General features: G+C 63.3%; 100 protein-coding genes (1 of these 100 cut by a window edge). 55 read left to right on the forward strand and 45 right to left on the reverse strand.

Annotated features, from left to right (window positions below; genetic code table 11):
• Positions 1–58 precede the first annotated feature (58 nt).
• The 3 genes from AC56LH_RS03785 (at position 59) to AC56LH_RS03795 (ending at position 2,003) form a co-directional block, all read left to right on the forward strand.
• Positions 59–766: a winged helix-turn-helix domain-containing protein gene (locus tag AC56LH_RS03785; RefSeq protein ID WP_499644168.1), complete on the forward strand. Its 708-nt coding sequence runs from the start codon at positions 59–61 to the stop codon at positions 764–766.
• Positions 763–1,473 carry a LuxR C-terminal-related transcriptional regulator gene (locus tag AC56LH_RS03790; RefSeq protein WP_499644169.1) on the forward strand — a complete coding sequence of 237 codons (711 nt, stop codon included), beginning with the start codon at positions 763–765 and terminating at the stop codon, positions 1,471–1,473. The genes AC56LH_RS03785 and AC56LH_RS03790 overlap by 4 nt, the downstream gene beginning before the upstream one ends.
• 119 nt (positions 1,474–1,592) lie before the next feature.
• On the forward strand, positions 1,593–2,003 hold the full coding sequence (locus tag AC56LH_RS03795) for a hypothetical protein (protein WP_499644171.1): 411 nt from the start codon (positions 1,593–1,595) through the stop codon (positions 2,001–2,003).
• Between the two features lie 176 nt (positions 2,004–2,179).
• Here AC56LH_RS03795 and AC56LH_RS03800 read toward each other — a convergent pair whose 3' ends face one another.
• Together AC56LH_RS03800 and AC56LH_RS03805 are read right to left on the reverse strand one after the other, a co-directional pair.
• Positions 2,180–5,320, reverse strand: a complete 3,141-nt coding sequence (locus AC56LH_RS03800) for a S8 family serine peptidase (protein WP_499644173.1) — start codon at positions 5,318–5,320, stop codon at positions 2,180–2,182.
• A 31-nt stretch (positions 5,321–5,351) separates the two neighbouring features.
• A complete protein-coding gene (locus tag AC56LH_RS03805; RefSeq protein ID WP_499648383.1) occupies positions 5,352–6,044 on the reverse strand; it encodes an NF038120 family PEP-CTERM protein in 693 nt (230 codons plus the stop codon).
• A 460-nt stretch (positions 6,045–6,504) separates the two neighbouring features.
• Between AC56LH_RS03805 and gspG the strand changes: the two genes are divergently transcribed.
• The 11 genes from gspG (at position 6,505) to AC56LH_RS03860 (ending at position 16,044) form a co-directional block, all read left to right on the forward strand.
• Positions 6,505–6,942 (forward strand): type II secretion system major pseudopilin GspG, encoded by a 438-nt coding sequence (gene gspG / locus AC56LH_RS03810; RefSeq protein WP_499644175.1) that lies wholly within the window; start codon positions 6,505–6,507, stop codon positions 6,940–6,942.
• Positions 6,943–7,028: 86 nt separating this feature from the next.
• Entirely contained in the window at positions 7,029–8,216 is a 1,188-nt protein-coding gene (locus tag AC56LH_RS03815) for a type II secretion system F family protein (protein WP_499644177.1), read from the forward strand.
• The gene (locus tag AC56LH_RS03820) at positions 8,213–9,919 is read left to right on the forward strand and encodes a GspE/PulE family protein (protein WP_499644179.1); all 1,707 of its coding nucleotides are present in this window, start codon (positions 8,213–8,215) and stop codon (positions 9,917–9,919) included. Before AC56LH_RS03815 ends, AC56LH_RS03820 begins: the two co-directional genes overlap by 4 nt.
• Complete coding sequence (locus tag AC56LH_RS03825; RefSeq protein ID WP_499644181.1) at positions 9,912–10,721, forward strand: hypothetical protein; 810 nt, start codon at positions 9,912–9,914, stop codon at positions 10,719–10,721. Before AC56LH_RS03820 ends, AC56LH_RS03825 begins: the two co-directional genes overlap by 8 nt.
• Positions 10,718–11,263, forward strand: coding sequence for a PilN domain-containing protein (locus AC56LH_RS03830; RefSeq protein ID WP_499644182.1), 546 nt, complete (start codon positions 10,718–10,720; stop codon positions 11,261–11,263). The genes AC56LH_RS03825 and AC56LH_RS03830 overlap by 4 nt, the downstream gene beginning before the upstream one ends.
• Positions 11,260–11,835, forward strand: a complete 576-nt coding sequence (locus AC56LH_RS03835; protein WP_499644184.1) for a hypothetical protein — start codon at positions 11,260–11,262, stop codon at positions 11,833–11,835. The genes AC56LH_RS03830 and AC56LH_RS03835 overlap by 4 nt, the downstream gene beginning before the upstream one ends.
• Complete coding sequence (locus AC56LH_RS03840; protein WP_499644186.1) at positions 11,832–12,377, forward strand: hypothetical protein; 546 nt, start codon at positions 11,832–11,834, stop codon at positions 12,375–12,377. The genes AC56LH_RS03835 and AC56LH_RS03840 overlap by 4 nt, the downstream gene beginning before the upstream one ends.
• Positions 12,377–14,425, forward strand: a complete 2,049-nt coding sequence (locus AC56LH_RS03845) for a secretin GspD/PilQ domain-containing protein (protein WP_499644188.1) — start codon at positions 12,377–12,379, stop codon at positions 14,423–14,425. Before AC56LH_RS03840 ends, AC56LH_RS03845 begins: the two co-directional genes overlap by 1 nt.
• Positions 14,426–14,436: 11 nt before the next feature.
• The gene (locus tag AC56LH_RS03850) at positions 14,437–14,910 is read left to right on the forward strand and encodes a type II secretion system protein (protein ID WP_499644190.1); all 474 of its coding nucleotides are present in this window, start codon (positions 14,437–14,439) and stop codon (positions 14,908–14,910) included.
• A gap of 22 nt (positions 14,911–14,932) precedes the next feature.
• Complete coding sequence (locus tag AC56LH_RS03855) at positions 14,933–15,316, forward strand: type II secretion system protein (protein ID WP_258836117.1); 384 nt, start codon at positions 14,933–14,935, stop codon at positions 15,314–15,316.
• A complete protein-coding gene (locus AC56LH_RS03860; RefSeq protein ID WP_499644192.1) occupies positions 15,310–16,044 on the forward strand; it encodes a type II secretion system protein in 735 nt (244 codons plus the stop codon). The genes AC56LH_RS03855 and AC56LH_RS03860 overlap by 7 nt, the downstream gene beginning before the upstream one ends.
• Before the next feature lie 74 nt (positions 16,045–16,118).
• Here AC56LH_RS03860 and AC56LH_RS03865 read toward each other — a convergent pair whose 3' ends face one another.
• The 4 genes from AC56LH_RS03865 to AC56LH_RS03880 all read right to left on the reverse strand — a co-directional run bounded on the left by AC56LH_RS03865 (position 16,119) and on the right by AC56LH_RS03880 (position 20,438).
• The gene (locus tag AC56LH_RS03865; protein WP_499644194.1) at positions 16,119–18,140 is read right to left on the reverse strand and encodes an AAA family ATPase; all 2,022 of its coding nucleotides are present in this window, start codon (positions 18,138–18,140) and stop codon (positions 16,119–16,121) included.
• A gap of 476 nt (positions 18,141–18,616) precedes the next feature.
• Positions 18,617–19,105: an IS110 family transposase gene (locus AC56LH_RS03870; RefSeq protein ID WP_499644196.1), complete on the reverse strand. Its 489-nt coding sequence runs from the start codon at positions 19,103–19,105 to the stop codon at positions 18,617–18,619.
• Positions 19,106–19,576: 471 nt separating this feature from the next.
• Positions 19,577–19,984, reverse strand: a complete 408-nt coding sequence (locus tag AC56LH_RS03875; RefSeq protein ID WP_499644198.1) for a hypothetical protein — start codon at positions 19,982–19,984, stop codon at positions 19,577–19,579.
• Between the two features lie 94 nt (positions 19,985–20,078).
• Entirely contained in the window at positions 20,079–20,438 is a 360-nt protein-coding gene (locus tag AC56LH_RS03880) for a DUF6984 family protein (protein ID WP_499644200.1), read from the reverse strand.
• A 226-nt stretch (positions 20,439–20,664) separates the two neighbouring features.
• On the opposite strand from AC56LH_RS03880, the gene AC56LH_RS03885 reads away from it, so the two are divergent.
• From AC56LH_RS03885 to AC56LH_RS03895, 3 genes are all read left to right on the forward strand, one after another.
• Positions 20,665–21,144 (forward strand): nuclear transport factor 2 family protein, encoded by a 480-nt coding sequence (locus AC56LH_RS03885; protein ID WP_499644202.1) that lies wholly within the window; start codon positions 20,665–20,667, stop codon positions 21,142–21,144.
• A gap of 20 nt (positions 21,145–21,164) precedes the next feature.
• Complete coding sequence (locus AC56LH_RS03890) at positions 21,165–22,700, forward strand: dienelactone hydrolase family protein (protein ID WP_499644204.1); 1,536 nt, start codon at positions 21,165–21,167, stop codon at positions 22,698–22,700.
• A gap of 172 nt (positions 22,701–22,872) precedes the next feature.
• Complete coding sequence (locus tag AC56LH_RS03895; protein WP_499644206.1) at positions 22,873–24,876, forward strand: alpha/beta hydrolase family protein; 2,004 nt, start codon at positions 22,873–22,875, stop codon at positions 24,874–24,876.
• Between the two features lie 4 nt (positions 24,877–24,880).
• Here AC56LH_RS03895 and murJ read toward each other — a convergent pair whose 3' ends face one another.
• Positions 24,881–26,431: a murein biosynthesis integral membrane protein MurJ gene (murJ, locus tag AC56LH_RS03900; protein ID WP_499644208.1), complete on the reverse strand. Its 1,551-nt coding sequence runs from the start codon at positions 26,429–26,431 to the stop codon at positions 24,881–24,883.
• Between the two features lie 209 nt (positions 26,432–26,640).
• Here murJ and rpsT point away from each other — a divergent pair, with 209 nt between their 5' ends.
• Positions 26,641–26,907, forward strand: coding sequence for a 30S ribosomal protein S20 (rpsT, locus tag AC56LH_RS03905; RefSeq protein ID WP_183550274.1), 267 nt, complete (start codon positions 26,641–26,643; stop codon positions 26,905–26,907).
• Positions 26,908–27,321: 414 nt separating this feature from the next.
• Entirely contained in the window at positions 27,322–29,553 is a 2,232-nt protein-coding gene (locus AC56LH_RS03910) for an NADP-dependent isocitrate dehydrogenase (RefSeq protein WP_499644210.1), read from the forward strand.
• Between the two features lie 70 nt (positions 29,554–29,623).
• Here the strand turns inward: AC56LH_RS03910 and AC56LH_RS03915 are convergent, their stop codons facing one another.
• Complete coding sequence (locus tag AC56LH_RS03915) at positions 29,624–30,592, reverse strand: IS1595 family transposase (protein WP_499644212.1); 969 nt, start codon at positions 30,590–30,592, stop codon at positions 29,624–29,626.
• A gap of 90 nt (positions 30,593–30,682) precedes the next feature.
• Entirely contained in the window at positions 30,683–31,249 is a 567-nt protein-coding gene (locus AC56LH_RS03920) for a pseudouridine synthase (protein ID WP_499644214.1), read from the reverse strand.
• A 181-nt stretch (positions 31,250–31,430) separates the two neighbouring features.
• On the opposite strand from AC56LH_RS03920, the gene icd reads away from it, so the two are divergent.
• The gene (gene icd, locus AC56LH_RS03925; RefSeq protein WP_499644216.1) at positions 31,431–32,684 is read left to right on the forward strand and encodes an NADP-dependent isocitrate dehydrogenase; all 1,254 of its coding nucleotides are present in this window, start codon (positions 31,431–31,433) and stop codon (positions 32,682–32,684) included.
• Positions 32,685–32,761: 77 nt separating this feature from the next.
• On the opposite strand, the gene AC56LH_RS03930 is transcribed toward icd, so the two are convergent.
• Positions 32,762–32,965 carry a cold-shock protein gene (locus AC56LH_RS03930; protein ID WP_171084635.1) on the reverse strand — a complete coding sequence of 68 codons (204 nt, stop codon included), beginning with the start codon at positions 32,963–32,965 and terminating at the stop codon, positions 32,762–32,764.
• Between the two features lie 316 nt (positions 32,966–33,281).
• Between AC56LH_RS03930 and clpS the strand changes: the two genes are divergently transcribed.
• From clpS to AC56LH_RS03945, 3 genes are all read left to right on the forward strand, one after another.
• Positions 33,282–33,584, forward strand: a complete 303-nt coding sequence (clpS, locus tag AC56LH_RS03935; RefSeq protein ID WP_137175749.1) for an ATP-dependent Clp protease adapter ClpS — start codon at positions 33,282–33,284, stop codon at positions 33,582–33,584.
• Positions 33,581–35,881, forward strand: a complete 2,301-nt coding sequence (clpA, locus tag AC56LH_RS03940) for an ATP-dependent Clp protease ATP-binding subunit ClpA (protein WP_499573495.1) — start codon at positions 33,581–33,583, stop codon at positions 35,879–35,881. Before clpS ends, clpA begins: the two co-directional genes overlap by 4 nt.
• Before the next feature lie 192 nt (positions 35,882–36,073).
• Entirely contained in the window at positions 36,074–37,639 is a 1,566-nt protein-coding gene (locus AC56LH_RS03945; protein WP_499644218.1) for a methyl-accepting chemotaxis protein, read from the forward strand.
• A gap of 115 nt (positions 37,640–37,754) precedes the next feature.
• Here the strand turns inward: AC56LH_RS03945 and AC56LH_RS03950 are convergent, their stop codons facing one another.
• The 3 genes from AC56LH_RS03950 to prpR form a co-directional block, all read right to left on the reverse strand.
• Entirely contained in the window at positions 37,755–38,954 is a 1,200-nt protein-coding gene (locus tag AC56LH_RS03950) for a trans-sulfuration enzyme family protein (protein WP_499644220.1), read from the reverse strand.
• Positions 38,951–40,330: a pyridoxal-phosphate dependent enzyme gene (locus AC56LH_RS03955; RefSeq protein WP_499644222.1), complete on the reverse strand. Its 1,380-nt coding sequence runs from the start codon at positions 40,328–40,330 to the stop codon at positions 38,951–38,953. The genes AC56LH_RS03950 and AC56LH_RS03955 overlap by 4 nt, the downstream gene beginning before the upstream one ends.
• A gap of 162 nt (positions 40,331–40,492) precedes the next feature.
• Positions 40,493–42,127, reverse strand: a complete 1,635-nt coding sequence (gene prpR / locus AC56LH_RS03960) for a propionate catabolism operon regulatory protein PrpR (protein WP_499644224.1) — start codon at positions 42,125–42,127, stop codon at positions 40,493–40,495.
• Positions 42,128–42,302: 175 nt separating this feature from the next.
• Between prpR and AC56LH_RS03965 the strand changes: the two genes are divergently transcribed.
• The 7 genes from AC56LH_RS03965 to AC56LH_RS03995 all read left to right on the forward strand — a co-directional run bounded on the left by AC56LH_RS03965 (position 42,303) and on the right by AC56LH_RS03995 (position 53,267).
• Positions 42,303–42,611: a DUF485 domain-containing protein gene (locus AC56LH_RS03965; protein ID WP_499644226.1), complete on the forward strand. Its 309-nt coding sequence runs from the start codon at positions 42,303–42,305 to the stop codon at positions 42,609–42,611.
• Positions 42,608–44,275 carry a cation acetate symporter gene (locus tag AC56LH_RS03970; RefSeq protein WP_499644228.1) on the forward strand — a complete coding sequence of 556 codons (1,668 nt, stop codon included), beginning with the start codon at positions 42,608–42,610 and terminating at the stop codon, positions 44,273–44,275. The genes AC56LH_RS03965 and AC56LH_RS03970 overlap by 4 nt, the downstream gene beginning before the upstream one ends.
• A gap of 244 nt (positions 44,276–44,519) precedes the next feature.
• Entirely contained in the window at positions 44,520–45,410 is an 891-nt protein-coding gene (gene prpB / locus AC56LH_RS03975) for a methylisocitrate lyase (RefSeq protein WP_499644230.1), read from the forward strand.
• 11 nt (positions 45,411–45,421) lie between these two features.
• Positions 45,422–46,582: a bifunctional 2-methylcitrate synthase/citrate synthase gene (prpC, locus tag AC56LH_RS03980; RefSeq protein WP_499644232.1), complete on the forward strand. Its 1,161-nt coding sequence runs from the start codon at positions 45,422–45,424 to the stop codon at positions 46,580–46,582.
• 175 nt (positions 46,583–46,757) lie between these two features.
• Positions 46,758–49,358: a Fe/S-dependent 2-methylisocitrate dehydratase AcnD gene (gene acnD / locus AC56LH_RS03985; RefSeq protein WP_499644234.1), complete on the forward strand. Its 2,601-nt coding sequence runs from the start codon at positions 46,758–46,760 to the stop codon at positions 49,356–49,358.
• Positions 49,355–50,548, forward strand: a complete 1,194-nt coding sequence (gene prpF, locus AC56LH_RS03990) for a 2-methylaconitate cis-trans isomerase PrpF (RefSeq protein ID WP_499644235.1) — start codon at positions 49,355–49,357, stop codon at positions 50,546–50,548. Before acnD ends, prpF begins: the two co-directional genes overlap by 4 nt.
• Before the next feature lie 118 nt (positions 50,549–50,666).
• Positions 50,667–53,267 (forward strand): bifunctional diguanylate cyclase/phosphodiesterase, encoded by a 2,601-nt coding sequence (locus tag AC56LH_RS03995; RefSeq protein ID WP_499644237.1) that lies wholly within the window; start codon positions 50,667–50,669, stop codon positions 53,265–53,267.
• Here AC56LH_RS03995 and xth read toward each other — a convergent pair.
• Positions 53,264–54,031, reverse strand: a complete 768-nt coding sequence (gene xth, locus AC56LH_RS04000) for an exodeoxyribonuclease III (protein ID WP_499644239.1) — start codon at positions 54,029–54,031, stop codon at positions 53,264–53,266. The genes AC56LH_RS03995 and xth overlap by 4 nt on opposite strands.
• A 456-nt stretch (positions 54,032–54,487) precedes the next feature.
• On the opposite strand from xth, the gene AC56LH_RS04005 reads away from it, so the two are divergent.
• The 3 genes from AC56LH_RS04005 to AC56LH_RS04015 all read left to right on the forward strand — a co-directional run bounded on the left by AC56LH_RS04005 (position 54,488) and on the right by AC56LH_RS04015 (position 55,548).
• Positions 54,488–54,835: a phiTE_015 family protein gene (locus AC56LH_RS04005; RefSeq protein WP_499644241.1), complete on the forward strand. Its 348-nt coding sequence runs from the start codon at positions 54,488–54,490 to the stop codon at positions 54,833–54,835.
• Between the two features lie 13 nt (positions 54,836–54,848).
• Positions 54,849–55,037 carry a DUF1653 domain-containing protein gene (locus AC56LH_RS04010; protein ID WP_499644242.1) on the forward strand — a complete coding sequence of 63 codons (189 nt, stop codon included), beginning with the start codon at positions 54,849–54,851 and terminating at the stop codon, positions 55,035–55,037.
• Positions 55,038–55,098: 61 nt separating this feature from the next.
• The gene (locus tag AC56LH_RS04015) at positions 55,099–55,548 is read left to right on the forward strand and encodes a hypothetical protein (RefSeq protein WP_499644244.1); all 450 of its coding nucleotides are present in this window, start codon (positions 55,099–55,101) and stop codon (positions 55,546–55,548) included.
• 280 nt (positions 55,549–55,828) lie between these two features.
• Here AC56LH_RS04015 and AC56LH_RS04020 read toward each other — a convergent pair whose 3' ends face one another.
• Positions 55,829–57,322: a leucyl aminopeptidase gene (locus AC56LH_RS04020; RefSeq protein ID WP_499644245.1), complete on the reverse strand. Its 1,494-nt coding sequence runs from the start codon at positions 57,320–57,322 to the stop codon at positions 55,829–55,831.
• Between the two features lie 63 nt (positions 57,323–57,385).
• On the opposite strand from AC56LH_RS04020, the gene lptF reads away from it, so the two are divergent.
• From lptF to AC56LH_RS04035, 3 genes are read left to right on the forward strand one after another with little or no spacing between them, the layout of a single operon-like run.
• Positions 57,386–58,540: an LPS export ABC transporter permease LptF gene (gene lptF / locus AC56LH_RS04025; RefSeq protein ID WP_499576769.1), complete on the forward strand. Its 1,155-nt coding sequence runs from the start codon at positions 57,386–57,388 to the stop codon at positions 58,538–58,540.
• Entirely contained in the window at positions 58,537–59,721 is a 1,185-nt protein-coding gene (gene lptG / locus AC56LH_RS04030) for an LPS export ABC transporter permease LptG (RefSeq protein WP_499644247.1), read from the forward strand. Before lptF ends, lptG begins: the two co-directional genes overlap by 4 nt.
• A gap of 2 nt (positions 59,722–59,723) precedes the next feature.
• Positions 59,724–60,113, forward strand: a complete 390-nt coding sequence (locus AC56LH_RS04035) for a sirohydrochlorin chelatase (protein ID WP_499644249.1) — start codon at positions 59,724–59,726, stop codon at positions 60,111–60,113.
• Between the two features lie 47 nt (positions 60,114–60,160).
• Here the strand turns inward: AC56LH_RS04035 and cobA are convergent, their stop codons facing one another.
• Genes cobA through AC56LH_RS04065 form a run of 6 tightly spaced genes read right to left on the reverse strand, consistent with a single transcriptional unit; the run spans position 60,161 to position 66,137 of the window.
• Positions 60,161–60,880 (reverse strand): uroporphyrinogen-III C-methyltransferase, encoded by a 720-nt coding sequence (cobA, locus tag AC56LH_RS04040; RefSeq protein ID WP_499644251.1) that lies wholly within the window; start codon positions 60,878–60,880, stop codon positions 60,161–60,163.
• A 16-nt stretch (positions 60,881–60,896) separates the two neighbouring features.
• Positions 60,897–62,222: a sulfate adenylyltransferase subunit 1 gene (locus tag AC56LH_RS04045; RefSeq protein WP_499644253.1), complete on the reverse strand. Its 1,326-nt coding sequence runs from the start codon at positions 62,220–62,222 to the stop codon at positions 60,897–60,899.
• Positions 62,222–63,154: a sulfate adenylyltransferase subunit CysD gene (cysD, locus tag AC56LH_RS04050; RefSeq protein ID WP_499644254.1), complete on the reverse strand. Its 933-nt coding sequence runs from the start codon at positions 63,152–63,154 to the stop codon at positions 62,222–62,224. Before cysD ends, AC56LH_RS04045 begins: the two co-directional genes overlap by 1 nt.
• Before the next feature lie 24 nt (positions 63,155–63,178).
• The gene (locus tag AC56LH_RS04055) at positions 63,179–63,895 is read right to left on the reverse strand and encodes a phosphoadenylyl-sulfate reductase (RefSeq protein WP_499644256.1); all 717 of its coding nucleotides are present in this window, start codon (positions 63,893–63,895) and stop codon (positions 63,179–63,181) included.
• A gap of 3 nt (positions 63,896–63,898) precedes the next feature.
• Positions 63,899–64,456, reverse strand: a complete 558-nt coding sequence (locus AC56LH_RS04060) for a DUF934 domain-containing protein (RefSeq protein WP_499644258.1) — start codon at positions 64,454–64,456, stop codon at positions 63,899–63,901.
• Positions 64,449–66,137 carry a nitrite/sulfite reductase gene (locus tag AC56LH_RS04065; protein WP_499644260.1) on the reverse strand — a complete coding sequence of 563 codons (1,689 nt, stop codon included), beginning with the start codon at positions 66,135–66,137 and terminating at the stop codon, positions 64,449–64,451. The genes AC56LH_RS04060 and AC56LH_RS04065 overlap by 8 nt, the downstream gene beginning before the upstream one ends.
• A gap of 165 nt (positions 66,138–66,302) precedes the next feature.
• Between AC56LH_RS04065 and AC56LH_RS04070 the strand changes: the two genes are divergently transcribed.
• From AC56LH_RS04070 to AC56LH_RS04090, 5 genes are all read left to right on the forward strand, one after another.
• A complete protein-coding gene (locus AC56LH_RS04070; protein ID WP_183550353.1) occupies positions 66,303–67,241 on the forward strand; it encodes a CysB family HTH-type transcriptional regulator in 939 nt (312 codons plus the stop codon).
• Positions 67,241–67,939, forward strand: a complete 699-nt coding sequence (locus tag AC56LH_RS04075) for a class I SAM-dependent methyltransferase (protein ID WP_499644262.1) — start codon at positions 67,241–67,243, stop codon at positions 67,937–67,939. Before AC56LH_RS04070 ends, AC56LH_RS04075 begins: the two co-directional genes overlap by 1 nt.
• A complete protein-coding gene (locus AC56LH_RS04080; protein WP_499644264.1) occupies positions 67,936–68,460 on the forward strand; it encodes a GNAT family N-acetyltransferase in 525 nt (174 codons plus the stop codon). Before AC56LH_RS04075 ends, AC56LH_RS04080 begins: the two co-directional genes overlap by 4 nt.
• Before the next feature lie 30 nt (positions 68,461–68,490).
• Positions 68,491–68,937, forward strand: coding sequence for a YaiI/YqxD family protein (locus AC56LH_RS04085; RefSeq protein ID WP_499501561.1), 447 nt, complete (start codon positions 68,491–68,493; stop codon positions 68,935–68,937).
• Positions 68,938–69,142: 205 nt separating this feature from the next.
• Entirely contained in the window at positions 69,143–69,424 is a 282-nt protein-coding gene (locus tag AC56LH_RS04090) for a hypothetical protein (RefSeq protein ID WP_499648385.1), read from the forward strand.
• Between the two features lie 117 nt (positions 69,425–69,541).
• Here AC56LH_RS04090 and AC56LH_RS04095 read toward each other — a convergent pair whose 3' ends face one another.
• The gene (locus AC56LH_RS04095) at positions 69,542–70,435 is read right to left on the reverse strand and encodes a LysR family transcriptional regulator (RefSeq protein WP_499644266.1); all 894 of its coding nucleotides are present in this window, start codon (positions 70,433–70,435) and stop codon (positions 69,542–69,544) included.
• A 146-nt stretch (positions 70,436–70,581) separates the two neighbouring features.
• Between AC56LH_RS04095 and AC56LH_RS04100 the strand changes: the two genes are divergently transcribed.
• Positions 70,582–71,019, forward strand: coding sequence for a PACE efflux transporter (locus tag AC56LH_RS04100; RefSeq protein ID WP_499644268.1), 438 nt, complete (start codon positions 70,582–70,584; stop codon positions 71,017–71,019).
• A 37-nt stretch (positions 71,020–71,056) separates the two neighbouring features.
• On the opposite strand, the gene AC56LH_RS04105 is transcribed toward AC56LH_RS04100, so the two are convergent.
• The 14 genes from AC56LH_RS04105 to AC56LH_RS04170 all read right to left on the reverse strand — a co-directional run bounded on the left by AC56LH_RS04105 (position 71,057) and on the right by AC56LH_RS04170 (position 88,904).
• Entirely contained in the window at positions 71,057–72,511 is a 1,455-nt protein-coding gene (locus AC56LH_RS04105; protein WP_499644269.1) for an ATPase domain-containing protein, read from the reverse strand.
• Positions 72,508–72,918, reverse strand: coding sequence for a hypothetical protein (locus AC56LH_RS04110; protein ID WP_499644270.1), 411 nt, complete (start codon positions 72,916–72,918; stop codon positions 72,508–72,510). The genes AC56LH_RS04105 and AC56LH_RS04110 overlap by 4 nt, the downstream gene beginning before the upstream one ends.
• Before the next feature lie 109 nt (positions 72,919–73,027).
• On the reverse strand, positions 73,028–74,305 hold the full coding sequence (locus AC56LH_RS04115) for a hybrid sensor histidine kinase/response regulator (protein ID WP_499644271.1): 1,278 nt from the start codon (positions 74,303–74,305) through the stop codon (positions 73,028–73,030).
• Between the two features lie 213 nt (positions 74,306–74,518).
• Complete coding sequence (locus tag AC56LH_RS04120) at positions 74,519–75,289, reverse strand: class I SAM-dependent methyltransferase (RefSeq protein WP_499644272.1); 771 nt, start codon at positions 75,287–75,289, stop codon at positions 74,519–74,521.
• Positions 75,290–75,493: 204 nt separating this feature from the next.
• Positions 75,494–75,916, reverse strand: a complete 423-nt coding sequence (locus tag AC56LH_RS04125) for a hypothetical protein (RefSeq protein ID WP_499644273.1) — start codon at positions 75,914–75,916, stop codon at positions 75,494–75,496.
• Between the two features lie 417 nt (positions 75,917–76,333).
• On the reverse strand, positions 76,334–77,374 hold the full coding sequence (locus tag AC56LH_RS04130) for a porin (RefSeq protein WP_499644275.1): 1,041 nt from the start codon (positions 77,372–77,374) through the stop codon (positions 76,334–76,336).
• A gap of 151 nt (positions 77,375–77,525) precedes the next feature.
• Complete coding sequence (locus tag AC56LH_RS04135; protein WP_499644277.1) at positions 77,526–78,632, reverse strand: PAS domain-containing sensor histidine kinase; 1,107 nt, start codon at positions 78,630–78,632, stop codon at positions 77,526–77,528.
• Between the two features lie 120 nt (positions 78,633–78,752).
• Entirely contained in the window at positions 78,753–79,514 is a 762-nt protein-coding gene (locus AC56LH_RS04140; protein ID WP_499644279.1) for a LytR/AlgR family response regulator transcription factor, read from the reverse strand.
• A gap of 104 nt (positions 79,515–79,618) precedes the next feature.
• On the reverse strand, positions 79,619–80,914 hold the full coding sequence (locus AC56LH_RS04145) for a sensor histidine kinase (RefSeq protein WP_499644281.1): 1,296 nt from the start codon (positions 80,912–80,914) through the stop codon (positions 79,619–79,621).
• Positions 80,915–81,101: 187 nt separating this feature from the next.
• On the reverse strand, positions 81,102–83,471 hold the full coding sequence (locus tag AC56LH_RS04150) for a sensor domain-containing protein (RefSeq protein ID WP_499644283.1): 2,370 nt from the start codon (positions 83,469–83,471) through the stop codon (positions 81,102–81,104).
• 105 nt (positions 83,472–83,576) lie between these two features.
• A complete protein-coding gene (gene fdhD, locus AC56LH_RS04155) occupies positions 83,577–84,434 on the reverse strand; it encodes a formate dehydrogenase accessory sulfurtransferase FdhD (RefSeq protein WP_499644285.1) in 858 nt (285 codons plus the stop codon).
• Positions 84,431–86,758 carry an FdhF/YdeP family oxidoreductase gene (locus tag AC56LH_RS04160; protein WP_499644287.1) on the reverse strand — a complete coding sequence of 776 codons (2,328 nt, stop codon included), beginning with the start codon at positions 86,756–86,758 and terminating at the stop codon, positions 84,431–84,433. Before AC56LH_RS04160 ends, fdhD begins: the two co-directional genes overlap by 4 nt.
• 213 nt (positions 86,759–86,971) lie before the next feature.
• A complete protein-coding gene (locus AC56LH_RS04165; protein ID WP_499644289.1) occupies positions 86,972–88,240 on the reverse strand; it encodes a nitronate monooxygenase in 1,269 nt (422 codons plus the stop codon).
• Positions 88,241–88,418: 178 nt separating this feature from the next.
• Positions 88,419–88,904: a YajQ family cyclic di-GMP-binding protein gene (locus tag AC56LH_RS04170; protein WP_183550398.1), complete on the reverse strand. Its 486-nt coding sequence runs from the start codon at positions 88,902–88,904 to the stop codon at positions 88,419–88,421.
• A gap of 143 nt (positions 88,905–89,047) precedes the next feature.
• Here AC56LH_RS04170 and murB point away from each other — a divergent pair, with 143 nt between their 5' ends.
• From murB to blaOXA (AC56LH_RS04200), 6 genes are all read left to right on the forward strand, one after another.
• On the forward strand, positions 89,048–90,064 hold the full coding sequence (gene murB, locus AC56LH_RS04175; RefSeq protein WP_499644291.1) for a UDP-N-acetylmuramate dehydrogenase: 1,017 nt from the start codon (positions 89,048–89,050) through the stop codon (positions 90,062–90,064).
• 10 nt (positions 90,065–90,074) lie between these two features.
• Positions 90,075–90,782 carry an SDR family oxidoreductase gene (locus AC56LH_RS04180; RefSeq protein WP_499644293.1) on the forward strand — a complete coding sequence of 236 codons (708 nt, stop codon included), beginning with the start codon at positions 90,075–90,077 and terminating at the stop codon, positions 90,780–90,782.
• Between the two features lie 104 nt (positions 90,783–90,886).
• Complete coding sequence (locus AC56LH_RS04185) at positions 90,887–91,270, forward strand: BlaI/MecI/CopY family transcriptional regulator (protein WP_499644295.1); 384 nt, start codon at positions 90,887–90,889, stop codon at positions 91,268–91,270.
• Complete coding sequence (gene blaOXA, locus AC56LH_RS04190) at positions 91,267–92,982, forward strand: class D beta-lactamase (protein WP_499644297.1); 1,716 nt, start codon at positions 91,267–91,269, stop codon at positions 92,980–92,982. The genes AC56LH_RS04185 and blaOXA (AC56LH_RS04190) overlap by 4 nt, the downstream gene beginning before the upstream one ends.
• A 9-nt stretch (positions 92,983–92,991) precedes the next feature.
• Positions 92,992–93,855 carry a subclass B3 metallo-beta-lactamase gene (gene bla / locus AC56LH_RS04195; protein WP_499644300.1) on the forward strand — a complete coding sequence of 288 codons (864 nt, stop codon included), beginning with the start codon at positions 92,992–92,994 and terminating at the stop codon, positions 93,853–93,855.
• Complete coding sequence (blaOXA, locus tag AC56LH_RS04200) at positions 93,855–94,631, forward strand: class D beta-lactamase (RefSeq protein WP_499648387.1); 777 nt, start codon at positions 93,855–93,857, stop codon at positions 94,629–94,631. Before bla ends, blaOXA (AC56LH_RS04200) begins: the two co-directional genes overlap by 1 nt.
• Before the next feature lie 333 nt (positions 94,632–94,964).
• Here the strand turns inward: blaOXA (AC56LH_RS04200) and AC56LH_RS04205 are convergent, their stop codons facing one another.
• From AC56LH_RS04205 to AC56LH_RS04225, 5 genes are all read right to left on the reverse strand, one after another.
• Positions 94,965–96,197 (reverse strand): argininosuccinate synthase, encoded by a 1,233-nt coding sequence (locus AC56LH_RS04205; RefSeq protein WP_258836058.1) that lies wholly within the window; start codon positions 96,195–96,197, stop codon positions 94,965–94,967.
• A 112-nt stretch (positions 96,198–96,309) separates the two neighbouring features.
• Positions 96,310–97,233, reverse strand: a complete 924-nt coding sequence (gene argF / locus AC56LH_RS04210; RefSeq protein ID WP_499648389.1) for an ornithine carbamoyltransferase — start codon at positions 97,231–97,233, stop codon at positions 96,310–96,312.
• An 84-nt stretch (positions 97,234–97,317) separates the two neighbouring features.
• Positions 97,318–98,229 carry a ribosome small subunit-dependent GTPase A gene (rsgA, locus tag AC56LH_RS04215; protein ID WP_499644302.1) on the reverse strand — a complete coding sequence of 304 codons (912 nt, stop codon included), beginning with the start codon at positions 98,227–98,229 and terminating at the stop codon, positions 97,318–97,320.
• A complete protein-coding gene (locus AC56LH_RS04220; RefSeq protein ID WP_499644304.1) occupies positions 98,226–98,558 on the reverse strand; it encodes a 4a-hydroxytetrahydrobiopterin dehydratase in 333 nt (110 codons plus the stop codon). Before AC56LH_RS04220 ends, rsgA begins: the two co-directional genes overlap by 4 nt.
• Positions 98,555–99,817: a M48 family metallopeptidase gene (locus tag AC56LH_RS04225; protein WP_499644306.1), complete on the reverse strand. Its 1,263-nt coding sequence runs from the start codon at positions 99,815–99,817 to the stop codon at positions 98,555–98,557. Before AC56LH_RS04225 ends, AC56LH_RS04220 begins: the two co-directional genes overlap by 4 nt.
• 47 nt (positions 99,818–99,864) lie before the next feature.
• Between AC56LH_RS04225 and orn the strand changes: the two genes are divergently transcribed.
• Both orn and AC56LH_RS04235 read left to right on the forward strand, forming a co-directional pair.
• Complete coding sequence (gene orn, locus AC56LH_RS04230) at positions 99,865–100,449, forward strand: oligoribonuclease (protein WP_183550437.1); 585 nt, start codon at positions 99,865–99,867, stop codon at positions 100,447–100,449.
• A gap of 100 nt (positions 100,450–100,549) precedes the next feature.
• A complete protein-coding gene (locus AC56LH_RS04235) occupies positions 100,550–103,018 on the forward strand; it encodes an ATP-binding protein (RefSeq protein WP_499644307.1) in 2,469 nt (822 codons plus the stop codon).
• Between the two features lie 28 nt (positions 103,019–103,046).
• Here AC56LH_RS04235 and AC56LH_RS04240 read toward each other — a convergent pair whose 3' ends face one another.
• Positions 103,047–103,733 (reverse strand): UPF0149 family protein, encoded by a 687-nt coding sequence (locus AC56LH_RS04240; RefSeq protein WP_499644308.1) that lies wholly within the window; start codon positions 103,731–103,733, stop codon positions 103,047–103,049.
• A 143-nt stretch (positions 103,734–103,876) separates the two neighbouring features.
• Positions 103,877–104,917 carry an alpha/beta hydrolase gene (locus AC56LH_RS04245; RefSeq protein WP_499644310.1) on the reverse strand — a complete coding sequence of 347 codons (1,041 nt, stop codon included), beginning with the start codon at positions 104,915–104,917 and terminating at the stop codon, positions 103,877–103,879.
• Between the two features lie 157 nt (positions 104,918–105,074).
• Here AC56LH_RS04245 and AC56LH_RS04250 point away from each other — a divergent pair, with 157 nt between their 5' ends.
• A complete protein-coding gene (locus tag AC56LH_RS04250) occupies positions 105,075–106,082 on the forward strand; it encodes a serine/threonine protein kinase (protein WP_499644312.1) in 1,008 nt (335 codons plus the stop codon).
• Between the two features lie 109 nt (positions 106,083–106,191).
• Positions 106,192–108,642: a coiled-coil domain-containing protein gene (locus AC56LH_RS04255; RefSeq protein ID WP_499644314.1), complete on the forward strand. Its 2,451-nt coding sequence runs from the start codon at positions 106,192–106,194 to the stop codon at positions 108,640–108,642.
• 27 nt (positions 108,643–108,669) lie between these two features.
• On the opposite strand, the gene AC56LH_RS04260 is transcribed toward AC56LH_RS04255, so the two are convergent.
• The gene (locus AC56LH_RS04260; protein WP_499644315.1) at positions 108,670–109,071 is read right to left on the reverse strand and encodes a DUF8785 domain-containing protein; all 402 of its coding nucleotides are present in this window, start codon (positions 109,069–109,071) and stop codon (positions 108,670–108,672) included.
• A 136-nt stretch (positions 109,072–109,207) separates the two neighbouring features.
• Positions 109,208–110,263: a DUF475 domain-containing protein gene (locus AC56LH_RS04265; protein ID WP_499644317.1), complete on the reverse strand. Its 1,056-nt coding sequence runs from the start codon at positions 110,261–110,263 to the stop codon at positions 109,208–109,210.
• Positions 110,264–110,396: 133 nt separating this feature from the next.
• On the opposite strand from AC56LH_RS04265, the gene AC56LH_RS04270 reads away from it, so the two are divergent.
• The 3 genes from AC56LH_RS04270 to AC56LH_RS04280 all read left to right on the forward strand — a co-directional run.
• Positions 110,397–110,819: a divergent PAP2 family protein gene (locus AC56LH_RS04270; protein ID WP_499644319.1), complete on the forward strand. Its 423-nt coding sequence runs from the start codon at positions 110,397–110,399 to the stop codon at positions 110,817–110,819.
• A 268-nt stretch (positions 110,820–111,087) separates the two neighbouring features.
• Positions 111,088–112,233: an efflux RND transporter periplasmic adaptor subunit gene (locus AC56LH_RS04275; protein WP_499576828.1), complete on the forward strand. Its 1,146-nt coding sequence runs from the start codon at positions 111,088–111,090 to the stop codon at positions 112,231–112,233.
• Between the two features lie 28 nt (positions 112,234–112,261).
• Positions 112,262–114,801, forward strand: partial view of an efflux RND transporter permease subunit gene (locus AC56LH_RS04280; protein ID WP_499644321.1) — the 5' portion only. It continues 667 nt past the right edge of the window; only the first 2,540 of its 3,207 coding nucleotides appear in the window; the start codon lies at positions 112,262–112,264; its stop codon lies off the right edge, out of view.

The following is a 114,801-nucleotide window of genomic DNA, read 5'->3' on the forward strand; positions in this document are numbered from 1 at the left end:
ACAGCGGAACCTTGGGGCATAGTCATTGTATTGTCGTGTAGACATTACATATGCCACCATGTCAGTCCAGATTCTCGCTGTCGATCCCGATCCTGCCGTCCAGCAAATATTGAGACTCAATTTCGGCAATGCCGGCTACCTGGTCGAGTGTTGTCCGGATGCGGAACACGCGCTGCGGCGTCTGGCACTCGGCTTGCCGGAGCTGGTGCTGATCGAGTGGGAGTTGCCGGGCCAGAGCGGCGAGACGCTCGTGCGCCGCCTGCGCGCGCAGGCGAGCACGCGCGGACTGGGCCTGATCATGCTGACCGCGCGCGGCGCCGAGGCCGACAAGGTGCTCGCGCTGGAATCGGGCGCAGACGACTACGTCACCAAGCCGTTCAGCCCGCGTGAATTGCTGGCGCGCACACAATCGGTGCTGCGTCGCCTGGCGCCAGGCGGGGCTGCCGCGATGCGCGACGGCGGCCTGCACCTCGACCCGGACACGTTGCAGGTGAGCGCGGGCGGCCGCCCGATCATGCTTGGCCCGATCGAATTTCGCCTGCTGGCATTCCTGATGCGTCACCCCGAGCGCGTACATTCGCGGCCGCAATTGCTCGACCGGGTCTGGGGCCGCCATGCGGTGCTCGATGAACGAACCGTCGATACCCATGTGGGGCGCCTGCGCCAGGCGCTGGGCACGGACGGGCAGGGCGACCGTATCCAGACCGTGCGTGGTGCCGGTTACCGATTCACCACCGGCCTGCCGGCGCTGGCGAGCGCCGCATGACGATCCTCGACAAGCTCGAGCAGGAATACCTGTTGCGCACCATCGAATCGGGTGTCGGCCTGGTCGAACGGCGCCAGTTGTTCCTGTGGACACAGGGCGCATTCCAGGCGCTGCTGCCCCACGAGATCATGCTGTGCGTGACACTCGATGCGACGGGGGCAGTCGAGCATGTCGAGTGCCTGCATCGCACCGTGCTCGACCGCGCTGCGCTGGCACGGCTCAAGACCGATGTTGCGCCAGCCCTGGTAGCGCGCTGGCAGGTGGCGCGCAGCATGCCCACGGTGATCGATGCGAACGACATCGCCTTGCGCGCCACGGGCGTCGAGCATGTGCTCGTGCATGGCAGCGCGCAGCAGGGTGCTGCCGGCACGGTATTCGCGCTGCTGGGCATGCCATCGCGTCCGGATGCGCGCCAGGCCTATTTTCTGCAATTGCTGTTGCCGTATCTGCATCTGGGATTGCTGCGCATGCCGGTGGCTGCGAGCGCCGGGCCGGGCGCCGGGAATGCACCGGCCCGGCCCCTGAGCGGGCGCGAGCTGGCCGTGCTCGATGGCGTGCGTGCCGGGTGCAGCAACGACGAAGTCGCGCGCCAGCTCGGCATCAGTGCGCTGACCGTGAAGAACCATCTGCAGCGCAGCTACCGGGCGCTCGGGGTGGCCAACCGCGCGCATGCGGTGGCGCGTTGCCTGGCGCTGCGGCTGCTCTGACCAGCGCAATGGTCGGCTGCCGTGTTGCGCCCACGCCATGGTTAGCGAAGACAATTGCGGCCGGCGCAGCAGTTGCAATCTGCTTGACCGGAGCTCGATCGCGCGCGAAGATAGCTCCCATGAACAAACTCTTACTTTTGCTGCTCGTCAGCTGCGCCGCCTGCACGAACCAGGCCCAAGGTCCCGTCCGCGCTCAGGTCAAGGGTGAAACTTCCATCAGCACGGCGCCGGCCGACACACTGGCCGATATCCGGCGCCAGATCGGCACCCCGACCTGCAGAGACAATGCGCAGTGCCGCACGCTGCCGGTGGGCGCCGTGGCCTGTGGCGGCCCGCAGGAATACCTGCCGTACTCCACGCAAAAGAGCGATGCCGATGCGCTGCGCGTGCTGTCCGAACGCTCATACGCCGAAACCAAGGCCGCGCTCACGGCCAGTGGCATGGTATCGACCTGCATGCTGAAGGCCGATCCGGGTGCAGTGTGCGTGGCCGGCACCTGCCAGCTGGGCACGGGTTCCCCGATCATGTAATCCTTCATCGGGCGAATTGTCGGGTCGCCCGCAACGACAAAGCGCGCCGAGGCGCGCTTTGTCGTTTACTAATGCATTGTTTGCCACTGCATCGTTTACCACTGCATCGTTTTACCACTCGATCGTTCAATACCGGATCGTTGAACGCCCTGGCGTTGCAACGATCCGGCATCACCTTACCGGCCCAGATCCTTCTTGCGCGCGCCGGAAGGTGCACGTGGAATCGGGCTGTTGGTTTCCACCTGCAACAGCGTCGTCGAGGCAACCGCGCCGCTTGGTTCAAGCAGGCGAACGGCGCCCAGGAAGCGTTTGCCGGTTGGCAGACCCGACCAGCTGGTGGTGACCGTTGCCGTACCGCCGACGTACACCTGGCTTGGCACCAGCGCCTTGAAGTTGTAGGCGCGGTCGGCCGTGGTGACGACGCCGGCATGCAGGCCGAAACCGATCACGCCGCTGTTGACGGTGTCGTAGCCGAGGGCGCAGACCGTGTAGGTGCCGGCGCTTGGCGAGGTCAGCGTGACCACCTCGTCCGACGTGCCGTTGCCCGAATAGCCTACATCGGCATTCGCGCCGTTGAGCACGAGCAGGTCGAGGTCGTTCGCGCCTTCGCCCGTCATGTCACGGTCGAACAGTTCGAACTTCGCGGCCATCGCGTTGCCTGGAACCACAACCTTGGACACGAACACGCCCGGTGCAGCGGCCAGGCAGGCCTGGCGCATCGTTTCCCGGCTGGTGAAGATTGCCGGGCTGGCGGTGCCCACGGTGCCGGCAATGCGGTCGATTTCCTTCATGCCGCCGGCCGCCACGCCCATCTTGCCGGCAAACCCGGTGCTGATGGTAAGGGACTTGCCGCCGCTGGCGCGGTCGCTTTCCACGAGGGCAGGCGCCGAGATCAGGCGGCCCGAGCGGGCCACGATCGGGCTGCGCACGCGGTGGGTGCCGTCCGACCAGGTCAGCGAACCGAACTGCCACACATTTTCGGCGGCGTTGGTGCGGGTCAGTGTCACGGTGTACTGGCGCGTCTCGCCGGCCGGCACGGTCAGCGAGGTCGGGCTGACCGAGGCGCTAAAGCCCGTGATCGCCACCGTCGGCGTGTAGGTCGATGCACTGGCGCTGACATTCGTCACCGAGCGGGTGACGGTGACGGTGCCCAGAACATTGCCGACCGCGATCGACGGCAGGTTCAGGTTGTAGCCGGCGATGCTGCCGCCGCCACATTGCGCTGTGACGCCCGCGCCGCACATGTATTTGCGGTAATCGAGTTCGGTAATGTCATACACCAGGCCCGGATTGGCTGCCGCATTCGGGGTCACGTGGCCTGCACCCTGGCCGAACGGCAGACGGCCGCGCGTGTCGCCGGAAGCGATGGCATCGGGCGTGGTGTCGGTGGCGGTCGTCATCAGTGCCGATTTGATCATGGCTGGCGACCAGGTCGGATGCTGCTGGCGCAGCAGGGCGGCCAGGCCGGCCACGTGCGGGCTCGACATCGACGTGCCCTGGTACGACGCCCAGGCCAGCGGCACCGGCGCGAGCGTGCCGGTGAGCAGCGACGCGCGCTGCGCTTCGGTCATGTTCGGCGACACGCCGGCGATGACGTCCACACCGGGCGCGGTCAGGTCCGGCTTGAGCACGTTCGGGTCATAGCGGTTCGGGCCGCGCGACGAGAAGCTGGCCATCATCGGCGCCGGCACGCTCGACGTGCCGATCACGAAGGTCGAGATCGACGCGGTGGCGCCGGACGTTCCGGCATACGACTTGATGGCGGCGCCATCGGCTGGGTTGACGTGTACCGACGGGACCGCATGCACTTCGGCCACCAGGCCGGCGCCGTTATCGATCTGGACCATGCCGACACCACCGGCGTCCTGCACGGCCAGACTCTTGTCGACGCGCGCATTGCCGCCACGGGTACAGGTCACGATCTTGCCTGCCACCTTGGCCGGATCGAGTACGGCCTGGCCGCCGTTGGCGCTGGCGCTGTAGCACTGCGCCACCAGCGTCGCATTGGCGCCCGGCAGCGCGGCCGATTCGGCGGTGATGATGGATGCCGGACCCACGGCCTTGGAATTCATCGAGGCGCCGCGGAAGCTGGTGCCATTGCCCAGGGTGACGGTGGCCTGCAGTTCGCGGTTGTGGGTCGAGGCAGCGACCGTTGCCTGCCACGGGCTGATGTGGGCGACCGTGTTTGCCGGACCGCTGTTGCCGGCCGAAGCGGCCACGAACACGCCGGCGTTCGAGGCATTGAAGAACGCTTGCTCGACCGGGTCGATGATCGATTCACCGCCGCTGATCGAGAAATTGATGACGTGCACGCCGTCGACGACCGCTTTTTCAATGGCTGCCACGCTGTCGCCGGTGAAGCAGGCATTGCGCCGGCCACTGGCCTGGCCCGAATCGAGATAAGTCCAGCAGACCTTGTACGAAGCGATGCGCGCGCGTGGCGCCATGCCGCTCATCTCGCCGATGGCGACGCCGCCGACGACCGCGGTCGAACGGGCATTGCCGCCGGCCGTGGTGGAGGTATGGGTGCCGTGGCCGCCTTCGCCGGTGGTGCCGCCGATGGAATCGCGCGGCGACGAATTGAACTCGGTCCAGTGGCTCACCCGGTTGCTCGAGCGATAGCTGGCGTCGAAGTACTGGGCGCCGATCAGTTTGTTGTTGCAATCGGCGGCGGTAAAGCCTTCACCGGTCTGGCACGTGCCTTTCCAGCGCGACGGCGGCGCATCGTACACGATGGTGCCGCTGGTGGCGAAGGTCGGCTTGCCGTCGGCGTCCACACGATCGGCGTACGACGGATGCTCTGGCCAGATGCCGCCATCGACGATGCCGATGATGATGTCTTCGCCGGCGCCGCTCGGGCCGCCGAGCTGCGACCACAGGCCGCCCGGTTGATCCAGGCCGAGGAAGGTCGGGGTGTAGGTGGTGGCCAGCTCGCGCGGCACGTCCGGCGAGACCGTGACCACGTCCGTGCGCGCCATCAGGGTACGCACTTCGGCATCGGTCAGCATCGCGGCAAAGCCGTTCAGGACCACGCTGTACTCATGCAGCACCGGTGCGCTTGCCACGACGGCGCGCACAGCCGCCTGCTTGCGGGTCAGGTAGTTGTTGTAGAGCAGTACGTTCTGGGCTTCCAGGTTCAGGCGGTTGCCTGCGGTCGGCTGGGTGGCGGGCATGCCGGCGATTTCGCCGGTGTAGCCGGCGATCGGCTTGTCGGCCAGTTGAACGATATACGGGCGGCGCACGTCATCGGCCTGGACGGTGATCGTCAGGCTGGACAGGACCAGCAGTACTGCTGCGGATAATGGACGGAGTTTCATGGTGATTCGTTCCCGGAAAGCGTTGTGGGGATCAGGCGCGGATGGCGAGGCTGTTGCTGCGGCGGCGGCGTGCGCTGGCGGCCAGGCCGGCGATGCCGAGACCGAACAGCAGGGCGGTGGCCGGTTCAGGCACATCGGCGCTCGCGCCTGCTTCCAGGTTCAGGTTATCGATCGCAAACTGGCCCTGGTTGGTATTGAAGGCCGTGCAGTTGCCGGAGACATTGCACACGAAGCCGTAGAGGGCGACTTCCATGAATTCCAGTTGCGAGAAGGCACCGAAGTCGTAGCCGCCGAATTCGAATCCGGCGCTCGACGGGCCGTCAAGGGCCAGGTCGAGGAAGGACGAGGTGCCGTCGGCACGGAATCCCTGCGCGCGCAGCAGGCCCGATACCGCCGGGTAGCCGCCAAGCTCGGTCGTATTGCCGATGAAGCTTGCATCCAGCCCCAGCATGCGGAACGGGTTGCCGTCCTCGGCGGTGATCCAGACGACGCTGTCGTTGAATGCGCCGTAGTACATGCTCGAATTATTCACCGGGCACGCCATGTCGCAGGCCCATGGGTCGCTGCCATCGACAAATGCACCCACGCCGCTGCTGCCATCGGCGCCCGTTTTATTGGCATCGAAATACAGCGAGAAGCCCGATTCCTGATAGGTCTCGCCATGCGCGACAGCGCCATAACCGTTCTCGAAGCCGATGGTGGCTGCCTGGGCCGGTGCGGCCAGGACGGCAGCGCCGAGGGTAGCGCTGCATAACATTGCGAGGGTTTTGCCTAAGGTCGTTGGTGCCAGTCGCGCGTGCCGGATCATGATGTGCCTTTGTCGTTGAAATAGATCTTGCCCCGATACGGCAAGACCGGTAAAAGTGCAACTTGGTGTTGCGTTGTAAATAAATATATCAACGGAAATAATTAAAATGTAAAAATTTTTAACAGGAAAAATTTTTAGTTTTCGCAAAAGAACACAATTAAATTCGGTTCTTAGAGCGACCGATCTTTGTTTTCATGTTTTATGACGCCCGCATGAATTGTGGTGTTTTTGTAACGGGCAATGTTGAAGGTGGCGTTTGTTTCATGTCTACGGCTTTGACGTTGGGTGGCATCTCAAAACAAGAGTTGTCCTTCTGCTATACCGCGTGATACCGTTCACTGGTATTTTTTTCCAGAAGCACATGAGGAGTCGGTTGATGTTTTTTGCCATGAAACGGGGCGCCGCGCGTCGCAGCGCCGGGTTCACGTTGCTGGAGTTGCTGGTGGTGATCGTCATCATCGGTTTGCTTGCGGCCTATGTCGGCCCGAAATATTTTTCCCAGCTGGGCAAGTCCGAAGTCACCGCGGCCAAGGCGCAGATCGATGCGTTCGATAAAACGCTCGACACCTACCGGCTGGATGTTGGCCGCTATCCGACCACCGAAGAAGGGCTGGCCGCCCTGATGACGGCGCCGCCCAGCGCCGGCGTCAAATGGAATGGCCCGTACCTGAAAAAAGCCGTGCCACTCGACCCATGGGGCAATGCGTACCAGTACCGCACGCCCGGCGCCAAGGCCGAATACGAAGTGCTTTCGCTGGGCAAGGACGGCCAGCCCGGTGGCGCCGGCGAGAACGCCGACATCACGTCGAACTGAACGACGTTGTCCGCCTCTTTGTTCGCCTCTTTGTTCGCCTCATTGTTCGCCTTATTTTTCGTATCACCCACCTGACAGCGCCGCCCATGCAGTTCGCCGTTCGCACCCTCGCGCCCGACATGTCGATCGCCAACCTCGTCGTCGATGCGCTCGACGCGCAGGATGCGCGCCGCCAGATCGAGGCGCGCGGCCTGTTTGTCAGCGCGGTCGAACCGGCGCGCGGCGCGCGCCTGGCCAGTTCGCGCGGCGCCAAATTATCTCTGGTCCTGTTCAGCCAGGAACTGCTCGCGCTGCTCAATGCGGGCCTGGGCATCGTCGAAAGCCTCGAAGCCCTGCTGGAAAAGGAAAGCGCCGCGCCCACCCGCGCCGTGCTTGAACGCCTGCTCGGCGGCCTGCGCGAAGGCAAGCGCTTTTCTGCCGTGCTGGCGGCGCAGCCGGCGCTGTTCCCGCCGCTGTACATTGGCATCGTGCGCGCCGCCGAAGGCACCAGCGACCTGCCGCGCGCGCTGACGCGCTACATCGATTACCAGCAGCGCATCGACACCGTGCGCGCCAAGATCGTCAGCGCCTCGATCTATCCGGTGATTCTGCTGATGGTCGGTGGCGGTGTCTCGGGCTTTTTGATCGGGTATGTGGTGCCCAAATTTGCCGAGGTGTACCAGGGCGCCGGTCGCGACCTGCCATGGCTGTCGCAGCGGCTGCTCGACTGGGGCCAGTTTGCGTCCGGCCATGGGACCGCGATCCTGATCGGCGCCGTGCTTGTGGTGGCCAGCATCGTGGCCGGCATCCGCCACCTGCGCCGCAGCGGCGGCATGGGCCGGCTGCTGCGCCGCGTGCCGGGCATCGGCGAGCGGGCCCGCGTGTATGAACTCTCGCGCCTGTACCTGACGCTCGGCATGCTGACCGAAGGTGGCATCACAATCGTCGGCGCCATCGAGACCGTGCAGCAGATGGTCTCGCCGCACCTGGCAAAAAACCTGGCGGCGGCGCGCGCCGCGATCGAGTCGGGCGAGCCGATGTCGAACGCCTTCGAAGCGCATGGCCTGACCACGCCGATCTCGCTGCGCATGCTGCGCGTGGGTGAACGCACGGGCGAGATGGGGCCGATGCTGACCCAGTCGGCCGCGTTCTACGATGGCGAAATCGGGCGCTGGATCGACCGCTTCACGCGCACCTTCGAGCCACTGCTGATGGCGGCGATCGGCCTCGTCGTTGGCGCCATCGTCGTGCTGCTGTACATGCCGATCTTCGACCTGGCAGGAGACATGTCATGAACACGCACGCCGATACCGTGGCCACCGCGCCGTTCGATCCCGCCATCCTGGCGCAGGCCAGAGCCGCGGCTAATGTGTCACGCCGGGGCCTCGTGGCCGAGCTGGAAGCGCTGACCGGGCGCGATGCGCGTGAACTGGTGCAGGCCCTGGCCGCGCTGTTTGCGCTGCCGGTGATGGAAACGGGCGAGATGCTGCTACTGGCACCGGCGTTCGACCTGCTGCCGCTGGCGCAGGCGCTGTCGCGCCACTGCGCGCTGCTGCGCCACGCCGACGGGCGCCTGGTGGGCGTGGTGGCCGATCCGTTCGACCTCGACCTGCAGACGTGGCTCGGTGCCCAGGCCCGCGCCATGCCCAGCCGGCCGCTCGACCTGAGCCTGGCGCAGCAGGCCGACATCCAGGCCTACCTGTCCAAGCAGGAGGAATCAGCGCGCGCTGTCGATTCGCTCGTGGGCGGTGCTGCCGACGGCCGGCGCGACGGCAAGATCGGCACCGTGCTGTCGTTCGCCTCGGTGTCCGAAGCGGGCAGCCCCGCCGTCAAGCTGGTCAACTCCACGCTGTACGACGCGTTGAAAGCCGGCGCCTCGGACATCCACCTGGAAAGCACGGCCGGCGGCCTGGCCGTGAAATACCGTGTCGACGGCGTGCTCGATCACGCCACGACGGTGGGCGGTATCGAGCTGGCCGAGCACATCATCTCGCGCCTGAAGGTGCTGGCCGAACTCGATATCGCCGAGCGCCGCGTGCCGCAGGACGGGAGCTTTAGGGTCGAGGCGGCCGGGCGCGACATCGATTTGCGCGTGTCGATCATGCCGAGCATCCACGGCGAAGATGCGGTGATTCGTATTCTGGACAAGCGCGCGATGATCGAAGCCTACGGCTCCCTCACGCTCGAAGCGCTGGGGTTCGACGCGCCATCGCTCGTCACGCTGCGCCACCTGGCGCAGGAAGCCTACGGCATGCTCCTGGTAACGGGCCCCACTGGCTCGGGCAAGACCACGACGTTGTATGCGGCGCTGACCGAAATCCACAACGGCCGCGAAAAGATCATCACGATCGAAGACCCGGTGGAATACCAGCTGCCCGGCATCCTGCAAATCCCGGTCAACGAAAAGAAAGGCCTGACCTTTGCCAAGGGCCTGCGCTCGATCCTGCGGCACGACCCCGACAAGATCATGGTCGGCGAGATCCGCGACCGCGAGACCGCCGAAATCGCGGTGCAGTCGGCGCTGACCGGTCACCTGGTCCTGACGACCGTCCACGCCAATAACGTGTTCGACGTGTTCGGGCGCTTCACGCACATGGGCATCGATCCATATGCGTTCGTCTCGGCCCTGAACGGCATCTGGGCCCAGCGCCTGATCCGCATGAACTGCCCGCGCTGCGGCGAGCGGCACGACCCGACCGATCTCGAGCTGGCCTCGGTACACCTCGAGCGCGCCGAGGTGGGCGATTACCTGTTCATGCGAGGCAAGGGCTGCGGCGATTGCCGCGGCACCGGCTACAAGGGCCGCCGTTCGATCGCCGAAATCCTGACCCTGAACGACGAGATCCGCGAACTGATCGTCGACAAGCAGCCGATCCGCCGCATCAAGGCCGCGGCTCACGCCAATGGCACGCGCAGCCTGCGCCTGGCCGCGCTTGACCTGGTGCGGCGCGGCGCCACCACCATCGATGAAATCAAGCGGGTGACGCTGCATGCGTAAGCACCTTGGACACACTCTGCGCCTGGGCATTGCCAGCGATGGCCTGGCTCTGGTCAGGGTCAACCGCCTGTTCGGCCGCGCGCCCGTGCTGCTGGCCGAGCAGCGGCTCGACCTGTTCGCGCCCGATGCGCTGGCCACGGGCCTCTCCGCGCTGTTTGCCGACCATGCGCCTGGCGGCTGGACGGTGAGTGTCGTGCTGGCCGATGAATTGATCCGCCTGTGGCAGGTCACGCCGCCGCAAGGCGCCACGCGCACGGGCGACCTTGAAGGGGTGGCTGCGCTGCGCTTCCAGCACCTGTTCGGGGCCCCGCCTGCCGAGTGGGTGATCCGCGCCGACTGGGATGCGGCCAAGCCGTTCCTGGCCAGCGCCGCGCCGCGCAATCTGCTCGATGGCTTGCAGCTGGCTGCCGAGACGCACCACTTTCACCTGGTCGACATCCGGCCGCAGTTCGTCGCCGCACTCAATCAGTGGCGCCAGGCGCGCAGGGCAGGGGCGTGGTTCGGCCAGGTGCATGGCGGCGTGCTGTCGCTTGCGGCGTATGACGGCGCGGTGTTGATGGCCGTGCGCAGCAGCCCGATCCCGGCCGGCGCCGATCGCGACTGGCTGGAAGCGCACGTGGCGCGCGAAGCGCTGCGCGTGGGCGTGGGACGGCCCGAGCGGCTGCAACTGTGCGGCGCCGCGCCGGCCGCCTGGGGCAGCAGCCCGGGGCGCCTGAAGTTCGCCTGCAGCCTGCTCGAACAGAACGCCGGCGACGGCTGGTCCGACCTGGCGCGCCTGGCGCGTACGGGAGCGCCCGCGTGAAGCGCACCCGCATCGATTTCGCCCCGCCGGGCCTGCGCCGCACGCTGTTTCGCACGCCGCCGCGCCTGATCTTCATGCTGCCTGCCGTGCTGGCGATGTGCGTGCCGGCAGGCTTCATGACCCAGCGTTACGTCGAGCAGCAGCAGGAACTGACCGACTTGCAGGCGGCGTTGGCCGTGCGCAGTGCGCCGCCGCCCGTCGTGGTGGCGGCCGCGCCGAAGGTGGCCCTGGCGCCGGCACAGGTCACCGCCGTCAACGCCGCCGTGCAGCAACTGAATCTGCCATGGCGCGACCTGGCGGCGGCGCTGGCCGACGCCACCCCGGCTTCGATTGCGCTGCTGGCGCTGGAGCCCGACGCCAAGCGGCGCACGCTGCGCATCAGCGCCGAGGCCAAGAACAGCGACGACATGCTGGCCTACATCACGCGCCTGCAGGCCGAGGAATGGTTCACGAGTGTGGTGCTGATGCGCCATGAAGTGATGCAGGAAGACCCGAACCGGCCGCTGCGCTTCCAGGTCAGCGTGCAATGGGGGACGCCATGACGCTCGCGACCCTGCTACTGCGCGCGCGCCTGCTGCTCGCGCGCGTCAATCCGCTGGTGGCGCTGGTCGTGGCGCTGCTCGTGGCCGGCGCCGCCGTGCAGGTCGCGCTGGTGCCGGCGCGCGCCCGGCTCGAGGCAGACTACGACGCGGCGCGCCGCCTTGCACGCACGCCGTTGCCACCGCGCCCGGCACCAAGCGCGCCGCCACCGAGCAGCGACCAGAACCTGGCGCAGTTTTACGCGACGCTGGGCGATGCGCGCAGCGTTGAGCGCCAGTTGAAAGCGGTGTTCGCACTGGCCGCCCGCCATGGCTTGACGCTGGAGCAGGGCGAGTACCGCACCACCGTTGACCGCAACGCCCGGCTGGTCGCCTATCAGATCAACCTGCCCGTCAAGGGCAGTTACGCGGCAATCTGGCAGTTCGCGATGGACGTGTTGCGCGCGGTGCCGCATGCCTCGCTCGACGACGTGGCGTTTCGCCGCGACGCGATCGGCGCAGCGGGCGTCGATGCGCGGCTGCGCCTGACGTTCTATCTCGCCGAGCGCAGCGCAGCACCGGGAGAAGCGCGATGAAGCCCCGTCACATCGCCATGGGTGGTGCGCTGGCGCTGGCCGCCGGCCTGGTCGTGTTTGGCGACACCACCCCTGACAACACGCTGGCCGAACCGGCCGAGCGCGTGGCCAAGACGGCCGCCACCGCGCCCGCGCGCAGCACGGCCGCGGTGGTCGTCAAGCCGGTCGCGGACACCGCGATCGTGCGCCTGGTCCCGCGCGACGAGTTGATCGGCGCCGACGGCGATCGCTTCGGCGAGGGCGAGCAGGCCCTGTTCGCGCGCCACGACTGGACGCCGCCACCGCCGCCGCCATCGAACGTGCCACCGCCGCCATCGCCGCCGCCCGTGGCGCCACCGCTGCCGTTCAAGTACATCGGCAAGTCGCTCCAGGACGGCGTGTGGGAAATCTACCTGGCCCGCAACGACCGCACCTATCTCGTGCGCGACGGCGCGACGATCGACGGCGCCTACCGCGTCGACGCGATCCGTCCGCCCACGCTGACCCTGACTTACCTGCCGCTGGACCAGGTCCAGCAGCTCAATATTGGAGTATTCGATTGATGGCTCGTTCGCCGATGCGGGGTTTGACCCTGCTGCTGTTGCCGTTTCTTCTCGCGGGTTGCGCGGCGCAGCGCGCCTACCAGGAGGGCAACGCACTGGTGGCCCAGGACAAGGTTGGCGCCGGCCTGGCCAAGTACCAGGAGGCGCTGGCCTCCGACCCTGGCAATCCCGAATACAAGGCGGCGTACCTGCGCGCGCGCGACGGCGCCGTCGTGCGCATCGTGGACGCGGCCGACCGCGCGCTGGCCGCCGGCCAGATCGACGTGGCCAGCAGCGAATACCGGCGCGTGCAGACCATCGATCCGGGCAACGACCGCGCCCGCGCTGGCCTGCGCCAGGTGGAGGCGGACCGGCGTCATGCGGCCGCACTGATCGAGGCGCGCGCCGCGTTCGAGAAGGACGATATCGACACCGCGCGCAACAAGCTTGCAGCCGTGCTGACCGAGCGTCCGGCGCACGAGGCGGCGCGCCTGCTGCTGCTGGAGATCGACGAAAAAGCCGCTGCTGCGCCATCCGGCCCGGCAGCGCTGGCGGCCAGCTACCGCAAGCCCATCAGCCTCGAATTTCGGGATGCCCCGCTCAAGCAGGTGTTCGAGATCATCGCGCGCCACTCGGGCCTGAACTTCATCTTCGACAAGGACGTCAAGGCCGATACCCGCACCTCGATCTTCCTGAAGAACAGCACCGTCGAAGCGGCCGTGTACTACCTCTTGATGACGAACCAGCTCGAGCGCCAGGTCATGGACGGCAACACGATCCTGATCTATCCGAACGTCGCGGCCAAGCTGCGCGAGTACCAGGAGATGACGGTCAAGACGTTCTTCCTGGCGAACGCCGACGCCAAGTCCATCGCCAACACGTTCAAGACGATCCTCAAGAGCCGCGACGTGGTGGTCGACGAAAAACTGAACCTGGTGATCCTGCGCGACAACCCGGAAGCGATCCGCATCGCCACGCAGCTGGTGGCGCTGCAGGACGTGCCGGAGCCGGAAGTGATGCTCGATGTCGAGGTGCTGGAGATCAACCGCAGCAGCGTGATGGACCTGGGGATCAACTGGCCGACATCGCTGGGGTTCTCGCCACTGACGTCGTTCGACGGCAATGTGCTGACCATCGACCAGCTGCGTGGCCTGAACAGCAGCACGATCACGACGGGCCCGATCAGCGCCACGCTCAACGCCAGCAAGACCGACGGCGACACGACGACGCTGGCCAACCCGCGCATCCGCGTGCGCAACAAGGAAAAGGCCAAGATCGTCATTGGCGACAAGATCCCGAATATCTCGGCGACGGTGTCGTCGGGGATCGGCGGCTTTGCGTCCGATAACATCACCTACCTGGACGTGGGCCTGACGCTGAACGTCGAGCCGACGATTTACCTGAACAACGAGGTGGCGATCCGCGTCAACCTCGAGGTCAGCACGCTGGGCGAGCGCGTCGAGACCCGCAACGGCACGGTGGCCTACCGCATCGGCAGCCGCTCGGCGACCACCATGCTGCAACTGAAGGATGGCGAGAACCAGGTGCTCGCTGGCCTGATCAGCAATGAAGACCGCAGCAGCGGCACCAAGGTGCCGGGCGTGGGCGACCTGCCGATCGTTGGCCGCCTGTTCGGCAGCCAGACCGACAGCAACGGACGCACCGAGATCCTGCTGTCGATCACGCCGCGCATCGTGCGCGCGGTGCAGCGCCCGCCAGCATCGGCATCCGAATTCGGCGCCGGCACCGAGTCAAGCTTCCGCCGCCGGCCCGACAATGCCGTGCGCGCACCGGTAGCGCTGCCGGCGACGGGCGCGCGGCCCGCCGTGCCAGCCCTGGCGCTGCCGGCGACCGTCACGACGCCGGTCGCGCCGCCGCCAGCACAGGAACCCGCGACGTCGTTCTCGGTGCCGCCATCGGCCTTGCCGGCCACGCCGCAACTGGGTTCGCCGCCATCGGCGCCGCCGGGCCAGCCGGTGGCAGTGCCTGAATCTGCATCTGCACCGGAGGCCGAGGCGCAGCCGGCCGCCTACCCGCCCGGCGTGACGCCGCCTGTGCCGCAGCGATGACGCAGCCGGGCATGCGCGCGCGGCACGGCTTCACGCTGATCGAGCTGCTCGTCACGCTCGCGATCCTGGCCTTGCTCGGCACCCTGGTGCTGCCGGTGGCCGAAGTGACGGTGCAGCGCCGCGACGAGCAGGAACTGCGGCGCGGCCTGCGCGAGATCCGCGCCGGCCTGGATGCGTACAAGAAGGCCGCCGATGAAGGCCGCGTGGCCAAGGCCGCCGACGCCAGCGGCTATCCGGCGCGGCTGGAATTGCTGGTGCAGGGCGTGCCCGACCTGCGCAGTCCCAAACAGACAAAGATCTATTTCATGCGACGACTGCCGCGCGACCCGTTCACGCCGGAGCGCGATCTCGATGACGCCGCCACCTGGGGCAAGCGCAGTTATGCGAGCGAGCCGGATCAACCGCAGGAAGGCGACGATGTCTATGATGTGTATTCGCGCTCCACGCGGGTGGGGTTGAACGGCATCCCCTACAACAAATGGTGAGCACGAGGTGAGCACAATGCGCATGCACGCAGATGGAAAAGGCCGCGGCTTCACGCTGATCGAACTGCTGGTCGTGCTGGGGATCATCGCGCTGCTGCTGACGGTGGCGCTGCCGCGCTTTTTCCCCAGCATCGACAGCGCGAAAGAGACGATCCTTGCCGATAACCTGCGCAACACGCGCCAGGTGGTCGATCAATACCGCTCCGATACGGGCCGCTATCCCGAATCGCTCGAGCAGCTGGTGGAGGCACGCTACCTGCGTGAAATCCCGCTCGACCCGGTCACCGAGGCGCGTGACACGTGGATCCTCGAAGCGCCGCACGAAGGCGAGCAGGGCGGCTTTGCCAACCTGCGCAGCGGGGCGCCTGGCAACGACCGGCGCGGCCGGCCCTATCTGGAATGGTAGTTCGGGCAGGGATACGCCGCGGGCGCCAGGCCGGGTTCACCTATCTGGGCCTGATCATCTTTGTCACCATCATCGGTCTGGTGGGCGCCGCCACGCTCAAGATCGGCGCACTGCTGCAACGGGCGGCGGCCGAAGAAGAACTGCTGGACATCGGCGCCGCCTTCAGCGCAGCGCTCGACAGCTACGCGGCCGCCACACCGCAAGGCGCCTCGCCGTACCCGCCATCGCTCAAGGAATTGCTGAAGGACCCGCGCGTGCCGGGCGTGCGCCGGCACCTGCGCAAGATCTTCGTCGATCCGCTGACGGGCAAGGCCGAGTGGGGCGTGTTGTATCTGGGGGACGGCACGACGGGCGTGGTTGCTGTGCATAGCCTGTCGACGGCCAGGCCGCTGAAGGTCGCCAATTTTGATAGCCGGTTTGCGGGCCTGGACAATGCGGACACGATTTCGGCGTGGCGGTTCAAGGCGCGCGATCCGGCACTGGGGCAGGCGCCTGGGCAGATGCAGCCGCAGCCGCAGCCGCGGCCTGGTGCACCAGCGGCGCGGGCTGCGCCGACGACGCAACCGGTGCCGCCCGGCTTGCCTCCGGCAGAGCCGGCAGATTTGCCGCCGGCGGAGACTGCCGAAGAAGTGGAACCTGCACCGGAACCCGCACCGGCGAATGCACCGGAGACTGCGCCCGAACCGCAAGCGCAGCCCGAGCCGGAAACGTTACCCGAGGACCGGTAGGTGTAGATGAACGATGAAGCCTGCCACAAGCTAACCAAAAGTCGAATCTAAAAATAGATTAAAGTCTTTTAAAATCATATCCATTCAGCTATTACTGGTTCTAGCCGGCTGAAATAAATGCGCAACTCGTTTAATGCGTCTAGCGTTATCTCGTTTGAGTGAGCATCTCGTCTCATAGAATTGATCTCTTCAAGCATAACAATAGTTTTATTCTTGTCGAACGGGAAAATGTGTTTAAACGACTCCCACTCACGGCCCAGCACCTGTGCAAGTTCAAGAAAGTAAAGTGGACTATTATCTGGTGCAAAAATATTTTCTAGGTCGAAAGTTGCTAAATATTCACGCCGTTTCTCAGGGACCGAAGATAAAATTTTGTCACGAGCAGATTTTGGTCCGAATGCTGCCTTAAGCTGATTTCGTATTATCTTTCGCAGTCCCTGTTCAAGCCGGATGCGGCGATTACTTACCTCAGCCTCACGTTGGCTTGGTGAGAGCGTCAGTGAAGTATATTTATGTCGGTCTAACATGAAATCTTTAATACACTCAATACGAAACACGGCTCCGTGTTGAGAAACTGTAATCAATCCATAGCCACGCAAGTGATCTGTGTAAGCATCACTGACTTGGGCTAGTGAATTAAAAGCATCCATGTCGCCAATTGCCAGATAACGAAGCATTTCATATTCGTCTTGATACTGTTCGTTCAAGACATCTAGAATCATGCTCAAATAAGGCCCAGATTTCTTTTTGAAAGACGAAACGGCTTGCTCGTATAGCGGCTTGTCCACAAGAGTCGGCCTCTCGCGTGGTGCCAAGTCATGGATTTCACTGCAAACTTGACGTATCAAGAATGGATGTCCTCCGAAATCGTCCGCAAGCTTTCCATAAAGTATAGGATCGAACATAAGACCCATATACGTTCCAAGGCGCCCGACCATTTCCGCGACCTCATCGGCACCAAAAGGGGTAAGATAGTCTCGCGGCAGAGAACCGAATATAGGATTGTCCTGTCCATTGACGGTGCTCGCCTCAATGCAAGATGGATTTGTTCCTACGAGCAGAAAGGTGAAGATACTACGATTCCGCTGAAAGAATGCTCTGACAGATTGCCAAAAATAAACAAAATCATCCGCATCACGCCAGTGCGCTGACGAGGCGGTTTTAGGCGAGATACGCTCAATCTCATCAAAAATCAGGAGAATCGGATCAGCTTTTTTTGAAGCATGCACAAGCAACATTTCTTCGTCAAAAATTGCAGCTGCATCTTGAGTTGTATAAGCCGAGCGATTTCTGAGTCGAACTTTTGAATCTTTAGCTTTGTGAGTCTCTTCCACGATTTTGTGCAGCAGTTCGTTCCATCTGAGCTGGTGAACGCTGGGGCTCTGACAGTCAATTGTAACAGTACGTTTCGCTCTTGATGCCATTGCACGCTCGACGCCGTAAATAACCGAGGTTTTTCCACTGCGACGTAGACCGAACAGCCCGGAGTTCTCGCTGCTTTCATGTCGCGCGATTAAGTGCTGAACTGTTTGTGTCCGCCCAAAAAAGTAAAGATCTTTTTGTAATGGTGAAAAAAAGTTAAATAAATTCCGAGTAAAAAAGCATTTCCGAAAGCGAGATCGCAAAAAGCTTTGTGAAATTTCCTGCTGCAATTCCTGGTAAGTAAACGGTACAATAATGGGCTGCTCAGGATTGGATTTGATTAGCCCATCTAATGCTGACTCGACGTCAGAGTCTGCTGAAATTAAAATACGGCATACGCTCTCAAGTCGAAGAGCCTGATATTCTTGGAGAGCTACTTCATAGGAATCGAGCGAGCGCGGCTCAAATTTTGAATAGCTAGAAAAGATACAGACAATTTCACGATGAAGATTAAATTCTTCAGAATATTCTTCTGGGACTTTCAGAAGGAAATATCGATACCGAGCATTTTTGCCTAGTATCGCATCGTTTCCGTCGTTTGTTAGATAGAAATCAGCAGACAAGGCTATTAAAATTTTACGTTCCGCTTCGCCAAACAAATTGATGTTAAAGGCCGGATGAAATCCTGGCCGCACTCCTCGCGAAGGTTCCTGCGTTTGCAAATGCGTGTTCATTTAAATTTTCGTTATTGTTTATATAAGGTCTGGAAATGTCAAAGCTTTAAGCGTGTCATTCCAATTGCGAGCGCAGAAAGAAATCTCATGCGCTGTTTGCGGGATGGGAAGTGCCCACGTATTTCGGTTGAGTGTCTGCGATTCGATCGTTTTATGGTTTTATGTTTCAAACCCTACTTGGCTATCTACCGGGGAACGTACCAATTATGAAAAGTCAACTATAGCGATTTCTTCTTGCCACAACCTCACACATTGTCACGAAAGACCCGATTTCCGCTGTTGGTCCACGCTGTGTAAGAGCTTAGCGTCGTGCAAACGGACGTCGCCTGGTAAAACGTTAAGCCAGTATCTCATCATGACGGATGCAAAATGAAGCGCCTCATCGAAGGCGAGGGTCGTGGCCATGGCACGCTATTGTCTGAAGTTTTGGACGACTACGTGGTCGAAGATAACCCAGTGCAGGGGCAGGGGTCAGATTAGGATTCTGATCGATGTGATCGTCGATCTCCTTTTCTAGCTTTTTGATTTCGATGTCGAGCCACATGATGTGCGTCTTCACGTGCGTCGCAACGTCTTCCATTCCACGGATCGTGTGAGCTTCCAGCAGATTCTCTTCCTGCTGCCGGATGTCTTTCAGTGCTTGAACGCGTGGCGTCCATCCTCGCAGCTGGCGTTGCTCCAGCGGCGGTGGGGTCCATGGTTCTGGATTCATGACCATAGCGAGCAATGAGGCCAGCATCGATTTCATCGTTCTTATAACGGATATTTTCGCCGTGTCCAAAGCCCTTGATGCAGGCAGGATTGACGATGCTTACCTTGATACCAGCGTCATACAATGTTAAAGCCAAGGCCTCGTGGTACACGCCTGGCGCCTCCATGCACACGTGTAGTGAAGAACGTGACGCCTTCGATTTGTCCATCCATTCCAGCAAACTCTTGTGCCCTGCAGGCGTGTTCTGCAGCACATTCGTTTTTACTTTCCGTTGATTAGCAACTTGATGTCGAGCTTTGATTTGCTAACGTCAATTCCCAAAACCTCGCGCATCGCTTCCAGTTTGACCTCTCCTGTATGCGTGCTTACGCAAAGAACAGCGATGGCCCAAGATACCGTTTGGACTAATAAAATGAAACGGGCGGGGGCACCAATCTGACCCACGTGTTCAATGGCACTCAGTCTGAACAGTATCACCCCGACCGGCCACATCACCATTATTGTCTACTGGTGCGTTGGCATCTTCAATATACGAGGTCTGACATTCAGACACGAGCTCAGCAAAAAGTCTACTTATGGATGCACTAGTGAAGGTACCAAGTAAGAATCCGAGTCCGAATGTCAGACCTGACCTCGGCTACTCGGCTACTCCGGCTGGAAAGGACACACGCTGTCTTGACAGTCAGCAATTGACCCAAAGCGACCGGTCACCCATTTCCAATGACTAGGGCGCCATCTCATCAATACCACGACGAATACCGACTTTCTGGCTTATCCACCAGTAAGCAAGTCCACCGGCAAGGCCCGACCCGAGACAATTCAATGAATCATACAGACCGAATTGCGCCCAACGGACAGATGTGAATGGCTCGGCAAGCTCCATCCATACAGGTGTGGCGCAGATAAAGCCTGTCGCTGCGAACTGCCACCATCGCGTCAGACGCAACTTGCAGAATAAAAACGCTAGTGGCAGGCCAAAGATAAGCGCATTGGTGATTGCAAGCGGGAAGCCGATGAACCAAACCAGTGGTAACGCGCACCAGGTGCCCGTTCCATGGGCAAGTCCAACGCCGCAGGTGGTGAAGGTGGCGATCGTCACACCGATAACGGCAGCCACGCCAAGCATCGACATGGTACGGAACACTAATCTGGCGGATGGATGCACGGTTTCCCTGCGATGGCGTGACGTTTTGTGGACAAAGGCAGTCTAGTACAACCCTACGATATCAAGCCTTGACTGTCACACGTTCAAAAACCGGATATGCCTGAAGTGGGGAAAAGTCTGCCTTCCAGATGTCGAGTTCATAGAGCTGCCCGGTTGTGTCCGCATTGAGAACGATACTCACTGGGACGCCATCGAGATCGATGTACTGCGCCTCAACAAGGCAACTGCCTAAAAACCGATTGTCGTGACCGGCAAATTGAACGCTACCCATTTTGCCATCATTCATGTCAAATACCTGAGCATGCTCCAGTTGGACGAGCAGACGCTCGCCGTCCCGTGCCCGCTGAAGCAAAGCGCGTATGAATGAATCCTCTTCAAGACGCAGAGGGCGTAAGCCGTCCTGAATCTGGTCTGGCACCATATTTACTTCCAATGTGAAAACGCATCCGTAGTTTCAGCGCGGCTGCTGTAACAGACTCTCTCGTTTTGCAGCGGACTTGATGCGTTGTGGCGAACTCCATTCGCACGGCGCAGTAACCCAGCAGCCATATGCATCCGTTTTTAATAGGCAACGATAACGCGGATTGCTATGATCGACCGTCACCATGGCGCCACTACCGGCGTTGACCAACTTTACGAGGAGTCGCATGATTTCTGTCCTGTCGCGCCGTTGCAGCAACACGGTATGCATTGCGGGCGCGCTTGCCTGCCTGTCGATCACGGTCGCCCACGCCGCCACACCGGAGCAGTCGGTCAGCGAACTGGTGCAGCGCTTCGCCACCGCGCAGGGCACGTTCGACCGCGCCGCACTCGAAGCGCTGACGTTTGAAAACTACATCGAGATTTCCCCATTGGGCGAGGTCGACCCGCGCGCCAAGATGCTGTCGTTCTACGTCAAGCATGACGACAAGCCGCTGCCGGCAATCACCGTCGACGAGATCACGCCGCGGGTGTTGGGCAATACCGCCATCGTGCTCGCGAAGGTGTCGTACGCCATGACGGTTGGCGGGCAAACCCGCACATCCGCGCTGCGCTCGAGCTTCGTGGCCCAGCAGCAGGACGGTGCCTGGAAGCTGGTCTCTGCGCAGTACACGCCGATCCGGCCGCCGGCCGCACCAGGCAAGTGAGCGGCCCGATGAAGCTACCAATGATCCTGCGTCCCGTCCTGATCTTCCTTTCCATCGCCGTCAGTGCCAGTGCCAGCGCAGGCGTGCCCGTGCCCGTCTCGCCAAATCTGATCCCTGAGGCCGGCCCGCATGCTGTCGGCCTGCGCGTTATTCAGCAATACGACTACAGCCGGCTGCTCGAGCCGTCGGTCGATGCGTTCGGCAAGGCCCGCAATGCTGCGCCTGGCCGGCCAATCCAGATGCTGGTCTGGTACCCCGCCAGGCGCGGTGGTGGCGCGCCGATGCTGGCCGCAGATTATCAGCAGGCCAGCCTGAATGATGTCGACTTCACTGCGCCGGCCGCCGAAGCAACCAGCCAGCGGGCAGGCTGGATGGCGGGACCGCAGAGCGCGCAGTACGGCGCGCCGACGCTGGCCGTGCGTGATGCGGTGGCTGCGGCAGGCCTCTTTCCGGTGGTGATCTACGCGCCCAGCTTTGCCGCACAAGCCCATGAAAACATCGACCTGTGCGAATACCTGGCCAGCCATGGTTATGTGGTGCTTGCCAGCCGCAGCCTGGGCGCGCGCTCGGTCATGATGACCGACGACGTCGAAGGCGTCGAGGCGCAGGCCGCCGATATCGCATTCCTTGCCAATTACGCGCAGACGCTGCCACAGGCCGACATCGGCAATGTGGCGGCGGCAGGTTTCAGCTGGGGCGGCATGGCCAATGTGTTTGCCGCGGCGCGTTCCAGCCGCATCAAGGCGCTGGTCAGCCTGGACGGTTCCATCCGGTATCACCCGAAGGTGTGGGGCGCGGCGGGTTATGTGCAGCCAGCGCGCACGGCGGTGCCGATGCTGTACCTGGGCGCGCGCGCGCCATCCGCAGAAGTCATGGAGCGCAAGGACATGTTCGGCAAGAGTTACCTCAACACGATGACCTATTCCGACGTGTATGTCGCGACGCTGCCGCCGATGACGCATCCGGATTTCAGCGCGTGGCATGTGCGCTTTGCCGACGATGCTGCGTTTGGCGACTATGCGCGTGCCGATGTGCTGCAGGCGTACCGCAGCGGCGCGTTGTATGTGCGCCGGTTCCTGGACGCGTATCTGAAGCAGGACGGCGAGGCTCTGGCATGGCTGAAGCAGTCACCAGCGCGGCATGGTATCGGCCCGCAGGTGATGTCGATGGCGTTCACGCCGGCACGGCATGCGCTGCTTGGCGAAGGCGACTTCCTGCGTGCGTTCGCGAACGCGGGCTTCCAGGATGCGCAGTCGATCCATGACGGGATGGTGGCACGCTCGTCTGGCTTCAAACTCAGCCCCGTGAGCATGAATACGCTGGGCTACCAGTTGCTGCGGGCAAAGAACGCGCGCGGCGCGCTCGAGCTGTTCAAGCTGGCCACGTTCCTCGAACCGACGTTCGCCAACGCGTTCGACAGTGAAGGCGAGGCGTATGAAGCGCTCGGTGACACCAGGTCAGCCATTGCGGCCTACGAAAAAGCCGTCGCGGCCGATCCGAACCAGCGCAATGCCGTGGCGCGGATTGCAGCGCTGCGCCTGGGCAGCGCAAAGTAACGCCCAGCCCGCGTAGTAAAGGCACCAGGGAAGAGTCCGAGTCCAAATGTCAGACCTGACCCTGGCTGCTTGACTCGGCTACTCTGTATTGCAGCAGGCTGTGATTTCTTGCGCGTTTGTGGTGGTGGTCCCGATGCTATCGTCCATGCCAATCGAACTTGCCAATCACACCATGACGACACGTCTTTTCCTGGGCCTCGCACTCGTCCTGTTTTTCGGGGCCAGCCATCCGGTCCACGCCCAGGCACCGGCGCCGGTTGCGCATTTCTTCGAGGAAGATGCATTCAGCGGCGCGGTGTTCTCACCGGACGGCCAGCACATCGCTGTGCGCATGAGCAAACCATGGCGTCGCAACTTTTTGGCTGTCATCAATCTCGACACGCGCGCTGCCGTCGTCGCTGCCGAGTATCTTGATTTTGACATCGGCAACTTCCAATGGGTCAATAACGAGCGTCTCGCCTACAACGTGGTCGACTTGACCGAAGTGGTTCGCGACCGTCGCAATACGCCCGGCCTGTTTGCGGTCAACCGTGACGGCGGCGGGCGCGTCCAGCTGGCACACCATGCGATGAATTCCCGCCGCAGCGAGGCGTACCTGGGCTGGAATTTCTTCCTGCTCGATCAAACCGGCAGCCAGGATTCGGAATGGCTCTACGTCGAGCGCATGTTGTACGACAAGGACTGGCGCTACTTCGGCAGTGAACTGGCCCGTGTCAACACGCTGAACGGCAAGACTGCCAGCGTGCCGAAGCCCGATGAAAATGTCGGCGCGTATCTGCTCGACGCGAAGGGTCAGCCACGCCTGGCCATGGGCGTTGCAGGCGGCAACAGCACCATGTTTTACCTTGATTCAGCCTCGCAACAATGGCGCAAGGTGGCAAGCCGCAAAGCGTACACATCCGCCCGGGACGATGTGCAGCCCGTCGGCTTCGGCGCCGATGGCACGCTGTACGTGATTGCCAATGCTGGCGAAGACCTGGCCACGCTGCGCACCTTCGACGTTGCCACCGGCAAGCTGGGCACCGAGGCCCTCGTGGCAACGCCCGGTTACGATGTGGCGGGTTCGTTGCTGCGCAGCGATCGCGTGCTCGGGATACGCCTGACCACGGATGCCGAGAACGATATCTGGTTCGATCCGGCGATGAAAGCGTTGCAGGCGACAATCAACCAGCGCCTCCCGCACACGGTCAACCTGCTTACCGTGCCCGCCAGGCCAGGTTCGCCCTGGGTCCTGGTGCAATCGTATTCCGACCGGCAGCCCTCGACCTACAGCCTGTACGATACCCGCAGCGCCGCCCTGGAGCCGATTGGTGCCACGTATCCCGGGATCGTCCCGGGTCGCTCGGGCACCCAGGAGCCAATCAGCTTCAGGGCGCGTGACGGGTTGGGCATTCCTGGCCTGCTGACCCTGCCACCCGGGGGCGCCCGCAAGAATCTGCCGATGGTCGTGCTGGTGCATGGCGGGCCCTGGCTCCGGGGCTCCAGCTGGGGCTGGCAGCCTGATTCGCAGTTCCTGGCGTCGCGCGGTTATGCGGTGCTGGAGGTGGAGTTCCGCGGCAGTACCGGCTTCGGCGCCAGGCACTTCGAGGCCGGCATGAAGCAATGGGGCCTGGCCATGCAGAACGACCTGGCGGACGGCACGCGCTGGGCGATCAGGGAAGGCATTGCGGATCCACGCCGCATCTGCATTGCCGGGGCCAGTTATGGCGGCTACGCGACACTGATGGGACTGGCGAACGATCCCGACCTGTACGCGTGCGGGATCAACTGGCTCGGCGTGACCGACATCGCCCTGATGTACACCGGCACCTGGGACGTCAAGCCCGACCTGACGGAAGGCTACCGCCGCTACGGTATGCCCGTCCTGATTGGCGACCCGGAGGCCGATGCGAAGCAGCTGGCGGCAACGTCGCCGATCCTGCAGGCAGACCGCATCCGGCAACCGTTACTGCTAGCGTACGGCAGCGAAGACCGGCGCGTGCCTTTGCATCATGGCAAAAAGTTCTACGAAGCCGCGCGCAAGACCAATCGGCAGATCGAATGGGTGGTGTACGACGGCGAGGGCCATGGCTGGTCGCTGGCCAGGAACCGGATCGACTTCTGGCAGCGTGTCGAACGGTTCCTGCACAAGCACATTGGCGCGGACGCCGTAACGCGGGCGGCGGCGCAGCCCTGAGCCGTTACGCCGCGCGGCGCCGGAAGTCGCGCGGCCGGAATCCCAGCAGCGCGAGCATTGCGAAGTAGGTCACCGCACTGGCTACGATGATGCCCAGCAGCGCGCCGATGCGCAGGCCGGGCGTGACTTTCATGGCGGCCCAGTCGAACTGTGCCTGGCCGAACCACGCCACAGCGCCCATTGCCGCCACGCCGATGGCGAGCTTCAGGAAGAACTTGCCCCAGCCCGGCTGCGGCGTGTAGATGCCGCGTTTGCGCAGGCCGATGTACAGGCAGGTCGCATTGATGCAGGCGCCCAGGCCAATCGACAGGGCCAGGCCCGCCACGCCCATCAGCGGCACGAAGATCAGGTTCATCAGCTGCGTGGCAACCAGCACGGCAACGGCGATGCGCACGGGCGTCTTGACGTCCTGGCGGGCGTAGAACGCCGGCGCCAGGATCTTGACGAGGATGATGCCGAGCAGGCCGGCGCTGTAGGCCATCAGCGGCAGCGATGAATTCACCAAGGCCGCATCGTCGAATTTACCGTAGTGGAAGAGGGTGGCGATCATCGGCACCGCCAGCGTGGCCATGCCAACGGCGGCCGGCAGCGCGAGCAGGAAGGTCAGGCGCAGGCCCCAGTTGAGCAGCGCCGCGTATTCGGCGGTGTCGCCTTCGCTATTGGCTTTCGACAGCGACGGCAGCAGGATCGTGCCCAGGGCCACGCCCAGCATCGCGGTCGGAAATTCCATCAGGCGGTCGGCATATTGCAGGGCCGAGACGGCGCCGGCGGCCAGGCTGGCAGCGATGCCGGTATTGATCAACAGGCTGATCTGCGCTGCGGACACGGCGAACACGGCCGGACCCATCTTCTTGAGCATGCGGCGTACGCCGGCATCGCGCAGGCCCGTCAACGGATTGAACGAGATGCGCGGCAGCATGCCGATTTTGACCAGTGACGGAATCTGGATCGCCACCTGCAGCACGCCGCCGACGCAGACCGCAATCGCCATCGCGTAGATCGGTTGCTCGAGATAATTGACCAGCACCAGCGAAGCGAAGATGAACGACAGGTTCAGCAGCACCGGCGTGAACGCGGGGATCTTGAACTGGCGCCAGGTATTCAGGATGCCGCCGGCCAGTGCGACGAACGACATGCAGGCAATGTACGGGAACATCATCTGCGTCATGATGACCGACGCATTGTAGGCGCCAGGCGTTTCGCGCAGGTCGCCCGCCAGGACCATGATCAGGAGCGGGGCGCCGATGATGCCGACGATGCTGGTGAGAACCGTGGCCCACAGCAGCGACGTAGCGACATGGTCGACCAGGGTCTTGGTGGCGGTATCGCCATGCTGCGTCTTGTATTCGGACAGGATCGGCACGAACGCTTGCGAGAACGCGCCCTCGGCAAACAGGCGCCGCAGCAGGTTGGGCAGGCGGAACGCGATGATGAAGGCATCGGTATAGGCCGAGGCACCGAAAGCGCGCGCAAACAGGCTTTCGCGCAAGAGGCCGGTGACGCGCGAAAGCATCGTCATGCTGGAAATGGCGGCGAGGGTTCTGAGCAGGTTCATGGCGCGAGATTATACTGGTGCAACTCGACCAGTACAGACATCCGGCCGACAATCTTTGAATTTTGAATTGCCCAGACTTGAAAGCTTCGCTATAATCATGGGCTGTACTGAATTCTGTTAGCAGACACTAATCGTTGGGCAGGCTCCTGCGCCGGTTTAACAGTCGCTAATGTTTGCAAACGCAACTTGACCCCGATTTAGGAAATTCCATGGCAAATACCGCACAAGCGCGCAAGCGCGCTCGTCAAGCAGTTAAGCAAAACGCGCACAACTCGTCGCAGCGTTCGACCCTGCGTACCGCAATCAAGGCAGCTCGCAAAGCCATCCAGGCTGGCGACAAAGAAGCCGCGACCCTGATCTTCCAGCAGTCCGTGTCGAAAATCGACAGCATCGCTGACAAGAAAATCATCCACAAGAACAAAGCAGCGCGCCACAAGAGCCGCCTGGCTGCAGCCCTGAAAGCACTGTCGGCGTAAAGCCCGCGTGCGTGCGGCCTTCGGGCCGCGCAGGCAAGTTCTGTGCAGTGGAAAGACCCGCCCGACTTCGGTCCTGGCGGGTTTTTTTGCTTGGTGCTTCCATTTTTCCATCCGGAATGCATGACCGGGTTGTCGATAACGTAAAAACTGGTGTCCGCCGCAAAGGTGGGGCATAATATGGCGCGTCTTATATCTTATAGAAGACTAGCATTGAAGACAGGTTTCGCGGCCTTGCACGAAGCGGCCGCCCAACCAACGGAATGTACGCCGGTGCGCTCTGGCCCTCCCGTCGCAGACAGGGGTAGAATGTCCGGCATCGGCGCCCAGTGCCCGCAGCCCACCTATTGATGGGCTGTGGCCAATTGTCAGTTTTTACTACGCGCGACGTTGTCGCGATTACCGAGGAAAATGTGCATGAGCAGTGATCAGACCATCATCTACACCCTGACCGACGAGGCGCCGCTGCTGGCGACCCACGCCTTCCTGCCTGTGGTCAGCACCTTCACGAAGCCGGCCGGCATCACCGTCACGGCCAGCGACATCTCGGTCGCGGCCCGTATCCTGGCAGCGTTCCCTGAAAACCTGACCCCCGAGCAGCGCGTGCCGGATTCACTGGTCGAGCTGGGCAAGAAGACGCTCGAGGCGAGCGCCAACATCATCAAGCTGCCGAACATTAGCGCGTCGGTCAGCCAGCTGACCACCGCGATCAAGGAACTGCAGGACAAGGGCTACAACATCCCTGACTACCCGTCGGACCCGAAGACCGACGAAGAAAAAACCATCAAGGCCAAGTACGGCAAGTGCATCGGCTCGGCAGTGAACCCGGTCCTGCGCGAAGGTAACTCCGACCGCCGCGCCCCGCGCGCCGTCAAGGAATACGCACGCAAGAACCCGCACTCGATGGCCCCATGGTCGCAAGCATCGCGCACCCACGTGGCGCACATGACCGAAGGCGACTTCTACCACGGCGAAAAGTCGATGACCATCGAAGCGGCGCGCGACGTCAAGATGGAACTGGTCACCAAGAGCGGCCAGACCATTGTTCTCAAGCCAAAGGTCTCGCTGCTGGCCGGTGAAATCATCGATTCGATGTTCATGAGCCGCAAGGCGCTGCTGGCCTTCTACGAAGCCCAGATCGAAGATGCACACGCCACCGGCATGCTGTTCTCGCTGCACGTCAAGGCAACGATGATGAAGGTATCGCACCCGATCGTGTTCGGTCACTGCGTGCGCATGTTCTACAAGGAAGCGTTCGCCAAGCACGGCGCGCTGTTCGAGAGCCTGGGCATCAACGTCAACAACGGCATGGCCGATCTGTACAACAAGATCGCCGACCTGCCGTCGTCGCAGCGCGAAGAAATCATCCGCGACCTGCACGCCTGCCAGGAACACCGTCCTGAGCTGGCCATGGTCGATTCGGCCAAGGGCATCACCAACTTCCATTCGCCGAACGACGTCATCGTCGACGCGTCGATGCCAGCGATGATCCGCGCCGGCGGCAAGATGTACGGTGCCGATGGCCGCCTGAAGGAAGTCAAGGCCGTCATCCCGGAAAGCACCTTCGCGCGCATCTACCAGGAAATCATCAACTTCTGCAAATGGCACGGCGCCTTCGATCCGAAGACGATGGGCACCGTCCCGAACGTCGGCCTGATGGCCCAGCAAGCCGAAGAATACGGCTCGCACGACAAGACCTTCGAGATCGCTGAAGACGGCGTGGCCAACATCACCGACCTCGCCACCGGCGAAGTCCTGATGAGCCAGAACGTGGAGCAGGGCGATATCTGGCGCATGTGCCAGGTCAAGGATGCACCGATCCGCGACTGGGTCAAGCTGGCCGTGACGCGCGCGCGCAACTCGGGCATGCCGACCGTGTTCTGGCTCGACCCGTATCGTCCACACGAAAATGAACTGATCAAGAAGGTCAAGGTCTACCTGAAGGATCACGACACGAACGGCCTGGATATCCAGATCATGTCGCAAGTGCGCGCGATGCGCTTCACGCTCGAGCGCGTCTGGCGCGGCCTGGACACCATCTCGGTGACCGGCAACATCCTGCGCGACTACCTGACCGACCTGTTCCCGATCATGGAACTGGGCACGTCCGCCAAGATGCTGTCGATCGTGCCGCTGATGGCCGGTGGCGGCATGTACGAAACGGGCGCCGGCGGTTCGGCACCAAAACACGTGCAGCAGCTGGTCGAAGAAAACCACCTGCGCTGGGATTCGCTGGGCGAGTTCCTGGCACTGGCCGTGTCGCTGGAAGACCTGGGCCTGAAAACCGGCAACGACAAGGCCAAGGTGCTGGCCAAGACGCTGGACGCGGCCACTGGCAAGCTGCTGGACAACCGCAAGTCGCCATCGCCAAAGACCGGCGAGCTCGATAACCGCGGCAGCCAGTTCTACCTGTCGCTGTTCTGGGCGCAGGAGCTGGCTGCGCAGACCGATGACGCTGCACTGGCAGCCACGTTCGCGCCGCTGGCCAAGAAGCTGGCCGACGACGAAGCCACCATCGTCGCCGAGCTGCTGGCCGTACAGGGCAAGCCGGTCGATATCGGTGGCTACTACAAGCTGGATGAAGCCAAGGTGACGGCCGCGATGCGTCCGAGCGCCACCTTCAATGCAGCAATCGACTCGTTCGCCTGAACTGAACGGCTGTCGTAACTAGAACCCGCCGACCGAAAGGTCGGCGGGTTTTTTATTGGCGCAGTCAGCGTTATCTATTGATGACGCTGATAGCAATGCAAAGCAATTGCTCCGGTAATATGACCCGTTCGCCATCCAGCGCCCAGCGCCAACCGAGGTAATTGGGCAGGTAGCGCGACGCCACGCCATGAAAGCGTTGTAGCCAGGCCTTGAAGCGTTGATGGTAGGCGTTCACGTTCTGCACGTGGATGGCAAGACTGCCCAGACGCCTCACGCGCACAGCCGCGCGTACATTGACCGCCTCGTGCGCGATCCTGTGCTTGCGTGCAAAGGCGCGGTAAGCAGGATGGCCGTCACTGATCAGCAAGGACTGCCTGTCGAGCCTGGGCAGCAAGTCACGCTCGAGTTGCGCAGCCGTGAGTGCACCGCGGCCAGTGACGGCATCGACCGTGCGCCCCTCGCGGTCCCGCGCAATCAGGATGCAATCGAGTTCGCTGGAAATGCCCCGTTTGGCAGCATGGCCGCCGCGATGACGCGGTGGCCGATCGAGGGTGCGCGAACCTTTTTGTGATTCGAGCAGAAATGTCTCGTCAGCCTCGACGATGCCATTGAGGGCCCTGGGCCGGTCGAGCTTGACCCAGTGCAGGAAGCGGTGGCGCCAGCGAAAGGCCGTGTTGCGGTGTACGCCGACCCGATCTGCCGCCTTGCACACAGGGAGTGAATCGAGCAGCACCTGCGAATACGCGAGCCATTTGGCCTTGAGTCTGAGTCGCGCCATTGGCGTACCGGTCAGGTCGTTAAAGGTGCGGCCACAGGCACAGCAGCGGTAGCGCTGCAAATCATTGGCGAAGCCATGGCGGTAGCAGCGCTCGTTGCCGCATCTGGGACAGCAGCGGCCGGGCGCTCTGGCCTTACTGATGAGTGCGACCACCTGCTCGAGCCCGGCTGCAGGGTGCAGGGCATCGAGCACTTGCCGGCGCTGGGGTTGGTTCAGCGAAGTCAGTTTTGCGAACCAGCCCTTGAAACGTGGCGCTTTCATGATCGACTCCTGACGCTGGGGACAGGAATTGGACCACCGGACTGCTCGTCAGTTCAAAGCTGGTCTCTATTTAACGCTGACTGCGCCTTTTTATTTGCCCGCATGGCGCGAGTAGGCCGGCACGTCGATAAATTCGCCCGGCAGCAATGGATGCGTGCTGAGGGAAAACGGGCCGATACTGCTGCGCACCAGGCGCAGCGTCGGCAAGCCCACGGCGGCCGTCATCCGGCGCACCTGGCGGTTCTTGCCTTCTTCGAGCGTGATGGCAAGCCAGCTGGTCGGCTTGTCCTGGCGCGCACGGATCGGTGGATTGCGCGGCCACAGCCACTCGGGCTCGGCAATCCGCGCGGCGCGGCACGGCTTGGTGACGAAGTCGCCCAGGTCCAGCGGCGCCTGCAGACGCGCCATGGCGGCGGCATCGGGCATGCCATCGACCTGTACCAGATAGGTCTTGGCTTCCTTGTGATCGGGATGGGCGATCTTGTGCTGGAGCTGGCCGTCGTCGGTCAACAGCATCAGGCCTTCGCTGTCGGCGTCGAGCCGGCCGGCGGGGTAGATGCCGGGAATCTTGAGGTAGTCGGCAAGCGACTCGCGACCATCCTGTGGAGAGAACTGGCACAGGACCTGGAACGGTTTATTGAAGAGAATCAGGGACATGACGATGCAGTAAAGCGAATGAGGGGGTGGCCAACCGGTAGCGTGGCGATATGGCAAAATACTGGGGCATAATGAAGAGCAGCCATCGGCTGCCGCTGGCAACGGCGACATTGTAAGCGAGTTGGTAACGCAGTTCGTCACGTCGTTCGCACCGCCTTTCGCCACCCACCTGGAGAACCTGATGTACCAGCATATCACCGTCCCGCCTGCGGGCCAGAAGATCACCGTCAACGCCGATTTCAGCCTGAATGTGCCGGCCACGCCGATCATTCCGTATATCGAGGGTGACGGCACAGGCGCGGACATCACGCCGGTGATGAAGAAGGTGGTGGATGCGGCTGTGCGCAAGGCCTACGGCGGTGAACGCAGCATTGCGTGGATGGAGATCTTCGCCGGTGAAAAGGCGACCAGGCTGTATGGCGCCGATGTCTGGCTGCCGGCCGAAGTGCTTGACGTGCTGAAGGCGTATGTGGTCTCGATCAAGGGCCCGCTGACCACGCCCGTCGGCGGCGGCATCCGCTCGCTCAATGTCGCACTGCGCCAGGAACTCGATCTGTACGTCTGCCTGCGCCCGGTGCGCTATTTCACCGGTGTGCCGTCGCCACTGAAGCAGCCGGAAAAGACCGACATGGTCATTTTCCGTGAAAACTCCGAAGACATCTATGCCGGCATCGAATGGGAGGCCGGCTCCGAAGGTGCTCAGAAGCTGATCGCGTTCCTGAAAGCGGAGCTGGGCGTCTCCAAGATCCGCTTCCCGGCCACGTCGGCCCTTGGCCTCAAGCCCGTCTCGATCGAAGGCACCGAACGCCTCGTGCGCAAGGCGATCCAGTATGCGATCGACCATGACAAGCCATCGGTGACCCTGGTCCACAAGGGCAATATCATGAAGTTCACGGAAGGGGGCTTCCGGGACTGGGGTTACGCGCTGGCGCAGAAGGAATTCGGCGCCGAACTGTTCGATGGCGGCCCATGGTGCAAGCTCAAGAATCCGAAGACCGGGCGCGACATCATGATCAAGGACTCGATCGCCGACGCGTTCCTGCAGCAGATCCTGCTGCGTCCGGCCGAGTACAGCGTAATTGCCACGCTGAACCTGAACGGCGATTATATTTCCGATGCACTGGCGGCCCAGGTCGGCGGCATCGGCATCGCGCCGGGTGCCAACATGTCCGATTCAGTGGCAATGTTCGAAGCAACCCACGGTACGGCGCCGAAATACGCCGGCAAGGATTACGTCAATCCCGGTTCACTCATCCTGTCGGCCGAAATGATGCTGCGCCACATGGGCTGGAGCGAGGCGGCCGACTTGATCATCGCGGCGATGGGCAAGGCAATTGTGTCGAAAAAAGTCACCTACGATTTTGCGCGCCTGATGGAAGGGGCGACGCAGGTATCGTGCTCGGGCTTTGGTGAAGTACTGATCGAGCATCTGTAACGCGCCGCCTGCCGTTGTGGCAGGCGAAAAAAACCCCACTGCGAGAGTGGGGTTTTTCACTTCCGGGAAGGGTATGATTAGTTACCCTGGATGTTGGAAGCTTGCTTGCCTTTAGGGCCTTGCGTGACTTCGAATTGGACTTTTTGACCTTCTTTGAGGGTCTTAAAACCGTTCATGTTGATTGCGGAGAAGTGTGCGAACAGATCCTCGCCGCCGTCATCAGGCGTGATGAAGCCAAAGCCTTTGGAATCATTGAACCACTTAACAGTACCAGTTGCCATAAAAGAACTTTCAAATTTAACAAATCACACGAGCCATAAAAGCAAGAATCTTCTTGCCCTCCTCAGCCTGCTAACTGCTTATCAACGCGTACATAAGTACAAAGTCGATGACTGCATTGTTGGTGGAATAATCACGCAAGTCAAGGGGTTTGGGGCGCAGGTTGTCAAATTTTTCACGGTATTCCTGCGCGCCGGACTTGATTTCGGCAATCGAAACGCCATCTGCGCAGTTATCCGAAAAAGCGTAAGATGGAAATATCAGAAAACGAGCTGATGTTTACGCTCGGCACCAACCTCGGAAGTATTAGAATACCCCATGGCAACGAAGCACGATACTGAACAACTGCTAGAGCGGCAGACCGTCAAACCGCCTCCGCTATACCAGGTGGCGCTACTGAACGATGATTACACGCCGATGGAATTTGTCGTGGCCGTGATCCAGGAGTATTTCAACAAGGATCGGGAAACGGCCACGCAGATCATGCTGTCGGTGCACCAGAATGGCAAAGGGGTGTGCGGCGTGTTTTCCAAAGATATAGCGTGTACCAAAGTGGAGTTTGTCTTAACGCATGCACGCAAGGCAGGGCATCCCCTGCAGTGCGTGATGGAGGAAGTATGATTGCGCAGGAACTTGAAGTATCCCTACACATGGCCTTTGTCGAGGCACGCCAGGCACGCCACGAGTTCATCACCGTGGAGCACCTGCTGTTGGCATTGCTCGATAATCCTTCGGCCGCCGAAGTCCTGCGTGCATGCGCGGTCAATATTGAAGACCTGCGCAAGACCCTGACGAATTTCATCGGCGATAACACCCCCACCGTGCCTGGCACGGGCGAGGTCGACACCCAGCCAACGCTGGGTTTCCAGCGCGTGATCCAGCGCGCGATCATGCACGTGCAGTCGGCGTCCAACGGCAAGAAGGAAGTCACCGGCGCCAACGTGCTGGTGGCAATCTTCGGCGAAAAGGACTCGCACGCGGTGTACTACCTGCACCAGCAGGGCGTGACCCGTCTCGACGTGGTCAATTTCATTTCGCACGGCGTGCGCAAGGACCAGCAGGTCGACACCTCCAAGGCGCCTGAAGGCGTCGAGGAAGCGCAGGTCGAAGGTCAGGCCAAAGAGAGCCCGCTGGACCAGTTCACGCAAAACTTGAACAAGGCAGCTGCCGACGGCAAGATCGATCCGCTGATCGGGCGCGAAGAAGAAGTCGATCGCGTGATCCAGATCCTGTGCCGTCGCCGCAAGAACAATCCGCTGCTGGTGGGCGAGGCGGGCGTGGGTAAAACCGCGATCGCCGAGGGCCTGGCATGGCGCATCGTCCAGGAAGACGTGCCTGAAATCCTGCAGAACGCAGTCGTGTTCTCGCTGGACATGGGCGCACTGCTGGCCGGCACCAAGTACCGCGGTGACTTCGAGCAGCGTCTGAAGGCTGTGCTCAAGCAGATCAAGGACACGCCGAACGGCATCCTGTTCATCGACGAGATCCACACGATCATCGGCGCCGGTTCGGCATCGGGCGGTACGCTCGACGCATCGAACCTGCTGAAGCCGGCGTTGGCCAATGGCCAGCTCAAGTGCATCGGTGCGACCACGTTCACCGAGTACCGCGGCGTGTTCGAAAAAGACCATGCGCTGTCGCGCCGGTTCCAGAAGGTCGACGTCAACGAGCCGACGGTCGAACAGACCATCGCCATCCTGCGTGGCCTGAAATCGCGCTTCGAAGAGCACCACGGCGTGAAGTACTCGGCCTCGGCCCTGACCACGGCTGCCGAACTGGCTGCGCGCTTCATCAATGACCGTCACCTGCCCGACAAGGCAATCGACGTGATCGACGAAGCCGGTGCTGCCCAGCGCGTCCTGCCGAAGTCGAAGCAGAAGAAAACCATCGGCAAGGCCGAGATCGAGGACATCATTGCCAAGATCGCGCGCATCCCGCCGCAATCGGTCAATCAGGACGATCGCAGCAAGCTGCAGACGATCGACCGCGACCTGCGCAACGTCGTGTTCGGGCAAGACCCGGCGATCGAAGCGCTGTCGGCAGCGATCAAGATGGCGCGCGCCGGCCTTGGCAAAACGGACAAGCCGATTGGCTCGTTCCTGTTCTCGGGCCCGACCGGTGTCGGCAAGACCGAGGTCGCCAAGCAATTGGCCTTCATCATGGGCATCGAGCTGGTGCGCTTCGACATGTCCGAGTACATGGAGCGGCATGCTGTCTCGCGCCTGATCGGTGCGCCACCGGGCTATGTTGGTTTCGACCAGGGTGGCCTGCTGACCGAAGCAATCACCAAGAAGCCGCACACCGTGCTGCTGCTGGACGAGATTGAAAAAGCCCACCCGGACATTTTCAACATCCTGCTGCAGGTGATGGACCATGGCACGCTGACCGACAACAACGGTCGCAAGGCCGACTTCCGCAACGTGATCATCATCATGACCACGAATGCGGGCGCGGAAAGCCTGACCAAGCGGTCGGTCGGTTTCGTCAACTCGCGTGAAGCGGGCGACGAGATGGGCGACATCAAGCGCATGTTCACGCCGGAGTTCCGCAACCGTCTGGATGCGATCATCAGCTTCCGCGCGCTGGACGAAGACATCATCCTGCGCGTCGTCGACAAGTTCCTGATGCAGCTCGAAGAGCAGCTGCACGAGAAAAAAGTCGAAGCCATCTTCACCGAGAAGCTGCGCAAGTTCCTCGGCCAGAAAGGGTTCGATCCGTCGATGGGTGCACGCCCGATGTCGCGCCTGATCCAGGATCTGATCCGCAAGGCGCTGGCCGACGAACTGCTGTTCGGCCGCCTGACCAACGGTGGTCGCGTGACGGTCGACCTGAACGAGAAGGACGACGTGGTCCTCGAGTTCCCCGAGGGCGATGTCAGCCCGCCACCGGCCCCGGCCGAGACGGTCGAAATCGAGTAAGCAGGTTCGCTCCCGCAAAAGCCCGCGCACGCAAGTGCCGCGGGCTTTTTTCATGCTTGGCGTCACCCACACGTAACGCTGAATGCGCAGTTCATCGCGGCAATCCCACTTGCTCTGGTGCTATTTCACGTTCCTGTCATCAAACATTCCTAGACTGTGCGCACACGTCGTTTCACACTCACGGAAATCCCAATGCGACTCGCACCGCGCACTACTTTTTCCAAGCTCATCGGTGCCTTTGGCATCCTGTCCCTTGTCATTGTCATCATCGCCGCCGTTGCCGTCTGGCGCATGCACGCAGCCGACGTCATCACGTCCAACCTGGTCGACGACAAGCTCGCCAAGCAACAACTGACCTCCGAACTGCTTGGCGTCGCGCGCCTCAACGGCTCGCGCGCCGTGTCAATCGCACGCAGTGACAGCCTGGAGCTGGGGGATTATTTCGGCGCGCAACTGGCCGAGGGGAGCAAGATCGCCAGCAACATCGAGGTGAAACTGGGCAAATTGTCTGCCACCGCACAGGAACGCACGCTGATCGCCGCAGCGGGGGAGCGCAAGGCGGCGCTGGCCGCGATCCAGGCCGACCTGTTCAAGGCCAAGGAACTCGGTCAGACCGGCCTGGTCGAAGAGATCCTCACCAAACGATGGGAGCCAGCCTATGGAGCAGAGGTTGCCGCGCTCGAGCGCCTGCTGACGTACGAAAGCACTGAAGCGCACCGGCTGGCCGATGAATCGGCAGCCGCATCGAGCTTCAGCAAGGCGCTGCTGCTGGTGCTGGGCGCCGCCGCCCTGGCCGTCGCCGGTGGTCTGGCCTGGCTGCTGACCCGTAATCTGGTCGTGCCGCTCAGACAAGCCGCCACGCTGGCCGAGCAGGTGGCCCACGGCGACCTGCGTCCGACCATCCGCCACGCCCGCACGGATGAAATCGGCCGCCTGTTTGATGCGCTCAATGGCATGACGCACGGCGTGTCGGGGACCGTGGCGCAAGTGCTGCAAGGGGCGCAGGCAATCGATGCAGCGTCGGGCGAAATCGCCGAAGGCAATCAGGACCTGTCGATCCGCACCGAGCGCCAGGCCGAATCGCTGCGCGAAACGGTGACGGCGATGGATGCGCTGTCGGACGCCATCGCCAGCAACAACGTCAACGCGCAGCAGGCCAATGTGCTGGCCCAGACGGCATCCGGCGTGGCCGCCGAGGGCGCGCAGGCCGTGGGTCAGCTGGTGGTGCGCATGGGCGCGATCAAGGCGTCGGCTGCGCGCATCGTCGACATCACCGGGATGATCGACAGTATCGCCTTCCAGACGAATATCCTGGCGCTGAATGCAGCGGTGGAAGCGGCGCGCGCCGGCAGCGAGGGGCGGGGCTTTGCGGTGGTGGCATCCGAAGTACGCAACCTGGCGCAGCATTCGGCCAATGCCGCCAAAGAAATCAAGAAGCTGATCGGCGAATCGTCGCACGAGATCGAGGTCGGCACCGGCATGGCGGAAGCCGCCGGCTCGACGATGCGCGCCATGCTGCAACACGTGCACGAGGTGGCGGGCATCCTGGGCCAGATCCACACCGCCAGCGCTGGTCAGGCCAATGGCGTCACGCAGGTCAGCCGCGCGATTGCCGAGATGGACCTGTCGACCCAGCAGAATGCGGCGATGGTGGAAGAGGCAGCCGCTGCGGCCGCCTCGATGCGCCAGCAGGCCGCAGAATTGTCGGCGCTGGTGGCAACATTCAAATTACCTCAAGAGCCCCTGTTGCTGGCGTAGGGTGGGCGCGACCGGCGAGGCGGCTTCGCCGTCCACGCGGTGATGGTTGGCGGAACGGTCATCCGGAAAGAGATCGAGGTCGGATTTCACCCGGATGATGAAGGCAACTCGACAATCAAATCGCTGCCAGCGCCCGCCGCAAATCCTCCCGCTGATCGTCGATATGCTCGATCCCGACCGACAACCGGATCAGCCCGTCGCCAATCCCCAGTTCGGCACGCCGCTCCGGCGGAATGCTCGCATGCGTCATCAGCGCCGGATGCTCGATCAGGCTTTCCACGCCGCCCAGGCTTTCGGCCAGCGTGAACACTTCACAGGCTTCAAGGAAGCGCCGCGCGCCGTCCAGGTCGGTGTCCAGCTCAATGGAGACAATCCCGCCATAACCGCCATGCATCTGGTTGCGCGCCAGCGCGTGCTGCGGATGCGACTCCAGTCCCGGATAGTGCACCTTGCGGATTTGCGGCTGCTGCTCGAGCCAGCTGGCCAGCAGAAGCGCGTTGCCGCTGCTGCGCTCGACGCGCAGGGCCAGCGTCTTGATCCCGCGCAGCACGAGAAAACTGTCGAATGGGCCCTGGATCGCGCCGACCGAGTTCTGGATGAAACCGAGCTTTTCGGCCAGCCCCGTCTGGTGGTCGCTGGCGCCGACGATGGCCACGCCGCCGATCACGTCCGAGTGGCCGTTGATGTACTTGGTGGTCGAGTGCACGACGATGTCGAACCCGTGTTCGAGCGGGCGCTGGATGATCGGGCTGGCGAACGTGTTGTCGCACACGCACAGGATGCCGCGTGCGTGGCACAGGCTCGCAATGGCCGTCAGGTCGGCCAGCTTGAGCATCGGGTTGGTGGGCGTCTCGACCCACACCATGCGCGTGGCTGGCGTGATGGCGGCGGCCAGTGCATCCGCGTCGGACAAATCGACGTAGCTGAACGTGTGCCCGGCGCTGTCGCGGCGCACGCGTTCGAATAGGCGGTAGGTGCCGCCGTACATGTCGTCGCCGGCCACGATGTGCGAGCCGCTCGGAAGCAGTTCCAGCACGGCGGCAATCGCCGCCAGGCCCGACGCGAATGCGAAGGCGGCGCGGCCGCCCTCGATGTCGGCCAGCGAGCGTTCGAGTGCGAAGCGGGTCGGATTGTGCGAGCGGCCGTAGTCGAAGCCCTGGTGCACGCCCGGGCTTTCCTGGCGATAGGTGGAAGTGGCGAAGATCGGCGGCATCACGGCGCCGGTCGCGGGTTCGGGTGACTGGCCGCCGTGGATGACGCGGGTAGCCAGGTGGCGTTTGAATTCGATCGTGTGTTTGGTGTCCGGATGGGTCACGAGAGTGTCCTTCGCAGGTGATTGAGCAGGTCGAAGCGCGTGATCAGGCCGAAGAACTGCGGCCCGTCGGCGATCACGGCAGTAAGGCCCCGGTCGAGAATGTCGCGCAGTTGCGCCATGCTCGCGCCAGGGGGCAGGGTTTGGAGGTCGGCCGTCATCGTGGACGACACCGGCGCGCCGAAATGGTCGTTCGATTGTGTGACCTTCAGCAGCAGGTCGGATTCATCGATCAGGCCCGCCAGGCGCCCATCGGCGTCCATCACGGGCAGTTGCTGCAGATCGCTCGAGCGCATGCGGTTGAACGCAGTGAGCAGCGTATCCGACGGCGCCAGCGTGATGACTTCGCCGGCGTCGTGGCGGCGCCCGATCAGGTCGCGCAGGTCGCCCGTTTTCGGGCGCGTGATCAGGCCCTGGTCGACCATCCAGCCATCGCTGTACACCTTGCTGAGATAGCGCGTACCGGTGTCGCAGACAAACGTGACGACGCGCTTGGGGCGCGTCTGCGCGCGGCAGTATTTGAGCGCTGCCGCCAGCAGCGTGCCAGTGGACGAGCCGCCCAGGATGCCTTCCTGCTGCAGCAGGAGGCGGGCGGTCGCGAAGCTTTCTTCGTCGGTGATCGTGTAGGCCTTCTTGACGCGGGTGAGGTCGGCAATGCCGGGAATGAAATCTTCGCCGATGCCTTCCACGGCCCACGAGCCGGCATGCTGCGACACGTGGCCGGTCTCGACGTATTCGGCCAGGATCGAACCCTTCGGATCGGCCAGGATGAATTCGAGCTGGGGCGCGGCTTTCTTGAAGTAGCGCGACAGGCCGGTGAGCGTGCCGGACGAACCGACCCCGAGGACGATCGCGTCCAGCTTGTGCTTGGCCTGGTCCCAGATTTCGGGGCCGGTCGTGGTTTCGTGGGCGCGCGGATTGGCCGGGTTGTTGAACTGGTCGGCGAACCAGGCGCCGGGAATCTGCCTGGCCAGCCGCGCGGCGAGATCCTGGTAGTACTCCGGGTGGCCCTTGCCGACGTCGGAGCGGGTCAGGTGGATTTCGGCGCCAAGCGCCTTGAGGTGCAGGATTTTTTCGGGCGCCATCTTGTCTGGCACGACGAGCACGACGCGGTAGCCCTTGATGCGCGCGACCAGCGCCAGGCCCAGGCCCGTGTTGCCGGCAGTGGCTTCGACGACGGTGCCGCCGGGATTGAGTAGGCCGTCATGCTCGGCCTGTTCGATCATCGTCTTGCCGATGCGGTCCTTGATGGAGCCGCCGGGATTCTGCGATTCAAGCTTCAGGAACAGCTGGCAGGGCCCCGTATCGATGCGGGTCACTTCCACCATCGGGGTATCGCCAATCAGGGAAAACAAAGCCGCTTGCGACGCATGTTGCATGGTTGCCTCCGTTGGGGTCGGACTGCGGCGCCGCGGATAGGGGCGCCGCGGCCGGTATGCTGAGGGACTGGCGCGGATTGGCGCCAGGCCATATCAAAGAATCATGATACGAGTTTTCGGTGGACGTTGCTTTGGAGCGTCTTAAGGGTTGAAGATTAGAGGTCAGCCTTCCGCCTTCAACCGCCGCCACAGCGTCGTACGGCTGATCCCCAGATGATCGGCCGCCAGGTCGCGCTGCCCGCCAAAGCGCGCCAGCACCGCGGCTGCCGATTCCCGGGTGGGCCCGGCCGCAGCGCTGGCCAATGCGCTGGCCGGGGCAGTACCACGCGCCAGCTCCGGCGCCACCGACAGCATGAAGCCGGGCGTGAGCGCCTGCAGCGGCTCGGCCGCCAAAAACAGCGCCAGGCGCTCGGTCAGGTTGCGCAGCTCGCGCACGTTACCGGGCCACGCATAGCCTGTGAGCAGGGGCGTGCATGCCTTCAGTTCGGCCAGCAGGTTCGGATGCGGACGCGCATCGAGCGCGGCCAGTGCGCCCTTGAGTGACCATTCGAGCAGCGGCGCGATGTCCTGCACCCGTGCCCGCAGCGGCGGCAGGGCCAGGCGCAGCACCGCCAGGCGATAGAACAGGTCGGCCCGGAAGCGCCCGTCGCGCACGCGCGCCTCCAGGTCGCAGTGGGTGGCGCTGATCACGCGCACATCGATTGGCACCGGCCGCGTGCCGCCCACGCGCATCACTTCGCGCTCCTCCAGCACGCGCAGCAGGCGCGTTTGCAGGCCGAGGGGCATTTCGCCGATCTCGTCGAGAAACAGCGTGCCGCCATTGGCCGCTTCGAACAGGCCCGCGTGGCCACCGCGGCGCGCGCCGGTGAAGGCGCCGTCTTCATGGCCGAACAGTTCCGATTCGAGCAGCGACTCGGCAATCGCGCCGCAATTGATGGCGACGAACGGGCGATTCGCGTCCTTGCGTGGACTCTCGCGGTGGATCGCCTGCGCCACGAGTTCCTTGCCGCTGCCGGTTTCGCCTTCGATCAGCACGGTGCCGGGCGAGCGCGCGTACAGCACGACGGTCTGGCGCAACTGCTGCATCGCGGGCGAGTCGCCGCGCAGGTCGTTCAGGCCGCGCCGCAGTCGTTGCTTGCCAGGCAGCGTGCTGCTGATTCGGGTTCGACCACGGCTGCGGTCGACCTCGAGCCGCGTCAGGCGCGCCAGTTCGAGTGCATCGTCGAACGCTTGCCGGATCGACGCCGCCGAATACAGGAACACAGCGCGCAGGCCGGCTTCTTCTGCCAGGTCGGTCACCGAGCCGGCGCCGACGATGACGGCCACGCCCAGCGCCTTGAGTTCATCGACGGCGGCGCGCGCATCTTCCTGCGTCACATAGCTGCGCTGGACCAGGTCCAGGCCGAAGCCGGCCGCGAACTCGGCCAGCTCCGGGAGCAGGGCGCCGTAACTGACGACGCCAATGGCGCCGGGCGCATTGCCGGCGAGCTTGCGCGCGCGCGTGAGCGCCTGCAGCACGTCGAAACCGCTGGCCCGGGCAGCGACCACCGGCACCGAGACGCGGCTCTTGAGCCAGGCCGCGTTCGAGCCGGCCGCGATCACGACGTCGCAATGCTCGGTGGCCAGCCGCTCACGGATGTGGGTGGCCGCTTCGTCGAAACCGATGTGGAGGGGCTCGATCGACGCCAGGTGATCGTATTCGACGGTGATGTCGCGAAACAGCGCGGACAGGCGCGAGACCGACACCGTCCAGATGATGGGCTTGTCGCCAGCGGAAGAGGGGCGTGGGGAATCCATGTTTCAAGTGTAGTGCAAATGAAGGTCGTTGTTTCAGCCTGAAACGCGCCATGGGCGAACGACGGGTCGTAATTAAGCTTGCCGCGTAAGAATCCGGTAAGGGCATGCCCGTAGGATGGGTCGCAGCCACAAAGGCAGCCGAACCACGGCATTATCAAAAGAATCAGGAGACAAAGTGGATCAAGACATCGTAGAACGGGTCAAGAATGACCCCAATTACCAGAAGCTCAAACGCATCCGTTCCCGCTTCGGCTGGACGCTGACCTGGGCCATGATGATCGTGTACTACGGCTTCACGCTGCTGGTCGCGTTCGACAAGGAGTTCATGGGCACCCCGATCGGCAACAGTGTCATCACCTGGGGCATTCCCCTGGGCCTGTTCGTCATCGTGTTCACTGTGGTGATTACCGGCATTTATGTGCGCCGCGCCAACCGCGAATACGACGAGTTGAGCGACGCCATCCGTGCAAAGGTGGGCGCATGATGGCCGGCGCTCGCACCTCCTCACTGCTGGCATTCGTGCTGCTGGCCGCCTCCGGCATTGCTTGTGCCGCGCCCGACATGGGCCAGGCCGTTCGCCAGCCGACCAACTGGACCGCGATCAGCATGTTCGCGCTGTTCGTCGTCGGCACGCTGTTCATCACCAAGTGGGCCGCAGCCAAGACCAAGTCGGCGTCTGACTTCTACACCGCCGGCGGCGGTATCACGGGCTTCCAGAACGGCCTGGCGATCGCGGGCGACTTCATGTCGGCGGCATCGTTCCTCGGTATTTCGGCCGCCGTGTTCCTCGACGGTTACGATGGCCTGATCTACGCGATCGGCTTCCTGGTCGGCTGGCCTGTCATCACGTTCCTGATGGCCGAGCGCCTGCGTAACCTGGGCCGCTTCACGTTTGCCGACGTGGCCTCGTACCGCTTCGCGCAAAAGCCGATCCGCGTGTTCGCGGCGTCCGGCACGCTGGTCGTCGTCGCGTTCTACCTGATCGCACAGATGGTCGGCGCGGGTCAGCTGATCAAGCTGCTGTTCGGTCTGGAATACTGGATCGCCGTCGTGCTGGTCGGTATCCTGATGATGGTCTACGTGCTGTTCGGCGGCATGACGGCCACTACTTGGGTCCAGATCATCAAGGCCGTGCTGCTGCTGTCGGGCGCGTCGTTCATGGCGTTCTCGGTGCTGGCGCAGTACAACTTCAGCCCGGCCAAGCTGTTCCAGACCGCGACCGAAGTGCACGCCAAGGGCACCGCCATCATGGGTCCGGGCAGCTTCATCAAGGATCCGATCTCGGCCATCTCGTTCGGCATGGCGCTGATGTTCGGTACCGCCGGCCTGCCACACATCCTGATGCGCTTCTTCACCGTCCCGAGCGCGAAGGAAGCGCGCAAGTCGGTGCTGTGGGCAACTACCTGGATCGGCTACTTCTACATCCTGACCTTCATCATCGGCTTCGGCGCGATCGTGCTGGTGGGTACCAACCCGGCATTCAAGGATGCAGCCGGTGCTCTGCTGGGCGGTAACAATATGGCGGCGGTCCACCTGGCCAAGGCCGTGGGCGGCGACGTGTTCCTGGGCTTCATCTCGGCGGTGGCGTTCGCGACCATCCTGGCCGTGGTGGCGGGCTTGACGCTGTCGGGCGCTTCGGCCGTGTCGCACGATCTGTATGCGACCGTGTTCAAGAAGGGCAACGCCACCAGCGAAAACGAGCTGCGCGTATCGAAGATCACCACCATCGGCCTGGGTATCGTGGCCGTGGTCTTGGGTATCGCTTTTGAGAAGCAGAACGTCGCCTTCATGGTGTCGCTGGCCTTCGCGATTGCCGCCTCGGCCAACTTCCCGGTGCTGTTCATGTCGGTGCTGTGGAAGGATTGCACCACCCGCGGCGCCACGATCGGGGGCTTCCTGGGTCTGGCCACGGCAGTGGGCCTGACGATCGTGTCGAAATCGGTGTGGGTCGATGTGCTGCACCATCCGGCCGCGATCTTCCCGTACGCCTCGCCAGCGATCTTCTCGATGGCAGTGGGCTTCATCGGTATCTGGCTGTTCTCGATCACCGACAAGGGTCCTCGTGCCCGGATCGACCGTGCAGGCTTCGAGGCGCAGCAGGTGCGTGCCGAGACCGGTATCGGCGCATCGGGCGCGTCGGGTCACTAAGACCGGCTCAGCTATCTAATCAACCGGGTGTGCGCTGAAAGGCGCCACCCGGTTTTTTGCGCCTAAATGTTTCATGTTTCAGGTGCGTGTTTCAGCGTGAAACAAGGGCACACGAATTTAGCGAGGATTTGGGTAGAATAGGCACGCAAGTGCTTGAAATATCGCCTCATGGCGGATCGAGCAACGCTGGCACGGTGCTTGCAATGAAGACCATAACTTCTTCACCGTGATGACAAGGACCAGCATGAGCAAACTTTCCGCAGGCGCCGCTTTCCGCCAGGCGATCCTCGATGAATCCCCGCTGCAAGTCGTGGGCGCGATCAACGCCAACCACGCATTGCTGGCCAAGCGCGCCGGCTTCAAGGCCATCTACCTGTCCGGCGGCGGCGTTGCTGCCGGCTCGCTTGGCCTGCCTGACTTGGGCATCTCGAACCTCGACGACGTGCTGGTCGACGTGCGCCGCATCACCGACGTGTGCGACCTGCCGTTGCTGGTCGACGTCGACACGGGTTTCGGCGCCTCGGCCTTCAACGTCGCGCGCACTGTGCGTTCGCTGTCCAAGGCTGGCGCGGCCGCCTGCCACATCGAAGACCAGGTCGGCGCCAAGCGCTGCGGCCACCGGCCCGGCAAGGAAATCGTCAGCAAGGAAGAAATGGTCGACCGCATCCGGGCCGCCGCCGATGCCCGCCTGGACGACGACTTCGTGATCATGGCGCGCACCGATGCGCTGGCCGTCGAAGGCCTGGACGCGGCGATCGAGCGCGCCGTGGCCTGCGTGGAAGCGGGCGCCGACATGATCTTCCCTGAAGCGATGACGACGCTCGACATGTACAAGCGCTTCGCCGACGCCGTCAAGGTGCCGGTGCTGGCCAACATCACCGAGTTCGGCGCGACGCCGCTGTTTACCGTCGACGAGCTGGCCGGTGCTGGCGTGGGCCTGGTGCTGTATCCGCTGTCGGCGTTTCGCGCGATGAACAAGGCCGCCGAAAACGTCTACACCGCGATCCGCCGCGACGGCACGCAGCAGCACGTGCTGGACACGATGCAGACGCGTGCCGAACTGTATGACCGCATCGATTACCACAGCTACGAGCAGAAGCTCGACGCGCTGTTTGCCCAGAACAAAGTCAAGTAAGGAGACCCCAGATGACTACGCAGAACCAGGAAGCCCCGACCTTCAAGCCGAAGAAATCCGTCGCCCTGTCCGGCGTTGCCGCTGGTAACACCGCCCTGTGCTCGGTTGGCAAATCGGGCAACGACCTGCATTACCGCGGCTACGACATCCTCGACATCGCGACCACCAGCGAATTCGAGGAAATCGCCTACCTGCTGGTGCACGGCAAGCTGCCGAACGACGGCGAACTGCGCGGCTACAAGGCCAAGCTGCGCTCGCTGCGCGGCCTGCCGCAGGCGCTCAAAAGCGCGCTCGAAGCATTGCCGGCCAATGCCCATCCGATGGACGTGATGCGCACGGGCGTGTCGGTCCTGGGCTGCACGCTGCCCGAGAAGGACGACCACCACATCACCGGCGCGCGCGATATCGCCGACCGCCTGATGGCGTCGTTCGGCTCGATGCTGCTGTATTGGTACCACTTCAGCCACAGCGGCAAACGCATCGAGGTGAATACTGACGACGATTCGATTGGCGGCCACTTCCTGCACCTGCTGCACGGCTTCGCGCCAAAGGAATCGTGGGTGCGCGCGATGCACACGTCGCTGATCCTGTACGCCGAACACGAATTCAATGCCTCGACCTTCACCGCCCGCGTGATCGCCGGCACCGGCTCGGACATCCACTCGGCCATCACGGGCGCGATCGGCGCGCTGCGCGGCCCGAAGCACGGCGGCGCCAACGAAGTCGCGCACGACATCCAGAAGCGCTATGACAACCCGGACGAAGCCGAAGCCGATATCCGCAACCGCGTGGCCAACAAGGAAGTCGTGATCGGCTTCGGCCATCCGGTCTACACGATCTCGGACCCGCGCAACAAGGTGATCAAGGAAGTGGCGCGCACTTTGTCGGAAGAGGGCGGCTCGATGAAGATGTTCGACATCGCCGAGCGCCTCGAGACCGTGATGTGGGACGTGAAAAAAATGTTCCCGAACCTGGACTGGTTCTCGGCCGTGTCGTACCACATGATGGGCGTGCCGACGGCGATGTTCACGCCGCTGTTCGTCATCGCGCGCACGTCCGGCTGGGCGGCGCACGTTATCGAGCAGCGCATCGACAACAAGATCATCCGCCCGAGCGCCAATTACGTGGGGCCGGAGGATCTGCAGTTCGTGCCGCTGGCAGAGCGCAAGTAACGCAAATAAGCGCAGCCACTTGACCACCAACTCCGGCACGTCGTTCCCGTGCAGGCGGGAATCCAAGTTCAGCCCAGGTGACCACTATCAGCGTTCCTGGCTTGCTAATTGACTTGGGTTCCCGCCTTCGCGGGAACGACGGTTTCGGGGTTAGCTAAAAAGATCGAACACCGCCATGAATACTGATTACCGCATACCCCTGCCGGGCACGGAGCTCGACTACTTCGACACCCGCGCCGCCGTCGACGCGATCCTGCCTGGCGCTTACGCTACGCTGCCCTACACGTCGCGCGTGCTGGCCGAGAACCTCGTGCGCCGCTGCGCGCCCGCGAGCCTGCGCGATTCGCTGAAGCAGCTCATCGAACGCAAGCGCGACCTCGATTTTCCTTGGTTCCCGGCGCGCGTGGTCTGCCACGACATCCTGGGCCAGACCGCACTGGTCGACCTGGCCGGCCTGCGCGACGCCATTGCCCTGCAAGGGGGCGACCCGGCGCTGGTCAACCCAGTGGTGCCGACGCAGCTCGTCGTCGATCATTCGCTGGCCGTCGAATGCGGCGGGTTCGACCCGGATGCGTTCACCAAGAACCGCGCCATCGAAGATCGCCGCAATGAAGACCGCTTCCACTTCATCGACTGGACCAAGAAGGCCTTCAAGAACGTCGACGTGATCCCGCCCGGGAACGGCATCCTGCACCAGATTAATCTCGAGCGCATGTCGCCCGTGATCCAGTCGGAGCGCGGCGTGGCTTATCCGGACACGCTGGTCGGCACCGACTCGCACACGCCGATGGTCGACGCCCTTGGCGTGCTCGCCATCGGTGTCGGCGGGCTCGAAGCCGAGAGCGTGATGCTGGGCCGCGCCTCGTGGATGCGCCTGCCCGACATCGTCGGCGTCGAACTCACCGGCAAGCCGCAGCCGGGCATCACCGCGACCGACGTGGTGCTGGCGCTGACCGAGTTCCTGCGCAATGCCAAAGTCGTCTCGACCTATCTGGAATTTTTCGGTGCCGGCGCAGCTGCGCTGACGCTGGGCGACCGCGCAACGATCGCGAACATGGCGCCCGAATTCGGCGCCACCGCCGCGATGTTCTACATCGACGAGCAAACCATCAAGTACCTGCGCCTGACGGGGCGCGACGACGCGACCGTGCACCTGGTCGAGACGTATGCGAAGCACGCCGGCCTGTGGGCTGACAGCCTGCAGAGCGCCGAATACGAACGCACGCTGTCGTTCGATTTGTCAAACGTGGTGCGCAATATCGCCGGGCCGTCCAATCCGCACAAGCGCGTGCCGACGTCCGAACTGGCTGCGCGGGGCATCTCGGGCCTGGTGGAAAATACACCGGGCCAGATGCCCGATGGCGCCGTCATCATCGCCGCGATCACCAGCTGCACCAACACCAGCAACCCGCGCAATATGGTCACGGCAGGTCTGTTGGCTCGCAATGCCAACCGCGCCGGCCTGACCCGTAAACCCTGGGTGAAAAGTTCACTGGCGCCCGGCTCGAAGGCCGTCGCGCTGTACCTCGACGAAGCAGGCCTGAGCCAGGAGCTCGACCAGCTGGGCTTTGGCGTCGTCGCCTTTGCCTGCACCACCTGCAACGGCATGAGCGGCGCGCTCGATCCGGCGATCCAGGACGAAATCATCAAGCGCGACCTGTACGCGACGGCGGTCCTGTCGGGTAACCGCAATTTTGACGGCCGCATTCACCCGTACGCGAAGCAAGCGTTCCTGGCGTCGCCGCCGCTGGTAGTGGCGTACGCGATTGCCGGCACGATCCGCTTCGATATCGAGAAGGACGTGCTGGGCCTGGATGCTTCTGGGCGCGAAATCCGCCTGGCCAACCTGTGGCCATCGGAGGAAGAAATCGACGCCGTGGTCGCCGCGAGCGTCAAGCCGGAGCAGTTCCGCAAGGTCTACACGCCGATGTTCGCGCGCGTGGCCGACGATGGCGCCGCCGTCAGCCCGCTGTATGACTGGCGTGCGCCGAGCACCTATATTCGCCGGCCACCGTACTGGGAAGGCGCGCTGGCCGGCAGCCGCCCGCTGGCCGGCATGCGGCCACTGGCGGTCCTGGGTGACAACATCACCACCGACCACCTGTCGCCGTCGAACGCGATCCTGCTCGACTCGGCCGCCGGTGAATACCTGGCCAAGATGGGCCTGCCCGAAGAAGACTTCAATTCGTACGCCACGCACCGGGGCGACCACCTGACGGCGCAACGCGCGACGTTCGCCAATCCAACGCTCAAGAACGAGATGGTGAAAGACAGCCACGGCAAGGTGATGGCCGGTTCGCTCGCGCGCATCGAGCCGGAAGGTGAAGTCACCCGCATGTGGGAAGCGATCGAGCATTACATGGCGCGCAAGCAGCCGTTGATCATCATCGCCGGCGCCGATTATGGCCAGGGCTCGTCGCGCGACTGGGCGGCCAAGGGCGTGCGCCTGGCGGGCGTCGAGGCGATTGCGGCCGAAGGCTTCGAGCGCATTCACCGCACCAACCTGGTGGGCATGGGCGTGCTGCCGCTCGAATTCAAGCCGGGCGAAAACCGCATCACCCTGGGCATCGACGGCACCGAAACGTTCGATGTGATCGGCGCCCGTACGCCGCGCGCCGAGCTCACGCTGGTCATCAACCGCGCGAGCGGCGAGCGGGTCGAGGTGGCCGTCACGTGCCGGCTCGATACGGCCGAAGAAGTGGCCATCTACGAAGCCGGCGGCGTGCTGCAACGCTTCGCGCAGGATTTCCTTGAATCGACGGTGAAGGCGGCATGATGGAATCAACCACGTATTCTCCCCAGCGCCGGATCGCCGCCACTTATCTGCGCGGCGGCACCAGCAAGGGCGTGTTCTTCAAGCTGGACGACCTGCCGGAAGACGCCCGCGTGGCGGGTCCCGCGCGCGACGCGCTGCTGCTGCGCGTGATCGGCAGCCCCGACCCGTACGGCAAGCAGATCGACGGCATGGGCGGCGCCACGTCCAGCACCAGCAAGGCCGTCATCGTTGCGGCCTCCGCGCGCGCTGAGCACGACGTTGACTACCTGTTCGGCCAGGTCGCGATCGACAAGCCGTTCGTCGACTGGAGCGGCAATTGCGGCAACCTGTCGGCCGCGGTGGGGCCGTTCGCCATTGCCGCAGGGCTGGTCGATCCGGCGCGCGTGCCGCACGACGGCGTGGCCGTGGTGCGCATCTGGCAGGCCAATATCGGCAAGACCATCCTCGCGCACGTGCCGATGGCCGCCGGCCAGGTGCAGGAAACAGGGGGCTTCGAGCTCGATGGCGTGACCTTCCCGGCGGCCGAGGTGCAGCTCGAGTTCATGGACCCGGCGGCGGAGGAAGAGGGCGGTGGCGGCGCCATGTTCCCGACCGGGAGTCTGGTTGACGAACTCGACGTGCCCGGTGTGGGCGTGCTGCGCGCGACCCTGATCAACGCCGGCATCCCGACCATCTTTATCGACGCTAGCGCGCTGGGCTACGACGGCACCGAGCTGCAGGACGCGATCAATGGCGACCCGCGCGCGCTGGCCGTGTTCGAAACGATCCGCGCCCACGGCGCGCTGCGCATGGGCCTCATTGCCAGCATCGACGAGGCAGGCAAGCGCCAGCACACGCCGAAGGTCGCGTTCGTGGCCAAGGCGGCCGGGTATGTGTCGTCGAGCGGGCGGCAGGTCGCAGCGGGCGAGATCGACCTGCTGGTGCGCGCGCTGTCGATGGGCAAGCTGCATCACGCGATGATGGGCACCGCGGCGGTGGCGATCGGCACGGCGGCGGCCATTCCGGGCACGCTGGTGAACCTGGCGGCCGGCGGCGGCGAGCGCTCGGCGGTGCGGTTCGGCCATCCGTCCGGCACGCTGCGGGTAGGCGCCGAAGCGGTGCTGGACAATGGCCAGTGGCGTGTGGCGAAGGCCAGCATGAGCCGCAGTGCACGCGTCTTGATGGAAGGCTGGGTGCGGGTGCCTGGCTAGTGTCGCATTCTGGTCGCTGCGGATTGGAGTGCCTGGCTGTTCCGGGTTATGATTCACTTAATAGGTTGCTAAATGACAACTCCGGATCATCACTACCCACAGCCTGACTGCCTCGACGATGGATGGATTCTCGACCCCGCAAGTTCCCACGACGCCGGCCGCCAGCCTGCGCGCAATCGAGCTGGGCGGCGTGCGCCGCACGGTGCGCGAACAACGCGCGATCTTTGAGCACGCACCGGTCGGCATCGCCGTCACCCAGCCCGACCAGATCCGTTCATTCAACCCGCGCCTGGGCGAAATGTTCGGCTATGCGCAACATGAACTCGATACCATTTCGCTGCCGGACGTGTGCGTCTCGCCCGAGGCGTATCAGGCCCTGGCCACCGAAGCGTTCACCGTGCTGGGGCGGGGCGAGATGTTCGAAAAGAGCGAGCAGCAGTTTCGTCGTCGTGACGGTTCGCCCTTCTGGGCGCGCCTGCGCGGCTGCTCAGTCGAACCGGGCAACCGCAGCGCGGGAACCATCTGGATCGTCGAGGATGTGACCGAGGCGCGCCAGGCGGCCAGTGAAATGCAGGCGATCATGACCAACGCATCGATCGGCGTCATGTTTACCCGCAACCGCGTGATCCGGCGCGCCAATCCCGCCTTCTGCACGATGTTCGGCTATGCCGCCGACGAGCCGATCGGCCGCTCCACGCGCGTGCTGTATCCGGACGAAGAAGCGTACCGCGCGCTGGGCGCCGATGCGTATCCGCAACTGGCGGATGGCCGGCCGTTTCGCACCGAACGCATCCTCGTGCGCAAGGACGGCGCGCCGGCCTGGGTCCTGATGATCGGCTACCAGGTCAATCCGCTCGACCCGGACAAGGGCACGATCTGGATGCTCGAAGACCGCACCCGCGAAAAGGGCGACGAGCAGTCGCTGCGCGAGGCACTGATGGAAAACCGCGCGATCCTGAATAATGCGGTGCTGGGCATCGCCGTCGTCGAGAACGGCCGCACACTGCACTGCAACCGCAAGATGGAAGAGCTGTTCGGCGCGCCGCCGGGCGGCATGGACGGCGCGCCGGTGCGCGCGCTGTATCCCGACCAGGACAGCTGGCTGGCGGCGCGCACCGTGTCCGAGACGCAGTTCGTCACGGGCCAGGCTCACATGGCCGAGCACGAAATGGTACGGCGTGACGGCACGCGCTTCTGGGCGCGCCTGTCCGGGCGCCTGTTCGACGCTGCGCTCACGCGCGGGCGCAGCGTCTGGCTGGTGGACGACGTGACGGCCCAGCGCGAAGCGGCCGACGCCGTGCGGCGTGCACGCGACGAGCTCGAAGTGCGCGTGGCCGAGCGCACCGCCGAACTGGCCGGCGCCAACGCGCTGCTGCAGGAAGAAATCAATGAGCGGCGCCAGGCCGAGGCGCGCGTGCATCACATGGCCTACCACGACAGCCTGACCGGGTTGCCCAACCGCGCGATGCTGTCCGACCGGCTCGATGCGGCCATGCGCAGCGTGGCCAGCGGTGACGAGGCGCACAAGGGCAACGGCCTGGCGCTGATGTTCCTCGACCTGGACCGCTTCAAGACGATCAACGATTCGCTCGGCCACGTGGTGGGCGACCAGCTGCTGCGCGAAGTCGCGCGGCGGCTGGTGCGTTCAGTGCGCCCTGGTGACCTGGTCGCGCGCCTCGGGGGCGATGAATTCGTCGTGCTGTTGCCCGGGGTCGAGGAGGGTGCTGCCGCTGCTGCGGTCGGCGACGCGATCATCGAGGCGCTGGCATCACCCTGCGCGATCGAAGGCCGCAGCCTGCACATCTCGCCGTCGATCGGCATCTGCCTGTATCCGCAGGACGGCGGCGACGTCGATACGCTGATGCGCCACGCGGACGCGGCGATGTACCAGGCCAAGGCGGCGGGCCGCAACAATTACCAGTTCTTCACCGAGCGCATGAACCAGGCTGCGGCGCGTCACTTCGACCTCGAATCGAGTCTGCGCGGCGCGCTGGCGCGGGGTGAATTCGAGCTGCACTACCAGCCGATCATGTGTACCGCCACGCGCCGCGTGCACGGGCTCGAGGTGCTGCTGCGCTGGCGGCGTGGCGGCAACGAACTGGTCGGTCCGGACGAATTCATCCCGATCCTCGAAGAGAGCGGCATGATCATGGCGGTGGGCGAGTGGGTGATCCGCACCGCGTGCGTGCAGAACCAGCAGTGGCGCAGCGAAGGGCTGGACGTGGTGCCGCTCGCGATCAACCTGTCGGCACGCCAGTTCACGCATCACGGCCTGGTCGACGCGATCGCCGCCATCGTGCGGGAAACCGGCATCGACGCGCGGCTGGTGGAATTCGAGATCACCGAGACCGCCCTGATGCAGCACGGCGGCCAGACGCTCGAGACGCTGCGCCGGATGAATGCGATGGGGACGCGCCTGTCGATCGACGACTTCGGGACCGGCTATTCGAGCCTGGCGTACCTGAAGCGTTTCCCGGTCCACAAGATCAAGATCGACCGCGCTTTCGTGCGCGAGCTGGAAGCCAGTGCCGAAGACCGCGCGATCGTGGCCGCCGTGATGGCGCTGGCCAACAGCCTGCAATTGTCGGTGGTGGCCGAAGGGGTGGAAACGGAAGGGCAGTATGCGCTGCTGCGTTCGTTCGGCTGTCAGTTCGCGCAGGGGTATCTGTTCGCGCGGCCGCTGCCGGCCGCGCAGATCGGCCGGCTGCTGGCCGGTTAATCGGTCAGCGTGGCGACCACGGGTGCGTGGTCGGACGGCTGCTCCCACTTGCGCGTCTCGCGGTCGATGTGGCAGGCGGTGCAGCGCTCGGCCAGGGCTTTGGACAGCAGGATGTGATCGATGCGCAGCCCGCGGTTGCGGCGAAACGCCATCTGGCGGTAATCCCACCAGCTGTACTGCTTCTCGGGCTGCTCGAACAGGCGGAATGCGTCCGCCAGGCCCAGGGCGATCAGCGCCTGCAGCGCATCGCGCTCGGGCACCGAGCAGTGGATCCGGCCTTCCCATTCGGCCACGTCGTGCACGTCGCGCGCATCGGGCGCAATATTGTAGTCGCCGAGAATGGCAAATTGCGGATGCGCTGCCATCTCGGCCGTTACCCACGTCTGCAGGGCCGCCAGCCAGGCCAGCTTGTAGGCGTACTTGTCGGAGCCGACTTCCTGCCCGTTGGGCACGTACGCACAGATAAAGCGCACGCCGCCGATCGTCGCGGCCAGCAGCCGCTGCTGGGGATCCTCGAAGTGCGGATTGTTGCGCACGACATCGTCGATTGGCAGACGGGACAGGATCGCCACGCCGTTGTACGTCTTTTGACCCGAAAACGCGACCTGGTAGCCGGCCGCATTGAGCTCGGCGACCGGGAACTTGTCATCGGTCAGCTTGGTCTCCTGAATACAGAGGACGTCTACGGGGTTGGTTTCCAACCATTGCAACAAATGTGCAAGACGGACTTTTAAAGAATTTACATTCCAAGTGACAATTTTCATCGAGTTCTCTACAGTTAATGGCGGGTCAGTTGCTTGTGACTCAAGATAATCCCGCCTATTTGCTTGCCAACCGGCTATTATTAACGAAATTACCGGTTTGATTGCGCGGTATGCATGAAATAACGGTAGTGAATTGGAGAGTTGGTTGGTATAATTGCAACACTTGATGACACTTTTGATTATAGATTTCCAAAAAGTATTGCCTGTTCGCCGCTTCGAGATTATAAAGAATTGAATCCGGCAGTCGTCGCATGACGCGACAACATCACAGGTTGCTTTTTGTTAATAATAAAATTGTGTATGTGCAACTTTCATTGTACCATTGGCGAGTCGCGATGCAGCGTTGATCGACAGCTGACACAGTTGGTTCAAGCCATCGACGTGCGCTAGTGGTACTATTGTGAAATATTGCGTCCAGGAGTTCATCATCCTGACGCAGATTTGAAAAGGACAGAAATGCGCAGTGCATTTGAAGCATGGGCCCAGCGTGAAGGCCACATCGTTCGCCGCCGCGAAGACAAGCCCGAGGAATACCTCGTTTTCGAAACCCAGCGTCGCTGGGTGATCTGGCAGGCAGCCCTGGCGCATGGCGCCAAGACCGCGGCCGAATCGCCATCGAAGTTCGGCAAGGATGGCAGCCCCGTGGCCGCCATCGCGCCCGATGAAGCGGCAGTGCGCAACAGCGTGCTGAACGAAGTCCTGGACGCGTTCAGCGAACTGGACGAGACCGCTGGCATGGAAGGCGTTCTCAAGGTCATCCAGGGCCTGAAGAAAAAACAGAAGGCCGAGGCCGAAAAGGTCTGAGCTTTTTCACCGCATGCGTTACCGCCACTACAAGGGCGGCATCTATGAGGTGGTGTGCGAGGCGCTGCTGGAATCCGACCACACCCCGGTCATCGTGTACCGGGATGCGGCTGGCGCCGTGTGGGTGCGTCCCCGCGATGCATTCTTCGGCACCGTGACCGCAGATGGTGTCGTGCAACCGCGTTTCGCGCCGCTCGACTGATCCCGCCTCAGTATTTGCGCACTGCTGCCGTTATAGAAGTATCTGCTTCTTGATGGTTGCCATGTCGCCTCTTCTCCGCCCGTTTGTCTGGTCCGCGCTTGCCCTGCTGGGCGGCTGCGCGACCATGTCCGATTCCCCCACACAGCAGCTGGAAGTACACGCCATTCTCGATTACCGCGAGATCGGTGGGGTCGGTTGCATCCTGAGCAATGACGCCGGACGCTGGTACGTGATCGCCCCCGGCCGCGTGACGGTCACGCGCAACAAGGGGCCGCTGTCGATCAGCTGCAAGAAGCAGGGTGTGGCCATCGCCGCCGAACGGGTAGAGGCGCAGCTCAATACCAGCAATCTGGTTGGCAACCTGGTCACCACCGCCGGCATCGGCCACTACGTCGATCGCTATTCCGGCGCCGGTTATAGCTACCCGGCCACGCTGACCGTCCTGATGCAGCCAGCAGAAAAGTCCGCCGCCGCAGCAGGCGCCGAACCGGTAGCGACCAGAATATTCTGACCTGGCTTGAGAAAAGCCGGGGTCAGGTCTGACATTCGGACACGATCTGGACAGTTGGATAGTCGGAACTAGCCGACACAAGCCCATGCTTCTACTGAGAAGACACCATTGGACGCGGCTAATGCTGAGGTCGTGTCCGAATGTCAGACCTGACCCCGGCTGTGTGCTGAGGTCGTGTCCGAATGTCAGACCTGACCCCGGCTGTGACCCCGGCTGTGTACACCGGTTCGAGACGAAAAAAAGCCCCGCATGCGGGGCTTTTTCACGATGCGTGGGGTGCTTACACGCGATTCATCAGGAACGTGGTCAGCAGCGGCACCGGGCGGCCGGTGGCGCCCTTGGCGGCGCCCGACTTCCAGGCGGTGCCGGCGATGTCGAGGTGGGCCCAGGTGTACTTGCGGGTGAAGTTTTCCAGGAAGCAGGCGGCGGTGATCGATGCGGCGCCCGGGGTGCCGATATTGGCCAGGTCAGCAAAGTTCGACTTGAGCTGGTCGTTGTAGATCTCGCCCAGCGGGAAGCGCCAGGCCACGTCGCCAGCCTGCTTGCCGGCCGTGAGCAGCTCGTCGGCCAGTGCGTCGTGCGCGGCGTCGTCACGGGTGAACAGGCCGCTCGTGTGGTGACCCAGGGCCACGATGCAGGCGCCCGTCAGCGTGGCGATGTCGACCACGACGGCCGGGTTGAAGCGCTCGGCGTACGAGAGCGCATCGCACAGCACCAGGCGGCCTTCGGCGTCGGTGTTGAGGATTTCAATGGTGGTGCCGTTCATCGCGGTGACGATGTCGCCCGGCTTGGCCGCGCGACCCGATGGCATGTTCTCGCAGGCGACAACGATGCCGATCACATTGAGCTTCAGGCCCATCTCGCCGATCGCGCGGAAGGTGCCCAGTACCGAACCGGCGCCGCACATATCGTATTTCATCTCGTCCATGCTCGGACCCGGCTTGATCGAGATACCGCCCGAGTCGAACGTGATGCCCTTGCCGACCAGGACCACCGGTGCGTCGTTCGGTGCGCCGCCGTTGTGGCGCAGGACGATGAACTTCGGCGCTTCTTCGCTGCCGCGCGCGACGGCCAGGAAGCTGCCCATCTTGAGCGCTTCGAGCTGCTTGCGTTCCAGGACTTCCAGGCCAAAGCCGAAGTCGTCGGCCAGCTTGCGTGCGGTCTGCGCCAGGTAGGTCGGGGTGCAGATGTTTGGCGACAGGTTGCCCAGGTCGCGCGTGAGCTTCATGCCGTTGGCAATCGCGGCGGCCTGTGCCAGCGCGGCCTTGGCGCTACCGGCATTCGGCATGGCGATGACGACCTTGCGCACGCCGGCCAGCGCCGGTTCTTTCTTGCTTTTCTGCGCGTCGGTACGGTATTCCGCGTCGCTCGAGGCCAGCACCAGTGCCTGCAGCGCCCAGTTGGCGTCACGTTCTTTCACGCTCTCGAGCGGGAATGCGATAATGGCGTCCGTGGCACCCAGCGTAGCGAACAGTTTCAGGGCAGCAGTCGCGCCCGTGGTGAAGTTTTTCTGGGAGATGGTCTCGTCGGCGCCCAGGCCCACGAGCAGCACGCGCGCCGCGGTCACGCCGGCAATGCCGCGCAGCAGCAGGGTCGAACCGGGCTTGCCGTTGATGTCCCCGGACTTGACCGCTGCGCTGATCTCGCCATTCACGTCGAGTGCCTGTGCTGCAGCCGACAATTTTTTATTTTCGAACACCGCCACTGCGACACAGCCGGTCTTCGCCGCTGCCAGGGTGTTTTTTGTGTCGAATGCTTTTATGCTAAAGTCCATTTGGTTCTCCGATTCATTGTTCGCGGCGGACTGCCTAATCTGCAATTATAACGACTCTATTGAATGATCTTCCGACGTTCCCTGCAACGTGAATTGGCAAGCGCCGCTGGCGCGACCTTCACGGTGCTGTTTTCCATTCTTGTCACCTGGACCCTGATCGCCATCCTTGGCCGGGCAGCCGGTGGCAAGGTCGCGTCCGGCGACGTGCTGGCGCTGATTGTCTTTCGCAGTGCTGAGCTGTTGCCGATCATTCTGATCCTCACCTGCTTCATCGCCGTCGTCGCTGCCGTCACGCGCAGCTATCGCGACTCCGAAATGGTCGTCTGGTTCGCGTCCGGCCAGTCGCTGCTGGCGTGGATCCGGCCCGTGCTCACGCTCGGTCTGCCGATGGTGTTCGTCGTGGCTGCACTGTCGCTGGTCGTTACACCGTGGGCCAAGATGAAAAGCGCCGAATTCGTCGAGCGTTTCCAGAAACGCGAAGACCTGCAGCGCGTGGCACCGGGCCAGTTCCGCGAATCGAGTTCGAACGACCGCGTGTTCTTCGTCGAGCGCAGCGCCGAAGGCGCGACCGTCGTGCAGAACGTCTTCGTCAACAGCGTCAACGGCAACACGCATTCGGTGGTGGTGGCCAAGCAGGGCGTGATCGAATCGGACGGCAAGGGCGGCCAGTTTCTCGTGCTGAGCAACGGGCGCCGCTACGAAGGCATCCCGGGCCAGGCCAACTTCCAGACGATGGAGTTCGAGCGCTACAGCATGCGCGTGGCCACGCAGGCCCCGATGCTCGGCGCCGACATCCCGGTGGCGGCGTTGTCCACCCCCGCGCTGCTGCTCGCGCCCAACCGCTTTACGCAGGCCGAACTGCTGGCGCGCATTGCCGCGCCGATCACCTGCCTGATCCTGATGCTGCTGGCCATCCCGCTTGGCTTCGTCAACCCGCGTGCGGGATCGTCGGCGAACATGATCCTGGCGCTGCTGATCTTCTTCACCTATAACAATCTGGTACGGCTGTCCGAAGCCAGCGTCAAGCAGGGCAAGGTCGCCTTTGTCATGGGCTGGTGGCCGCTGCACCTGTTCGCGCTGCTGTGCGTGGCGGGTCTGTTTGCCTGGCGCCTGAATGTGAACCACCCGTACCATCCGCTGGTCATGCTCGGTGCGTTCAAGCGCCGTCTGCGCAAGCCGCAGCCTTTGCACAAGCGTGACGAGGCAGCCGTCGAATGAAAATCCTCCAGCGTTACTTCGCAATCAATATCTTCCAGGCGGTGGCATTCGTGCTGGCCGCGTTCCTGGCGCTCGTTGCCTTCATGGATCTGACCAGCATCCTGCCATCGGTCGGCAAGGACGACTTCGGCATGCAGCACGCGTTCCTGTACGTGCTGCTGCTGGTGCCGGGCAATGTGTACCAGGTGATGCCGGTGGCGGCGCTGATCGGCACCATCTACACGATGGCGCAATTTGCCTCGAGCTCCGAGTTCACCATCATGCGCGCCTCGTCGATGTCGACCCGGCATGCGGCCTGGATGCTGTTCAAGATCGGCGCGATCTTCGTCGTGGTGACGTTTATTTTCGGTGAGCTGATCACGCCGCGCACCGCGCCGATTGCCGAGCGCATGCGGCTGACGGCCAAGGGCGGTTCGATCTCGGCCGAGTTCCGCTCGGGCATGTGGACCAAGGACAGCGTGCACGAAAACGGCGTGCGCGGCGTTATCACGGGCTCGCGCTTCTTCAACGTGCGCCGCATTGCACCCGATGGTCAACTGGAAGACGTGCGGCTCTACGAGTTCGACAACAATATGCGCATGCGTTCGCTCGTGACGGCGGCGCGCGGCACCTATGGCGGCAACAACACGTGGCGCCTGACGGATGTCACCGAGACGATGTTTACCAACAGCCGTGAGTTGCCTGCGCCTGGTTCGGCCGTGCCGGCAGGGCAGACGATCCAGAGCACGTATGGCCAGGAAACTGCAGCGATCGCGACGCGCAAGCTGGCCACCTACACGCTGGCGTCCGAGATCACGCCAAAAATCCTGTCGGTGTCGCGCTCGGACCCCGAGCGCATGTCGGCGTCCGAGCTGGCCGTCTACACGCGCCACCTGGCCGAGAACAAGCAAGAGACCGAGCGCTTCAAGGTCGCATTCTGGAAAAAAGTCATCGATCCGTTTTCGATTTTTGTCCTGATGGCGCTGGCGCTGCCGTTCGCGTATCTGCACACGCGCAGCGGTGGCGTGAGCCTCAAGATCTTCATCGGCATCATGATCGGTGTGAGCTTCCTGCTCATCAATTCCCTGTTCTCGCACCTCGGTGTGCTGACCATCCTGCCTGCGTTCTTCACGGCGCTGGCGCCCAGCCTGTTATTCCTGCTCATGGCGCTTGGTGCGCTGTGGTGGGTGGAGCGACATTAAGCATGACGACAATGAGACGTGGTCTGATCCTGTTTGCCCACGGCGCGCGCGCCGCGTCATGGGCAGTCCCTTTCGAGCGCCTGCGCGACCAGACGCGCGAGCGTGTCGCCGGGGCGGTGGTGGAGCTGGCGTTTCTGGAACTGATGACGCCGAGCCTGCCCGACACCATCGACGCCATGCGCGCGCAAGGCATCGACGACATCACGGTAGTGCCGGTGTTTTTGGGGAAGGGTGGTCACTTGCTGCGTGACTTGCCTGCGCTGTGCGACGAGGTGCGCGCGGCGCATCCGGATCTCACGCTGAACGTCGCCGGTGCCATCGGCGAAGATCCGGGCGTGCAGCGTGCGATGACGGACTATTGCGTCAATTCTTTGGGTACGGTGTCAATGTAGCAGGTAGGGTGGACGGGTATCCCGTCCGCGCGTTCAACGACCAGCCATCAATCCGGCTGGTGCTCGCGCCGCGCCAGCGCTTCACCCATCATGACCAGCACGGGCCCATGACCGGGCTCCAGGCCACGCGCCAGGTCCGTCAGCGTCAGACGCAGGATGCGCTGATCGACGCGGCTGCAATTTTCCACCACCACCACCGGCAGATCGGCACGCCGGCCCTCGGCCAATAGCCGTTCTGCGGTGGCAGCGGCTTCACGCCCGCCCATGTACTGGACCAGCGTATCGGTTTCGGGCAAAGCAGGATGATCCGGTTCATCCGGCGCGGTGCTTGACGTGAAGAACGCCACGCTGCGCGCCACACCACGTTTGGTCAGCGGCTGCTTGGTGGCTGCTGCCGCAGCGACGGCGGTGGTAATCCCCGGCACGACCTCGACCTCGATCCCTTCGGCTTCCAGTGCCCGCAATTCTTCATCGGCGCGGCCAAACAGCATCGGGTCGCCGCCTTTGAGGCGCACGACCAGCGCATACTTGTGTGCGCACTCGACGATTTGCCCGTTGATCACGGTCTGCGCCATCGACCGCTGGCCCGAGCGCTTGCCGACCGAGATTTTGTCGGCCCGCTCGCACAATGCCAGCATCTCGGGCGTGACCAGCGCGTCGTACAGCACCACGTCGGCGGTTGCCAGCAGGCGCGCGCCGCGCACCGTGATCAGGTCGGCCGCGCCGGGGCCTGCTCCCACCAGATAGACTTTGCCCAGTGCCGCCATACCGCCCCTTCGTTGATTATGCGTCGATGCGGATCATACCTGCGGCCACGGTCTGGTGGGTGACTTCGTCGATCAGGATGAAGGCGCCGGTTGCCCGGATCGCATCGTAGGCATCGGCCGCCAGCGGCTGCTGGACGGTCAGTTGTACGCGTGCGATGTCGTTGAGCTTGAGGCCCTCGGCCGGATGGCGCTGTTGCGTGTTCACGTCCAGCAGCGTGTCGATCCGTGCAAACTTGGCCGTCGTCTGGCGCGTGCCGTGCTTGAGCCAGTACTTGCGGCGCAGGTCAAGCGGCTCGTCGGCCATCCAGCAGACATCGGCCGTGACTTGCTTGAGCAAGGTCGCCGGCTGCGTGCTACCGGCCAGCATGTCGCCGCGCGACACGTCCACGTATTCGTTCAGCACCAGTGTGACCGACTGGCCGGCCGTTGCCGACTGCAGCGAGCCGTCGAACGTGACGATCTCTTTCACCGTCGCGCTCTGGCCGGACGGCTGCACGACCAGCGTATCGCCGACGTTGACGACGCCCGATTCGATGCGGCCCATATAGCCACGGAAGTCCTTGGCCGCATGGCCGTTATGGCGCGCCACCAGCTGCACCGGGAAGCGGAACGGCGCACTGTGCGATTCGTCGTAGACCGACAGCGATTCGAGCAGATCGATCAGCGTCGGGCCGCTGTACCACGGCGTGTTCGTCGATTTCTCGACGACGTTGTCGCCGGTGAGCGCCGACAACGGAATCGCCGTGATGTCCTTCAGGCCCAGCGAGGTCGCAAACTGCTGGTACTCGGCCACGATGCGGTCGTAGATCGCCCGGTCGTAACCGATCAGGTCCATCTTGTTGACGGCCACCACGACGTGCTCGATCTGCAGCAGTTTGGCAATGGTCGAATGGCGTTTGGTTTGCGTGAGCAGGTCGACGCCACCGTCTTCGCGCAGCGTGACTTTCGACACGTCGATCAGGATGATGACGGCGTCGGCGGTCGATGCGCCCGTGACCATATTACGGGTGTACTGCTCGTGGCCCGGCGTGTCGGCGATGATGAACTTGCGCTTGGGCGTGGCGAAGTAGCGGTAGGCCACGTCGATCGTGATGCCCTGTTCGCGCTCGGCTTCGAGGCCGTCGGTCAGCAGCGAGAGGTCGATCGTGTCGCCCACGGTGCGCTTATGCTTGGCGCGCGAGACGGCGGCCAGCTGGTCGGCAAAGATGCCCTTGCTGTCAAACAGCAGGCGGCCGATCAGCGTGCTTTTGCCATCGTCGACCGAGCCGGCCGTGATGAAGCGCAGCAGTGAGCGGTTGGCCTTGGTGTCGCCGTTGGCGTTGAGGTCAGTCATGGCGTTCATCAGAAGTATCCTGCTTTCTTGCGTTTTTCCATCGAGGCTTCGGAGGTCTGGTCATCCATGCGCGTCGCGCCCCGTTCGGTGACGTCGGTAATCGCCGTTTCGGCAATGATGTCGGCCAGCGAATCGGCGCTGGAAGCGACCGGGCAGGTGCACGAGATGTCGCCCACGGTCCGGAAGCGCACGGTGCGGTTCTCGACCGTTTCGCCATCGCGCGCTGGCGTCAAGGGTGTGAGGGGTACCAGCAGGCCATTGCGTTCGATGACGTCGCGCTGGTGCGCGAAATAGATCGACGGCAGCGCCAGTTGTTCGCGGGCGATGTATTGCCACACATCGAGCTCGGTCCAGTTCGAGATCGGGAACACGCGCATGTTTTCGCCCGGATGGACGCGGGTGTTATACAGGTCCCACAGTTCGGGGCGCTGGGCTTTCGGGTCCCACTGGCCGAATTCGTCGCGGAACGAAAAGATGCGTTCCTTGGCGCGGGCTTTTTCTTCGTCGCGGCGCGCGCCGCCGATGCAGGCGTCGAAGCCGTGTTCGGCGATGGTTTCCAGCAGCGTGACGGCCTGGGCCGCGTTGCGCGAATCGGTGGCCGGGTTGCGCAGGCGCACCGTGCCGCGGCGGATCGATTCCTCGACGCTGCCGACGATCAGGCGTTCTCCCAGCTCAGCGGCGCGGGCGTCGCGGAAGGCGATCACTTCGTCGAAGTTGTGGCCGGTGTCGATGTGCACGAGCGGGAACGGGAAACTGCCCGGACGGAAGGCTTTCTCGGCCAGACGCAACAGGACCACCGAGTCCTTGCCGCCCGAGAACAGCAGGGCGGGGTTGCTGCATTCGGCGGCCACTTCGCGCAGGATGTGGATCGCTTCCGATTCCAGCGCATCCAGGTGGGCGGCGTTTACTTCGTTAAAAATATTCTCGGTAACAGATGTCATGGCGGTGCCTGTTGTTGTTGTGGCTTAGGCAGCCACGGATTTGATGCGGATAAGTTTGCCGTCAACCACGTGCAGCCCGCATTCCTTCGATTCCGGGTTTTCCCACCACCAGCGGCCGGCGCGCACATCTTCGCCAGGCTGAACAGCGCGGGTGCAGGGTTCGCAGCCGATCGACGGAAAGCCGCGATCGTGCAGCGCGTTGTACGGCACGTTGTTCGAGCGCAGATAGTCCCAGACGTTCTCTTCGCTCCAGTCCGTCAACGGATTGAACTTCTGCATGGCGTGGCTCAGATCGTCTTCCTGCACCGCCAGTTCGGCGCGCGTGGCCGACTGCGCGCGGCGCTGGCCCGTGATCCAGGCGCGTTTGCCGGCCAGCGCGCGGCCCAGTGGCTCGACCTTGCGGATGCGGCAGCATTCCTTGCGCATGTCCACGCTCTCGTAGAACGCGTTCAGGCCGTTCTGCGTGACGTAGCGCTCGACCGCCAGCGGGTCGGGGCGGAACAGGGCGATATCGTAGTCGTACGTTTCCTTGACGCGATCGATCATCGCCAGCGTCTCGGCATGCAGGCGGCCCGTCTCGAGCGAGAAGATCGCAATCGGCAAGTCTGCCTTCAGGATCAGGTCGGTCAGCACCATGTCTTCGGCTGCCAGGCTCGATGCGAACACGGCCGGCGTGAAATCACGGGCAATACGTTCCAGGATCGCGCTGGTCTCGGCCATGCGACGATGCAGATCGCTCATGGGTTATTCCTGGCTAACGACGTCGGCGGTCGGCGCCGGGGTTTCCCGTGGCACGCGGCGGAACAACGGCACCGGATTGTCGATCGACGCCTGGTAGGTTTCCGAAAACACCGACAAGCCCTTGAGCGCATCGTGGATGCTGCGATCCTGGCGGGTAGCGAAGGCATCGAAGCCGCAGCGCTGCATCTGGAACAGCTGGTCGCGCAGCACGTCGCCGATGGAGCGCAGCTCGCCCGTCCAGCCAAGGCGTCGGCGCAGGTTGAAGGCGGTCGAGTAGCCACGGCCATCAGTGAACTTCGGGAAGTCGATCGCGATGACCGCAAAGCGGCCCAGATCGTCCTTGATGCTCTCCGCGCGTTCGTCCGGCGCCAGCCATACGCCGAGCTCGGCGCGCGTCTCCAGTACAGCACGCTGCGCCAGCCAGACGGTCAGTGGCACGATGATCTTGCCAGCCGGGACCTCGATCGTGTCGGCTGCATCGGTTTCTTCAAGACGCAGCACGCTCCAGTCGTCGGCGACGACTTCGCGGCCCTTGATGATCTGTGGGTGAGCGTCAAGCATACTGGTCTTCCTTTGCGGGTTCGCCGGCCGGAATCGGCGTGGCATACACATGTTCCTTGAAAGGGGCGATGCCCAGGCGGCCCACGGTGTCGACGAAGCGCTCACCCTCGATCCGACACTGGACGTAGGTCTCGAGCAGGCGCCCGATGACTTCCGGCATTTGCGGGGCCGAGAACGACGGCCCGATGATCTTGCCGATGGCCGAGGTGTTGCCCTGCGCGCCGCCGACCGAGACCTGGTACCACTCGCTGCCATCCTTGTCCACGCCCAGAATGCCGATATTGCCGACGTGGTGGTGGCCGCAGGCATTGATGCAGCCCGAGATGTTCAGTTCGATGTCGCCGATGTCGTGCTGGAAGTCCAGGTCGTCGAAGCGCTCGGCAATCGCGGCGGCAATCGGCAGCGACTTGGCATTGGCCAGCGAGCAATAGTCGCCACCCGGGCAGGCAATGATGTCGGTCAACAGGCCAATGTTCGGCGTGGCCAGGCCCTGCGACTTGAGCAGTTGCCACAGCGCGAACAACTGGCTTTGCTCGACGTCGGCCAGCACCAGGTTCTGCTCGTGCGTGACGCGCACTTCGCCAAAGCTGAACTGGTCGGCCAGATCGGCCACGAAATCGAGTTGCCCGTCGGTGGCGTCGCCCGGCGGCACGCCGGTTTTCTTCAGCGACAGCAGCACGGCGGCGTAACCCGGCACCTTGTGCGGCTTGACGTTGCGATCGAGCCAGTTGGCGAACGGCTTATTGTCCGGCTGTGACGCAGCCACGTCGATCGTCTCGAGCGTGCGGTAGGCGTGCGGCTGGAACCACTTGGCAATGCGGTCGAATTCTTCCTGCGTCAGCGTTTCAGGGCCATCCTTCAGGTCGGCCCATTCGGCTTCGACCTGACGCGTGAATTCCTCGACGCCCATGGCCTTGAGCAAAATCTTGATGCGTGCCTTGTACTTGTTGTCGCGACGACCGTTCTGGTTGTACACGCGCATCACGGCTTCGGTGTAGGTCAGCAGGTGCTGCCATGGCAGAAACTCGCGGATGACGCTGCCCAGAATCGGCGTGCGGCCCATGCCGCCACCGGCCATGAACTTGAAGCCGACTTCGCCCGCCTCGTTATGGACGACGGTCAGCCCGATATCGTGCACGGCGATGGCCGCGCGGTCTTCGACTGCGCCATTGATGGCGACCTTGAACTTGCGGGGCAGGGCGGCAAATTCCGGGTGGAAGGTGCTCCACTGGCGCAGGATCTCGGCGAACGGACGCGGGTCGATGATCTCATCGGCCGCCACACCGGCAAATTCGTCGGTGGTGATGTTGCGGATGCAATTGCCTGAGGTCTGGATCGCGTGCATCTCGACCGACGCCAGGTCGGTCAGGATATCCGGGGTCTGCTCCAGCTCGATCCAGTTGTACTGGATGTTCTGGCGCGTGGTGAAGTGGCCGTAGCCGCGGTCGTAGGTGCGGGCGATGTGGCCGAACATGCGCACCTGGGCGCTCGACAGCAGGCCGTACGGCACGGCCACGCGCAGCATGTAGGCGTGGCGCTGCATGTACAGGCCGTTCTGCAGGCGCAGCGGGATGAATTCTTCTTCGAGCAACTCACCGCTCAGGCGGCGCGCCACCTGGTCGCGGTACTGGGCGATGCGCTCGCGCACGATGAGGTGGTCGTACTGGTCGTAACGATACATGGGCTTGTTCCGGTAAGGGCGGATAGTGCACGCCCATTCAATAATGTTCCGATGATACGGAGGTCGACTTATATTCCAAACTACGGATAATTTATTTGCTTATATACGTAACCCGAATAAGCATCTTAAAATGCTGTTCGCAGAGCCAACAAGAATATTTACAGAATGAACCTCCACCAGCTGCGCTTCGTGCGCGAGGCCGTGCGCCAGAACTACAACCTGACCGACGCCGCCAAATCGCTGTTTACCTCGCAGCCGGGGGTCTCGAAGGCGATCATCGAGCTGGAAGAAGAGCTGGGCGTCGACATCTTCACGCGCCACGGCAAGCGCATTCGCGGCCTGACCGAACCGGGCCGGCTGGTACTGCAGTCGGTCGAGCTGATCATGCAGGAGATCGAAAGCCTCAAGCGCATCGGCAAGGAATACGCCGCCCACGACAGCGGCAGCTTCACCATTGCCACCACCCACACGCAAGCACGTTACATGCTGCCGAAAGTGGTGCAGGCCTTCATGCAGAAGTACCCGAAGGTGCGCCTGTCGCTGCTGCAGGGCAATCCGAAGCAGATCGCCGACATGGTCAAGAGCGACCAGGCCGACCTGGCGATTGCCACCGAGGCCATCACGACGATCGACGGCCTGATCACGCTGCCGGCCTACCAGTGGGAACACGTGGTGGTGGCCCCGCCCGAGCATCCGCTGTTCAAGTCGCGGGCGATCTCGCTCGAAGAAATCGCCAGCTACCCGATCATCACGTATGATGCCGCCTTCGCCGGGCGCAGCAAGATCGATCACGCGTTCGGCCTGCGCAGCCTGAAACCCGACGTGTTGCTGGAGGCGATCGACGCCGACGTGATCAAGACCTACGTCGAACTGGGCATGGGCATCGGCATCATCGCCGGCATGGCCTTCGACGCCGAGCGCGACCGCGGCCTGCGTGCGATCCCGGTCGGCCACCTGTTCGGCATGAACACGTCGCGCGTGGCGATCAAGCAGGGCGCCTACCTGCGCAGCTATGTGTACACCTTCATCGAACTGCTGACACCGACACTGAATCGCAAGATGGTCGAATCGGCCATGCGCGGTGGGGACAATTACGAACTTTGATGCACAACGATATTTCAATGGAAGCACCGATGGACAAGAATCCGGTTATCGCCTATTACGACAGCATCGCCGCGCACTATGACAACACCGCCGCCGAGGTGGCCGACGAGCAGCTGGAAGACCTGGACGAAGCGCGCGAGCAAATTTCCACGCTCCTGGCCGGCCACCGCATCCTGGAGCTGGGCTGCGGCAGCGGCGCCTGGACCGAGGTGCTGGCCGAAACGGCTGAGTCGATCGTCGCCACCGACGCCAGCGCCGCGATGCTCGAGCTGGCGCAAATGCATGGCGAGGACCTGGACAATGTCGAATACCGCCTGCTGGATGCATTGGCGCTGCCGGACGACCTGGGCACGGGCGAGGACAAGTTCACGGCCGTCTTTCTGGGCGGCCTGTGGGCGCACCTGACCCGCAAGCAGCAGGACGATCTGCTGCAGGCACTGAAAAAGCGCCTGGGCAAGGACGTGCTGCTGGTGCTGTTCGACGACAACTATGTCGAAGGCGAGAGCGCCGTCACCGTGCGCACCGACCTGCTGGGTAACACCCACGAATTCCAGCTTGACGCCGACGGCAAGCAGCATGAGCTCGTCAAGAACTACCCGACCGACAGCGCGCTGCGCAAGCGCGTGGGCGTGGCCGGGCGCGAGATCCGCGTGGCGCGCTGGGAGTTTTACTGGGTGCTGACCTGCCGCTTGAAATGACCGTGCCGTTGCAGCCAGTCGACAGTCGATTCGGGATCGAGCGTGCAACCCGCGAGGATCAGGCGCTGTTGTTCCGCATGCTGCAGTTCTATTACTTCGAGGCGACCCAGTGGAGCGGCGAAGACTTGCTGGCGGATGGGCTGTACGAGTCCGACCAAGCTGGCGTGGCATCCTACTGCGAGCCGGACGGCGTGGACGCAGCCTGGCTATTGAAGGTAGATGGTCAAGCGGCTGGTTTTGTTCTGGTCGAATCGATCCCGTTCGAAGGTGGACATATACGGGAACTGGCCGACCTGTTTGTCATGCCGAAGTACCGCGGTCTCGGCCTGGCCGAGGCTGCCACGCGCATGATCGTGCCGGGTCACGCAGGGCCGTGGTTGATTGCGGTGTTTCGCAAGGATGTACGTGCGCTGCGTTACTGGCAGGGCGCATTTACCCGATTGCCGTTCAGGTCGGTCCACCCCGGGCCACACCATGAGCTTTTTCACCAGTTCATCATCAATGGTGATGTGCCCGACTGATTTCTCAGAACCACTCACTTTATTCTTATCATGCACATCTGGGTCGATGCCGATGCCTGTCCTGGCGTCATCAAGGACATCCTGTTCCGGGTAGCGGAGCGCACCCAGTTGCCTGTCACGCTCGTGGCGAATCAGTTGATGCGCGTGCCGGGCTCGCGCTTCATCCGTGCGCTGCAGGTGCCGGCCGGCGCCGATGTGGCCGATGCCGAGATCGTCGAGCGCGTCAGTCCCGGCGACATCGTCGTCACCGGCGACATTCCACTGGCAGCGCTGGTGCTGGAGAAGGGTGGCCTGCCGCTCAATCCGCGCGGCGACTGGTACACCAAGGACACGATCGCGCAGCAATTGACGATGCGCGCCTTCATGGAAGAACTGCGTGGCAGCGGCGTCGATACGGGTGGGCCGGCGGCGTTCAGCCAGGCTGACAGCCGCAATTTTGCCAATGCGCTCGATCGCGCGCTGGCGAAGCGGAAATAAATCCCATTTTGCCGATGACGGGTTCCCGATAAACTGCGACGCCTGCATCGCCGTGCCGGCAAACGCGCTGGCTGCGATCGTACCCAAGAAATGTAAGCATTTGTTAAGTCGGTCAACAGCTTGGCCAGCTCATCGTTGATTGGTTAGTCGCATGGAAAACATGCACTTCCAAACAACCCACCCAAGGAGCTGCACCGTGAAAAAAATGACTGTTACCCTGATCGCCGGTCTGTTCGCCACCGCTGCCTTCGCCCAGACGCCAGCCACGCATTCGTCGTCAGCAACGCCAGAAGCACACGCGACTACCGACACCAAGACCCCGAAAGCCGCATTTGTCCCTAACGAGAATCTGAAGGGCAGCACGCAAACCGACGGCAAGCTGGTCAAAAAGGTCAGCAAGGCCGATGCGAAAGCGGTAGCGCAAGCCGACAAGGAAGCCAAGGCAACGGCGAAAGCCGAGAGCAAGGGCGACGTCAAGGCAAAGTAAGGGCGCGGGGATCGGTGCAAACCGGGACCCACAGAACACCTGTATCAGAGGCGGCAAGAACGGATCATCGTTTGGCCGCATGAAAAAACCCGCGAATGCCGCGGGTTTTTTTACGTATCAACCCTCACCCTCGTGGTACTGCGCGAACAGCGACCCCACGAAATCGACCACCGCCCTGACGCGCGCAGTCGTTCGCACCGTGCGATGCATCGAGAGCCAGATGGCCTGGTCCAATTCGGGAATATGCGGGATTGCCGTGACGAGGCCATGGGCTTCGCTTGCCAGAAACGAGGCCAATACACCCAGGCCGGCGCCATGCGTCACACCATCAAGGATGCCAAGGCCATAGCTGCAGCGCATCCAGGGTGCAGGCGCACCGGGCAGCGCCCGTAACCACCGGTCGGACTGGAACTCGGCACGTGGCTCGTCGAAGCCCACGAATGGCACGCCGGTCCAGTCCTGGTTCGCTATTGCGGCAGCGTAACGCATTGCAATCGCCTGACTGCCATACAGTCCAAACGACAGCGTGCCGACCTGGCGCGCCACCAGGTCGAGCTGTTCGGGCCGGTAAGGGCGGATGGCGATATCGGCCTCTCGCCGTGCCAGGTTGTAGGGCCGGTGGGAGGTCACGATCTCGACCTCCACATCCGGATACGCGTCATGAAACGGTGCAAAGCGGGTCGTAAGGAAGTACGAGAGCCATTCGTCGGTATTGATGCGTACCACGCCCGACGCAGAACTTGCATTCTGCCGCGCCTGTGCATGCTCGACTTCCAGCGCGATATCGCTCATCTGTTCGGCCAGTGCGAACATGTCCACGCCAAACGTCGTTGGAACGCAACCACCTTGATGGCGCTCGACCAGCTTCTGGCCGACCGCCTCCTCGAGCTGGTCGAGCCTTCGCGACAGTGTGGCAGGACTCAATCCCGCCCTTCGCGCAGCACCGCGCAACGTGCCTTCCTGCGCAATCAGTGCCAGCAAGCGCAGGTCGTCCCAATTTAGGTGTTTCATATTTGCACCATGATGCCTCAGTTTCTTGGCTATGTGTGCATTTATAGACTATGGGATGATCTTGCCTTGCTTTGCCGGTCCAGCGTTTGAACCTATTGCTCAACATCTGCCTGCCGCAAGCCCCACCAACAATAACAAGGATTTACATGCGTACATTCGCCGATCGCGTGCGGCACGCGCTTCTTTTCGAGGGAGTAGCTCTGGCCATCTTTATCCCAGGATCTGCCGTCCTGTTCGACCAGCCCGTGCAGGACATGGGGGTCATCGGCATTTTCTCGGCCACCATTGCCACACTCTGGAATTTCGTGTTCAACGTTGGATTTGACCGCGCCATGCTGCGACTGCGCGGCAGCGTCGAAAAGACGATGGCGATCCGGATCGCGCATACGTTCCTGTTCGAAGCGGGCCTGGTTGCCATGCTGATCCCGCTGATCGCCTGGTATCTGGGGATTGGCCTGTGGGCTGCGCTGCTGATGGATATTGCTATCGTGACGTTTTATCTGGTCTACGGCTTCCTGTTCAATCTTGCATATGATCGCTTGTTTCCCGTTGCCCGCGTGACAGCACCCGCGCAGCCCTGCTGATTATCGAGCGCATTGCCAGGCGCAGATAGACCGCCTGTCAGCCTCGCCCATGCAGGCGCGGCTGCCCCGTCAGGATGCCTTCATAGTGCTCCAGCGTGTCGCCGACGTGGATGTCGCCATCGTGGATGTCGTAGAAGTGCAGGTGATCGCTATGTGCGCTAGCGCGCACCTTCACCACCGACAGCACCCGGCGCAGGCGGCCGTGCAGTTCGATATAGCGCTGCATCAGGATCGCATCGGCCAGGAAGGCATTGCCGTACGTTGAAAAGCGCAGGTCGGTGTAGCGGTCTTCGGTCTCGGCGGTCATCAGGACCGTCACGCCCAGCTGCGTCAACGAGGCCACCAGCCGGTAGAGCGACTCGCGGAAATCTTCGCGAAATACCGAGGCGAGTGCCATTTCGAAGCCGGACAGCGAATCGATGACGACCCGTTTCGCTTTCATCCTGATGATCATTTCGATCAGGTCATGCAGGATTTCGTCGAGCGACAAATCGAGCGTGCGCGTGTTGATCACGCCGGCGCTGCCGCTCTCGACCAGCGCATCGAGCCGCTGGCTCATCAGCTGATTCGGACTTTTTTCAAATGCCGCGATGATCCCCGGCTCGCCGGCGCGGGCACCTTCTTCGAGAAATTGGGTGGCCAGTACCGTCTTGCCGGAACCCGACGGGCCGACGACCAGCATCGAATAACCGGCCGGCAGTCCACCGCCGAGCATCGTGTCGATCGCGGGCACCCCCATCGACAGGCGCTGTGTCGGCTTGAAGCGCACCGGCGCGCCGAGGCCTTGCCCGACCATCGCGCGCGGGAAGATGCGCAGGCCCTGCTCGTCGATGCGGAACGTGTGCATGCCCAGGCGTTGGGCGTGGCCGCGCAGCTTGACGACCTGGATCTTGCGCACCAGGGCGTCGCGGTGTACCAGCTGGGACAGCCAGATGATGCCATCGGCAACGGTGAACACGGGACTCGACTCTTGTTCGGGCACCAGGTATTCGCCAATCAGGAACGTCGTCGCCAGCCAGCTTGTCATCTGCATGCCCAGTTGCTGGACAAAATGCTGCAAGCCTGCCGGACCGTCATCAAGGCCGCGTGCGGTCTGCATGACGGAGCGGAATGAATCGACAAACACCAGGCTCGCGCCAAAGGCGCGGACTTCTTCCGTGATGCGAACGAGCACGGCATCGAAATTTCCCTCGAGCAGATCGGCCGAAAGGTTGACGAACCTGATCGAGTCATCGATTTTTTCGGGGTCGAAGAACGGGAACTGTTGCTGATAGCGCAGCATCTTGAGCGCGGGTTCGCCCAGTACGGTGAAGAAAATGGCACGTCGCGCCGGACTGGCCAGTGAAAACATCATCTGGTGCGCCATCGTCGTCTTGCCGCTGCCGGGCGTTCCGGCAAGCAGGTTGAACGAAAATTCGGGCACGCCGCCGCCCAGCAAATCATCGAGTCCGGGCACACCGGTCGGCAGCAGGCGGATAGTTACTTTGTTCATTTTGATGGCTCCGGTACATCTTCTACAGCGAGCGTCTTCCAGGCGGAAAGGAGGATGCGATTGGTTACGAGTTCGCCGACCAGCAGGACCAGCGTGTCGGCGAAAATATGCAGCAATGCGGCGCTGGCGTGTTCCGATTCCTGGATGTCGCGGCTCGCCAGCAGGGTCGACAGATGGGTGAGTGCGCCCGTGTCGGCGTGCTGCTTCTCAGCCAGCCATGGATGGCGTGGTGCGAGTTCGTGCATGCATCTGACCAGCAGCGATGCAAACCCCTGGTCACCGATGATCTTGCCGAGCGCTGCTGCGATGCTCTTCCACAATGTCACGCTGGATTCACCGCGTTGTGCAAGCACCAGCACGGCGCGCTCGATCAGCGCGTGTCGCTGGAGGGTGAGGGGAGCCGTCATGGACATTTCCTGGAAATAATTCGGCCTGATGGTGACGCAGCGAGAACGATTCTCCGATGCGTTGGGGGCAGGGCTTCAGGCGGGACGTTGATGAAACTACGCGAGACGATCACACGGAGGACTGCGGTGCATGCGCTGTCTTGAGAGGCACGGAAGCGACCAACTGTAACAGGTTATCAATATTCATCGGCTTCACCAGATGCTCGTCGAATCCGGCCGCCAGCGCGCGCGACCGGTCTTCGAGCTGGCCGTAACCCGATATGGCGACGCAGAAAGGCGCAGCCTGGGCCAGGGTGGCGCGCAAGGTCCGGACCAGATCGTAGCCAGTCATCCCTGGCAGGCCGATATCGCACAGGACCACATCGAATGCGCCGGTACATGCCAGTGCGAGTCCGGCAACGCCATCGAACGCCTTGATCACGGTGTGGTTCTCCGAACACAACACCATCTCCAGCATCGCGCTGGCATCCTGGTTGTCTTCGACCAGCAGAATGTGGTGGCGCAATGTGGGCAGCGGGGTGTCAGGCTCCACGGCAAGGGGCGCATCGGTCACCTCGAGCAGCGGCAGCCTCACCGTGAAGACCGTGCCGTGGCCTAATCCGGGACTGGCTGCGCTGACGCTGCCGCCATGCATCTCGACGACATTGCGGACGATATTCAAGCCGATTCCCAGGCCACCCTGGGAGCGGGCCAGTGTCTTGGGACCCTGCGTGAACAGCGTGAAGACAGTGGGCAAGACGTCGGCAGCAATGCCGTCGCCGTCATCTTCGACCGTCACGACCACGTCACTACCGATCACGCAGGCCCGAAGACAAATGCTGCCGCCGATTGGCGTGAATTTCGACGCGTTGACCAGCAAGTTCGAGAACACTTGCGCCAGCCTGACACCATCGCCGAACACCCGGATGGCGCGATCGGGTATCTCGATGATCAACTGCTGCCTGCGCTCATTGACACGCGCCTGCACGGTGTCCACCGCATTGGCCAGCTGCTCGGCAACCAGCAGCGCCTGCTTGTGCAGTTCGATCTTGCCACTGCTGATGCGCGCCGCGTCGAGTAAGTCGTCCAGCAAGCGGGAGAGTTGTCCCACCTGGCGGTCAATGATGGTCTTGATGTGTATCAGCTCGATCGATGGGGCGGGCATCCTGCCCAGCATCGCGCTGGCCATGCTGATCGGCGCGAGCGGATTGCGCAACTCATGGGCCAGCATTGCTAGAAATTCGTTCTGGCGCCGGTTTGCGGCTTCCGCTTGCGCGCGCAAGTCTTCAGCATCGAACGTTGCCAGCAGCAGATGCTGGTTGGCGCTGCACAGGATGGCATTTTGCTCGATCAGCGCATCGTGCACGCCGTCGGCGTCATGCAGCGGCGCTGGCGTGGTCATCGGCATAGGTAGGTTATTGATTCCTGGTTATGTTGACCATCGGCTACTATTGGTCTCAATAAACGGCCATCATACAACCTAAAGGCACGTTGGCAACAGATATTGGCTGAATGATGACTTTTGCCGTGATTTCAATGCAATCGATCGCGCGCTGGGTAAGTAAAAATAGATCAGGTCTCCTACAAAGCAAGTTGTCATGGAGGCGACTTGCCACCTTACTCAATCGATGCGAGCCGGCCGTCGCACTGCGTCGAAGTAGTGATTGTTACCCTCGTCCATGCACGTGTTGTTGAGTTGCATGCCGGCCTCGTCGAGCAATCGCTTGTATTGCGCTTTACCAAGCGACACAGAACGCTGTCCGGTCAGCACGTCCTCCCACTCGCACTTCTGATGTGGTGCAGTAAACAAGAAACGGGCACCTGGTCCGAGCGCTTCTGCTACTTTGTTGATCAGCTTCCGCTGGTCGTCTTCCGATAGCAGAAACATCAGTCCGATTGCCAGGACGCCGTCGAAGCTTCGACCGAAAAAGGTACTGTCCTGCACGGTTTCACACGCTGCATGGGCATCGCCAAATCGCCGTGCAAACATGGACACCAAGGTCGGAGAGGCGTCGATGCCAAACACCGTCAAACCCTGTTCGACGAGTGTCGAGGAAACCGGGAAGCCCGATCCGCAGCCGACATCCAGGACCTCGCTGCCCGACGGCAAAGCACTTGCCCAGCGCCGGATGACATCGCGACCGGCGTCAGAACGAACCGCGGCGAACGCTGAAGCGATATGTTCCCAGCCATCGTCCTGATTGTTGATCGCCACGAATCTCCGGTCAGTTGATGGGTTAGCCTTGACCAGTAGCGGCAGCCTGGCAGCGATCGACCCGGGGCAGCAGTCGTAAAACGCTGTCAGGTCGCGCGGTATCTGGCCTGATTTGACGATGAGTTTACCTGGACCGTGCTCAAATTGGGATTGCCGCGTGCCATCAAGACTCGCCACTCGCCACTTGCCTCCATCATTGGCAGCGAAAACACAACGCTTGGGCGTTGTGTTTTCAACGTACGCGAAGATCGTTGCGCCTTACTGGAAAATCTGGTGGCGAATCAAGTCGGAATAACGCGGCAACCCGCTGTATTGAGAAGCCGCATTGTGCTTGATTCGCAGAGAGTCCTTGGCTGGGCAGTGGCCAGTCATGGTCCTGCACTAGCGCTGCGCAACAGCCGATGAGATCACCACCATATCAGCGAGGCGCGGGTCTGGCGCGTAGGTCATGAGCATGTCGTCGCCGGATTCGCCAAGATTGAATTCCATGGTGACCCGGCCATCTCCGGACACAAATTTGTAGGGGCCGACAGCAAGAAGACGCATCGGTTGCTGTTGATCGATTTTAGTATCGATCGTGCGGGTACCCGGCCGTACTTTCAGATGCCAACCATTCACCAGGTCGTAGGTTCCGGCAATTTGCCGGGCTTGTTCTTGTCTGATTCGAAACGGCTTCGCTGCTGCACTGACAACCACGGCCGTAATGGGCGCGGTGTCATTTTGTGGATATGGCCCAGTCTGCGCACCAGACGTTGGGGCAAGAAGAAACAGGGCTGCGGGAAGCAAAACAGATGAAATGCGCATGATATTTCCTTATGAAATATAGGCAGAGGCGCCTGTTCTGGCATTGCGCAAGAAGGGCGTGATGCCTTGTCGGCGGGAAAACCGTGACCACGTCTGAGTCTGTCGTGAGTCAGAATTGAGTGTAGGTCGCCTGCGTTGAACGGCAATCGTAAATACACCATCCTGATTAAATTGACTATTGGCTCAAAAAGTCAGATGCAAACGACATGACACACGATTCGTCTGGTCATTTTCAGATTCGTATCAAATCCAGGGAGCTGAGCGGTAATATCCCGCAAAGCGAGGCAGCCGGCGTATATCCAATCAGGCTCGCCGCAATGAAAAATGCCGGCAGCGCCGGCATCAAACGTTCCCACGGACGCAGGAACGGACAGCGTCCGTCACACGCCGCCGTTGGCAGCGTGTGCGGCGCCATGGTTAGAACGCGTGACGGATACCGACGGTCAGGACCGATGGATCGGCGCTCAGGGCGCTGATGGCTGGAACGCTCGAGACCGGGGTCACGTTGTTCGACGACGCGTTGATGCCGAAGGCAGCGCGGTTGTTGTTGCTCAGCTGGGCGTAGGTGCCGTAGAAGTTGGTGCGCTTCGACAGCGTGTAGGTGTACGACACGGCCACGGTGTTGCCCTTGGCGCCGTTGTTCAGCTTTTGCTGCTGGAAGTTCAGGAAGAACTTGTTGGCGCCCATTGCGTACGATGCGCCGATGTTGGCGTTCTTGTACTCGACGCCGTTGCTGGCGGTGGTGCCTTCCAGTTCGGCTTCCAGGTAGTTACCCTTGATTTCGAAGTCGCCGAATTTGTAGCCGGCACCGAATGCCATTTCCTTGTCGTCGCCCGAAGCCAGACGCTCGATGGTGTGGTAACCGGCGCCCAGGTACAGACCGCCGATCTTGTATTCCAGTGCGATGCCCAGCAGGTCGCCCGATGGGTCGACGGTTTTTTCGGCGGTCGAGTAGGCGGCGTTGACGACGAAGCCAGCCAGGTCGTTCGATTTGTAGTTGATCGAGTTCGATAGGCGACGGGTCAGACGGTTGGTGCCGAAGGCCGACAGGTTGCTGCCGTACATGCCCTGACCGTTGATGTCCGATGCGGCGGCGACAGCAGCGATTGGCGAGTACTCACGGCCCAGGGTCACGGTACCGAAGTTGCCTTGCAAGCCGACCACGGCGCGGCGGCCGAAGGTTTGCGCGTCGGTGGCGCCGGTGTCCAGCGCGACGCCGGCTTCGATGTTGAACAGGGCTTTCAGGCCATTGCCGAGATCTTCGGTACCGCGGAAGCCCAGACGGCTGCTCGACTGGTTGCCCGAGCTGATCGTGGTGCGACGGTCTTCACCCGGCACGTCGGTGTCTTCGAGTGCGATGGCCGCGTCCATCACGCCATAGATCTGGACGTTGGTTTGGGCGGATGCGAACAGTGGCAGGGATGACAGCACGGCGGCGGCCAGGAACTTATACTTCATGAAGATCTCCAGTGTGGTTTCGACAAGATGTTGAGTTTGTAATCAACTCAGATCGACAGCGATCTTATCGAGACTATGTGTCGAGTTCATGACAGCTTGGCACTGTTGTTTTTATGCAATAGCCTGATTGAAATGCCCGGTTCCTCGGGCATCAGACCACATGGCCCGCAATGGGCAACACGATATCGATCCGTGTGCCAGGCGACTCATCGGCACCGATCGTGATGTCGCCCAGCATCGCCCAGACCCGCTCGCGCATGCCGATCAGGCCCAGCGATTCAGCCTTGTCCATGTCCTGCGCGCGGATGCCCCGGCCGTCGTCCTGGATCGTCAGCAGCAGGTCACCATTGATGCGGTACAGATTCACGCACACATGCTGCGCGCCGGCATGGCGGGCGATATTGGTCAGCGCTTCTTGCACGATGCGGAAGATGGCGGTACTGGCGGCATCGTCCAGCCGCAATTCGCCTTCGTCGGCGAGGACGCTGCAGGCGATGCCGTGGCGTTCGGTGAATTCGTCGCGCAAGCCTTGCAGTGCGAAGTACAACCCGCCTTCGTCGAGGGCGCGCGGGCGCAGGTTGGTGGCGATCCGGCGCAGCGACGCAATGGCCGTCAGCAAATTGCTTTGCATGCCGCCGATCAGCGGCGTGCTGGCCTCGGGCAATCGCTCGACCCGTGCCAGCAGCGTGAGGTCCATGCGCAGCGATGCGAGCAATTGCCCGAGGTCGTCGTGCAGTTCGCGTGCGATGTGGGTACGCTCTTCTTCGCGGATGCTTTGCAGCGCCGACGACAGCTGGCGCAACTGGTCATGCGAGCGCGCCAGTGTCTGCTGGACCAGGTGGCGCTCGGACACATCGCGCAGGATCACCGTGTAGATTGGCCGGCCCTCGTGCTCGACGCTCGAGATCGACCCTTCGATGGGAAAGCGTTCGCCATCGCTGCGAATGCCGGTGACGGCGTAGTCGGTGGCGCGCCGGCCTGCGCGGCCGAGGCCGGCGGGAAAGTAGTCAAGCGGCGTGCAGGCATCGGTGCCGGGTGTGGCGATGAAGCGCGCCAGTGCGCTGCCCTGCAGATTGGGCACGCCGGTATCGAACATGCGCGCCGCTGCCGGGTTGGCCAGCAGGATGGTGTTGTCGTGGCCGACCGACAGGATGGCGTCGCTGGCGCTGTGCAGGATGCGCCGGCTGTCGCAGGCACGTGCAGCGCGCTGGTCAGGGCTGCGGTTGCGCCGCAGGTGCATCGTGCGCTGGAGTTTCATGCGGGCAGGTGTACGAGAAGGCCACGGACGCGGACCGGATCTTCTACACTACGCGCACGCCCTGTTGGGGGCTTTGCGAGGTCACAAGGCGCGCACTGGCACGCGCGCCCGGCAACACGGTCACATCTGCTTGAACAGGTGCAGGAAGCTGCGGCTGACTTCCAGTTTTTCGGGCCGGCCCTTGACCATCACCAGATGGCGGCCACGGATATCGCGCGTCACGCCTTCGATGGCATTGACGTTGACCAGCGTCGCGCGGTGGATTTGCCAGAACAGCGATGGGTCGAGCTCATCGGCCAGGTCACGCACCGGCTTGCGGATCAGTGCCTCGAAACCGCTCGTCTGCACGCTCGTGTATTTTTCGTCCGAGCGGAAGAACAGGATGTCTTCGACGGGAATCATGCGCAGGTCCTGGCCGATACTGGCCTGAATCCATTGCAGGTGCTTCGGCTTGGGCGAGGCGATCTTTTCGGCCAGCTGGCTCAGCATGGCGCTGACACTGTCGTTGACATTGTCCTGTGGGCGCTCGAGGCGTTCTTTCAGGCGATCGACCGTGACCCGCAAGCGGTCCGGCTCGGTCGGCTTGAGCACGTAGTCGATGGCGCCGCGCTCGAACGCTTCGACCGCGTACTGGTCGTAGGCGGTGACGAACACGACCAGGCTCTTGTCGCCGATATCGCGCGCCGCTTCCATCCCGGTCTTGCCCGGCATGCGGATATCCAGAAACGTCAGGTCGGGCTTGAGCTCGCTTACCAGTTGCACCGCTTCATCACCATTTTTCGCTTCGCCGACGATCTGCAGTTCCGGCCAGGCATCCTGCAGGCGCATGCGCAGCTGGTCGCGCATCAGTCTTTCGTCATCGGCAATAATCGCGGTGGGCATGGTGGTCTCTTGACAAGGTTGTTATGAAAAGTGATTGAATGATTATTCAATGAAATTGACCAACAGGCAAGCTGTCGATCATCGCTGGCCAGTCGGCCAATCGACTACTTCGACAACTGGTAGGGCACTTCGATCGTCGCGATCACGCCGGTCGGGCTGTTGGCGCCGATGTGCAGCCAGCCGGCCTCGCCATGCAGCAGTTTCAGGCGTTCACAGATCGTTTGCAGCCCCAGGCCGGTGCCGTCGCTCGGCATCACGCCAAAGCCCACGCCATCGTCGGCCACCGTCACGCGCAGGCGGCTGTCGACGACCTCGGCGACGATGTTCAGGGTGCCGCCTTCGGGCTTGCACTCGAGCCCGTGCTTGATCGCGTTTTCGACCATCGACTGCAGCATCATCGGCGGGAAGGCCGCGCTGCGCAGGCCATCCGGCACGCGCAGATTGACAGTCAGGCGTTCTTCCATCCGCATCTTCAGCAGGTCCAGGTAAGCGTTGACCATGTCGACCTCACGCCCCAGACCGGTGACGACGGCGTTGTCGCGCATCTGCGGCAGCACCGCGCGCAGGTACTGGATCAGGCTGCGCTGCATGGCCGATGCGCGCGGCGGGTCGACGCGAATCAGGTGCTCGACCGACGCGAGCGTGTTGAACAAAAAGTGCGGCTCGACCTGCGCCTGCATCATCTGCATTTTGGTTTCCATCAGCTGGCGCTGCATCGCTTCGCGCTCGGCGGCCGCGTTGGCCACCTGGGCCTCGGCATCGGCGCGCTTCTTGCCACCGACCAGCGCCTTGGTGCCGAACAGCGCCAGCAGCAACAGCACGACGAAGTTCATGAACCAGGTCGACGCTTGCTTGTGGTAGCGCGACACCTTCTGTTCGGCGGCGTCTTCGACGGCTGCCTCGATGGCGTTCGACAGCTCTTCGCCGATTTGCGGCGGCAGTTCGATGTGGACCGAGTCGCTGCCCGGTGAGATGTTCACGGCGCCGGCGCCGGCGCCGGCGCTCGGGGAGGGCGCCTGTGCCGTCATCGGCGGGGCCGGGGGGGCATCGGGCGCGTCCGGTACGTCGGGCACCTCGGGCGTTTCCGGCGTGGTCGCCGGGGCCGGTTCGGCCGGGCGCGTCCGGGTGCGGGGATTGAAGCGGATGCCGCTCTCGTCGATCAGGATGCTGGCGTCGCTGCGGCGGCCCGACTCGCGCTCGGCGCGGGCAATTTCTTCTTCGGCCGGGCCGTTGAACAGTTCTTCCTGCAGGATGCCGGCGGCGGTCAGGGTCAGGCCGGCAAAGAGCAGGAACTTCCACCACGATAGCCGGGTGACCCAGGTTGCCACACCGTCGAAGGCGCGGTAGAGCCAGGTGAGGATGCCGGCCAGATGGTGCTGTGTCGTGCTGCGTGCTTGCATGGCGTCGTCGATCGTCGGAGTAGGCTGCACCGGCCTGAAACGTCGGCCGTTGGAATGATGCAACTTTAACGCGCCGGGCGCGTCAGGGCCAGTATCCTGCGACAGCCTGCACGAATCGGGGAATGGACGGGGGAGGATGGAATGGGATGGCCGATGACCGGCAGGGTGGACGGCTATGCCGTCCACCCTACAACGTATGTTGCCGCTGCGCGAGGAAAGCACGCGCTGCGTCGGCGGACAGGGGCGCGCTGAACCAGTGCCCCTGCAGCTGATCGCAGCCGTGGCTACGCAAGAAGTCGACCTGCGCCTCGGTTTCCACCGCTTCGCCGACCACCGTGATATCGAGGTTGTGCCCGATGTCGATCAGGGTCCTGGCGAGCGTGCCGCCCTGGCCATGCCCTGCGATGTCATGCACGGCCTGGTGTGACAGTTTTACCTGGCGCACCGACAATTGCTGCAAGAACCCCAGATCGGAAATGCCTTGTCCGAACTGGTCGATCGACAGCATCGCACCTGCCGCACGCAATTGCACCGCCAGGTCGCGCCCCAACCCGGGATTGCGGATCAGGTCGGCTTCGGGGATCTCGATCTCGAGACTGCCGGATGGCAACTCGGCGTCCTGCATGCGGCGCGCGATGCCGGCGATGAAGTCGGGCCGGCTGTATTCGCGATGCGTCACGTTCACCGCCACCGGCAGCCCGGCGTAACCGGCGGCGCGCAGGTCGCGGGCGAACGCGCAGGCCTGGTCCAGTACCCAGCCGCCGATCGTGACGATCTGGCCGCTTTCTTCGGCCTCGGCCAGGAATGACGCCGGCAGCATCACGCCCTGCTCGGGATGGCGCCAGCGCAGCAGGGCCTCGAATCCCCGTACCTTGCCGCTGCGCGCTTCCATCCGCGGCTGGAACAGCAAGAACAATTGATCGTTGGCGAGCGCGCTGCGCATGGTGCCGGCCAGCGCGACGCGCGCTTCGCTGGCATTGCGCATGTCGCGGGAGTAGAAATGGACATCGCCGCCACTCTGCCGGGCGCGGTGCACGGCCAGCTCGGCAGCGCGGATCAGGTCGGCTGGTGTTGCGCCGTCGCCCGGATAGGCCGCCACGCCAATGCGCGCGCCGACAGCGATGTCGGTGCCGCCGTACGCGACCGGCATGACCAGTGCGCGCCGCAGCCGCTCGACCACGCGCAGCGTGAAGCGCAAGGTCGGCTGGTCGATCAGTACCATCACGAATTCATCGCCCGCGATGCGCGCCACGGTGTCGCAGTCACGCACGGCCGCCTGCAGGCGCCGCGCCACGACCTTGAGCACGGCGTCGCCGGCATCGTGGCCATGGGTATGGTTGATGGTCTTGAACCCGGCCAGATCGACCAGCACCGTGGCCACCAGCGACTGGTGACGCCGGGCCAGGTGCAGCGCATGGTCGAGCCGGTCCCACAGCAGCGTACGGTTGGCAAGGCCCGTCAGGCTGTCGTGGTTGGCGTCGGGTTCGATCTCGTCAGCACGCTGCTTGCTGGCGGTCACGTCGTTGATGATGCCGATGAAGTGCGTGACCTTGCCGTTGTCGTCGTGCACTGGCGTGATCTGCAGGTCGTTCCAGAACAGTTCGCCATTCTTGCGCAGGTTGCGCAGCACGACGTGGACCGAGCGCTGCTCGCGCAGGGCAGCGCGCATGCGGCTGCGTTCGTCTTCGTCGAGGCCAGGCGCAGCCATGAAGCGCGGATCGCGCCCGACGACTTCATCGGCACTGTAACCGGTGATGTGTTCGAACGCGGGATTGACGTACTCGACCACGCGGTTGGGCCCGCTATCGTGGGCGATGATCACGCCATTGCGGGCGACATTGAGGGCGCGCCGGTACAGGGCCAGCTGGCGCTCGCGCGCCCGTTGCCTGGAAATGTCGATGCCCATGCCGACCAGGTACTGGCCGCCGTTGCAGTCGATGCGCGCGCCGCGCAGCAGCATCGGCGTTTCGCGGCCGCTGCGCGACACGTAATCGGTTTCCAGTGCGATCTCGGTGTTGTTGGCGAACATGGCCTCGACCTGAGCGAGCGCTCCCGGCCGGTCGCGCGGGTCGAGCATGGCGATGCCATTGGCGGCGGCGATTTCGTCCGGCATCATCTCGCACAGCCGCTCGAGATTATGATTCCACAGCAGGATGCGGCCTTCGCGGTTCATGATGTAGAACGTGCCCGGCAACAGGTCGACGACGGCGGACAGCGGCGTCGCGCCGAGCCGGTCGCCCTCGCTAGCGCCGGGCAGGGCTGGGGCGATCGTGATCGTGATGCTGTAGCCGAGCGGGGCGCCGTCATGCGCACACTGCAAGACGAGGCTGAGGCTGGCCGCACGCTGACCGGCGGCGGTCGCTACTGCTGCCTGGCTGTGGCCGGCACGTTGCAGGGCAGGCCAGTCGCCACCGAGCAGCAGGCTGGCGAACGGTTGGCCGATGACGTCGACAGCGGCACGGCCGAACAACGCCGCACATGCCGGATTCCAGCTGGTGATGCTGCCCGCTTGATCAGCCAGAAAACTGACCTGCTCGGCAGGGGCAAACGTTGACATGTCGGGCCGCCTCTCTCGCATCGCGCTGCGTCGGGTCTGCGCTTGCGGCCAGCATATACCCGTTCAACATGGCGCCGCAACGGGCACGCGCGACGTGCTGAGCAGCTACGCGAGACGCTGCGGATGGCTGTAGACGACGTGGCGACCGGCCCGCACGAAGCCTGCCAGCGTCACGCCGGCCGCATCGGCCATGCGCACGGCCATGGCCGTGGGCGCCGAAATGGCCGCCAGCACGGCGATGCCGGCACGCGCGGTCTTTTGCACCATCTCGAAACTGGCCCGGCTGGTCACGACGACGAAGCCGCTGTCGGCTGCCAGGCCATCGCGCGCGACTGCGCCGATCAGTTTGTCGAGCGCATTGTGGCGACCGACGTCTTCGCGCACGGTACGCAGCACGCCATCGCGGTCGGCCCAGCCGGCCGCATGCACGGCGCCGGTGGCCTGGTGCAGGCGCTGGTCTGCGTTCATCGCGGCCATCGCGCGGTGCAGCGCCGCTGGTGCGAACTGCGCCGTCACGCCGTGCGCGCCGCCATCGCGGGCGTCGAGCAGGCCCGTTTCGCGCTCGAACCAGGCCAGGCTGTCCACGCCGCACAGGCCGCAGCCGGTCTTGCCGGTGCGTGCGCGCCGGGTTTCCTTCAGGCGCGCCATGGCGCCAGGGGCAATCTCCAACGAGACCGTGATGCCGTGCGGGCCCGGTTCGATGGCGATATCGCGGATGTCTGCCGTCTGGCGCACGATGCGCTCGGACAGCGAAAAGCCAAGCGCAAAGTCATCCAGATCCTGCGGCGAGGCCAGCATCACGGCGTGGCTGATCCCGTTGTAGACCAGGGCAACGGGCACTTCCTCGGCCAGCACTTCGGCCAGTGCTTCACTCGCACCGGCCTGCCAGCAGGCGGCCGGCAGGCTGCTGGCAACAGGGAAGTCCGGCCCGCCGTCGCCGGGGAAGGTCGTGCGCGCGTTCATGCGACGCTCGTGGCACCAGCACCAGCACCAGCACGTGTGCGTTCCAGCAGGACGTCGATGGCTTTTGCCGCCGGCACCTTGCTTTCCTTGGCGTGGTGCCACAGCGGAATCAACGGATTGCATTCCGGGTAGTAACCGGCGATGCAGCCGGACGGCACATCGTAGGGCACGATCTGCAAGCCCTCGACGCGGCGATCCACGCCATCGTCCGCATGCGTACGCAGCGCCACCACGTCACCCTTGCCCAGACCATAGCGTTCCATGTCGGCCGCGTTCATGAACAGCACCATGCGGCTGCCGTGCACACCGCGGAAGCGGTCGTCGTTGCTGTAGATGGTCGTGTTGAACTGGCCGTCGCTGCGGATCGTAAACAGGCGCAGGATGTCGGGGCCACCCGGCATGTTCGGGTTGCCCGGCAGTTCTTCGGGTACCGTGAATTCGGCCTTGCCGCTCTCGGTCTTCCAGACCCGCTCGGCAGCGGCCAATGGCTTGCGGTAGCCGCCCGGCGTCCACATGCGCTCGTTCAGATCCTTGAAAATCTCGGGGAAGGTGATGCCCATTGCCTTGCGGATGACCCGATAGTCGGCCACCCAGGCGTCCCAGTCGACGCTGGGGTTGGGCGCCAGCGTCGCCTTGGCAATCCCGGCCACGATCGCCGGCTCGGACAGCAGCCCGGGCGCGGCCGGCTCGGTCATCCCGCGCGAGCCGTGCATGTGCGACGTGCTGTCCTCGATCGATACGGACTGGTCGCCCGAGCCCTGGCGATCGATTTCAATCCGGCCCAGGCATGGCAGCAGGTAGGCCGCCTTGCCGTGAATGACGTGGTTGCGATTGAGCTTGGTGGCAATCTGCACCGTCAGCGGCAGTTCGCGCCAGGCCGCTTCCATCAGCACCGTTTCCGGCACGGCGCGCAGGAAGTTGCCTCCCAGGCCGATGAACGCCTGCAGGTCGCGCTTGATGATGGCTTCGCAGGCGTCGACCGTCGTCAGCCCCATATCGCGTGGCGGCTCGAAGTTGAACTGCTCCTTGAGCTTGTCGAGCGGCGCGAGCTCAGGCTTTTCGGTGATGCCGACCGTGCGCTGGCCCTGCACGTTCGAGTGGCCGCGCACCGGGCAGATGCCGGCGCCCGGCTTGCCGATATTGCCGCGCAGGAGCAGCAGGTTGACCAGCATCGTCACGTTCTGCACGCCGTTGCGGTGCTGCGTCAGGCCCATGCCGTACACGCCCATTACCGCGCTTGACCTGGCGTACACGCTTGCGGCTTCTTCGAGCGCCGCTTGTGACAGGCCCGCTTCGCGCTCGATCGCTTCCCAAGAACAAGCGCGCACGGCCTGCTCAAAGTCGCCGAAGCCGTTGGTGTGTTCCTGGATGAATGCGATGTCGATGACGCGCTGTTCACCGGCGGCCAGCGCCGCATCGTCGAACGCGAAAATCGCCTTGCACATGCCCATGATCACAGCGGTGTCGCCGCCTGGCTTGACCTGGTGATACTGGGTCGAGATTGCTGTCTCTTGCCTGGTCAGCATTTCCAGCGGCGACTGGGGATTGGTGAAGCTCACCAAGCCACGCTCGCGCAGCGGGTTGAAGGTGATAATCGGCACGTCACGTTTGCGCGCTTCCTGCAGCTGGTGCAGCATGCGCGGGCTGTTTACGCCCACATTCTGGCCGAAGAACAGGATGCAGTCGGTGTCCTCGAAGTCGCTCAGCTTGACCGTGCCCACGGCGATGCCAATGGTTTTCTGCAGGCCGACCGAGGTGCTTTCGTGGCACATGTTCGAGCTGTCCGGCAGGTTGTTGTTGCCGTACATGCGCGCCAGCAGCTGATACATGTACGACGTTTCCAATGAGGCGCGGCCCGATGCGTAGAACACGACCTGCTTGCGGTCGAACCCGCGCAGCGCGGCGCCGATCTCGCTGAAGGCCACTTCCCAGTCAACTGGCAGGTATTTGTCGCTGGCAGCGTCGTAGCGCAGCGGTGTGGTCAGGCGGCCGTGGTCTTCCAGTTCATGGTCGCTCCAGCCTTCGAGCTCGGTCAGCGTGTGGCGCTGGAAAAAGTCGGCGCCGATCGATTTGCTCGTGGTTTCCCAGGCCGTGGCCTTGGCGCCGCTCGAACAGAATTCGAACGGATGCGGATTGGCTGGCTTGGCCCAGGCGCAGCTGACGCAGGCGAAGCCGTCGGTCTTGTTTTGCTTGAGCAGCAAGCCCGTGTCTTTGACGACGACATTCTGGTCGGTCAGAATCGTGCTGACGTCACCGACCGAGCCCCAGCCACCGGCTGGCATCGTCGCTTTGGTAATACGGACCTGCTTTTTCTCTTCGCTCATTGCTCACTCCCGCTGATGGAGTGATTACCGTAACGTTCATGCAAGACGGCTTCGGTGCGGCTGCGCACATTCAGCGGCGATCACGGGGCAGGGGCGGGACAAGGCGGTTCAGTTGGGCGTAAACGCGAAAACGTCATTCCCGCGCAAGCAGGAATGACGTTTTCAGGGCCGCGGTAGGGCGGCGACAGCGAAAGACGGGCTTACGCCATGGACTTACGCCGCGACGATCTCCTGCTTTTCTGGCAGGGCGATCTCGTTATTGACGCTGAACTGGTAATCCTTGAACACGTGCTCGGCGCTCAGGATCTGGTAGTTGCCATCAGCCAGCAGATGCGACGTATCCTTCAGGCGATACGTGTAATGGCCGCAGGTCCAGCAATTGAAGTTGCGCATGTGCGTGCACAGGCAGGTCTTGTCCATCACCGTGACTTTTTTCAGTTCCGGATGCGCCTGCACCTCGCGGTTGTAGGCGTTGATGTACGAGCAGTTGCCGGTCGCATCGAGCAGATAGCCGTACGATTCGCAGCCGGGGCGAATGCCAGAGCCAATGGCCGGGGTATTCTTGAGCATGCGCATCGGATAGCCGGTCGGCGAAATGCCGTTGACTTCGATGTCTTCTTCGCTGGCCCGGAAGTATTCCTGCTTGACGTCGTGCGGCAGGCCGCATTCGGTAGTCACGGTAAAGCGCGTGGCCACCTGGACGGCGCCTGCGCCTTTTTCGAGGAAGCTGACCGCGTCCGACCCCGTGAACACGCCGCCGGCGGCAATCACCGGGATACCCAGCTGCTCGGCCTTCACGAACGCATGGATCTCGTCCATGATCGTGTGCAGGTCGTACTGCTTCCAGTCGTCCATGCCGAAGCCCAGGTGGCCGCCGGCCAGCGGACCTTCGACGATGATGAAGTCGGGCTTGCGGTCCAGGCGCGAGACTTTACGCAGGAACAGTTGCAACGCCCGCACGGACGAGACGATGATGCCCAGGTGCGCATCGCGGAAACGCGGGTGATCCTTGATCAGCTCGAACGAACCCAGGTGCAGGCCAGCCGACAGCGTGATGCCGTCGATGCCGCCATCCAGCGCCGATGCCAGGCGCACGCGCAGCGTTTCCTTGGGCGCGTTCATGGTCAGCTTTTCCATGCAGTTCACGTAGATCAGGCCATCGCCTTTCTTCGCTTCCATGGTGGAGCTGACATGACGGCGCGTGGCCTCGGCCAGGTGATCCAGGTCGAACTGGACCACGGCCTTGTTCATGTTGTTGATGTTGAACTTGTAGGTCTTGGTTTTTTCCTTGACGTACGTGGTGTCGAACTTGCGGTCGGACACGTCTTGCGACATTGCATCAGAGATATGGCCAATACCGCCCAGGCGGGCTGCTTCCAGCGCCAGCTCGGACGTCGAAATGTCCACACCCATTCCGCCGATCATGATGGGCACGTATTCCTTGTTGCCCATGCGCAGGCGGAAATCATCAACACGTTTCATTGCTATCCTTAGACTACCTAATCTGCCCGGAGTGGCTGCGGTGTGCAAGAGTCGACCCGGGGTCGGCACACGGCGCCATTTTACTCCAAGCGTTACAAGGCTTCAGCGGACACATTGTCCACGTAGCGCCCCGTGCCAGCGCCGGTCAAGCCGGCCCGTTGCAACGCGCTGATACCGATCAGTCGCGGAAGTTGTTGAAGGCCAATGGCAGGTCCTGCACGTCCTTGCGCAGCATGGCCATGGCCGTCTGCAGGTCGTCGCGCTTGGCGCCGGTGATGCGCACCGATTCGCCCTGGATGCTTGCCTGCACCTTCATCTTGCTTTCCTTGACCAGCTTGGTGATCTTTTTTGCGTCGTCGGTTTCGATGCCGTTGCGCACCTTGATCACCAGCTTGACCTTGTCGCCGCCGATTTTCTCGACCTTGCCTTCGTCCAGAAAACGCACGTCGACCTTGCGCTTTGCCATCTTGTTGATCAGCACGTCCTTAACCTGGGTCAGCTGAAAATCGGAGTCGGCAAACAGCGTCAGTTCCTTGTCTTTTTGCTCGACATTGGCCGAGCTGCCCTTGAAATCGAAACGGGTCGTGATTTCTTTGTTCGATTGTTCAACCGCGTTCTTTACTTCGACCATGTCTGCTTCGCAGACGACATCAAACGATGGCATGGTGTGTCCTTTTTATAGTTTGCATATAGATGAATTGCTCTATTTTAGCGGACGGCGGCCCGAATCGCGACCGTTTCACCCGTGTGGAAAGCCGTGAATGCACGAACCACTATAATGAAACGACACTTTTACGCCGTTACATCATGCCCCTCATTCACGACCAGCCGCTCGACACGTTCAACACCTTCCGCATTCCCGCCCGCGCGCGCCAATACCTGCGCGTGGATGGCGCCGGGCAACTGGCCGCAGTGCGCGCCGATCCGGCGCTGGCTGCCTTGCCGCGCCTGGTGCTTGGCGGCGGCAGCAATCTGCTGTTCACGCGCGACGTCGATGGCCTGGTGCTGCACATGACGGGGCAGGGCCGCGAGGTGCTGGGCGAACAGGCTGGCAAGATCCTCGTACGCGCGCAGGCCGGCGAAAACTGGCACGGCTTCGTGCGTTTCACGCTCGAGCAAGGCATCGGCGGGCTGGAAAACCTCTCGCTGATACCGGGCACCGTGGGTGCCGCGCCCATCCAGAATGTGGGGGCGTATGGCGTGGAAACCAAGGACGTATTCCATAGCCTCACCGCCTACGACATGGCCAGCGGCGCCACGCGCACGCTGGACGCTGCCGCCTGCCGCTTCGGCTACCGCGACAGCATCTTCAAGCATCCCGATGGCGCCAATCTCGTCGTGCTGGACGTGACTTTTGCGCTGCCACGCGCGTGGCAGCCAAACCTGCGCTACGCCGAACTGGGCAATGCGGTGCGCGAAGCCGGCCTGACGTCGCCCACGCCGAACGACATTGGCCTGATGGTCGAGGCGATCCGCCGCCGCAAGTTGCCCGACCCGCGCGAGATCGGCAACGCCGGCAGCTTCTTCAAGAACCCGGTGGTATCAAACGCGGAATGCACGCGCCTGCTCGCGCAGTTCCCGACCCTGGTGCACCATGCCCAGCCGGACGGCACGTTCAAGCTGGCGGCAGGTTGGCTGATCGACCAGTGCGGCTGGAAAGGCCGCCACATGGGCGCGGCCGGCGTGTACCACAAGCAGGCGCTGGTGCTCGTCAACCTGGGCGGGGCCACGGGCCAGGACGTGGTCCAGCTGGCCGCAGCGATCCAGGCCGATGTCGCGGCGCGCTACGGCGTGATGCTGGAACCCGAACCCGTCTTCATCTAAGGAACGCTTCATGAAAAAAGTCATCGTCACCGGCCACACCCGTGGCCTTGGGGCCGCCATCGCGGCCGAACTGCAGTCGCGCGGCCTGGCCGTGCTGGGCCTGGCGCGCGGACGCTCCACGCTGGCCGGCATCGAACAGGCCGAGGTCGACATGGCCGATCCGGTTGCCTTGCAGGCCTGGCTCGCTGGGCCGGCGTTGCGCGATTTTCTCGCGGGCGCCGATGCGGTGTACCTCGTCAACAATGCCGGCGTCGTCACGCCGGTGGGCTCGCTTGCCGCGCAGGCGCCGGCGGCTGTCCTGCAGGCGGTGATGCTCAACGTTGGCGCGCCGCTGGCGCTGGCCGCCGCATTCGTGCAGGCCGCGCCCGAGGCGACGCGGCGCATCCTGCATATTTCCAGCGGGGCAGGGCGCAATGCCTATCCCGGCTGGGCTGTGTACTGCGCGACGAAGGCCGCGCTCGACCAGCATGCGCGCGCGGTCCAGCTTGATGGCGATCCGCGCGTGCTGGCGGTCAGCCTGGCGCCGGGTGTCATCGATACCGACATGCAGGCGGCGATCCGCGCGACACCGGACGCCAACTTCCCGCTGCGCGAGCGCTTCGTCGAGCTGAAGGATACCGGCGGCTTGACGTCGCCCGAGGACTGCGCGCGCAACCTGGCCGATTATCTGCTCGCGCCGGGTTTTGGCCGCGAGGCGGTCGACGATCTGCGCAACTGACGGCAATAACAAGTTCTTGTTGACGCGGATGCGACACTTGTCGCATCATTGCGGCAAGCGTCGCATCAGGCGTTACATCAAGCGTCACGTCAAGGACTGTTGCCATGGCCGTACCCTCAATTTCCGAACTCAGCCTTCTCAAGGCGCTGTGGCGCCAGCAGCCGATGAGCGCCCGTGAAATCCACGACGCCGTCGAGGCCGAATTGGGCTGGTCGTATTCGTCCACCCGCAAGACGCTCGAGCGCATGCTCGACAAAGGCATGGTGCGCCAGGAGTTGCGCCACGGCGTGCAGGTATATGCAGCGGTCAGCGACAAGGTCGATACGCTCGCCGCCTTCGCCCACGATTTCGGCAAGCGCGTCATGGAGATCGACACGCCGCTGCCGGTCAATATGTTCACCGGCAGCAAGCTGGTCGACGACGATGAACTGGCACGCCTGGAGCAGCTGCTCAACGACTGGCCGGTCGACAGGGACGCGGCGCCATGAACTTGCTCGACGCGGCGCTCGTCCGCTTCCTGTTCGCCAGCATCGGCTGCCTGGCCGCCGGCGTGGCGGTATGGGGCGTGCTGGTGCTGTTGCAGCGTTATCTGCCGGCGCTTGCCATGCAGCGCTCGCCGTGGATGCTGGGACAGGTCGCGCTTGCGGCCACCTTCATCATCCTGATGCTGCCGCAGGCGCAGCAGCTTCACATGTTGCCCCTGTTCGACGTCGACCTGTCGCCCGCGACCGCCGGCGCAGTCGCGCTACCCGCCCACGCGGCCGGTGCCACCAGCGCGTTGGCAGAACCCCGATCTTGGCTGAGCTGGACCGTGTACGCATGGGCGCTGGCCTATGCGGCCGGCCTGCTGTGGATGCTTGCGCGCCTGCTGCGTGGCCAGCGTGCGCTGGCGCGGTTGCTGCGCGCCGGTGTGCGGATGCCAGCGGATGGGGCGTTGCCACCCATGATTGAAGTCGACGCCCCCATCTCCCCGATGCTGGTCGGCCCGTTCCGGCCGCGCCTGCTGTTGCCGCTGGCCCTGCGCACCATGGATCCTCTGCAGCGCGACCTGATCGTCGCCCACGAACTGATGCACTGGCGCCGGGGCGATCTGTGGTGGCTCGCGGCCTGCGCTCTGCTCCAGGCACTGTGCTGGTTCAATCCGGCAATGCGTGTGCTGCGCGCGCGCCTCGTCTGGGCCCAGGAGCTGGGCTGTGACCGCGACGTGCTGCGTGGCCGCCCACAGATTCAGCGCAAGGCGTATGCGGCCGCGCTGGTCGCGCAGCTGCGCTTTCAGTACCAGGCGGCGCCAGCCAATGCGCTGGCCTTCGGCGGCGTTGCGCCAGACACGCTGGCCGCGCGCGTCGCGTTGATCCGCACGCCTGGGCTTACCCATCATGCAGGCCGTGCCCGCTGCGTCGGCCTGGGCGCGCTGGCGCTGGTGTTCGGTGCCAACCTCGCGCTGCAGCCGGCGCTGGCCTGGGATGCTGCGCCGCAGGCGCTCGACTGCACCCTGATGCTCGATGCCGCCACCGGTGCGGTGCTGGTCGAAGAAGGGCGCTGCGACGTACGCACCACGCCCGCGTCGATCTTCAATATCGCCGTGAGCCTGATGGGGTTCGACGCCGGCATCCTGCAGGATGCCCACACACCGGCGCTGCCGTTCAAGGCAGGCTACGTCGACTGGCAGCCATCGTGGCGGACCGCGACCGATCCGACGAGCTGGATCCGCAATTCGACCGTCTGGTACGCGCAGCAGGTCACCAGCCGGCTGGGCGAACGCCGCGTGCAGGATTACGTGGGCCGCTTCGCCTACGGCAACCAGGACCTGACCGGCGGCGTTGACATCGCCTGGATCGCCTCGTCGCTGCAGGTTTCGCCACGTGAACAGGTCGCTTTTCTGCGCAAGGTCGCCAACCGCGATTTGCCCGTCAGCGCGCACGCCTTCGACATGACGGCGCAGCTGCTGCGCTTGCCCACGCTGGCGAATGGCTGGCAGGTGTACGGCAAGACCGGCACTGCGTCGGGTGATGGGGCCGGGAATAACAGCCGTGCGCTGGGCTGGTTCGTGGGCTGGGCCACGAAGGACGGGCGCACCGTCGTCTTCGCGCGCCAGACGCTTGGCCCGCGCGACCCGGACCGCGCGGCCGGGCCGCTCCTGAAAGAACGCTTCCTGCGCACGCTGCCGGGAAGACTCGCAACGCTGTCACCGTCCACATAAGGAATCGTCATGATGAAACACACAAGCCTGGCACTCGCTGCGGCTGGCCTCGTCACGTGCCTGCAGCCTGCTGCAGCCAATGACTGGAACACGCCGCAGAAGCCGTTTGCCCTATACGGCAACACCTACTATGTCGGCACGCATGGTCTGTCGGCCGTTCTGATCACATCGCCACAGGGCCACATTCTGATCGACGGCGGCAGCGAAAAATCGGCGCCGCAGATCGTGCGCAATATGCGCCAGCTCGGCTTCAAGGTCGAAGATATCCGCTTCATCCTGAACTCGCACGCACACGCCGATCACGCAGGCGGCATCGCCGAGCTGCAGCACCTGTCGGGTGCCGAAGTCCTGGTCGGCAGCGCTGCCGTACCGGTGCTGGCGAGTGGCCAGGCCGACAAGGGTGACCCGCAATACACCGACCTTCAGGCGATGGCGCCAACTGCCCGCGTGCGGGCCGTGGCCGACGGCGACGTCGTCAAGCTTGGCCCATTGGCAGTGACGATGCATGCCACACCCGGTCACACGCAGGGCGGCGCGAGCTGGACCTGGAGCGCCGTCGAAGGCGGCCGGACCGTGCACATGGTGTACGCCGACAGCTTGAACGCGATTGCGGCAGGGCCATTCCGCTACCGCGGCCATCCTGCCTATCCGACAGCGCGTGCGGACCTCGAACGCTCGATTGCGACAGTGGCCGGCCTGCCGTGCGATGTGCTGGTCTCGGCGCATCCGGAAGGCAGCGACCTGTGGCAGCGCTACGCCCGGCGCCCTGCGCGGGGCAACGCCGCCTTCATCGACACCACCGCCTGCCGCACGTATGCCGACAAGGCGAGAGCGCGTCTGGCCACGCAACTGAGCAAGGAAACAGACCAATGATCAAGCATGTTGTTGCACTCGTCCTGATGGCGTTTGGCGCCGTCGCCCAGGCCACCGAATGGCACGACAGCCCGGCCATCACGCAGCTGTTCAAGAAAGAGGGCGTGACGGGCACCTTCGTCGTGCACGACGTGGCGCTGGACACCGACACGGGCCACAACCGCCAGCGCGCCGCAAAACGGTTCATCCCGGCGTCAACCTTCAAGCTTCCGAACTCGCTGATCGCACTGAGCACGGGCGTCGTGGCCTCGGTCGACGAGATCGTGCCATACGGCGGCAAGCCAGTCGCCCGCCCTGAGTGGGCCAGGGACATGGGCCTGCGCGAGGCGATCAAAATGTCGAACGTGCCGGTCTATCAGGAAATGGCGCGGCGCATCGGCCTGGAGCGGATGCGCGCCGCGCTCGTGCGCATGAATTACGGGAATATGGACACGGGCACGGTGGTCGACCGCTTCTGGCTCGATGGCCCCCTTGAAATCAGCGCGCTCGAGCAGACCGTGTTCCTGGCCCGGCTGGCACAGGGCCAGCTACCGTTCGAGAACGTGCACATGGACGCCGTGCGCGCGATTGCGCGCCAGGATGGCCCGACCGAACTGTATGCGAAAACCGGCTGGGGCAAGCGCCCCGGCCAGCCCGATATCGGCTGGTGGGTCGGCTGGATCAAAAAGGACGACAAGCTCTACACGTTCGCGCTGAACATCGACATCCCGGATGGAGCCGACGACAAGCGCATATCGCTGGCGAAAGCGGCGCTGCAGTCATTAGGACTGTTATAGCACCACGTCTGGTCGAAGAAAAGCCGGGGTCAGGTCTGACATTCGGACACGATCTCGACAGTAGGGTAGTCGAAACCATGAAGAAAAGCCGGGGTCAGGTCTGACATTCGGACACGATCTCGACAGTATGGTAGTCGAAACCAAGTTGCGCCGCGCAATGTTAATGCTGGGCCAGATACCATTGGAAATCGTTAAAGCTGAGGCTGTGTCTGAATGTCAGACCTGACCCCAGCTGTGCAATTTAGAGGTGGCTAAGGCTGAGGTCGTGCCCGAATGTCAGACCTGACCCTAGCTGTTTCTGTGACCGGCCAGCCTCGTGGCCGGTCGCTGAACTTACTGCCCGCGCTTGGCGCGTGCCTTCGCTGCAATCCGCATGCGCAGCGCATTGAGCTTGATGAAGCCGCCGGCATCGGCCTGGTTGTACGCGCCGCCGTCTTCGTCGAAGGTTGCGATGTTCATGTCGAACAGCGAATCGGTCTTCGAATCGCGCGACACGACGATCACATTGCCCTTGTACAGCTTGATGCGCACCCAGCCGTTGACGGTGGCTTGCGTGTGGTCGATCAGCGTCTGCAGCGCGACGCGTTCCGGTGCCCACCAGTAGCCGTTATAGATCAGCGACGCGTAGCGCGGCATCAGGTCGTCCTTCAGGTGCGCCACTTCGCGGTCGAGCGTGATCGATTCGATCGCGCGGTGCGCGCGCAGCATGATCGTGCCGCCCGGGGTTTCATAGCAGCCGCGCGACTTCATGCCGACGTAGCGGTTTTCCACCAGGTCCAGGCGGCCAATGCCGTGCTTGCCGCCCAGGCGGTTCAGCTCGGTCAGGACGGCGGCTGGCGACAGGCGCTTGCCGTTCAGGCCGACGATGTCGCCGCGCTCGAATTCGACGTCCAGGTATTCCGCTTCGTCCGGCGCCGCTTCCGGCGAGACGGTCCAGCGCCACATCGATTCCTCGGCTTCGGCGCTCGGGTTTTCCAGGTGACGGCCTTCAAAGCTGATGTGCAGCAGGTTGGCGTCCATCGAGTACGGCGCGCCACCGTTCTTGTGCTTCATGTCCACCGCGATGCCCGCGTCTTCTGCGTACTTCAGCAGTTTCTCGCGCGACAGCAGGTCCCATTCACGCCATGGCGCGATGATCTTGACGTCTGGCTTGAGCGCATACGCGCCCAGCTCGAAACGCACCTGGTCGTTGCCCTTGCCGGTCGCGCCGTGCGAGACGGCGTCGGCGCCGGTTTCGTTGGCGATCTCGATCAGGCGCTTGGCGATCAGCGGCCGTGCAATCGACGTGCCCAGCAGGTATTCGCCTTCGTACACGGTGTTCGCGCGGAACATCGGGTAGACGAAGTCGCGCACGAATTCTTCGCGCACGTCGTCGATATAGATGTTCTCTGGCTTGATGCCGAACTTGATGGCCTTGGCGCGGGCCGGTTCCAGTTCTTCACCCTGGCCGAGGTCGGCGGTGAAGGTGACGATTTCGCAGCCGTAATTGTCTTGCAGCCATTTCAGGATGACGGAGGTGTCGAGGCCGCCGGAATAGGCCAGTACTACTTTCTTGATGTCGCTCATGGGAGTTCCAGTGATGGAGGAGGTGGTAGAGGAGTAATGGTCAGCTGGCTCGCAAATCCAGCCCGGCAAGCGCCGGGATGGACGGCCAACGATCAAGCTTCAGGGGTAAAAATCAATCTTCGATACGGCCGAGCAGCAGGTACTCGATCAGGGCTTTTTGCACGTGCAGGCGGTTTTCGGCTTCGTCCCAGACAACCGATTGCGGGCCGTCGATGACTTCGGCAGCCACTTCTTCGCCGCGGTGCGCCGGCAGGCAGTGCATGAACAGCGCGTCGCTCGAGGCGCGGGCCATCTTGGCTTCGTCGACGATGAAGCCGTCAAATGCTTTCATGCGCTCGGCGTTTTCCTTTTCGTAGCCCATGCTGGTCCAGACGTCGGTATTAACCAGGTGCGCGCCTTCGCAGGCGTCCGACGGGTTGTCGAACCGCGTGTAGCGCGTGGTCGAAACCAGGCTCGGGTCCATCTCGTAGCCTTTCGGCGTGGCGACGTTCAGGTGGAAGCCGAACACTTCGGCTGCCTGCAGCCACGAGTACAGCATATTGTTGGCGTCGCCGATCCAGGCGACCGTCTTGCCGGCGATGGAGCCGCGGTGTTCGTGGAACGTGAACACGTCCGCCAGCACCTGGCACGGATGGTGTTCATTGGTCAGGCCATTGATGACCGGCACGCGCGAATTGGCGGCAAAGCGGTCGATGATGTCCTGGCCGAAGGTGCGGATCATGATGATGTCGCACATGCGGCTGATCACCTGGCCGGCGTCTTCCACCGGTTCGCCACGGCCGAGCTGGCTGTCGCGCGTGTTCAGGTAGATGGCGGCGCCGCCCAGCTGGTGCATGCCGGCTTCGAACGACAGGCGCGTGCGCGTCGAGCTTTTCTCGAACACCATCACCAGCGTGCGGTCGACCAGCGGGTGGTACACCTCGTAGGCCTTGAACTTGCGCTTGATGATCGCCGCGCGCTTGATGACGTATTCGAACTCGTCGCGCGTGAAGTCGGAAAACTGCAGGAAGTGCTTGATCGGTGGGGTGCTCGTCATCATAAGTCTGCTCGTGTCTGCTGCGATGTTTGTCCCTTGAATTATAAGGGGAATTTCTTTCCGTTAGGGAAAGTAGTCAGGGCCTTAGTACAGGGTCTGCGCCGATTCGTGCAGCAATTGCCCGTAGAGTTCATGGCGGTGCTTCCAGATTTTGCCCGCTGCGACGGCGTCGAGAATGGCGCAGAACGGCTCGGCCATGTGGCGGCAGTTGTAGTACTTGCAGCCGCCGAGGTACGGCTTGAACTCCACAAAAGCGCGCTCGAGCATGCCTTCGCTCAGGTGGTACAGGCCAAATTCCTGGAAGCCCGGCGAATCGATGATCGCGCCCGCCTTGCCATCGACTTCCGGCAGCCAGTACAGGCGCGTGAAGGTGGTCGTGTGCTTGCCGGTGTCGAGCGCAGCCGAGATTTCGCGCACGGCGATATCGGCGTCCGGGATCAGCAGGTTGATCAGCGACGACTTGCCCATGCCCGACTGGCCGATGAAGATCGACGACTGGCCCGCCAGCAGCGGCTTGAGGATCTCCACTGTTTCTTCAGGATGCGCCTGGGCCGAGACCTCGTGCACCGGGTAACCGAGCCGCGAATACTGCGCAGCGCGTTCGCGCGCGCGGGGCAGCAGGTCCGTCACGTCGGTCTTGTTGAGGATCAGGTGCGCCTCGATGCCGGCCGCCTCGCAGGCCACCAGCGAGCGCGACACCAAATCGTCGGCAAAGCCGGGCTCGGTGGCGATCACGACGAACAGGCGCGAGATGTTCGCCGCCAGCAACTTGGATTTGTACTGGTCGGAGCGATACAGCAGCGTGGTGCGTTCGGCGATGCGCTCGATCACGGCCTGGTTCTCGGATGTCCGGACCACATGGACGACATCGCCCACGGCCACATTGGTCTTCTTGCCGCGCGTGACGCACTGCAGTTTTTCGCCGTCGATGTCGGCCAGGTAGTGGCGGCCGTGGGCCGCGATGATGGTGCCGGTCAGTTCATTGGATGCGCTCATGCGTTTTCCTGGTTGAGGTACAGCGCATTGGCTTTCGCGGCGCAGATAAAGTCGTTGTCGGACAGCGCGCTGCCCGCGGAATGGGTGGTCCAGCTGACGCGGCAGGTGGTGTAGCCCACCGTCATCTCGGGGTGATGGTCTTCGTGCTCGGCCAGCGTTGCTACCGCGTTGACGAACGCGATCGTGGCGCGGTAGTCGGGCAGCGTGAAGGTACGGGCCAGGACGTTGTCGGCCACGCTCCAGCCGGGCACCTCGTGCAGCAGCGTGGCGATGGCAGCCGCGTCGAGTGCAATCCCTTGCCGCGTACAGTGGCGCTGTTCTAAATTCATGCGGCCGCCATCGTCAGACGCTTGACCCGGACCGACGCCGGCGGGTGCGAATCGTAGAACGCCGAGTGCAGCGGATCGGGCGTCAGCGTCGACGCATTGTCTTCGTACATCTTCACCAGCGCCGACACCAGGTCGCGGTGGTCGGTGTGCTGCGCAGCAAAAGCGTCAGCCTCGAATTCATGCTTGCGCGACGTGATCGAGCTCAGCGGCGCCAGCACGAAGGTGAACACCGGCAGCACGAGGATGAACAGGATCAGCGCCATGCCATCGTTCGATGCATTCATGAACGGCAGCACGCCTAGACCCGTATAGAACCAGGCCTGGCCTTTCAGGTAGCCAAGCAGGGCCAGGAAGGCCAGCGACATCGCGAACATCGTGATAACGCGCTTGACGATATGGCGCAGCTTGAAGTGGCCCAGTTCATGCGCCAGCACCGCTTCGATTTCCTGCGGCTCCAGGCGCGACAGCAGCGTGTCGAAGAACACGATGCGCTTGGCCCGGCCAAAGCCCGAGAAATACGCGTTGCCGTGGGCGCTGCGCTTGCTGCCGTCCATGACGAACAGGCCGCGCGACGTAAAGCCCACGCGCGTCATCAAGCCATCGATGCGCTGTTTGAGGCTGACATCGGCCAGTGGCGTGAATTTGTTGAACAGCGGCGCGATCACCGTTGGGTAGAACGCGATCATCAGGAGCTGGAAGCCGCTCCAGACGAACCACGTGTACAGCCACCACAACGCGCCGCTGGCTTCCATCAGCTTGAGCACGACCCACAGCAGCGGCAGACCGATCAGCGCGCCCACGAACGTGCTCTTGACCAGGTCACCCAACCACAGGCCGGGCGTCATCTTGTTGAAGCCGAAGCGCTGCTCAAGGACAAACTGGCGGTACCAGTCGAGCGGCAGGTCGAGCACACTGGCGATCACGGCAAACGCCACGACCAGTACCAGCTGGTGCATCAGGCCGGGGCCGGTGAACGGCAGAATGGCCAGCGACAGCAGTTGCAGGCCGCCCATCAGCGTGAAGCCGATCAGGACGATGGCGCCCCACAGCGTGCCGATCAGACCGAGCCGGGTCTTGGCGACGGTATAGTCGGCCGCTTTCTGGTGCGCCGCGAGTGGCACTTTCGGCGCAAACTCGGCCGGCACGCTGGCGCGGTGGCGCGCGATATGCCGGATATGGCGCGCGGCCAGCCAGGTGCGCAGCGACAAGGTGAGCAGCAGGAAAACGACGAACAAAACCGAAAACGCGAATGAAGACATTCTGTGCCTGTGAGAAAATGCAGGATTGATTAGGCAAAGAGAGAATTATGTCACAAGCGACACCTTCCGCAGTGCCGGGTACGCCCCAGCGGCCCAATGAATTCAACCTCGTCTGGCTCGATATGGAAATGACCGGCCTCGACCCGGACAACGACCGCATCATCGAGGTCGCCGTGGTCGTCACCGATCCCGACCTGAACATCATCGCCGAAGGCCCGGTGTTCGCGATCCACCAGTCGGATGAAACACTCGACAAGATGGACAACTGGAACAAGGGCACCCACGGCAAGTCGGGCCTGATCGACCGCGTGAAGGCGTCGACCGTGACCGAAGCCCAAGCCGAAGTCGAACTGATCGAATTTCTCAAGCAGTACGTGCCGAAGAACAAGTCGCCGATGTGCGGCAATTCGATCTGCCAGGACCGCCGCTTCATGGCGCGCGGCATGCCGAAGCTCGAAGCGTTCTTCCATTACCGTAATCTCGACGTGTCGACGCTGAAGGAACTGTGCCGCCGCTGGAAGCCCGAGCTGGCATCCGGCTTCAAGAAGCACCAGAAGCACACGGCGCTGGCCGACATCGTCGAGTCGATCGAAGAGCTGCGTTACTACCGTGAGCACTTCATTAAGCTGTGATGCCTTAACGGTAATCCGAGAGTTGTAAAGTTGCGCAAGGGCCACTGTCAAACCGGAAAAAGCTGCAATCCGGCAAGCGAGGTATGCGACAATCCTGGCCATGGCCTCGCTTTCCGCTACCGCTTTTTCGGGTGACAGTGTGATGGCTGCGCAGATGCGCAGCCACGACTGGCAGCATTCGCCACTGGGCGCCCCCGACACCTGGCCGCCGTCCCTCCGGACGGCGGTCGACATGATGCTGCATTCCGCCTTCCCGATGGCTGTTGCATGGGGGCCACAGCACATCATCCTGTACAACGACGCGTATATCCCGATCCTTGGCGAACGCCACGCCGGCGCGCTCGGCAAGTCGTTCGCGGCCCTGTGGCCCGAAGTCTGGCCGGAGCTGCAGCCGCAGGTCGACCATGTCATGGCCGGCAAACCGGTCTTTTTCGAAGATTACCCGCTGTGCCTGCTGCGTAACGGCTATCCCGAGCGCACCTGGTTTACTTTCTCTTATGCGCCGCTGTATGGCGCTGACGGCCGTGTCGGCGGCCTGTTCTGCACCGCGATGGAAACGACGGCCCGTGTGTTGGGCGAGCGCCGCGCCGCGTTCCGGCTCACGCTGTCCGACGCGCTCGCACCGCTGACCGATCCGGATGAGGTAATTGCCACCGCCAGTGCGCTGCTGGGGACAAAACTGGGCGCAGCGCGCGTGCTGTATGCCGAAGCCGATCCGCTCAGCGGGGCGCTGGTCGCGCCATCCGTCTGGCCGCAGGATGGCGCTGCGCCGCGCGCACAGGCGGATCACCTCGGTCCGGCCCTGATGGCAACCCTCCAGCAGGGCGCCGTCGTCTGCATCCACGATGCTGCCAACGATCCGCTCGCGCTGCTGTCTTCGTTCAACGGGCGCGTGGGCGCCATGCTGTTGGTGCCGCTGATGTCGGCGGGCCGGTTGGCCGCGTGCGTGCGTGTGGATGCGCCGACCCCGCGCTCGTGGACCGAGCACGATATCCGGCTGGCGCGCGATGTGGCCGAGCGCACCTGGACGGCGGCGGGCACCGCGCGTGCGCACGTTCTTCTGCGCGAGGAGCGCGACCGGGGCCGTGAAATCTTCGCCAATATCTCCGAAGGCTTCGCGCTGTTCGACCGCAACTGGGTGATGCAGCGCATGAACGCCGAAGGTTTACGCATCTGCGATGTCACGAGCGACGAGGTCATCGGACGCAATCACTGGGCCGTGTTCCCGGCCATGATCGATTGCGACGCCGGCCGCATGTACCACAACGTGATGGCGACCCGCAAGGCCGGCAGCGCCGAACAGTGCCGCGTGTTTCCCGATGGCCGCCGCGTCTGGATCGATATCCGCGCCTACCCGACCCAGGATGGTGGCATCGCCACATTCTTCCGCGACATCACCGACCGCAAGCTGGCTGAAGAAAAGCTGGTGGAGGGCGACCGCCGCAAGGACGAATTCCTGGCGATGCTCGCACATGAGCTGCGCAATCCGCTGGCGCCGATCAGCGCAGCGGCCGAACTGCTCCGGCTCGGCAACGTCGATGCGCGCCGGGTGCACCAGAGCAGCACCATCATCAGCCGCCAGGTGCGCCACATGACGCGGTTGGTGGACGATCTGCTGGACGTCTCGCGCGTCACGCGCGGCCTGATCACGCTGGGCCAGACGCGCGTGACGGCGCGCACCGTCATCGAAGAGGCGATCGAGCAGGTGCGCCCGACGATCGACACGCGTGTGCAGACGCTCACCGTACGCCTGCCACCCGACGGTGTCGCCGTCAGCGGCGACAAGGCGCGCCTGGTACAGGTGGTGGCCAACGTGCTGGCCAATGCGGCCAAGTACACGCCGCCCGGGCGCTGCATCGACCTGCGCGCCGACCTGCACGGCACACGCCTGGTGCTGAGCGTGCGTGACGAGGGCATCGGCATGGACGTCGAGCTGACCGGGCGCGTGTTCGACCTGTTTACGCAGGCCGAGCGCTCGTCCGACCGTGCCCAGGGCGGCCTGGGGCTCGGGCTGGCGCTGGTCAAGCATCTGGTCGAGCTGCACGGCGGCACGGTGGGTTGTTCGAGTCCGGGGCTGGGCAAGGGCAGTACCTTCGTCATCACGTTGCCGTTGCTGGCGGACGAGGCGCCAGAGCAGCCGGCGCCCGTGGTCACGGCGCCCGCCGCCACCACGCGTCTGAAAGTGCTGGTGGTCGATGACAATACCGATGCGGCCGAGATGCTCGGGCTGCTGCTGGCAGCGCAGGGGCATGACGTGGCGATCGAACACGGGGCGCTGGGCGCACTGGCGCGGGCGCGCAGCATGCGGCCCGATGTCTGCCTGCTCGATATCGGCCTGCCCGACATTGACGGCCACGAACTGGCGCGGCGCCTGCAGCATGACCCCGGCATGGCCGGTTCAGTGCTGGTTGCCGTGACGGGCTATGGACAGCCGCAGGATCGCGAAGCAGCGCTGGCGGCAGGCTTTGCGCATCACCTGGTCAAGCCGCTCGACGTGGAGGTGTTGCTGGAGGTGCTGGCAGAGGTCAGGACGACCGAACCGGTGGGGGAGAACGTCGGGCAGGATTGACGGCCGGGCCGCCAATCCCCCGGGGTGCTTATTCAGCGCCGCAGCACTTCTTGAATTTCTTGCCGCTGCCGCAGGTGCAATCGTCGTTGCGGCCGACTTTCGGCTCGTCGCGCACGATGGTTTCCACCGCCGGCTTGCGCAGCGGCAGCCAGTGGCGGTAGATTGCCGGCACATTGGCCTCGATCTGCAGCGCCAGGGCATGCACCTTGACCGGATCGTCGACCTCGGCCAGTTCGTCTTCTTCGATTTCGTCCGCGCCCAGCAGATAGATCGGGCGGATCAGTTCGGCCACATCGCTGTCCCAGATCGCATCCCACGAGCCGGCGCGCAGTTCAACGCCTTCCCAGAACCCCCAGCACCAGGCTTCCGGATCGATCAGGACCTTGCCATCGACCTCGTGTTCGCAGAACAGCGGCTCGAAGTCCTTCGGTGCGACCTCGAACGTGATCAGGACTTCGTTCATGAAGCGCATGATCAGGTTGACGATGCGTTCTTCGTCGCGCTTGTTCTTCCATTTCGGCGCCGCGGCCTCGTCTTCGCCCCAGACCATTGGCAGCCATTCGGCCGGCATGATCGATTCCGGACCGATCGCGATGGCGGTCAGGTAGCCGTGCAGGGTGTCCATCGTCATCGCGTCGTCGGAACAACGGTCGGAGAGCAGGAACTGGTCGAGTTCGTCGAATTCTTTTTCGGAGAGGGGCTGTTCGAGGTGCATGGGGTAGGTGGTCTGTGGCGCGAGCGCGCCTGTTGCGTCAAAGGCGCCAGTGTAACGCCTGCGCCGTCGCCGGGCACGAAAAACCTGCCGGCGAGGCGCTGCTTGCAACGTTTACTTCAGAGTCGAACGGTAGTACAGCAAGATCAACGCTTGGCGTTGAATGCCTTGGTCAGCTCGTCAGCTGCAAACTGCTGGGCTTCTTTCGCCTTCGGCACCACGGCGTCCATGCCGAAGAACTCGTGGGTCACGCCGGTGAAGTGGCGATAGTTGACGGTCACGCCTTCCTTCTTGAGGCGGTCGGCGTAAGCCTTACCCTCGGTCATGAGCGGATCGATTTCCGCGGTGATCACGGTTGCTGCTGGCAGACCCTTGAGCGAGGCAGCCTTCATCGGCAGAGCGTACGGGCTCTTCGGATCGGCGCCATAGTGCTTGAAGAACCACGTCATCATCGCCTTGTTCAGTGGCTTGGCGTTGGCGTTCTTCTTGTACGACTCGTTGTTCATGTCGTCGTTGACCACTGGGTAGACCAGCAGCTGGTGCACCGGCATCTGGATTTTCTTTTCCATCGCCATCATCGACACGACGGTTGCCAGGTTGCCGCCGGCCGATTCGCCCGCCACTGCCACGCGCATCGGGTCACCATTGATGCTCTTGGCATTGGCCAGCGCCCACTGGTAAGCCGCAAATGCGTCTTCGGTCTGGGTCGGGAACTTGTGCTCTGGCGCCAGACGGTAGTCGGCCGAAATCACGATCGCCTTGGCCTTCTTTGCCAGGCCGCGCACCGACGATTCGTACACCTTGGTGTCGGCAATCACGAAGCCGCCGCCGTGGAAGTACACGACGACCGGGAACGGGCCGGTGCCTTCAGGCGTAAAGATATGGATCGGGAAGCTGCCGCCCTTGCCCTGGATCGATTGCGTCTTCATCGTCACGCCTGGTTCCGGTGCGGTGCTCTTGCCGGCGTCGGTCAACACCTTCTTGACGGCGTCGCTCGGGGTTGGCTGCTTGCGCGCTTCTTCCGGGCTCAGGGTTTCGATCGGCTTTGGCTTCAGGGCCGCCATCGCGTCCAGCACTTTCTGCATGTTCGGCTCGGCTTTTGCCGGCTGGGCAGCGGTTTGTGCAATGGCGGTGCCGGCCAGCAGGCCAGCGGCGAGAGCGACGACGGTCAAAGTCAGTTTTTTCATGGTCAGTCCTATGCGGTGATTTGTTCGCAGCACAATTGCGCGGATACATACATGTCATGAAACCTTGTTACATTGTCACACTCTGTGCGAGAACGAACACAACAGCACCGAATTGTTCACAATCACCACGGGCACGTGCGCCGCCGTACAATGGGGCATGGATACCTTGAACCTCGATAACGAAACGCCCGACCATCCCTACGCGCGGCTGGATCCAGCGACCGTGCTCGATGCGCTCGACAGCGTCGGCCTGCACGGTGACGGGCGGCTGCTGGCGCTCAACAGCTACGAGAACCGGGTGTACCGGGTCGGCCGTGAAGAGGGCGAGCCGGTCGTGGTCAAGTTTTACCGACCCGAACGCTGGAGCGATGAGGCCATCCTGGAAGAACATGGCTTCGTTGCCGAGCTGGTGGCGCAGGAGATCCCCGTGGTGCCGGCCATCGAGATCGACGGGCGTACGCTGCACACGTTCGACGGCTTCCGCTTTTCGGTGTTCGAAAGCCGCGGTGGGCGCGCCCCTGAGCTGGGCGACCCCGCCGTGCTGGAATGGATTGGCCGTTTCATCGGCCGCATCCATGCGCAGGGCGCCGTCAAGCCGTTCCTGCTGCGCCCGGCGCTCGACCCGGTCACGTTCGGCCGCGAGCCGTTCGACTGGCTGCGCAGCCACGACTTCGTGCCACCCGAGCTGATGCCGGCCTGGTCGAGCGTCATGGAACAGGCGCTGGAAGGCGTGACGCGCTGCTACGAGCGCGCCGGCGAACTGCCACTCGTGCGCCTGCACGGCGACTGCCACGGCGGCAACGTGTTGTGGACGCCCGACGGGCCGCACTTCGTCGACTTCGACGACAGCCGCATGGGCCCGGCGGTGCAGGATCTGTGGATGCTGTTATCGGGCGAGCGGCAGGAGATGGTGGGCCAGATGGCCGATGTGCTGGCCGGCTACGAGGATTTCTGCGATTTCCACCCGCGCCAGCTGTACCTGGTCGAAGCGCTGCGTACGTTGCGCCTGATCCATTACTCGGCATGGCTGGCGATGCGCTGGACCGACCCGGCATTCCCGGCCGCTTTCCCCTGGTTCAATACCCAGCGTTACTGGCAGGACCGGATCCTTGAATTGCGCGAGCAGGTCGCGTTGATGGATGAGCCGCCGCTGTGGCAGATGTAGACGGGTGTGGCAAAGCGCCAAGCTGACGCACGATTGCCACCCAGTTCGGCATAGCACGAGAACCGGTTTTGCCGGATAATCAACAGGACTGCCGCCACAGAGACTCCGCATGGAACCGAACCCAGCCCCACAAGACGACACCGACTTCACGATCGACCTGTCGCCGGCCGCCGGCGCGCTGGCGCCGACCGATGTGGCGCCAGTGCCAATGCCAACGCCGGCTGCCGCGTTTGCGCAGCCGAAGGTGCCGGTGCTGCCGGTGCTGCCCGCTGCGTCTGAATCTGCCGAATTTGCCGGCCAAGGTCGCAAACCACTCGAAATGCGCGAAATTCAGGAAGCGATCGCGCGTGTCGAAGCCGAAGCCAAGGCCAATATGGCGGCCGAGAGCCGCCACCACGCCGAAGCGCGCGCCCGCTCGCTGGCCGACGAGCGCGCCTCGATCGACGCCGCTGCCGCCGCGGCGGCGCAAGCCAATTCGCAGGCCTCCGAAGACGCCATTGCCGCCAACCGCGAACGCCTCGATTCGCTGCGCGCTGCCGCGCAGGCGTCGAGTGAGCGGCTGGACGCGATTCGCCAGGAAACAGCCGAGCTGCGTGCGCGCGTAAAAAGCGACACCGAAGTGCGGGTTGCCACCGAAGCACGTGCGCGTCTCGAAGAAGAAGCGCGCCGCCGCGCCACCGCCCAGATCGAAGCCGAGGCCGAACTGGCCGCCAAGGCCGCCCGCGCAGCCGACGAACTGGTCGTGCACACCGAGCAGGCGCGCCTGCAGGCGGTCGAACGCATGGCCGCTGTCGAGGCGGCGCGCGAAGAAGTGCAGCACAACGCCAGCGCCGACGCCCGTATCGCCATCCTGGCGCGCGAGCGCGAGCGGGCCGAACGCTCCGCGCGCCAGACCGCCGAAAAACTGGCCGACGCCGAAGCCGAAGCCCTCGAACTGACCCAGCAGCGCGAGCGCGCCGACCAGATTGCGCTGACGTCGGCCTTCGCCCGCGCCGCAGCCGAAGCGCGCGCACTCGAAGAAGCGCGCGCTTACGCCCACATCGAGCAGGAACGCGAGGCGATCGCGCTGGCCCAGGCCGAATCCGAACGGGTGGCCGGCCAGTCGCTGCGCATGCGGCTGCAGACCGAGAAAGATATCCGCGACGCCGCCGTGCATCGCGAGCGGCAAGAACAGATGGCGGCATCAAGCGCCGCTGCGCGGCGCGACGCCGAAACGCGCATCCTGGCCGCGACCGAAGCGCGCATCGAAGCCGACCGCAAGCTGCGCCTGGTGGCCGAAGACCGCGCCCGCGCCGAAGAAGAAGCGGGCGAGCAGGTGCAGGCGCGGCTGGAAGCCGAAGCGCAGGCGGCGCTGGACGCGCGTACGCGCATGGCAGCCGACGAAGCGGCCGCGGCCGCGGCGCAGCGCGAAGCCGAAGAACACCGGCGCGAGACTGCACTGGCCGACGAGCGCGCTGCACTGGCGCAGGCGGCTGCCGCCGCGCAGGCTGCAATGAATGACGACGAGGCGGCGGCGCTGGCGCTCGAGGCATCGCAGGTGCAGTTGGCGCAAGAGGCAGCGCAACTGGCGGCCCAGCGGCGCGAGCAGGCCGAACACCTCGTGCAGGCCGAGCAGGAGCGCACCGCCGCCGAGGCGCAAGCGCTGGCCGCCCTGGAACAGAAAATCGCGGCCGAGCACGAGCTGACGCTGGCGGCGCAGGCACGGGGCGAGGCCGAAGCGGCCGCTGCCGCTGCCCTGCAGGCCAAGGTCGAGGCCGAGCGGCGCATCGAAGACGCGCAGCGCGCTGCCTGGGAAGCACAGCAGGCGCAAGCCGATGCCGCCATCGAAGAAGCCTCGCAGGCCGAGGCGGCCGCCACCGCGCAGCAAGCGCATGCGCGCCGCGCCGCCGAGCTGGCGCAAGCGCAGGCCGAACGGGCCGAGCTCGAGCAGCAGCAGGTGACATTGACCGAGGCGGCGATCGCTGCCGAGCGCGAGGCAACCCGGGCCGCGCGCGAAGCGCTGTTGCTGGTCGAGCGCAAGCTGGCCGCGCAGCGCGAGCAGGCCGCCGCCGACACCCGCGCCAACGAAGCGCAGGCGGCGCGGCTGGCGTCCGAGCAGGCCGCGGCGCAGGCTGCGGTTTCGCGCGCCGACGCCGAGCAGGCCCAGGCCGAATTGGCGCGCCAGCGCGAGCTGGCCGAGCTGGCGGCGGTGCAGGCCGCGCTGGAAAAGCGCGAAGCGCAGCGGGCGCTGCTCGAACATGCGCAAGAGCACGCCGAGATGCAGCGCAAGGCGGCGCATGCGACGCAGCAGATGGCCGATGCGCGCAAGCAGCTGGTCAATCTGGAAAGCCGGCGTCAGGACGACGACGCGGTCGAGCTGGCAGCGACCCAGCGCGCCATCGGCGAGCGCAAGGTCGAAGCAGGGCAGCGCTCGGTCTCGGCCGACCTGACACGCGAGGTGCTGGGCCGCTTCAAGCAGTCGCAGGCGCGGGCCGGCGATACATCGGCGGCGCAGGCGGCTGCCAGGCTGGCAGAAGTGATTGCGACCCAACGCGAGCTGGATCCGGATCGCAAACCATAACGGGGGCGGGCGCTTTGCCCCCTGTGCTTACTGCGCCGGCGCCTGGCTTGGCGACAGCGGATTGTCCGGGCCGCCGGCCACTTTCGACACGAAATACTCGGTCTCGCCAAAGCACGTGGTCGGTACGCCCTTGTGCTGGTCATACGTCAGCTGCACGCGCTTGCCCATGCTGGCCAGCAGGGCCGGCACCACGGTTTCGTCGCGCACCGTAAACACGAAGCGCTCGGGAATCGCGCCCGGCATGCTCGACAGCAGAATCTCGCCTTCCCACGTTTTGCACAGCCAGCCGCGTTTGGAGAATTTCTGCAGGTAGCCGGCACGTTCGCCCTCGGAGTACGACCAGGTCAGCGTGAACCAGGTATAGCCTGCAGCCAGGACAGCGACAACGGCGATGAGGATGAGCAGAATGGCGGAAGTGCGCTTGGGCATGGTGGTCGGCATGGTTGGGTGGCTGGTCGATCAATAAAGTGGTCGGGGTTGTCAAACGTGCAGCGCAAACGCGGTGCGCGCCCATTCTGCCACGCCTTGCCCCAATCGCAAACCGAGATTCCGGGGACTGGCCGGGTCAGCCTGTTTCAGGGCCGGTCGGCGCCGCGCGCGCCAGGCGCCGGCGATACCGGATCGACGACCACAGCGACACCAGAATGAATGCCAGCCCCGACAGCCCGGTGAACCATTCGGGGATGTGATAGTGGACGCTGGCGAACATGATCAGCGCCAGGATGCCGATGGCGTAGTGCGCGCCATGCTCCAGATACACGAATTCCTGCAGCGTGCCCTTGTAGACCAGGAACACGGTCATCGAGCGCACGAACATGGCGCCGATGGCCAGCCCCAGCATGATGATGACGACATCGTTGGTGATGGCAAACGCGCCGATCACGCCGTCGAAGCTGAACGACGCATCGAGCACCTCGAGATACAAAAAGCCGCCGATGCTGCCCTGCGAGATCATCGCGCCCACCGACGGGTCGTGTTCCTTGGCTTCCAGCAAGTTGCTGAGCCATTTCACCGCTATATAGATGAGCACGCCCGTGACGCCGGCGATCAGCACCGCCAGCTTGCGCGCCTCTGGCATCAGGCGCATGGCGGCGACGACGCACAGCAGCGTGAGCAGCACGGCCAGGCCTTCGGTGCCGTACTTGCCCACCTTCGCTTCGAACCAGTCGAACCAGTGCAGCTCTTTTTCTTCATCGAACAAAAAGTTCAGGAACACCAGCATCAGGAAGGCGCCGCCGAAAGCGGCAACCTCGGCGTGATGCGCGGTCAGGTTGCGCGAATACTCGTCGGGATTGTCGAGCGCCATATGCCAGACGTCCGGCAACCCGAGCCCGGTCGCGGCCGCCACGATCACAAGTGGAAACAGCAGGCGCATCCCGAATACCGCCACCAGGATGCCGACCGTGAGGAACAACTTGCGCCAGAATTCGTTCCAGTGCTTGAGTACCGACGCGTTGACGACGGCATTGTCGAAAGAAAGCGACACTTCCAGCACGCCGAGGATGGCAGTAATCCATAAGGCCTGCAACAGCCCGGGCCAGCCCCGGTGCGCATAGCCCCACCAGCCCGCCAGCACCATCAGCACTGCCGTCACGACGAAGGACCACCGGAAATGCCGCATATGCGCCTCTTGTGTGCAGGTACCCGTTGGGACAATATTACCGTGTCCCTGCCAAAATCGACTGTACCGAAAGTCGCCTGCCGAGCCTTGCTTCTGAGATAATTCTGCCCAGCATTTTTCACTCTAAGAAACCATGGAACTCATTTATCTCGTCACACCGGTACTGACCTGGATGGTGGTCGGCCCGATCAAGTTTTTTATTTCCAGCATCCGCTATCGGCGCTGGGCCTTCGACCTGGTCGGCAACGGTGGCTTTCCCAGCAACCATAGCGCCGTCGTTTCCAGCATGGCCACGCTGATCGCGCTGCGCGAAGGCATGGGCCATCCGGCATTCGGCGTGGCTGTCACGCTCGCCTTTATCGTCATGATCGACGCCAACAGTCTGCGCCAGCACGTCGGTCGCCACGCCGTCACGCTGAACCGCCTGAATGAGGGCAAGGAAGATTACGTCATCCTGCGCGAGCGCATGGGCCACACCCGGTTCGAGATCGCCGGCGGCATCCTGACCGGCATCGGCATGGGCTTTCTGATCTATACCGTACTGGGCGGGTTCTAGTGTACGTACGGGGTGCGTGCGCCGCGCATCTCGCCGCGCATCTCGCCGGACCTCCGGGCGTCCGTGATTGTTCGTTGGTTGTCCGTTTTTTACTGCATTTCATCCCGGACGGAATGCAGCTCATCGCCAGATTCCGCACTTCATCCATCGAATCCGGCAGTACACAGGTTCGTCAATTGACGCTGCTGGAGACCTCCTGAATACTGCGCGCTGGATGTATCTGACCTTATTTTTATAAAAACACCGAGTCCATTTCCGGAGAACCACCATGCTGCGCAAAACACTCCTCGTTCTAGCCATCGCATCAAGCTTAGTTGCTTGCGGCAAGGATGCCAAAGCCCCCGAGGGCAAGGACAACAAGCCGACCCAGCTGACCGTGGCGCAGGAGGATGTCCTGACGATCCAGAGCGCATCAGTGTCGTCGGGCCCGGTGATTACCGGCTCGATCGAGCCCGAGCGTCGCGCCGACCTGCGCGCCGAAGTCTCGGCCATCGTGCTGCAGGTGCTCAAGGAAAACGGCGAGCCGGTCAAGCGTGGCGACGTGCTGGTGCGCCTCGACGAAACCTCGATCCGCGACACCCTGATGTCGGCCGAAGACATGCAGCGCGCGGCCTCGCTGGCCGTCGACCAGGCCAACCGCCAGCTCGAGCGCCTGAAAACCCTGACGGCGTCGGGCATGACGTCGGCCAAGGCGCTCGACGACGCCGAAATGGCGCGCAACAACGCCATGAGTGAACTGTCGAGCTCGCGCAGCCGTGTGGCCACCGCACGCCAGCAACTGGCCCGCACCACCGTGCGCGCGCCGTTCGACGGCATCGTTTCCGAGCGCAAGGTGTCCAATGGCGACACCGCCACCATCGGCAAGGAACTCGTCAAGGTCATCGATCCGACCAGCATGCGCTTCGAAGGCGCGGTCTCGGCCGACTCGGTCAGCACCGTCAAGATCGGCCAGAAGGTCAACTTCCGCGTCAATGGCTATGCGGACCAGACGTTTGCCGGCGTGGTCAAGCGTATTGACCCGGCTGCCAATCCGGTCACGCGCCAGGTCGAGGTGCTGGTGGGCTTTGTCGACAATGCGCAGCCGCGCGTGGCCGGCCTGTACGCAGAAGGGCGTGTCGACGCCGCTGCGAGCGACGCGTTGATGCTGCCCGAGAGCGCGCTGGTGCGCGTGGGAGACGCCAGCCACACCTGGCGCATCAGGGACAAGACACTGTCGAAGGTCAAGCTGGTGGTCGGCGCGCGCGACGCCCGTACCGGCAATGTCGAGATCAAGCAGGGCCTCGCGGCCGGCGACGTGGTGCTGCGTGCACCGACGTCGAACCTGAAGGACGGCCAGAAGGTCGACATGCCGAACGCCCGGGTGGCCAGCGCGAATGGCGCTGGCGCGGGTGCAGGCGCAGTCCAGGGCAAGTAAGCCCAGGAACACCAAAGGAAAACCCACCATGTTCCTGTCCAATTTTAGTGTCAAGAAACCGGTCGCGACGATTGTCATCATCGTCGCGATGATGGCTATCGGCCTGCTGGCCCTGTCCAAGCTGAAAGTCAACCAGAACCCGGATGTCGAGATTCCGATCATCGTCGTCGACATCCCGTATCCGGGCGCATCGCCCGAGACCGCCGAGCGCGAGATCACCAACCGCCTCGAAAAGCAGATGCAGGCAATCCAGGGCGTCAAGGATGTCAATTCCAACTCCTACGAAGGCGGCGCCTCGATCTGGATGGAATTCGACTTCGACCGCGACCTGATCGAAGCGTCGGACGACGTGCGCAATGCGATTGCCGCGGTGCGCTACAAGCTGCCGATCGAAATGCGCGAGCCGGTGCTGCGCCGGATCGATCCGTCGGCCCAGCCGATCATGTCGCTGGCGCTGTCGTCGAGCACCCAGAGCCACGCCGAAATCTCGCGCTATGCCGAAGACGTGCTGGCCGACGAATTCCGCGGCATCGATGGCGTGTCCACTGTGGTCGTCAACGGCGCGCTGCGGCGCGAGCTGTCGGTGCTGCTGCGCGCCGAGAAGCTGAGCGAATTCAATATCTCGGCGTCCGACGTCACCAACGCGCTGCGTAACGGGAATACCAATGCGCCGGTGGGCAAGCTGCGTAGCGAACTCGACGAAAAAGGCATCCGCCTGGTCGGGCGCATCGAGCGGCCCGAAGATTTTTCGCAGATCGTCGTCAAGCGCAATGGCGACCAGATCGTGCGCTTGAGCCAGGTGGCCGAGATCCGCGATGGCTTCGCCGACGTGAATACGTTGTCGGTGCGCAGCGGCAAGCCGAATGTGGGCCTGCAGATTTCGCGCTCACGTGATGCCTCGACCGTGTCGCTGGCCAAGCGCGTCCACGAAGTGGTGGCAGCGCAGAGCAAACTGCTGCCGGCCGGCACCAAACTCGAGGTCGTGATTGACGGCGGCAAGGATGCGCAGTCGAGCCTGAACAACGTCATCGAAGCGCTGGTGCTGGGGGCCGTCCTGACCGTGTTCGTCGTCTACGCGTTTCTCAATTCATGGCGCTCGACGCTGATCACCGCCCTGGCGCTGCCGACGTCGGTGCTGGCGGCGTTCATCGCGGTCTGGCTGTGCGGCTTCACGCTGAACTTCATGACGCTGCTGGGCCTGTCGCTGGCAATCGGCGTGCTGATCGACGATGCGATCGTGGTGCGTGAAAACATCGTGCGCCACATGGAAATGGGGTCCGACCGCCGCACCGCGGCGCTCGAAGGCACCGCGGAGATCGGCATGGCAGTGGCCGCAACCACGTTCTCGATCATGGCCGTGTTCGTGCCAGTGGCCTTCATGCCGGGCTTGTCCGGTGAGTGGTTCCGCCCGTTTGCGCTGACCGTGACCTGCTCGGTGATCGTGTCGCTGTTCATCTCGTTCACGCTCGACCCGATGATGTCGGCCTTCTGGGGCGATCCACCGGATCACCACAGCCGCCCGAAGACCGGCATCGGCGCCGTGCTCGATCGCTTCAACCACTGGTTCGACCACCAGGCCGACCGCTACGGCCGCGTGATCGCCTGGGCGCTGCATCACCGCCGCGCGATGGCGTGCCTGGCAGTTCTCAGCCTGATCGGCGCGCTGGCCATGCACCATTTCTTTGGCGGTTCGAGCTTCCTGCCCAAGCAGGACTCGGGCAACCTGCAGATCGAGGTGCGTACACCAGCCTCGTCGTCGATCGAGTATGCACGCCGCAAGCTCGAAGCGGCCGCCGTGCTGGCCCGCACCTTGCCTGAAACAAAAGACACGAACAGCAACGTGAAGACCAGCGGCGGCACGATTTACGTCGATATCGGCAAGCGCAGCGAGCGCAAGCGCACTGCGTCAGAAGTCGCCGTCGAATTGCGCGCCAAAATCTCGAGCCTGGTGGGCGCCGAATACACGGTCATCGATGACCTGTCCGGCGGCGGCAAGCCGGTGCAGGTGGAATTTACCGGTCCCGATTCGCGCAAACTGATGGAGCTGACCACCGCCTACATGGAAAAGCTGCGTGAAGTGCCGGGTGCGGTCGACGTCGCGCTGTCCGAGCAGGATCCGAAGAACGAGCTGCAGATCGTGCTCGACCGGGGGCTGGCCAATGCGCTGGGTATTTCGGTGGGCGATGCGGCGCAGTCGCTGCGGGTGGCGTTCGCCGGCATCGAAGTGGGCGACTGGGTCGATCCGACGGGTGAAACCCGCGACGTCGCCGTGCGCCTGCATCCGGACGACCGCGTCAATACCGACAGCATCGAGCGCCTGCCGATTCCGGTCACCGGCACCGGCATGATGGTGCCGCTCGAACAGATCGCGTCGATCACGATGGGCAAGGGCCCGTCGGCGATCCGCCACAAGAACGGCGAGCGCATGATCACCGTGTCGGCCAATGCCCAGGGCCGTTCGGCGGGCGAAGTCACGACCGATGCGATGAAACTGGCACGTACCTTCGACTTCCCGCCGGGTTATGGCCTGGCGCTGGGTGGCTCGGGTGAAGACCAGCAGGAGCTGTT

The organism is Telluria sp. LT1R51-2, from assembly GCF_059685775.1.

What these genes read in the sequence shown, in the direction of transcription:
- lptF (WP_499576769.1), top strand. Translation starts at nt 57,386, where the DNA reads ATGATCTTCCGACGTTCCCTGCAACGTGAATTGGCAAGCGCCGCTGGC.
- AC56LH_RS04035 (WP_499644249.1), top strand. Translation starts at nt 59,724, where the DNA reads ATGACGACAATGAGACGTGGTCTGATCCTGTTTGCCCACGGCGCGCGC.
- AC56LH_RS04110 (WP_499644270.1), bottom strand. Translation starts at nt 72,918, where the DNA reads ATGACGGCTCCCCTCACCCTCCAGCGACACGCGCTGATCGAGCGCGCC.
- AC56LH_RS04090 (WP_499648385.1), top strand. Translation starts at nt 69,143, where the DNA reads ATGACTGTTACCCTGATCGCCGGTCTGTTCGCCACCGCTGCCTTCGCC.
- rpsT (WP_183550274.1), top strand. Translation starts at nt 26,641, where the DNA reads ATGGCAAATACCGCACAAGCGCGCAAGCGCGCTCGTCAAGCAGTTAAG.
- gspG (WP_499644175.1), top strand. Translation starts at nt 6,505, where the DNA reads ATGTTTTTTGCCATGAAACGGGGCGCCGCGCGTCGCAGCGCCGGGTTC.
- AC56LH_RS03815 (WP_499644177.1), top strand. Translation starts at nt 7,029, where the DNA reads ATGCAGTTCGCCGTTCGCACCCTCGCGCCCGACATGTCGATCGCCAAC.
- AC56LH_RS04070 (WP_183550353.1), top strand. Translation starts at nt 66,303, where the DNA reads ATGAACCTCCACCAGCTGCGCTTCGTGCGCGAGGCCGTGCGCCAGAAC.
- murJ (WP_499644208.1), bottom strand. Translation starts at nt 26,431, where the DNA reads ATGAACCTGCTCAGAACCCTCGCCGCCATTTCCAGCATGACGATGCTT.
- AC56LH_RS04135 (WP_499644277.1), bottom strand. Translation starts at nt 78,632, where the DNA reads ATGAAACTCCAGCGCACGATGCACCTGCGGCGCAACCGCAGCCCTGAC.
- bla (WP_499644300.1), top strand. Translation starts at nt 92,992, where the DNA reads ATGATGAAACACACAAGCCTGGCACTCGCTGCGGCTGGCCTCGTCACG.
- AC56LH_RS04095 (WP_499644266.1), bottom strand. Translation starts at nt 70,435, where the DNA reads ATGAAACACCTAAATTGGGACGACCTGCGCTTGCTGGCACTGATTGCG.
- AC56LH_RS04170 (WP_183550398.1), bottom strand. Translation starts at nt 88,904, where the DNA reads ATGCCATCGTTTGATGTCGTCTGCGAAGCAGACATGGTCGAAGTAAAG.
- AC56LH_RS04065 (WP_499644260.1), bottom strand. Translation starts at nt 66,137, where the DNA reads ATGTATCGTTACGACCAGTACGACCACCTCATCGTGCGCGAGCGCATC.
- prpC (WP_499644232.1), top strand. Translation starts at nt 45,422, where the DNA reads ATGACTACGCAGAACCAGGAAGCCCCGACCTTCAAGCCGAAGAAATCC.
- AC56LH_RS04085 (WP_499501561.1), top strand. Translation starts at nt 68,491, where the DNA reads ATGCACATCTGGGTCGATGCCGATGCCTGTCCTGGCGTCATCAAGGAC.
- AC56LH_RS04185 (WP_499644295.1), top strand. Translation starts at nt 90,887, where the DNA reads ATGGCCGTACCCTCAATTTCCGAACTCAGCCTTCTCAAGGCGCTGTGG.
- AC56LH_RS04260 (WP_499644315.1), bottom strand. Translation starts at nt 109,071, where the DNA reads ATGCCCAAGCGCACTTCCGCCATTCTGCTCATCCTCATCGCCGTTGTC.
- blaOXA (WP_499644297.1), top strand. Translation starts at nt 91,267, where the DNA reads ATGAACTTGCTCGACGCGGCGCTCGTCCGCTTCCTGTTCGCCAGCATC.
- AC56LH_RS04275 (WP_499576828.1), top strand. Translation starts at nt 111,088, where the DNA reads ATGCTGCGCAAAACACTCCTCGTTCTAGCCATCGCATCAAGCTTAGTT.
- icd (WP_499644216.1), top strand. Translation starts at nt 31,431, where the DNA reads ATGTACCAGCATATCACCGTCCCGCCTGCGGGCCAGAAGATCACCGTC.
- AC56LH_RS03930 (WP_171084635.1), bottom strand. Translation starts at nt 32,965, where the DNA reads ATGGCAACTGGTACTGTTAAGTGGTTCAATGATTCCAAAGGCTTTGGC.
- AC56LH_RS04010 (WP_499644242.1), top strand. Translation starts at nt 54,849, where the DNA reads ATGCGTTACCGCCACTACAAGGGCGGCATCTATGAGGTGGTGTGCGAG.
- AC56LH_RS03845 (WP_499644188.1), top strand. Translation starts at nt 12,377, where the DNA reads ATGGCTCGTTCGCCGATGCGGGGTTTGACCCTGCTGCTGTTGCCGTTT.
- AC56LH_RS04270 (WP_499644319.1), top strand. Translation starts at nt 110,397, where the DNA reads ATGGAACTCATTTATCTCGTCACACCGGTACTGACCTGGATGGTGGTC.
- AC56LH_RS04165 (WP_499644289.1), bottom strand. Translation starts at nt 88,240, where the DNA reads ATGAAACGTGTTGATGATTTCCGCCTGCGCATGGGCAACAAGGAATAC.
- AC56LH_RS04125 (WP_499644273.1), bottom strand. Translation starts at nt 75,916, where the DNA reads ATGCGCATTTCATCTGTTTTGCTTCCCGCAGCCCTGTTTCTTCTTGCC.
- AC56LH_RS04145 (WP_499644281.1), bottom strand. Translation starts at nt 80,914, where the DNA reads ATGCAAGCACGCAGCACGACACAGCACCATCTGGCCGGCATCCTCACC.
- AC56LH_RS03865 (WP_499644194.1), bottom strand. Translation starts at nt 18,140, where the DNA reads ATGAACACGCATTTGCAAACGCAGGAACCTTCGCGAGGAGTGCGGCCA.
- AC56LH_RS04015 (WP_499644244.1), top strand. Translation starts at nt 55,099, where the DNA reads ATGTCGCCTCTTCTCCGCCCGTTTGTCTGGTCCGCGCTTGCCCTGCTG.
- AC56LH_RS04180 (WP_499644293.1), top strand. Translation starts at nt 90,075, where the DNA reads ATGAAAAAAGTCATCGTCACCGGCCACACCCGTGGCCTTGGGGCCGCC.
- AC56LH_RS04240 (WP_499644308.1), bottom strand. Translation starts at nt 103,733, where the DNA reads ATGCACCTCGAACAGCCCCTCTCCGAAAAAGAATTCGACGAACTCGAC.
- AC56LH_RS03785 (WP_499644168.1), top strand. Translation starts at nt 59, where the DNA reads ATGTCAGTCCAGATTCTCGCTGTCGATCCCGATCCTGCCGTCCAGCAA.
- AC56LH_RS03910 (WP_499644210.1), top strand. Translation starts at nt 27,322, where the DNA reads ATGAGCAGTGATCAGACCATCATCTACACCCTGACCGACGAGGCGCCG.
- AC56LH_RS04130 (WP_499644275.1), bottom strand. Translation starts at nt 77,374, where the DNA reads ATGAAGTATAAGTTCCTGGCCGCCGCCGTGCTGTCATCCCTGCCACTG.
- AC56LH_RS04160 (WP_499644287.1), bottom strand. Translation starts at nt 86,758, where the DNA reads ATGAGCGAAGAGAAAAAGCAGGTCCGTATTACCAAAGCGACGATGCCA.
- prpB (WP_499644230.1), top strand. Translation starts at nt 44,520, where the DNA reads ATGAGCAAACTTTCCGCAGGCGCCGCTTTCCGCCAGGCGATCCTCGAT.
- AC56LH_RS04045 (WP_499644253.1), bottom strand. Translation starts at nt 62,222, where the DNA reads ATGAACGCCATGACTGACCTCAACGCCAACGGCGACACCAAGGCCAAC.
- AC56LH_RS04060 (WP_499644258.1), bottom strand. Translation starts at nt 64,456, where the DNA reads ATGCTTGACGCTCACCCACAGATCATCAAGGGCCGCGAAGTCGTCGCC.
- AC56LH_RS03970 (WP_499644228.1), top strand. Translation starts at nt 42,608, where the DNA reads ATGATGGCCGGCGCTCGCACCTCCTCACTGCTGGCATTCGTGCTGCTG.
- argF (WP_499648389.1), bottom strand. Translation starts at nt 97,233, where the DNA reads ATGACGAGCACCCCACCGATCAAGCACTTCCTGCAGTTTTCCGACTTC.
- AC56LH_RS03795 (WP_499644171.1), top strand. Translation starts at nt 1,593, where the DNA reads ATGAACAAACTCTTACTTTTGCTGCTCGTCAGCTGCGCCGCCTGCACG.
- clpS (WP_137175749.1), top strand. Translation starts at nt 33,282, where the DNA reads ATGGCAACGAAGCACGATACTGAACAACTGCTAGAGCGGCAGACCGTC.
- AC56LH_RS03820 (WP_499644179.1), top strand. Translation starts at nt 8,213, where the DNA reads ATGAACACGCACGCCGATACCGTGGCCACCGCGCCGTTCGATCCCGCC.
- AC56LH_RS04235 (WP_499644307.1), top strand. Translation starts at nt 100,550, where the DNA reads ATGGCCTCGCTTTCCGCTACCGCTTTTTCGGGTGACAGTGTGATGGCT.
- AC56LH_RS04245 (WP_499644310.1), bottom strand. Translation starts at nt 104,917, where the DNA reads ATGAAAAAACTGACTTTGACCGTCGTCGCTCTCGCCGCTGGCCTGCTG.
- fdhD (WP_499644285.1), bottom strand. Translation starts at nt 84,434, where the DNA reads ATGAACGCGCGCACGACCTTCCCCGGCGACGGCGGGCCGGACTTCCCT.
- AC56LH_RS03860 (WP_499644192.1), top strand. Translation starts at nt 15,310, where the DNA reads ATGGTAGTTCGGGCAGGGATACGCCGCGGGCGCCAGGCCGGGTTCACC.
- AC56LH_RS03880 (WP_499644200.1), bottom strand. Translation starts at nt 20,438, where the DNA reads ATGGTGCCAGACCAGATTCAGGACGGCTTACGCCCTCTGCGTCTTGAA.
- AC56LH_RS03835 (WP_499644184.1), top strand. Translation starts at nt 11,260, where the DNA reads ATGACGCTCGCGACCCTGCTACTGCGCGCGCGCCTGCTGCTCGCGCGC.
- AC56LH_RS04055 (WP_499644256.1), bottom strand. Translation starts at nt 63,895, where the DNA reads ATGAGCGATCTGCATCGTCGCATGGCCGAGACCAGCGCGATCCTGGAA.
- cysD (WP_499644254.1), bottom strand. Translation starts at nt 63,154, where the DNA reads ATGACATCTGTTACCGAGAATATTTTTAACGAAGTAAACGCCGCCCAC.
- AC56LH_RS04080 (WP_499644264.1), top strand. Translation starts at nt 67,936, where the DNA reads ATGACCGTGCCGTTGCAGCCAGTCGACAGTCGATTCGGGATCGAGCGT.
- clpA (WP_499573495.1), top strand. Translation starts at nt 33,581, where the DNA reads ATGATTGCGCAGGAACTTGAAGTATCCCTACACATGGCCTTTGTCGAG.
- AC56LH_RS03995 (WP_499644237.1), top strand. Translation starts at nt 50,667, where the DNA reads ATGGATGGATTCTCGACCCCGCAAGTTCCCACGACGCCGGCCGCCAGC.
- xth (WP_499644239.1), bottom strand. Translation starts at nt 54,031, where the DNA reads ATGAAAATTGTCACTTGGAATGTAAATTCTTTAAAAGTCCGTCTTGCA.
- AC56LH_RS04005 (WP_499644241.1), top strand. Translation starts at nt 54,488, where the DNA reads ATGCGCAGTGCATTTGAAGCATGGGCCCAGCGTGAAGGCCACATCGTT.
- AC56LH_RS04105 (WP_499644269.1), bottom strand. Translation starts at nt 72,511, where the DNA reads ATGAACAAAGTAACTATCCGCCTGCTGCCGACCGGTGTGCCCGGACTC.
- AC56LH_RS03855 (WP_258836117.1), top strand. Translation starts at nt 14,933, where the DNA reads ATGCACGCAGATGGAAAAGGCCGCGGCTTCACGCTGATCGAACTGCTG.
- cobA (WP_499644251.1), bottom strand. Translation starts at nt 60,880, where the DNA reads ATGGCGGCACTGGGCAAAGTCTATCTGGTGGGAGCAGGCCCCGGCGCG.
- AC56LH_RS04265 (WP_499644317.1), bottom strand. Translation starts at nt 110,263, where the DNA reads ATGCGGCATTTCCGGTGGTCCTTCGTCGTGACGGCAGTGCTGATGGTG.
- AC56LH_RS03800 (WP_499644173.1), bottom strand. Translation starts at nt 5,320, where the DNA reads ATGAAACTCCGTCCATTATCCGCAGCAGTACTGCTGGTCCTGTCCAGC.
- AC56LH_RS04100 (WP_499644268.1), top strand. Translation starts at nt 70,582, where the DNA reads ATGCGTACATTCGCCGATCGCGTGCGGCACGCGCTTCTTTTCGAGGGA.
- AC56LH_RS03790 (WP_499644169.1), top strand. Translation starts at nt 763, where the DNA reads ATGACGATCCTCGACAAGCTCGAGCAGGAATACCTGTTGCGCACCATC.
- AC56LH_RS03875 (WP_499644198.1), bottom strand. Translation starts at nt 19,984, where the DNA reads ATGTCGATGCTTGGCGTGGCTGCCGTTATCGGTGTGACGATCGCCACC.
- AC56LH_RS04250 (WP_499644312.1), top strand. Translation starts at nt 105,075, where the DNA reads ATGGATACCTTGAACCTCGATAACGAAACGCCCGACCATCCCTACGCG.
- AC56LH_RS03840 (WP_499644186.1), top strand. Translation starts at nt 11,832, where the DNA reads ATGAAGCCCCGTCACATCGCCATGGGTGGTGCGCTGGCGCTGGCCGCC.
- rsgA (WP_499644302.1), bottom strand. Translation starts at nt 98,229, where the DNA reads ATGAGCGCATCCAATGAACTGACCGGCACCATCATCGCGGCCCACGGC.
- AC56LH_RS03955 (WP_499644222.1), bottom strand. Translation starts at nt 40,330, where the DNA reads ATGCAACATGCGTCGCAAGCGGCTTTGTTTTCCCTGATTGGCGATACC.
- AC56LH_RS03920 (WP_499644214.1), bottom strand. Translation starts at nt 31,249, where the DNA reads ATGTCCCTGATTCTCTTCAATAAACCGTTCCAGGTCCTGTGCCAGTTC.
- AC56LH_RS03945 (WP_499644218.1), top strand. Translation starts at nt 36,074, where the DNA reads ATGCGACTCGCACCGCGCACTACTTTTTCCAAGCTCATCGGTGCCTTT.
- lptG (WP_499644247.1), top strand. Translation starts at nt 58,537, where the DNA reads ATGAAAATCCTCCAGCGTTACTTCGCAATCAATATCTTCCAGGCGGTG.
- AC56LH_RS03915 (WP_499644212.1), bottom strand. Translation starts at nt 30,592, where the DNA reads ATGAAAGCGCCACGTTTCAAGGGCTGGTTCGCAAAACTGACTTCGCTG.
- orn (WP_183550437.1), top strand. Translation starts at nt 99,865, where the DNA reads ATGTCACAAGCGACACCTTCCGCAGTGCCGGGTACGCCCCAGCGGCCC.
- AC56LH_RS03825 (WP_499644181.1), top strand. Translation starts at nt 9,912, where the DNA reads ATGCGTAAGCACCTTGGACACACTCTGCGCCTGGGCATTGCCAGCGAT.
- AC56LH_RS04205 (WP_258836058.1), bottom strand. Translation starts at nt 96,197, where the DNA reads ATGAGCGACATCAAGAAAGTAGTACTGGCCTATTCCGGCGGCCTCGAC.
- AC56LH_RS04140 (WP_499644279.1), bottom strand. Translation starts at nt 79,514, where the DNA reads ATGCCCACCGCGATTATTGCCGATGACGAAAGACTGATGCGCGACCAG.
- AC56LH_RS03850 (WP_499644190.1), top strand. Translation starts at nt 14,437, where the DNA reads ATGCGCGCGCGGCACGGCTTCACGCTGATCGAGCTGCTCGTCACGCTC.
- AC56LH_RS04115 (WP_499644271.1), bottom strand. Translation starts at nt 74,305, where the DNA reads ATGCCGATGACCACGCCAGCGCCGCTGCATGACGCCGACGGCGTGCAC.
- AC56LH_RS04220 (WP_499644304.1), bottom strand. Translation starts at nt 98,558, where the DNA reads ATGAATTTAGAACAGCGCCACTGTACGCGGCAAGGGATTGCACTCGAC.
- AC56LH_RS03895 (WP_499644206.1), top strand. Translation starts at nt 22,873, where the DNA reads ATGACGACACGTCTTTTCCTGGGCCTCGCACTCGTCCTGTTTTTCGGG.
- AC56LH_RS04225 (WP_499644306.1), bottom strand. Translation starts at nt 99,817, where the DNA reads ATGTCTTCATTCGCGTTTTCGGTTTTGTTCGTCGTTTTCCTGCTGCTC.
- AC56LH_RS04150 (WP_499644283.1), bottom strand. Translation starts at nt 83,471, where the DNA reads ATGTCAACGTTTGCCCCTGCCGAGCAGGTCAGTTTTCTGGCTGATCAA.
- murB (WP_499644291.1), top strand. Translation starts at nt 89,048, where the DNA reads ATGCCCCTCATTCACGACCAGCCGCTCGACACGTTCAACACCTTCCGC.
- AC56LH_RS04075 (WP_499644262.1), top strand. Translation starts at nt 67,241, where the DNA reads ATGCACAACGATATTTCAATGGAAGCACCGATGGACAAGAATCCGGTT.
- AC56LH_RS03890 (WP_499644204.1), top strand. Translation starts at nt 21,165, where the DNA reads ATGATCCTGCGTCCCGTCCTGATCTTCCTTTCCATCGCCGTCAGTGCC.
- AC56LH_RS03885 (WP_499644202.1), top strand. Translation starts at nt 20,665, where the DNA reads ATGATTTCTGTCCTGTCGCGCCGTTGCAGCAACACGGTATGCATTGCG.
- AC56LH_RS04255 (WP_499644314.1), top strand. Translation starts at nt 106,192, where the DNA reads ATGGAACCGAACCCAGCCCCACAAGACGACACCGACTTCACGATCGAC.
- acnD (WP_499644234.1), top strand. Translation starts at nt 46,758, where the DNA reads ATGAATACTGATTACCGCATACCCCTGCCGGGCACGGAGCTCGACTAC.
- prpR (WP_499644224.1), bottom strand. Translation starts at nt 42,127, where the DNA reads ATGGATTCCCCACGCCCCTCTTCCGCTGGCGACAAGCCCATCATCTGG.
- prpF (WP_499644235.1), top strand. Translation starts at nt 49,355, where the DNA reads ATGATGGAATCAACCACGTATTCTCCCCAGCGCCGGATCGCCGCCACT.
- AC56LH_RS04020 (WP_499644245.1), bottom strand. Translation starts at nt 57,322, where the DNA reads ATGGACTTTAGCATAAAAGCATTCGACACAAAAAACACCCTGGCAGCG.